The sequence below is a fragment of the Pantoea phytobeneficialis genome, from assembly GCF_009728735.1.
Taxonomy (GTDB): Bacteria; Pseudomonadota; Gammaproteobacteria; order Enterobacterales; family Enterobacteriaceae; genus Pantoea; species Pantoea phytobeneficialis.
This window is the reverse complement of sequence record NZ_CP024636.1, coordinates 983,749-1,099,091: the sequence shown is the minus strand read 5'-3', so window position 1 is coordinate 1,099,091 and position 115,343 is coordinate 983,749. Positions and strand designations below refer to the sequence as shown.

105 protein-coding genes and 1 pseudogene (1 of these 106 running past the window's edge) are annotated in these 115,343 nt (G+C 54.7%); 41 read left to right on the top strand and 65 right to left on the bottom strand.

The window, feature by feature from the left end:
* On the top strand, positions 1–522 hold the 3' portion of the coding sequence (gene tesB, locus CTZ24_RS04930; RefSeq protein ID WP_021185829.1) for an acyl-CoA thioesterase II. Its footprint begins 342 nt before the window's first position; 522 of the gene's 864 nt are visible here — the last part of the coding sequence; its start codon lies off the left edge, out of view; it ends in the stop codon at positions 520–522.
* 71 nt (positions 523–593) lie between these two features.
* On the opposite strand, the gene amtB is transcribed toward tesB, so the two are convergent.
* The 5 genes from amtB to CTZ24_RS04905 all read right to left on the bottom strand — a co-directional run bounded on the left by amtB (position 594) and on the right by CTZ24_RS04905 (position 6,534).
* Positions 594–1,883, bottom strand: a complete 1,290-nt coding sequence (gene amtB / locus CTZ24_RS04925; protein ID WP_013508147.1) for an ammonium transporter AmtB — start codon at positions 1,881–1,883, stop codon at positions 594–596.
* 31 nt (positions 1,884–1,914) lie between these two features.
* Complete coding sequence (glnK, locus tag CTZ24_RS04920; protein ID WP_007886947.1) at positions 1,915–2,253, bottom strand: P-II family nitrogen regulator; 339 nt, start codon at positions 2,251–2,253, stop codon at positions 1,915–1,917.
* A gap of 258 nt (positions 2,254–2,511) precedes the next feature.
* Positions 2,512–4,287, bottom strand: a complete 1,776-nt coding sequence (locus CTZ24_RS04915; protein WP_208724964.1) for a SmdB family multidrug efflux ABC transporter permease/ATP-binding protein — start codon at positions 4,285–4,287, stop codon at positions 2,512–2,514.
* Complete coding sequence (locus CTZ24_RS04910) at positions 4,280–6,049, bottom strand: SmdA family multidrug ABC transporter permease/ATP-binding protein (RefSeq protein ID WP_021185831.1); 1,770 nt, start codon at positions 6,047–6,049, stop codon at positions 4,280–4,282. Before CTZ24_RS04910 ends, CTZ24_RS04915 begins: the two co-directional genes overlap by 8 nt.
* Before the next feature lie 23 nt (positions 6,050–6,072).
* Positions 6,073–6,534, bottom strand: a complete 462-nt coding sequence (locus CTZ24_RS04905) for an Lrp/AsnC family transcriptional regulator (RefSeq protein WP_021185832.1) — start codon at positions 6,532–6,534, stop codon at positions 6,073–6,075.
* 115 nt (positions 6,535–6,649) lie between these two features.
* On the opposite strand from CTZ24_RS04905, the gene CTZ24_RS04900 reads away from it, so the two are divergent.
* On the top strand, positions 6,650–7,684 hold the full coding sequence (locus CTZ24_RS04900; protein ID WP_208724963.1) for a PLP-dependent cysteine synthase family protein: 1,035 nt from the start codon (positions 6,650–6,652) through the stop codon (positions 7,682–7,684).
* Positions 7,685–7,718: 34 nt separating this feature from the next.
* On the opposite strand, the gene cof is transcribed toward CTZ24_RS04900, so the two are convergent.
* Positions 7,719–8,543 (bottom strand): HMP-PP phosphatase, encoded by an 825-nt coding sequence (gene cof, locus CTZ24_RS04895; protein ID WP_021185834.1) that lies wholly within the window; start codon positions 8,541–8,543, stop codon positions 7,719–7,721.
* Positions 8,544–8,637: 94 nt separating this feature from the next.
* Here cof and CTZ24_RS04890 point away from each other — a divergent pair, with 94 nt between their 5' ends.
* Both CTZ24_RS04890 and queC read left to right on the top strand, forming a co-directional pair.
* Positions 8,638–10,365: an SgrR family transcriptional regulator gene (locus tag CTZ24_RS04890; protein WP_208724962.1), complete on the top strand. Its 1,728-nt coding sequence runs from the start codon at positions 8,638–8,640 to the stop codon at positions 10,363–10,365.
* 26 nt (positions 10,366–10,391) lie between these two features.
* Complete coding sequence (gene queC / locus CTZ24_RS04885; RefSeq protein ID WP_208724961.1) at positions 10,392–11,087, top strand: 7-cyano-7-deazaguanine synthase QueC; 696 nt, start codon at positions 10,392–10,394, stop codon at positions 11,085–11,087.
* Positions 11,088–11,128: 41 nt separating this feature from the next.
* Here queC and CTZ24_RS04880 read toward each other — a convergent pair whose 3' ends face one another.
* The 9 genes from CTZ24_RS04880 to bolA all read right to left on the bottom strand — a co-directional run bounded on the left by CTZ24_RS04880 (position 11,129) and on the right by bolA (position 21,518).
* Entirely contained in the window at positions 11,129–11,527 is a 399-nt protein-coding gene (locus CTZ24_RS04880) for an acyl-CoA thioesterase (protein ID WP_021185837.1), read from the bottom strand.
* A 102-nt stretch (positions 11,528–11,629) separates the two neighbouring features.
* Positions 11,630–11,953 (bottom strand): ComEA family DNA-binding protein, encoded by a 324-nt coding sequence (locus CTZ24_RS04875; protein ID WP_208724960.1) that lies wholly within the window; start codon positions 11,951–11,953, stop codon positions 11,630–11,632.
* Positions 11,954–12,092: 139 nt separating this feature from the next.
* On the bottom strand, positions 12,093–13,961 hold the full coding sequence (gene ppiD / locus CTZ24_RS04870; protein WP_208724959.1) for a peptidylprolyl isomerase: 1,869 nt from the start codon (positions 13,959–13,961) through the stop codon (positions 12,093–12,095).
* Between the two features lie 240 nt (positions 13,962–14,201).
* The gene (gene hupB / locus CTZ24_RS04865; RefSeq protein ID WP_014606441.1) at positions 14,202–14,474 is read right to left on the bottom strand and encodes a nucleoid-associated protein HU-beta; all 273 of its coding nucleotides are present in this window, start codon (positions 14,472–14,474) and stop codon (positions 14,202–14,204) included.
* A 213-nt stretch (positions 14,475–14,687) separates the two neighbouring features.
* Entirely contained in the window at positions 14,688–17,042 is a 2,355-nt protein-coding gene (lon, locus tag CTZ24_RS04860; RefSeq protein ID WP_013508136.1) for an endopeptidase La, read from the bottom strand.
* Positions 17,043–17,232: 190 nt separating this feature from the next.
* Complete coding sequence (gene clpX / locus CTZ24_RS04855; RefSeq protein WP_021185840.1) at positions 17,233–18,504, bottom strand: ATP-dependent protease ATP-binding subunit ClpX; 1,272 nt, start codon at positions 18,502–18,504, stop codon at positions 17,233–17,235.
* A 128-nt stretch (positions 18,505–18,632) separates the two neighbouring features.
* Entirely contained in the window at positions 18,633–19,256 is a 624-nt protein-coding gene (gene clpP, locus CTZ24_RS04850) for an ATP-dependent Clp endopeptidase proteolytic subunit ClpP (RefSeq protein WP_013508134.1), read from the bottom strand.
* A 338-nt stretch (positions 19,257–19,594) separates the two neighbouring features.
* Positions 19,595–20,899 (bottom strand): trigger factor, encoded by a 1,305-nt coding sequence (gene tig, locus CTZ24_RS04845; protein WP_021185841.1) that lies wholly within the window; start codon positions 20,897–20,899, stop codon positions 19,595–19,597.
* 304 nt (positions 20,900–21,203) lie between these two features.
* A complete protein-coding gene (gene bolA, locus CTZ24_RS04840; protein WP_013508132.1) occupies positions 21,204–21,518 on the bottom strand; it encodes a transcriptional regulator BolA in 315 nt (104 codons plus the stop codon).
* Between the two features lie 269 nt (positions 21,519–21,787).
* Between bolA and CTZ24_RS04835 the strand changes: the two genes are divergently transcribed.
* The 8 genes from CTZ24_RS04835 (at position 21,788) to CTZ24_RS04800 (ending at position 30,607) form a co-directional block, all read left to right on the top strand.
* On the top strand, positions 21,788–22,366 hold the full coding sequence (locus CTZ24_RS04835; protein WP_021185842.1) for a lipoprotein: 579 nt from the start codon (positions 21,788–21,790) through the stop codon (positions 22,364–22,366).
* 53 nt (positions 22,367–22,419) lie between these two features.
* Positions 22,420–23,913, top strand: coding sequence for a muropeptide MFS transporter AmpG (gene ampG / locus CTZ24_RS04830; protein ID WP_208724958.1), 1,494 nt, complete (start codon positions 22,420–22,422; stop codon positions 23,911–23,913).
* Between the two features lie 437 nt (positions 23,914–24,350).
* Positions 24,351–25,277, top strand: coding sequence for a cytochrome o ubiquinol oxidase subunit II (gene cyoA / locus CTZ24_RS04825; RefSeq protein ID WP_208724957.1), 927 nt, complete (start codon positions 24,351–24,353; stop codon positions 25,275–25,277).
* A gap of 4 nt (positions 25,278–25,281) precedes the next feature.
* Complete coding sequence (gene cyoB, locus CTZ24_RS04820; RefSeq protein ID WP_021185845.1) at positions 25,282–27,264, top strand: cytochrome o ubiquinol oxidase subunit I; 1,983 nt, start codon at positions 25,282–25,284, stop codon at positions 27,262–27,264.
* The gene (locus CTZ24_RS04815) at positions 27,264–27,881 is read left to right on the top strand and encodes a cytochrome o ubiquinol oxidase subunit III (protein ID WP_013508127.1); all 618 of its coding nucleotides are present in this window, start codon (positions 27,264–27,266) and stop codon (positions 27,879–27,881) included. Before cyoB ends, CTZ24_RS04815 begins: the two co-directional genes overlap by 1 nt.
* Entirely contained in the window at positions 27,881–28,210 is a 330-nt protein-coding gene (locus CTZ24_RS04810) for a cytochrome o ubiquinol oxidase subunit IV (protein WP_036627544.1), read from the top strand. The genes CTZ24_RS04815 and CTZ24_RS04810 overlap by 1 nt, the downstream gene beginning before the upstream one ends.
* Positions 28,211–28,222: 12 nt before the next feature.
* Positions 28,223–29,110 (top strand): heme o synthase, encoded by an 888-nt coding sequence (cyoE, locus tag CTZ24_RS04805; RefSeq protein ID WP_036627589.1) that lies wholly within the window; start codon positions 28,223–28,225, stop codon positions 29,108–29,110.
* Positions 29,111–29,242: 132 nt separating this feature from the next.
* Complete coding sequence (locus CTZ24_RS04800; RefSeq protein WP_021185848.1) at positions 29,243–30,607, top strand: MFS transporter; 1,365 nt, start codon at positions 29,243–29,245, stop codon at positions 30,605–30,607.
* A 32-nt stretch (positions 30,608–30,639) separates the two neighbouring features.
* On the opposite strand, the gene adhP is transcribed toward CTZ24_RS04800, so the two are convergent.
* Together adhP and exaC are read right to left on the bottom strand one after the other, a co-directional pair.
* Positions 30,640–31,680, bottom strand: coding sequence for an alcohol dehydrogenase AdhP (gene adhP / locus CTZ24_RS04795; protein WP_437180271.1), 1,041 nt, complete (start codon positions 31,678–31,680; stop codon positions 30,640–30,642).
* Between the two features lie 32 nt (positions 31,681–31,712).
* On the bottom strand, positions 31,713–33,233 hold the full coding sequence (gene exaC / locus CTZ24_RS04790) for an acetaldehyde dehydrogenase ExaC (RefSeq protein WP_021185850.1): 1,521 nt from the start codon (positions 33,231–33,233) through the stop codon (positions 31,713–31,715).
* A gap of 291 nt (positions 33,234–33,524) precedes the next feature.
* On the opposite strand from exaC, the gene CTZ24_RS04785 reads away from it, so the two are divergent.
* The gene (locus CTZ24_RS04785) at positions 33,525–35,297 is read left to right on the top strand and encodes a sigma-54-dependent Fis family transcriptional regulator (protein WP_208724956.1); all 1,773 of its coding nucleotides are present in this window, start codon (positions 33,525–33,527) and stop codon (positions 35,295–35,297) included.
* Here the strand turns inward: CTZ24_RS04785 and CTZ24_RS04780 are convergent.
* The gene (locus tag CTZ24_RS04780; RefSeq protein WP_021185853.1) at positions 35,294–35,785 is read right to left on the bottom strand and encodes a YajQ family cyclic di-GMP-binding protein; all 492 of its coding nucleotides are present in this window, start codon (positions 35,783–35,785) and stop codon (positions 35,294–35,296) included. The two genes, CTZ24_RS04785 and CTZ24_RS04780, sit on opposite strands and share 4 nt — an antisense overlap.
* A 126-nt stretch (positions 35,786–35,911) precedes the next feature.
* On the opposite strand from CTZ24_RS04780, the gene panE reads away from it, so the two are divergent.
* Positions 35,912–36,832 carry a 2-dehydropantoate 2-reductase gene (gene panE, locus CTZ24_RS04775; protein WP_021185854.1) on the top strand — a complete coding sequence of 307 codons (921 nt, stop codon included), beginning with the start codon at positions 35,912–35,914 and terminating at the stop codon, positions 36,830–36,832.
* Positions 36,786–37,394, top strand: a complete 609-nt coding sequence (yajL, locus tag CTZ24_RS04770) for a protein deglycase YajL (RefSeq protein ID WP_208724955.1) — start codon at positions 36,786–36,788, stop codon at positions 37,392–37,394. The genes panE and yajL overlap by 47 nt, the downstream gene beginning before the upstream one ends.
* A gap of 82 nt (positions 37,395–37,476) precedes the next feature.
* On the opposite strand, the gene thiI is transcribed toward yajL, so the two are convergent.
* The gene (thiI, locus tag CTZ24_RS04765; protein ID WP_208724954.1) at positions 37,477–38,925 is read right to left on the bottom strand and encodes a tRNA uracil 4-sulfurtransferase ThiI; all 1,449 of its coding nucleotides are present in this window, start codon (positions 38,923–38,925) and stop codon (positions 37,477–37,479) included.
* Between the two features lie 234 nt (positions 38,926–39,159).
* Here thiI and xseB point away from each other — a divergent pair, with 234 nt between their 5' ends.
* The 4 genes from xseB to CTZ24_RS04745 all read left to right on the top strand — a co-directional run bounded on the left by xseB (position 39,160) and on the right by CTZ24_RS04745 (position 43,241).
* Positions 39,160–39,402, top strand: coding sequence for an exodeoxyribonuclease VII small subunit (xseB, locus tag CTZ24_RS04760; protein ID WP_013508116.1), 243 nt, complete (start codon positions 39,160–39,162; stop codon positions 39,400–39,402).
* Positions 39,402–40,301 carry a (2E,6E)-farnesyl diphosphate synthase gene (gene ispA, locus CTZ24_RS04755; protein ID WP_021185857.1) on the top strand — a complete coding sequence of 300 codons (900 nt, stop codon included), beginning with the start codon at positions 39,402–39,404 and terminating at the stop codon, positions 40,299–40,301. Before xseB ends, ispA begins: the two co-directional genes overlap by 1 nt.
* Before the next feature lie 19 nt (positions 40,302–40,320).
* Positions 40,321–42,186 (top strand): 1-deoxy-D-xylulose-5-phosphate synthase, encoded by a 1,866-nt coding sequence (dxs, locus tag CTZ24_RS04750; protein WP_208724953.1) that lies wholly within the window; start codon positions 40,321–40,323, stop codon positions 42,184–42,186.
* Positions 42,187–42,266: 80 nt separating this feature from the next.
* On the top strand, positions 42,267–43,241 hold the full coding sequence (locus CTZ24_RS04745) for an aldo/keto reductase (RefSeq protein WP_208724952.1): 975 nt from the start codon (positions 42,267–42,269) through the stop codon (positions 43,239–43,241).
* 49 nt (positions 43,242–43,290) lie between these two features.
* Here CTZ24_RS04745 and pgpA read toward each other — a convergent pair whose 3' ends face one another.
* From pgpA to nrdR, 6 genes are all read right to left on the bottom strand, one after another.
* Complete coding sequence (gene pgpA / locus CTZ24_RS04740; protein ID WP_208724951.1) at positions 43,291–43,785, bottom strand: phosphatidylglycerophosphatase A; 495 nt, start codon at positions 43,783–43,785, stop codon at positions 43,291–43,293.
* Positions 43,772–44,749, bottom strand: coding sequence for a thiamine-phosphate kinase (gene thiL / locus CTZ24_RS04735; RefSeq protein WP_021185861.1), 978 nt, complete (start codon positions 44,747–44,749; stop codon positions 43,772–43,774). Before thiL ends, pgpA begins: the two co-directional genes overlap by 14 nt.
* A 44-nt stretch (positions 44,750–44,793) precedes the next feature.
* Positions 44,794–45,213: a transcription antitermination factor NusB gene (nusB, locus tag CTZ24_RS04730; RefSeq protein ID WP_021185862.1), complete on the bottom strand. Its 420-nt coding sequence runs from the start codon at positions 45,211–45,213 to the stop codon at positions 44,794–44,796.
* A 19-nt stretch (positions 45,214–45,232) separates the two neighbouring features.
* A complete protein-coding gene (ribH, locus tag CTZ24_RS04725) occupies positions 45,233–45,703 on the bottom strand; it encodes a 6,7-dimethyl-8-ribityllumazine synthase (protein WP_013508109.1) in 471 nt (156 codons plus the stop codon).
* Between the two features lie 81 nt (positions 45,704–45,784).
* Positions 45,785–46,888, bottom strand: coding sequence for a bifunctional diaminohydroxyphosphoribosylaminopyrimidine deaminase/5-amino-6-(5-phosphoribosylamino)uracil reductase RibD (gene ribD / locus CTZ24_RS04720; protein ID WP_208724950.1), 1,104 nt, complete (start codon positions 46,886–46,888; stop codon positions 45,785–45,787).
* Positions 46,889–46,891: 3 nt separating this feature from the next.
* Positions 46,892–47,341 (bottom strand): transcriptional regulator NrdR, encoded by a 450-nt coding sequence (gene nrdR / locus CTZ24_RS04715; protein WP_021185864.1) that lies wholly within the window; start codon positions 47,339–47,341, stop codon positions 46,892–46,894.
* Between the two features lie 194 nt (positions 47,342–47,535).
* Here nrdR and CTZ24_RS04710 point away from each other — a divergent pair, with 194 nt between their 5' ends.
* Complete coding sequence (locus tag CTZ24_RS04710; RefSeq protein WP_036627548.1) at positions 47,536–48,087, top strand: SadB/YajI family lipoprotein; 552 nt, start codon at positions 47,536–47,538, stop codon at positions 48,085–48,087.
* A 93-nt stretch (positions 48,088–48,180) separates the two neighbouring features.
* On the opposite strand, the gene secF is transcribed toward CTZ24_RS04710, so the two are convergent.
* Genes secF through queA form a run of 5 tightly spaced genes read right to left on the bottom strand, consistent with a single transcriptional unit; the run spans position 48,181 to position 53,615 of the window.
* Complete coding sequence (secF, locus tag CTZ24_RS04705; RefSeq protein WP_021185866.1) at positions 48,181–49,149, bottom strand: protein translocase subunit SecF; 969 nt, start codon at positions 49,147–49,149, stop codon at positions 48,181–48,183.
* 10 nt (positions 49,150–49,159) lie between these two features.
* Positions 49,160–51,007 carry a protein translocase subunit SecD gene (gene secD / locus CTZ24_RS04700; protein ID WP_021185867.1) on the bottom strand — a complete coding sequence of 616 codons (1,848 nt, stop codon included), beginning with the start codon at positions 51,005–51,007 and terminating at the stop codon, positions 49,160–49,162.
* A gap of 25 nt (positions 51,008–51,032) precedes the next feature.
* Positions 51,033–51,365, bottom strand: a complete 333-nt coding sequence (gene yajC / locus CTZ24_RS04695; protein ID WP_013508103.1) for a preprotein translocase subunit YajC — start codon at positions 51,363–51,365, stop codon at positions 51,033–51,035.
* A gap of 24 nt (positions 51,366–51,389) precedes the next feature.
* On the bottom strand, positions 51,390–52,514 hold the full coding sequence (gene tgt, locus CTZ24_RS04690) for a tRNA guanosine(34) transglycosylase Tgt (RefSeq protein ID WP_013508102.1): 1,125 nt from the start codon (positions 52,512–52,514) through the stop codon (positions 51,390–51,392).
* Between the two features lie 30 nt (positions 52,515–52,544).
* Positions 52,545–53,615: a tRNA preQ1(34) S-adenosylmethionine ribosyltransferase-isomerase QueA gene (gene queA / locus CTZ24_RS04685; protein WP_041525736.1), complete on the bottom strand. Its 1,071-nt coding sequence runs from the start codon at positions 53,613–53,615 to the stop codon at positions 52,545–52,547.
* Between the two features lie 102 nt (positions 53,616–53,717).
* Here queA and CTZ24_RS04680 point away from each other — a divergent pair, with 102 nt between their 5' ends.
* The 4 genes from CTZ24_RS04680 to CTZ24_RS04665 all read left to right on the top strand — a co-directional run bounded on the left by CTZ24_RS04680 (position 53,718) and on the right by CTZ24_RS04665 (position 58,837).
* Positions 53,718–54,299 (top strand): ACP phosphodiesterase, encoded by a 582-nt coding sequence (locus tag CTZ24_RS04680; protein WP_208724949.1) that lies wholly within the window; start codon positions 53,718–53,720, stop codon positions 54,297–54,299.
* 165 nt (positions 54,300–54,464) lie between these two features.
* Entirely contained in the window at positions 54,465–55,274 is an 810-nt protein-coding gene (locus CTZ24_RS04675; protein ID WP_021185870.1) for an inositol monophosphatase family protein, read from the top strand.
* Positions 55,275–55,289: 15 nt separating this feature from the next.
* Complete coding sequence (locus CTZ24_RS04670; RefSeq protein ID WP_208724948.1) at positions 55,290–56,567, top strand: histidine-type phosphatase; 1,278 nt, start codon at positions 55,290–55,292, stop codon at positions 56,565–56,567.
* A 317-nt stretch (positions 56,568–56,884) separates the two neighbouring features.
* Complete coding sequence (locus tag CTZ24_RS04665; protein WP_208724947.1) at positions 56,885–58,837, top strand: acyltransferase family protein; 1,953 nt, start codon at positions 56,885–56,887, stop codon at positions 58,835–58,837.
* Between the two features lie 103 nt (positions 58,838–58,940).
* On the opposite strand, the gene proY is transcribed toward CTZ24_RS04665, so the two are convergent.
* The 6 genes from proY to phoB all read right to left on the bottom strand — a co-directional run bounded on the left by proY (position 58,941) and on the right by phoB (position 66,433).
* The gene (proY, locus tag CTZ24_RS04660) at positions 58,941–60,293 is read right to left on the bottom strand and encodes a proline-specific permease ProY (RefSeq protein ID WP_208724946.1); all 1,353 of its coding nucleotides are present in this window, start codon (positions 60,291–60,293) and stop codon (positions 58,941–58,943) included.
* Between the two features lie 67 nt (positions 60,294–60,360).
* Positions 60,361–61,680 (bottom strand): branched-chain amino acid transport system II carrier protein, encoded by a 1,320-nt coding sequence (gene brnQ / locus CTZ24_RS04655; protein ID WP_036627602.1) that lies wholly within the window; start codon positions 61,678–61,680, stop codon positions 60,361–60,363.
* Positions 61,681–62,082: 402 nt separating this feature from the next.
* The gene (locus CTZ24_RS04650) at positions 62,083–63,189 is read right to left on the bottom strand and encodes a cobalamin-independent methionine synthase II family protein (RefSeq protein WP_208724945.1); all 1,107 of its coding nucleotides are present in this window, start codon (positions 63,187–63,189) and stop codon (positions 62,083–62,085) included.
* A gap of 175 nt (positions 63,190–63,364) precedes the next feature.
* Positions 63,365–64,291 (bottom strand): PstS family phosphate ABC transporter substrate-binding protein, encoded by a 927-nt coding sequence (locus tag CTZ24_RS04645; RefSeq protein ID WP_208724944.1) that lies wholly within the window; start codon positions 64,289–64,291, stop codon positions 63,365–63,367.
* 124 nt (positions 64,292–64,415) lie between these two features.
* On the bottom strand, positions 64,416–65,729 hold the full coding sequence (phoR, locus tag CTZ24_RS04640) for a phosphate regulon sensor histidine kinase PhoR (RefSeq protein ID WP_208724943.1): 1,314 nt from the start codon (positions 65,727–65,729) through the stop codon (positions 64,416–64,418).
* A gap of 14 nt (positions 65,730–65,743) precedes the next feature.
* Positions 65,744–66,433: a phosphate response regulator transcription factor PhoB gene (phoB, locus tag CTZ24_RS04635; protein WP_021185878.1), complete on the bottom strand. Its 690-nt coding sequence runs from the start codon at positions 66,431–66,433 to the stop codon at positions 65,744–65,746.
* A gap of 196 nt (positions 66,434–66,629) precedes the next feature.
* On the opposite strand from phoB, the gene sbcD reads away from it, so the two are divergent.
* The 3 genes from sbcD (at position 66,630) to CTZ24_RS04620 (ending at position 71,923) form a co-directional block, all read left to right on the top strand.
* Positions 66,630–67,847, top strand: a complete 1,218-nt coding sequence (sbcD, locus tag CTZ24_RS04630) for an exonuclease subunit SbcD (RefSeq protein WP_208724942.1) — start codon at positions 66,630–66,632, stop codon at positions 67,845–67,847.
* Complete coding sequence (locus tag CTZ24_RS04625) at positions 67,844–71,371, top strand: AAA family ATPase (RefSeq protein ID WP_208724941.1); 3,528 nt, start codon at positions 67,844–67,846, stop codon at positions 71,369–71,371. Before sbcD ends, CTZ24_RS04625 begins: the two co-directional genes overlap by 4 nt.
* A gap of 123 nt (positions 71,372–71,494) precedes the next feature.
* Complete coding sequence (locus CTZ24_RS04620; RefSeq protein ID WP_021185882.1) at positions 71,495–71,923, top strand: cell envelope integrity TolA C-terminal domain-containing protein; 429 nt, start codon at positions 71,495–71,497, stop codon at positions 71,921–71,923.
* On the opposite strand, the gene qhpR is transcribed toward CTZ24_RS04620, so the two are convergent.
* Together qhpR and CTZ24_RS04610 are read right to left on the bottom strand one after the other, a co-directional pair.
* Positions 71,883–72,938, bottom strand: a complete 1,056-nt coding sequence (qhpR, locus tag CTZ24_RS04615; protein WP_021185883.1) for an AraC-like transcriptional regulator QhpR — start codon at positions 72,936–72,938, stop codon at positions 71,883–71,885. The genes CTZ24_RS04620 and qhpR overlap by 41 nt on opposite strands.
* A 161-nt stretch (positions 72,939–73,099) precedes the next feature.
* Positions 73,100–74,104: a phosphotransferase enzyme family protein gene (locus CTZ24_RS04610; protein ID WP_208724940.1), complete on the bottom strand. Its 1,005-nt coding sequence runs from the start codon at positions 74,102–74,104 to the stop codon at positions 73,100–73,102.
* Between the two features lie 263 nt (positions 74,105–74,367).
* Here CTZ24_RS04610 and eat point away from each other — a divergent pair, with 263 nt between their 5' ends.
* Positions 74,368–75,732 (top strand): ethanolamine permease, encoded by a 1,365-nt coding sequence (gene eat, locus CTZ24_RS04605; RefSeq protein ID WP_021185885.1) that lies wholly within the window; start codon positions 74,368–74,370, stop codon positions 75,730–75,732.
* 86 nt (positions 75,733–75,818) lie between these two features.
* Here the strand turns inward: eat and mak are convergent, their stop codons facing one another.
* On the bottom strand, positions 75,819–76,730 hold the full coding sequence (gene mak, locus CTZ24_RS04600; protein ID WP_208724939.1) for a fructokinase: 912 nt from the start codon (positions 76,728–76,730) through the stop codon (positions 75,819–75,821).
* Between the two features lie 130 nt (positions 76,731–76,860).
* Here mak and rdgC point away from each other — a divergent pair, with 130 nt between their 5' ends.
* Positions 76,861–77,772: a recombination-associated protein RdgC gene (gene rdgC, locus CTZ24_RS04595; RefSeq protein ID WP_208724938.1), complete on the top strand. Its 912-nt coding sequence runs from the start codon at positions 76,861–76,863 to the stop codon at positions 77,770–77,772.
* Between the two features lie 103 nt (positions 77,773–77,875).
* Here the strand turns inward: rdgC and CTZ24_RS04590 are convergent, their stop codons facing one another.
* From CTZ24_RS04590 to aroL, 8 genes are all read right to left on the bottom strand, one after another.
* Positions 77,876–78,724, bottom strand: coding sequence for a hypothetical protein (locus CTZ24_RS04590; RefSeq protein ID WP_208724937.1), 849 nt, complete (start codon positions 78,722–78,724; stop codon positions 77,876–77,878).
* A gap of 294 nt (positions 78,725–79,018) precedes the next feature.
* Positions 79,019–79,303 carry a pyrimidine/purine nucleoside phosphorylase gene (gene ppnP, locus CTZ24_RS04585; RefSeq protein WP_021185889.1) on the bottom strand — a complete coding sequence of 95 codons (285 nt, stop codon included), beginning with the start codon at positions 79,301–79,303 and terminating at the stop codon, positions 79,019–79,021.
* A 104-nt stretch (positions 79,304–79,407) separates the two neighbouring features.
* Positions 79,408–80,085, bottom strand: a complete 678-nt coding sequence (locus CTZ24_RS04580; protein WP_208724936.1) for an AroM family protein — start codon at positions 80,083–80,085, stop codon at positions 79,408–79,410.
* A 2-nt stretch (positions 80,086–80,087) separates the two neighbouring features.
* Positions 80,088–81,020, bottom strand: coding sequence for a DUF1177 domain-containing protein (locus CTZ24_RS04575; protein ID WP_208724935.1), 933 nt, complete (start codon positions 81,018–81,020; stop codon positions 80,088–80,090).
* 14 nt (positions 81,021–81,034) lie between these two features.
* On the bottom strand, positions 81,035–82,594 hold the full coding sequence (locus tag CTZ24_RS04570; protein WP_208724934.1) for an OPT/YSL family transporter: 1,560 nt from the start codon (positions 82,592–82,594) through the stop codon (positions 81,035–81,037).
* A 160-nt stretch (positions 82,595–82,754) separates the two neighbouring features.
* On the bottom strand, positions 82,755–83,507 hold the full coding sequence (locus tag CTZ24_RS04565; RefSeq protein WP_021185893.1) for an IclR family transcriptional regulator: 753 nt from the start codon (positions 83,505–83,507) through the stop codon (positions 82,755–82,757).
* 281 nt (positions 83,508–83,788) lie between these two features.
* The gene (locus CTZ24_RS04560) at positions 83,789–83,980 is read right to left on the bottom strand and encodes a YaiA family protein (RefSeq protein ID WP_021185894.1); all 192 of its coding nucleotides are present in this window, start codon (positions 83,978–83,980) and stop codon (positions 83,789–83,791) included.
* Positions 83,981–84,145: 165 nt separating this feature from the next.
* A complete protein-coding gene (aroL, locus tag CTZ24_RS04555) occupies positions 84,146–84,670 on the bottom strand; it encodes a shikimate kinase AroL (protein WP_021185895.1) in 525 nt (174 codons plus the stop codon).
* Positions 84,671–84,954: 284 nt separating this feature from the next.
* Here aroL and CTZ24_RS04550 point away from each other — a divergent pair, with 284 nt between their 5' ends.
* Complete coding sequence (locus tag CTZ24_RS04550; RefSeq protein ID WP_021185896.1) at positions 84,955–85,659, top strand: DUF2076 domain-containing protein; 705 nt, start codon at positions 84,955–84,957, stop codon at positions 85,657–85,659.
* On the opposite strand, the gene CTZ24_RS04545 is transcribed toward CTZ24_RS04550, so the two are convergent.
* The gene (locus CTZ24_RS04545; protein ID WP_021185897.1) at positions 85,656–86,102 is read right to left on the bottom strand and encodes a YaiI/YqxD family protein; all 447 of its coding nucleotides are present in this window, start codon (positions 86,100–86,102) and stop codon (positions 85,656–85,658) included. The genes CTZ24_RS04550 and CTZ24_RS04545 overlap by 4 nt on opposite strands.
* Positions 86,103–86,235: 133 nt before the next feature.
* Between CTZ24_RS04545 and proC the strand changes: the two genes are divergently transcribed.
* Entirely contained in the window at positions 86,236–87,048 is an 813-nt protein-coding gene (gene proC, locus CTZ24_RS04540; RefSeq protein ID WP_208724933.1) for a pyrroline-5-carboxylate reductase, read from the top strand.
* A 55-nt stretch (positions 87,049–87,103) separates the two neighbouring features.
* Here proC and CTZ24_RS04535 read toward each other — a convergent pair whose 3' ends face one another.
* The 4 genes from CTZ24_RS04535 to CTZ24_RS04520 all read right to left on the bottom strand — a co-directional run bounded on the left by CTZ24_RS04535 (position 87,104) and on the right by CTZ24_RS04520 (position 89,849).
* Complete coding sequence (locus tag CTZ24_RS04535; RefSeq protein ID WP_208724932.1) at positions 87,104–88,630, bottom strand: FAD-dependent oxidoreductase; 1,527 nt, start codon at positions 88,628–88,630, stop codon at positions 87,104–87,106.
* Between the two features lie 176 nt (positions 88,631–88,806).
* Positions 88,807–89,109, bottom strand: a complete 303-nt coding sequence (locus tag CTZ24_RS04530) for a PsiF family protein (RefSeq protein ID WP_208724931.1) — start codon at positions 89,107–89,109, stop codon at positions 88,807–88,809.
* A gap of 106 nt (positions 89,110–89,215) precedes the next feature.
* Positions 89,216–89,470: an anti-adapter protein IraP gene (iraP, locus tag CTZ24_RS04525; RefSeq protein ID WP_208724930.1), complete on the bottom strand. Its 255-nt coding sequence runs from the start codon at positions 89,468–89,470 to the stop codon at positions 89,216–89,218.
* Between the two features lie 220 nt (positions 89,471–89,690).
* A complete protein-coding gene (locus CTZ24_RS04520; protein ID WP_021185903.1) occupies positions 89,691–89,849 on the bottom strand; it encodes a hypothetical protein in 159 nt (52 codons plus the stop codon).
* Positions 89,850–90,102: 253 nt separating this feature from the next.
* Here CTZ24_RS04520 and CTZ24_RS04515 point away from each other — a divergent pair, with 253 nt between their 5' ends.
* Positions 90,103–93,171 (top strand): beta-galactosidase, encoded by a 3,069-nt coding sequence (locus tag CTZ24_RS04515; RefSeq protein ID WP_208724929.1) that lies wholly within the window; start codon positions 90,103–90,105, stop codon positions 93,169–93,171.
* Here CTZ24_RS04515 and CTZ24_RS04510 read toward each other — a convergent pair.
* On the bottom strand, positions 93,110–94,414 hold the full coding sequence (locus CTZ24_RS04510) for a multidrug efflux MFS transporter (RefSeq protein ID WP_208724928.1): 1,305 nt from the start codon (positions 94,412–94,414) through the stop codon (positions 93,110–93,112). The genes CTZ24_RS04515 and CTZ24_RS04510 overlap by 62 nt on opposite strands.
* A 391-nt stretch (positions 94,415–94,805) precedes the next feature.
* On the opposite strand from CTZ24_RS04510, the gene CTZ24_RS04505 reads away from it, so the two are divergent.
* Positions 94,806–95,057 carry a biofilm development regulator YmgB/AriR family protein gene (locus CTZ24_RS04505; protein WP_021185904.1) on the top strand — a complete coding sequence of 84 codons (252 nt, stop codon included), beginning with the start codon at positions 94,806–94,808 and terminating at the stop codon, positions 95,055–95,057.
* Positions 95,058–95,230: 173 nt separating this feature from the next.
* Here the strand turns inward: CTZ24_RS04505 and CTZ24_RS04500 are convergent, their stop codons facing one another.
* Positions 95,231–95,530 carry an I78 family peptidase inhibitor gene (locus tag CTZ24_RS04500; RefSeq protein WP_021185905.1) on the bottom strand — a complete coding sequence of 100 codons (300 nt, stop codon included), beginning with the start codon at positions 95,528–95,530 and terminating at the stop codon, positions 95,231–95,233.
* A gap of 271 nt (positions 95,531–95,801) precedes the next feature.
* Positions 95,802–98,375, bottom strand: coding sequence for a bifunctional diguanylate cyclase/phosphodiesterase (locus CTZ24_RS04495; protein ID WP_208724927.1), 2,574 nt, complete (start codon positions 98,373–98,375; stop codon positions 95,802–95,804).
* Positions 98,376–98,594: 219 nt separating this feature from the next.
* On the opposite strand from CTZ24_RS04495, the gene CTZ24_RS04490 reads away from it, so the two are divergent.
* Positions 98,595–99,245 carry a CPBP family intramembrane glutamic endopeptidase gene (locus tag CTZ24_RS04490; RefSeq protein WP_021185908.1) on the top strand — a complete coding sequence of 217 codons (651 nt, stop codon included), beginning with the start codon at positions 98,595–98,597 and terminating at the stop codon, positions 99,243–99,245.
* Between the two features lie 85 nt (positions 99,246–99,330).
* Here CTZ24_RS04490 and CTZ24_RS04485 read toward each other — a convergent pair whose 3' ends face one another.
* Complete coding sequence (locus tag CTZ24_RS04485) at positions 99,331–99,498, bottom strand: hypothetical protein (RefSeq protein WP_013508057.1); 168 nt, start codon at positions 99,496–99,498, stop codon at positions 99,331–99,333.
* A 215-nt stretch (positions 99,499–99,713) separates the two neighbouring features.
* On the opposite strand from CTZ24_RS04485, the gene CTZ24_RS04480 reads away from it, so the two are divergent.
* Positions 99,714–99,884, top strand: a complete 171-nt coding sequence (locus CTZ24_RS04480; RefSeq protein ID WP_021185909.1) for a hypothetical protein — start codon at positions 99,714–99,716, stop codon at positions 99,882–99,884.
* A 112-nt stretch (positions 99,885–99,996) separates the two neighbouring features.
* Positions 99,997–100,227, top strand: a complete 231-nt coding sequence (locus tag CTZ24_RS04475) for a hypothetical protein (RefSeq protein ID WP_036627577.1) — start codon at positions 99,997–99,999, stop codon at positions 100,225–100,227.
* A gap of 115 nt (positions 100,228–100,342) precedes the next feature.
* Here CTZ24_RS04475 and yniD read toward each other — a convergent pair whose 3' ends face one another.
* From yniD to CTZ24_RS04450, 6 genes are all read right to left on the bottom strand, one after another.
* Positions 100,343–100,450 carry a small membrane protein YniD gene (gene yniD, locus CTZ24_RS26680; protein ID WP_223300457.1) on the bottom strand — a complete coding sequence of 36 codons (108 nt, stop codon included), beginning with the start codon at positions 100,448–100,450 and terminating at the stop codon, positions 100,343–100,345.
* An 80-nt stretch (positions 100,451–100,530) separates the two neighbouring features.
* Positions 100,531–100,959 carry an OsmC family protein gene (locus CTZ24_RS04470; RefSeq protein ID WP_021185912.1) on the bottom strand — a complete coding sequence of 143 codons (429 nt, stop codon included), beginning with the start codon at positions 100,957–100,959 and terminating at the stop codon, positions 100,531–100,533.
* A gap of 61 nt (positions 100,960–101,020) precedes the next feature.
* A complete protein-coding gene (gene lldD / locus CTZ24_RS04465) occupies positions 101,021–102,211 on the bottom strand; it encodes an FMN-dependent L-lactate dehydrogenase LldD (protein ID WP_208724926.1) in 1,191 nt (396 codons plus the stop codon).
* Positions 102,211–102,996 (bottom strand): transcriptional regulator LldR, encoded by a 786-nt coding sequence (gene lldR, locus CTZ24_RS04460; RefSeq protein ID WP_208724925.1) that lies wholly within the window; start codon positions 102,994–102,996, stop codon positions 102,211–102,213. The genes lldD and lldR overlap by 1 nt, the downstream gene beginning before the upstream one ends.
* On the bottom strand, positions 102,993–104,648 hold the full coding sequence (gene lldP, locus CTZ24_RS04455; protein ID WP_021185914.1) for an L-lactate permease: 1,656 nt from the start codon (positions 104,646–104,648) through the stop codon (positions 102,993–102,995). The genes lldR and lldP overlap by 4 nt, the downstream gene beginning before the upstream one ends.
* A 215-nt stretch (positions 104,649–104,863) precedes the next feature.
* Positions 104,864–106,036, bottom strand: a complete 1,173-nt coding sequence (locus CTZ24_RS04450) for a cyanate transporter (RefSeq protein ID WP_208724924.1) — start codon at positions 106,034–106,036, stop codon at positions 104,864–104,866.
* Positions 106,037–106,123: 87 nt separating this feature from the next.
* Here CTZ24_RS04450 and CTZ24_RS04445 point away from each other — a divergent pair, with 87 nt between their 5' ends.
* Together CTZ24_RS04445 and CTZ24_RS04440 are read left to right on the top strand one after the other, a co-directional pair.
* On the top strand, positions 106,124–106,984 hold the full coding sequence (locus tag CTZ24_RS04445) for a LysR substrate-binding domain-containing protein (protein ID WP_208724923.1): 861 nt from the start codon (positions 106,124–106,126) through the stop codon (positions 106,982–106,984).
* 89 nt (positions 106,985–107,073) lie between these two features.
* Positions 107,074–108,435 carry an amidohydrolase family protein gene (locus tag CTZ24_RS04440; RefSeq protein ID WP_021185916.1) on the top strand — a complete coding sequence of 454 codons (1,362 nt, stop codon included), beginning with the start codon at positions 107,074–107,076 and terminating at the stop codon, positions 108,433–108,435.
* 77 nt (positions 108,436–108,512) lie between these two features.
* Here CTZ24_RS04440 and CTZ24_RS04435 read toward each other — a convergent pair whose 3' ends face one another.
* On the bottom strand, positions 108,513–108,710 hold the full coding sequence (locus tag CTZ24_RS04435) for a hypothetical protein (RefSeq protein ID WP_021185917.1): 198 nt from the start codon (positions 108,708–108,710) through the stop codon (positions 108,513–108,515).
* A 392-nt stretch (positions 108,711–109,102) separates the two neighbouring features.
* On the opposite strand from CTZ24_RS04435, the gene dbpA reads away from it, so the two are divergent.
* The 3 genes from dbpA (at position 109,103) to CTZ24_RS04420 (ending at position 113,432) form a co-directional block, all read left to right on the top strand.
* Positions 109,103–110,482, top strand: a complete 1,380-nt coding sequence (gene dbpA, locus CTZ24_RS04430) for an ATP-dependent RNA helicase DbpA (protein ID WP_208724922.1) — start codon at positions 109,103–109,105, stop codon at positions 110,480–110,482.
* Positions 110,483–110,615: 133 nt separating this feature from the next.
* Positions 110,616–111,578 carry a chemotaxis protein gene (locus tag CTZ24_RS04425; protein ID WP_021185919.1) on the top strand — a complete coding sequence of 321 codons (963 nt, stop codon included), beginning with the start codon at positions 110,616–110,618 and terminating at the stop codon, positions 111,576–111,578.
* A gap of 279 nt (positions 111,579–111,857) precedes the next feature.
* Positions 111,858–113,432, top strand: a complete 1,575-nt coding sequence (locus tag CTZ24_RS04420) for a methyl-accepting chemotaxis protein (protein ID WP_208724921.1) — start codon at positions 111,858–111,860, stop codon at positions 113,430–113,432.
* 52 nt (positions 113,433–113,484) lie between these two features.
* On the opposite strand, the gene CTZ24_RS04415 is transcribed toward CTZ24_RS04420, so the two are convergent.
* Both CTZ24_RS04415 and CTZ24_RS04410 read right to left on the bottom strand, forming a co-directional pair.
* Entirely contained in the window at positions 113,485–114,774 is a 1,290-nt protein-coding gene (locus CTZ24_RS04415; protein WP_208724920.1) for an HAAAP family serine/threonine permease, read from the bottom strand.
* 294 nt (positions 114,775–115,068) lie between these two features.
* Positions 115,069–115,343, bottom strand: a pseudogene (locus CTZ24_RS04410) (IS4 family transposase); the annotation flags it as partial.

The window sequence follows — 115,343 nt, the reverse complement described above, 5'->3', positions numbered from 1 at the left end:
TTTGAGCATCAGAACAGCATGCCACAGGTCCCCGCCCCGGATAATTTGCCATCGGAACAGGATCTGGCGCATAAGCTGGCAGCGCATCTGCCGATTAAATTACGGGAAAAATTCCTCTCTGAACGTCCTCTCGATATTCGTCCGGTGCAGATTCACAACCCGCTGAAAGGCCGTGTTGATGAGCCGGTACGTCAGGTGTGGGTGCGTGCTAACGGTCAACTGCCGCAGGATCGTCGGATTCACCAATATCTGCTTGGCTATGCATCAGACCTCAACTTCCTGCCTGTAGCGCTTCAGCCGCACGGCAAAGGCTTCCTTGAGCCCGACATGCAGGTCGCGACTATCGACCACTCAATGTGGTTCCACCGCCCGTTCGACCTGTCAGAATGGCTGCTGTATAGCGTTGTCAGCACCTCAGCATCAGGTGCACGCGGGTTTGTACGCGGGGAGTTTTTTACTCAGGATGGCACGCTGGTGGCAACCACGGTGCAGGAAGGGGTGATGCGCCAACGCAGCGAATAAAAAAGGGGCGATGACTCGCCCCTTCTGCTTTTTATTATTTTAGCGCACTGCTCTCTTTTTCAGCCCGGCTCTTACTGGTTGTAAGCGTTTTCGCCGTGGCTGTTAACATCCAGACCTTCACGTTCCTGATCTTCTGGAACACGCAGGCCAACAATCATATCGGCCAGTTTGAAGCCAATGAAGGCAACCACACCAGACCAGACGATGGTGACACCCACGCTGAACAGCTGGATCCATACCTGATGGCCCATGGTTACGCCTTCAGCATAACCTACGCCACCCAGTGAAGAGGAAGCGAACACACCAGTCAGGATACAACCCACGATGCCACACACGCCGTGCACACCGAACACATCACACGGGTCATCAACACGCAGCCATTTCTTCAGGGTCGTGACACCCCACAGACCAGCCAAACCACCGACCAGACCGATAATCAGCGCGCCGCCAACACCGACATAACCACACGCCGGAGTGATAGCAACCAGACCTGCGATGAAGCCTGAAGAGGCACCCAGCAGAGAAGGCTTACCACGCAGTGCCCACTCACCGAAGGTCCAGGACAGTACCGCACCCGCCGTCGCAATGACGGTGTTCAGGAATGCCAGGGCAGCGATTTCGTTGGCCGCAGAAGCAGAACCAGCGTTGAAGCCGAACCAGCCCACATACAGGATTGCAGTACCCGTGAACACCATTGGCAGGTTGTGCGGTTTAAATGCTTCTTTACCGAAGCCAGCACGTTTGCCCACCAGATAAGCACCGACCAGACCAGCAACCGCAGCGTTGATGTGAACAACGGTACCGCCCGCAAAGTCCAGCGCGCCATCAGATGCCAGCAGACCGCCAGCCCAGACCATGTGTGCAATCGGCAGATAAGCCAGAGTCAGCCATACCGCAACGAAAATCAGCACCGCAGAGAAACGAATACGTTCCGCAATGGAACCCACAATCAGGCCCACGGTGATACAGGCGAAGGAAGCCTGGAACGCAACGTGGATATATTGATAGAAGGTGCCCATCAGCGCTTTCAGCTCGATATTTTTCAACATCGCCCACTGGAAGCTACCGAAGAAGGCATTGCCTTCGCTGAAAGCCAGCGAGTAACCGTAAATCATCCACAGCACACAAACCAGAGAGAAGGTTACCGCTACCTGAGTCAGCATGGACAATACGTTTTTACCGCGGATCAGACCGCCGTAAAACAGGGCGATGCCCGGAATCGACATGAACAACACCAACGCGGTGCAGATCATCATAAACGCGTTATCGGCTTTATCCGCAACGGCAGGAGCTGCCGCCATGGCCAGAGACGGTAACAGCGCCAGGCTGGTCAGGCCTAACTTCGTCATCATTTTATTCATTTCTTTCCATCCCATCACAATCAAGGCCTAGTTACAGTGCTGCTTCGTCGGTCTCGCCAGTACGAATACGGATAACGCGTTGCAGTTCCGCAACGAAAATTTTGCCGTCGCCAATCTTGCCGGTGTAAGCGGCTTTGCTGATCACATCCACGACTTCGTCCAGTTGATCATCAGCAATGGCGATATCAATTTTTACTTTTGGCAGGAAGTTCACGCTGTACTCGGCACCGCGATAAAGCTCTGCGTGACCTTTCTGGCGACCGAAACCCTTCACTTCGGTAACTGTCAGTCCCTGAATGCCAATAGAGGATAAGGCTTCACGCACGTCCTCCAGCTTAAATGGTTTGATTACCACGGTAACCAGCTTCATACGATCCCCTCCAGGTATTTAATGAGTGAGTCTTACCGGACACGCAGGGATATAAGCAAAGGGTGTGCCATAAATAAAAAAACCGCAGAGTCAGCAGATTAGCCGCGCTACAGCGCGCTTCGTTCTGTGATGAACAACACAAATACCAGCAGGAAAGGAAGAAAGGAGTGAATTGTTTGCACCTCTTTGGTGCTTATAGCCTCAAAGAAGTGCATTTCTACAGAATAATCCGATAAAGGTGCGCAAAAAAGGTGCAAGTCACCCTTCAGTCGTTAAGGGAATGCCCGCCGCGAGTTCATCGCCCGCCTGTTGCAACTGGTACATTTGCCAGTAACGCCCCTGTTGCGCCAGTAACTGGCTATGCGTACCGCGTTCAGCGACCTGACCGCGATGCAGGACCAGAATCTGGTCTGCCTCAGTAATAGTGGAGAGGCGATGCGCGATCACCACCAGCGTGCTGTGCTGACGCAAGGCACGCAGGGCGTGCTGAATCGCCTGCTCAGTGCCAGAATCGATATTGGCGGTGGCTTCATCAAGGATCAAAATTTGCGGCAGCGATACCAGCACCCGCGCCAGCGCTAACAACTGTTTCTGACCGACCGACAGGTTATTGCCCTGCTCGCCCAACCGGGTGTGAATACCCTCAGGCATAGCGCGCACCAGCGCGGCAAGCTGCACCGTCTCCAGCGCCTGCCACACCGCCTGCTCCGGGATATCGCGCCCAAGACGGACATTGGCGAGCAAGGTATCTGCCAGCACCACCGGGTCCTGTTGCACCATCGCTACCCCCTGACGTAACGCCTGATGCGTCAGTTGTGGCAATGGACGACCGTCCAGTTCGATACTGCCGCGCGTCACCGGGTAGTACCCCATCAGCAGGTTTGCCAGCGTACTTTTGCCACTGCCGGTATGGCCAACCAACGCAATAAAGCCACGGGGCGGCACGTCCAGATCGATCTGGCTTAACACGTCACGATCGGCGCGATAGGCAAAGCTGACATCACGCAGGGAAATACGCCCGGAGGCCAGTGGCCGGTTATCCGTGCCGTAATCCTGCTGAGTCGCATCCATCAACTCAAAGATGCGCTCACCCGACACCACCGCCTGTTGCAGCATCGATTGCTGGGTAGTGAGTTCAATCAACGGCTCATTCAGACGCCCGAGGTAAGTGATAAAGGCATACAGAACGCCCACCTCAAATACGCCTGGGTTAGCAAAGCTGAACAACATCAGCAGGCCGCACAAAATCAGTGCAGAGAATAAACTCAGTAATGGACGCAGCAAGAAGCCATCCAGTCGTAGCGTCTCCATTCGCGCCAGATAGTGCGAACGGCTGGCCTCCCCCATTCGCTCACCAAAACGCGCCTGCTGGCGGAACTGCTGGATGACACTCATGCCGTTAATCACTTCATTGAAGCCGTTATTGATGTCGGCCAGATAGCTACGCACCCGTCGCGCTATCGGTGTGCTGTAACGCTGATAGATCAACATCACCGTCAATACCAGCGGGAAAATTACTATCGCCACCAGCGCCATACGCCAGTCGAGCGCAAACATCGCCACCAGCATCGCGCCGATCAACGCCGCACTGCGCAACACCGTTGCCACCACCGTGACATACAGATCGCGGATCACCTCGGTATCGTTGGTCACGCGTGAGATGATTTGACCGACCGGTTGGGTATCGAAGGCGCTTAACGGCTGTCGTAGCGCGGCATTCATCACATCAGAACGTAATTTTTGCACCACGCCGATCGCCGCGCGGTTGAACAGCAACGACTGAAAATAGTGCAGGCCCGCTGCCAGCAATTGCAGCAGAATAAATCCGACCACCAACCCGGCGACAATGCCCCACGGCATCTGGTGTTGCGCCACCAGATGATCAATAAAATAACTGACTAACACCGGCCCGGTGACTTCGGCCGCCGCCGCCAGCCATAACATGCCCACGGCCAGCCATAACGATTTACGCCACGGTTTGCCGTAGGCCAGTAAACGTTTCAAGGTTGGCCACAGACGCACAGATTTAGCCACGACTCGCTCCTTCGCTGATCTCATCCTCGTCCAGCGCCGCTTCCAGTTGCTGATAACGGTACATATCACGATACCAACCGCTTTCTGCCACCAGATCGTCGTGGTCGCCACGCTGCATCACCTGACCCTGCTGCAATACCAGAATCTCGCTGGCTTCGGTCAGCGCCGACAGACGATGCGCACTGATAATCAGCGTACGGCCCCGACCCCATTGCCGCAGGTTGTGCAGAATATCGTGCTCGGTGCGTCCATCCACCGCAGATAATGCATCATCCAGAATCAGGATCTCGGCATTCAGCAACAGCGCACGCGCAATAGCGATGCGCTGCTTCTGACCGCCTGAGAGCATCACGCCACGTTCACCCACCTCGGTTTCATAGCCCTGCGGCAGCCGCAGGATATCCTCATGAACGCAGGCCATCTTCGCCACCTGCTCAATCTCCTGCTGGCTGGCATTGGGTCGACCTAACGCAAGGTTATTGGCGACGGTATCGGAAAACAGGAACGGCGTCTGGCTCACCACCGCCAGGCGGCTGCGCCAGCTATCAATGCGCAACTGCGACAGCGGGGTGTTGTGATAGCGAATATCACCTTGTTCAAGGTCGAAATGGCGCTGAAGCAAGCTTAACAGCGTGCTTTTGCCACAGCCAGTGGGGCCACATAAGCCCAGCATTTGGCCGGGTTTGAGCTGAAAATTGACATGGCTGAGCGCCACACCGGCACTCGCCGGATAGCGAAACTCGCGGATCGCCACCTGCAAATTCCCGGCTTCCGGCGGCAGCATTTGCTGGCCGTCTTCCACTGCCGGAGCTTCCGCCAGCAACGCACGGATACGGCTCCAGGCCGCGCTGCCACGCTCAACGATATTGAACATCCACGCCAGTGCCAGCATCGGCCAAATCATCAGGCCGAGGTACATTACAAAGCTGGTGAGCTGCCCTAACGTCAGGCTGCCATGCCACACCATCCAGCTCCCGCCACCAATCGCCAGCAAATTGGAGAAACCAATCGCGATATAGATGGTGGGATCAAAACGCGCATCTACCCTTGCCACTCGCAGGTTTTTCTCGCCAGTATCGCGCGCGATGGCCGCAAACTGCTGCGATTGATGATCTTCCAGACCAAAGGCTTTGATCATGCGAATGCTGGTCAGGCTTTCCTGAGTTTGATCATTCAGGCTGGAGAACGCCGCCTGTGCCAGTTTGAAACGATCATGCAACTGATTGCCGTAACGATGGATAATCAGCGCCATAATCGGCATCGGTACCAACGCCAGTAACGTCAACTGCCAACTGATTTGTACGCTCATCACCACCAGCACCACACAACCCATCACCAGTGAATCCACCAGCGTCAGCACCCCTTCCCCGGCGGCAAAGACCACGCGGTCAACATCGTTGGTGGCACGAGCGATCAGATCACCGGTGCGATGACGCAGGTAAAATGCCGGATGCTGGCGGCTCAATTGACGGTAAAAATCTTCACGTAATTTCACCGCCAGTTGGTAAGAGGCTCCGAACAGCAGCACGCGCCAGACATAACGCAGCAGATAAACCACCACCGCAGTGACCAGCATCACGCCGATCCACATCATCAGTCGTCCGGTGCTTAAGGTATGTTGGGTAACGCCATCAACAATTACGCCCACCAAATGCGGTGGCAGCAATTGCAGAAGCGCAATGATGATGAGCAGAGTGACCGCGCCCAGATATCGCCGCCACTCGCGCAGAAAATACCAACTTAACTGGCTGAATAATCGCACAAGACTGTCTCTTTCTTTACCCGTCAGGGTGCTACCGGCAATGCGGTTGTGTATTTAATTTCTTCCATCGCGAAACTGGAGGTCACGTCAATCAGACCCGGTACGCCATTCACCAGCCGCTTATAAAAACCATCGTAACTTTTCATATCTGCCACCTGAATACGCAGCAGATAGTCATATTCGCCGGCCATACGATAGAACGCCATTACCTCCGGCATCTGCTGGACCACGCTGACAAATTGCTGATACCAGTCGCTGCTATGCTGCTGGGTTTTGACAAACATGAACGCGGTCAGCGCCAGACCGATTTTATCGCCGTCTAACAGCGCCACGCGCGCACGAATAATGCCATCATCTTCCAGTTTTTTCAGGCGTTTCCAGCACGGGGTGGTGGTGAGATTGACCGCATCTGCCAGCGTCTGGAGTGACAAGGTGCAATCCTGCTGTAATAGCGCCAGCAGTTTACGGTCAGTTTTATCTAGCATTTACCTCTCCGGGAGAAAATTTTTCTCTCATCGAGCCATTATACACCGATTAAAGCAACCTCTTTTTCCTGCCAGTGCCTTACACTGTGGCGATTAAATTTTGCGGAAACTTAGCATGCAAACGCCCTGGATTCGTCACGCTATTAACGAAATTAACGCTGATTTTCAGCGCTCTGCCGACACCCATCTGATTCGCTTTAACCTGGATGATTTTCCCGGCATTGGTTTTTACCTGAAAGATGAAAGCACCCATCCGAGCGGTAGCCTGAAACACCGTCTGGCGCGTTCGCTGTTTTTGTACGGTCTGGCCAATGGTTGGATCCGCCAGGGAACGCCAATTATTGAAGCCTCTTCCGGCAGCACTGCGGTTTCAGAAGCCTATTTTGCGCGTCTGCTGGGGCTGCCATTTATTGCCGTGATGCCCGCCAGCACGGCTAAACGTAAAATCGAGTTGATCCGCTTTTATGGTGGGGAGTGTCATTTCGTGACCGATCCCTGCCAGTTGTATAGCGAATCGGAACGACTGGCGCGTGAGTTGAACGGCCATTTTATGGATCAGTTTACCTATGCTGAGCGTGCCACTGACTGGCGCGGCAATAACAACATCGCCGAGAGCATCTTTCGCCAGATGGCGCATGAACCTTGCCCGGTGCCTCATACCCTGATTATGAGTGCGGGTACGGGCGGAACCTCCGCCACCCTCGGGCGTTATATCCGTTATCAAGGCTATGACACCCGACTGCTGGTGGTTGACCCTGAGCACTCGGTGTTTTTTGATTTCTGGCACAGCCGCGAGCACGGACTGAGTAGCGACCGTGGCAGCATGATTGAAGGCATTGGTCGTCCACGCGTTGAACCGTCGTTTTTACCCGATGTGATTGACGAGATGATCAAGGTGCCGGATGCCGCAACCGTTGCTGCCATGCTGAAGCTGGAACAGATTCTCGGCCGTCGTCCGGGAGCCTCTACCGGCACCAATTTCTGGGGTATGTTGCAGGTAGCGAAACGTATGCGTGAACGGGGTGAACAAGGTTCGCTGGTAACGATACTGTGCGACAGCGGCGAACGCTATCCGGATACCTATTACAACGCGGAATGGGTCGCGCAGCACATTGGCGATATCCAGCCGTGGCAGCGAGAGATGCAATAAAAAACCGGACATCCTGTCCGGTTCACTGCAAGCCTCAGCATTCGGGGGAATAATCGAGGTGTGGTGTGGTCATCCAGTGATTTAAATAGTGAGACACAGCCTGTGTCTCGCAACGTCCAATAACCGGCAAATGCGGCAACTCCGCTTTCAATTGAGGCATGGCATTGCCCATGATGAAACCGTTGCCGACACGGTCCAGCATTTCGCGATCGTTCATGGCATCGCCAAACGCCATACAATCGGCAAGCGACAGGGAAAGATGCTGGCATAGTCGCGCCAGAGCCGCCCCTTTGTGACAATCCAGCGGTAAGACTTCCAGGCAATCCCAGGCAGAAAAACAGATATTCGCGCGTTCACCTAATGCCGCATCCAGTTCGGTTTTCAGTAAACACAACGTCTCATGCGGGGCAATAAAACAGATCTTGGTGACTTCATGCGCTGACATACGTTGCAGATCACGCAGTTGATAGTGGAAGCCGCTCATTACATGCGCTTCCCGCACCCAGGGCAGCGGTTTGTCGGTAAACCAGCCTTCATCATTGAAAATATGAATGGTCGCAGGTGTTTGCCAGTGGCGATGAATCACCTCTTCGGCGATAGAAGGCGGCAGATCGCAGCCATATAACTGTTTGCCATCCAGATCGTGTACGCGGGTACCATTGCCGGTAATCAGCCAGGCGGGTAGCGTGATTTGCTCACGTACCACCGGCTGCATATCCAGCAGATGACGTCCGGTAGCAAACGCCAGCGTGACGTCACGTTGATGCAGGGCGTGCAAACTGGCGAGAGTTTCTGTACCCAGGCGATGAGTCGGCAGCAGGAGCGTACCGTCCATATCAAATGCCGCGAGGCGGGCCATGCGAGTTCTCCTGTCGGTGTGATACTCCCACTATCGCCTGGTAATTGCGGAACTAATAGTGAATACTTTTCGAAAACTGTTCCGGGTTTAGGTGATGCGGCAACTTCATCGGGTCAATCAATTCCAGCGGCTCTGGCAACTTAGCCAGGGTGCCCCCCAGCAACTGAGTGTTTCTGCCATGGCACAACACTGCTTTTGCAGCGAACGCCATATTCGCACCCTGCTGCGCCAGTGGCAGGACGCGGGCTGGCTGCGTTGGCAGGGTGCTGCGGGGCGCGGTAAACAGGGAATCCTGACCTTTCTCACGTCACCGGAACAGCTACGCCAGCAACTTTTGCAGCAGCAACTCGCCGCAGGCGAAGCGGTGCAGGCATTGCAGGTGCTGGATGTGCAACCCGATCATCTGTTGAACATGTTGCGTCCGTTGATGGGCGGTCAGTGGCTTAATCAGGCTCCGGTATTACGCATTCCCTACTATCGTGCCCTTGAACCCTTGCGCCCGCTGAGAATAACCGGACGTGCCGAACAGCATCTGGCGCGCCAGATTTTCTCTGGTCTGACACGCTTCAACGGCGACGATGTCGTGGGTGATTTGGCTCACCACTGGCAACATGACGCCACGGGCTGTGACTGGTTTTTCTGGTTGCGCCCGCAATTAAGCTGGCATAACGATGAACCGCTGTATGCCGCGCAACTGGTCACGCAGTTTAACAAGATCCGCCATAGTACTCCGGGGTTGCGACTGCTTGCCTCGGTGGAAAGTATCACTGCGCCCCATCCACTGGCGCTACGTATTCGCCTGCGTCACAGTGACTACTGGCTGCCGCAACGGCTGGCGCACCAATACTGCCTGTTGCCACATCCTGAACGTGATGACATCGGTAGCGGTGCATGGAAACTGACGCATTTCGCCGCTGAACTGGTACGACTGGAAAGCCATGCGCGCTGGCATCTGCAACGCCCATTGATTCAGGCGGTTGAATACTGGATCACCCCCCAACTGTTTGATCGCACCCTGGGCACCAGTTGCCGCCATCCGGTACAAATCGCCATTGGCGATCCTGACGAGCTGGATACACTGCGCCCGGTCGATCGCAGCATCAGTCTCGGATTCTGTTATCTGGCTCCCCGTATCTCAGCACGCCTGAGTACTGCGCAGGCTAAAACCTTAATTGCCCTGATTCAGCGAAGTGGCATGATCCAACAGTTGCCGCTGGATGAAGGCTTGATCACTCCCAGCCAGGAGTTGCTGCCAGGCTGGCCGGTGCCTGCCTCGGAAGAAACGCTGGTCACACTGCCTGCTGCACTCACCTTGCATTATCATCTGCCAGTGGAATTACATGTGATGGCGGAAGCCCTGAAGCCGCTATTAGCTGCGCAGGGCTGCCAGCTGACTTGCATATTTCATGACGTCAAAAGTTGGCGCGATGAACGTGAACTGGCCGAAGCCGATCTGGTGATGGGCGATCGCCTGATTGGTGACGCGCCGCTGTTTACCCTCGTAAGCTGGCTGGAGAACGATCCGCTATGGCAGCCACTCCGGGGAACGCAAAGTGCGATCCATTTACGTCAGCATCTGCGCGAAATTGCGCAACAACAGGACCCGGGGCAGCGTGCTATTCTTAGCCACCAGCTGTTTGAGCAACTGATGCGCGCCGGTTATCTACTGCCGTTATTTAATTATCGCTATCAAATCTCTGCCCCTCCTGGCGTGGAAGGCATTCAACTTAACAGCCTGGGCTGGTTCGACTTTACCCGCGCGTGGATCCCTCCTCCCGCCGCAGTCGATACTGTTCATCACACAGCTGAGCCATTACCATAAGGGCTGGGTTTTATACGGAAGAAAAGATGAAAAGAGCCGTTGTAGTATTCAGTGGCGGACAAGACTCCACCACCTGTTTAATTCAGGCGTTGCAGCAGTATGATGAAGTGCATTGCGTCACCTTTGATTATGGCCAGCGTCATCGCGAAGAAATTGATGTTGCGGCCGAACTGGCAAAGAAACTTGGCGCACGCGCGCATAAGGTGCTGGATGTAACGCTGCTGAACGAATTGGCGGTCAGCAGCCTGACGCGTGATAACATCCCGGTGCCGGCCTATGATCCCAACGCCAGCGGCCTGCCAAGTACTTTCGTGCCGGGACGCAACATTCTGTTTTTAACGCTGGCCTCGATTTATGCATACCAGGTGGAAGCCGAAGCCGTCATCACCGGGGTGTGTGAAACCGATTTTTCCGGTTACCCTGACTGTCGTGATGAATTCGTCAAAGCGTTGAATAACGCTGTCAGCCTGGGCATGGCGCGCAATATTCGTTTCGAAACGCCGCTGATGTGGCTCAACAAAGCGGAAACATGGGCACTGGCGGATTACTGGCAACAGTTGCCACTGGTGCGTGCAGAAACCCTGACCTGCTATAACGGCGTCAAAGGTGACGGTTGTGGCGAATGTGCTGCCTGCCATCTGCGCGCCCGTGGTCTGGCAGATTATCAGGCTAATGCCTCAGCCATCATGGCGCAGATGAAACAAAAAAGCGGGCTGGTCTGATCCCGCTTCACCCCGCTGGCGTCGCTGACGCCAGCCTCTCGTCATACCATTAATGCCGCCAGCCGTTCGCGTAACTCCCCTTCCATTGGCACTGCTTTTTGCGTACGCAGGTCAATGCAGACAAAGGTTAATGCCGCATCGGCAACCGGTGAACCATCGCCGGCTAACAACACCCGCTGCGAAATAACGCCACTCTTGCCATTCAACTGCGCTATCTCACTCTCAATCGTCAGCACGTCGCCCAGCACTGCCGGGCGGCGATAGTTAATGTTGATATTCACCACCACAAAAGCGAGCTTCTGCTGTACCAGCCAGTTGAACGCATCGACATCCTCCAGCCATTGCCAGCGCGCCTCCTCCAGAAACTCCAGGTAACGCGCATTGTTTACGTGCTGATAGACGTCAAGATGGTAACCGCGCACTTTGATCGTGGTCTGCATTATTGCTCCTGATTACGCTGTGAATGACAACTGGTTGGACCTGTTGAGCATAGCACAGCGTAAATGCAGGTTGACCTCATCCTTCCTGAGTCGCGAGCTTTCTCACAGTTTCAGGCGGGCGTTGTTACGCTCAACCAACGCGCTACCGATACCTGGCACCTCCTTTAATTGCTCAATTGCGGTAAATGGGCCGTATTGTTCGCGATAACTAACGATAGACTGGGCTTTCTTCAGGCCAATACCATTCATTGCAGCTGCAAGTTCTTCTGCGCTTGCCTGATTGATGCTGACCTGTCCTTCCGCTGGCGGTGATACCTGCGTTGCCTGTGTCTCACTGGGGCTTTCTGCCGCTGCCAGACTGGTGGAACACACCGTACCGCCAAGGGCCAGCGAGAAGAATAAGACCTGAAAAGTTTGTTTGATCATGCTGTGTCTCTCCTTGTGTTTAACAGCAGATGCAGAGTGTCACAGCACAGAATCAGGCTCAAAAGCCGAATCTCAGAAATGGAAAAGGCCGCATAAGCGGCCTTTGTCTGTTTCAACCATTCTGATTTTTTTGCGAGGCTTACTGCATTTGTGCGGCTGCGCCGTACTTGATCTTGGCCTCTTTGCGCAGGTTTTCCAGCAGGGCTTCGAAGGCGATTTGCGCGTTATTCTGCGTCACACCTTTCACCATCTGGTCAATCTGCGGTTGTGGCATGCTGCCAGTGCTGACTTTATCCAGTGCCACCAGCACCACATTACCCTGCATGTCTTCGCTCACGCCCCATGACGGTTTGTTGTCAACCGGCTGCGGCAGGTTGAATGCAGACTGTGCTACCGGGTCCTGCGCATTGCGATCGACGGTTTTGCTGGCGCTCAGCGTCAGACCGGCGGCTTGCAGCACATCCTGCTTACCGGCATTGAGATCGGCCAGCAACTTATTCGCCTGCTCTTTCGCCTGCTGGGTTGCTTTATCATGCTTCAGGGTATCGGCGATTTGTGCTTTTACCTGATCCAGCGGTTTGACTGCTTCAGGTTTGTGCTCGCTGATACGCAGGACAAACGCGCGGTCGCCATCCACTGAGATGATGTCGGAGTTATTACCCGGCGCACCATTTTGTCCGACTAAGCCACCGTTGAAAATGGCTTGTTTAACCGCGTCGAAATCCAGGTCCTGCGGCACGCTGTCCTGGCTGAACCAGTCAGTTTCAACCACTTTCAGGCCAGAAGCCTCTGCTGCGCCTGCCAGTGATTCATTGTCATTGCTGGCGGCTTCGCTGACCTTCTGTTGCATTTTATAGAAGGCATCAACGGCTTTTTCCTGCTTCACTTTTTCAGCAACTGCATCGTGCACTTCTGACAGCGGCTTAACCTGCTCCGGCTGGATATCATCCAGACGGGCAATCAGGAAACCAACCGAGGATTTGATCACACCTGAAAGCTGGCCTTTCTCGGTCAGATTGGCATTTTTCAGTTCATCCGGCGTGGTGTTCGGTTCCAGCCAGCCCATGTCGCCGCCTTTACGGGCAGAGATCGGGTCGATGGATTTGCTTTTCGCCAGGGTAGCGAAATCTTCGCCTTTTTTCAGCGCATCCAACACGGCATTGGCATCCGCTTCAGTTTTGGTCTGAATGACACTGTAGCGGTTACGTTGCGGCTGCGAGTAGTCGGCTTTGTGTTGATCAAACCAGCTCTGAATATCCGCTTCGCTGGCGCTTTCCTGCAAGCTCGCTGCATCCATCTTGATATAGCTGACGCGGAACTGCTCCGGTGCCATAAAGCTGCTTTGATGCTGTTGATAGTACTGGCTGATTTCGTCATCGGTGGTTGTTTGTTTCGCCGCCAATGCATTGACATCAATGATGGCCTGACGAATTTCGCGCTGCTGCGCCACCAGATCAACCAGCTTGCTGGTTTCACCTTTTAGCATAAAGTCGGTGTTTGCTACGGCGTTGATCAGTTGTTGGTTTGCCAGCTGTTTACGCAGCGCTTCAGCGTATTGATCGGCAGTGAAGCCCATGCTGGTAATCAGACCGTTGTATTTGGCGTTGTCGAACTTACCATTGGTCTGGAAAGCCTGCTGATTGAAAATCGCATCCCTGACCTGATCGTCACTGATGCCCATGTGCAGATCTTTGATGTACTGATCGAGCAAAGCCTGGTCAATCAGCTGAGAAAGGGCCTGCTGGCGCATCTGCTGCATGTAGCCTTCATTACTGGCCAGCTGCGAGAATTGGTCGCCCAGCATCTGCTGCTGACGATTACGCTCAGTGTTGAACGCCTGCTCCAGCTCTCCACGACTGATCTCATGTCCGTTAACTTTGGCAGCATAATCACTGTTACCGCCGATCAGGTAGTTACCCACCCCAGTCAGAACAAAGGACAGGATAATCAATCCCAGAATGATTTTGAGCACGACGTGATTACCCGCCGCACGTAAATTGTCCATCATGGTATGACAACACTCCGCTGTAGTGTGAATGTAAAGCTCTGACACGATGTCATCATCGCGCAACTGCAATTCAGGCTGGCAGCTGACAACCCTGCGGAGACAACAGCCAAAGGGGCCATTTGCTGCGCATCAGAATAAAAAAAGGCACATCAAAATTGATGTGCCCGTATGTTACATGAGAACGGCTTTTGCGTCCTCAATCCGCTGAAGAAAATGCTTCAACGGATGTGACAGCGGTCATTAATTGACAGCGTCTTTCAGTGCTTTGCCAGCACGGAAGCCCGGCACTTTACCAGCCGGAATGGTGATTTCTTTACCGGTTTGCGGGTTACGGCCTGTGCGAGCAGCACGCTCACGAACAGAGAATGTACCGAAACCAACCAATGCCACTTCATCACCGCCTTTCAGCGCGTCAGAAACGGAACCCATGAATGCATCTAATACACGTCCAGCTGCTGCCTTAGAAATATCCGCATCTGCAGCAATTTTGTCGATCAACTGTGACTTATTCACTCTATTCATCCCCTCTTTTATTATTCACATCGCATCCGCGCTTCCCGCCGGATACGAACGCGCAGCCAGTTATATCAAGCCTGTTGAGCCGAAACAACGGTATTCGTCTTAATCGTTGATCCAGCAGCCCCCTAACTTAGCGGCACAAAAAAAGGCTGGCAAGCACCATTTCGCCTGCCCGCCTCGCTTTTTAACGGTTTTTGCCGTTAATCACTATTTTGCCGTCGCAACCTGCATACCGTAAGGGGCATTTTCCAATGCCAGGTTCAGCACTTCTTCAATGCGTTTCACTGGATGAATGGTCAAATCGGCGATCACGTTCTGCGGAATTTCTTCCAGATCGCGTTTGTTCTCGTCCGGGATCAACACCGTTTTGATGCCACCACGATGCGCTGCCAGCAGTTTTTCTTTCAAACCACCGATTGGCAGCACCTGACCACGCAAAGTGATCTCACCGGTCATTGCCACATCAGAACGCACCGGATTACCCGTCAGGCAGGACACCAGCGCGGTACACATCGCGATACCCGCACTTGGACCATCTTTCGGTGTGGCACCTTCTGGCACATGCACATGGATATCACGTTTCTCATAGAAATCACCGTTGATACCCAATTTCTCTGCACGCGCACGCACGACAGTCAATGCTGCCTGGATTGACTCCTGCATCACTTCACCCAGCGAACCGGTGTAAGTCAGTTTACCCTTGCCCGGAACACAGGCGGTTTCGATGGTCAGCAAATCACCGCCCACTTCCGTCCACGCCAGACCGGTTACCTGACCAACACGGTTTTCGCTATCCGCGCGACCATAATCAAAGCGCTGAACCCCAAGGAAATCTTTGAGGTTATCACCGTTGATGGTGATGTGTTTTTTCGCTTTGTCCATCAGCAGCGCTTTCACGGCTTTACGGCACAGTTTGGAGAGTTCACGTTCCAGACTACGCACGCCCGCTTCACGGGTGTAGTAGCGAATGATGCCCATAATGGCGCTGTCATCAACGCTGATTTCTTTCTCTTTCAGCGCGTTACGTTCAATCTGTTTCGGCAGCAGGTGCTGTTTGGCGATGTTCAGTTTTTCATCTTCGGTATAACCAGACAGACGAATCACTTCCATACGATCCAGCAGAGGTGCCGGGATGTTCATCGAGTTTGAGGTCGCCACAAACATCACGTCTGACAGATCGTAATCCACTTCCAGATAGTGATCGTTAAACGCAATGTTCTGCTCTGGATCCAGCACTTCAAGCAGTGCCGAAGCCGGATCACCACGCATGTCGGACGACATTTTGTCGATTTCATCCAGCAGGAACAGCGGGTTTTTCACCCCCACTTTCGCCATTTTCTGGATCAATTTGCCCGGCATTGAACCGATGTAAGTACGGCGATGTCCGCGAATCTCTGCTTCATCACGCACCCCACCCAACGCCATACGGACATATTTACGGCCAGTTGCTTTCGCAATCGACTGACCCAGCGAGGTTTTACCTACCCCCGGCGGTCCGACCAGGCACAGAATCGGCCCTTTGATTTTGCTGACACGGCTCTGTACTGCAAGATATTCAAGGATGCGGTCTTTGACACGCTCCAGACCGTAATGGTCGGTATCCAGCGTTTCCTGCGCTTTACGCAGGTCTTTTTTCACCTTGCTGCGCGCGTTCCACGGTACCTGCACCATCCAGTCGATGTAGCCACGTACCACGGTCGCTTCTGCTGACATCGGCGACATCATTTTCAGCTTCTGCAATTCCGCTTCGGCTTTTTCACGCGCTTCGGTTGGCATTTTCGCCGCTTCAATTTTGCGTTTCAGCGCTTCATATTCGTCAGGCGCATCATCCATCTCGCCCAACTCTTTCTGAATCGCCTTCATTTGCTCATTGAGGTAATACTCGCGCTGGCTTTTTTCCATCTGCTTTTTCACGCGGTTGCGAATACGCTTCTCAACCTGTAGCAGATCGATTTCTGACTCCATCATCGCCATCAGATATTCCAGACGCTCATTGACGTCGGACATCTCCAGCACCGATTGTTTGTCGGCCAGTTTCAACGGCATATGTGCCGCAACGGTGTCAGCCAGACGGGCTGCATCGTCAATACTGTTAAGTGAGGTCAAAACCTCAGGAGGAATTTTTTTATTAAGCTTGATGTAGCCTTCAAACTGATTGATGGCCGTACGGACCAACACTTCCTGCTCGCGCTCCTCGATTTCGGGCGAGATCAGATACTCAGCCTGGGCAACGAAGTGGTCGCCATTATCTGCCAGCGTGGTGATATGTGCGCGCTGCAAACCTTCAACCAGCACTTTAACCGTACCATCCGGCAGCTTCAGCATTTGCAATACTGAAGCGACGGTCCCTACAGAGAAGAGATCGTTAATACCAGGTTCATCCGTTGAAGCCTCTTTCTGTGCAACCAGCATGATCTTCTTATCATGATCCATAGCGGCTTCGAGGCACCGAATCGATTTTTCCCGACCCACAAACAACGGAATTACCATGTGCGGATAAACCACTACGTCGCGCAGAGGCAACACAGGGATTTCAATGCGTTCAGAACGCTCAGGATTCATAGAGCTCTCTCTTAGTTTAATGTCCGCCAGGTGATGGGAACCGCCTGATCACAATCAATATGCAGTTAAACCCACAGGATATTGAGTATATGGGGATGCTTATCCGACATTCAATGTCACAGGCGTGAGAAAAACAAAAGGGGAAAGATTTTCCCCTTTTATAAGATAACAACGTGGTTTAATTGTTTATTTATTCGCCAGAGGCTTGAGCTTCATGCTTTCCGTAGATCAACATTGGCTCGGACTGGCCATCAATCACTGACTCATCAATCACCACTTTTTCGACGTCTTCCATTGAAGGCAGGTCGTACATGGTTTCGAGTAAGGCAGCTTCAACAATTGAACGCAGACCACGCGCACCGGTTTTGCGTGACATTGCTTTTTTGGCAATCGCCGTTAACGCTTCGTCACGGAACTCCAGCTCAACGCCTTCCAGGTTAAACAATGCCTGGTACTGTTTGGTCAGGGCGTTTTTCGGCTCACGCAGAATCTGGATCAGGGCTTCTTCACTCAGTTCATTCAGCGTTGCCACGACGGGCAGACGGCCAATAAACTCAGGAATCAGACCGAACTTGATCAAATCTTCTGGCTCTACCTGAGACAGCAGTTCGCCTTCGCTCGCTTTCTGCGATTTGCCTTTCACCGTTGCGCCAAAACCAATGCCTGAACCGGTTTCTGTGCGCTGAGAAATCACTTTGTCGAGACCGGCGAAAGCACCACCACAGATAAACAGGATTTTTGAGGTATCAACCTGCAAAAACTCCTGCTGCGGATGCTTACGACCACCCTGCGGCGGCACGGCTGCCACGGTACCTTCGATCAGTTTCAGTAACGCCTGCTGTACGCCCTCGCCCGATACGTCACGGGTGATAGACGGGTTGTCCGACTTACGTGAAATCTTGTCGATTTCATCAATGTAGACAATACCGCGCTGAGCTTTCTGCACATCGTAATCGCATTTTTGCAGCAGCTTCTGAATGATGTTTTCCACATCCTCGCCCACGTAACCCGCTTCGGTCAGCGTGGTGGCGTCGGCCATGGTGAATGGCACATCCAGTAAGCGTGCCAGCGTTTCCGCCAGCAGGGTTTTACCGCTACCGGTTGGACCGATCAGCAGAATGTTACTTTTACCCAGTTCGATGCCATTGCTGGTGTCACCATTGCGCAAGCGTTTGTAGTGGTTATATACAGCTACAGCCAGCACCTTTTTCGCCTTTTCCTGCCCGATAACATAATCATCGAGATGATGGCGGATTTCATGCGGCGTCGGTAGTGCACTGCGCTCGCGATGCGGGGCGACTTCTTTAATCTCTTCGCGAATGATGTCGTTACATAAATCGACACATTCGTCGCAGATATACACTGACGGCCCGGCAATCAGCTTACGCACTTCATGCTGGCTTTTGCCGCAAAAAGAGCAGTACAGCAACTTACCTGAACCGTCTTTGCGCTTATCTGTCATCAGCTAACCTCTTTTCATTCTCGGGCCATACGGGCGTACGGCAATGGCCGCACGTTACGGCCGATATTCATGCAACTCATCTGCCTGTTGTCCAGTTAACTATAGCCCAGGGACCCGGCAGATGTGTCTTATTGGCGATGCGTCAGAATAGAATCGACCAGGCCATACTCTACCGCTTCACTGGCAGAGAGGAAACGGTCACGCTCGGTGTCACGCTCAATCTGCTCCAGCGATTTACCGGTGTGTTCAGCCATCAATTCATTCATACGCTGCTTCACTTTCAGAATCTCACGCGCATGAATCTCAATGTCCGTTGCCTGCCCTTGATAGCCACCCAGCGGCTGGTGGATCATCACGCGTGAGTTAGGCAAGCAAAAGCGTTTGCCTTTGGTGCCTGCCGTCAGCAGGAACGCGCCCATTGAACAGGCCTGGCCCATACAAATGGTGCTAACATCCGGCTTAATGAATTTCATTGTGTCATAAATTGACATACCGGCGGTAATCACCCCACCCGGCGAGTTAATGTAGAGGTAGATGTCCTTCTCAGGATTCTCCGCTTCCAGAAACAGCATCTGCGCCACGATCAGGTTAGCCATATGATCTTCAACCTGGCCGGTCAGAAAGATCACACGCTCTTTGAGCAGGCGGGAATAGATGTCGTAAGAACGCTCGCCACGCGAGGTTTGTTCGACCACCATTGGCACCAGCGCCATGTGCGGTGCAGTAAATTCACGATCGCCACTGTATGACATTACCGTCTCCTGGATAAATTTCGTTGGCAACATTCTGTACCGATTTTACGTGAGACGCGCGATGAAAACTATGCGCTGCCTCCTCACTCCGACACCAACAGGACGGTTAATCAGCCAGTTTCACTGTCTTCATGCATTCTCCCTGTATCTGGGGATGCTGCCCAGTTATTTCAAGCATAACAACCTTTTCCCTATTCGCTAACACGGAAAAAGAGCTTATCGGATAATTTGCCGGTTAATTAATCAAATAGAAGACAAATCCAGACTTTTCAGCGTGAGAAAATAAAAAAGCCCGCGACTTTTTGTCGCGGGCTTCGCACTTCGTGTTAACTAACGAATCAGGCCGAAGCGGTCTGGTTCATCAGTTCCTGGAAGTTGGTGGCTTTTTCGGTCACTTTCGCTTTTTCCAGCACCGCTTCAACCGCTTGCTCTTCCAGCGCGACGTTGCGCATGTTGTTCATCAGCTCGTTGTTCTTGCTGTAGAACTCGATCACTTCCTGCGGATCTTCGTAGGCAGAAGCCATCTCTTCGATCAGCGCTTTAACGCGGTTTTCATCAGCCTGCAGTTCGTTGGTGCGAATTACTTCGCCCAGCAGCAGACCAACAACAACGCGGCGTTTCGCCTGCTCTTCGAACAGCTCGCGCGGCAGTTCCAGCGCTTGCTTCTCGTTGCCACCGAAACGCTGAGCCGCCTGGCGACGCAGAACATCGATTTCGCTGTCAATCAGTGCAGCCGGTACGTCGATAGCGTTGGCATTAACCAGGCCGTCGATCGCCTGAGATTTCAGACGGTTACGGATTGCACCTTTCAGCTCGCGTTCCATGTTCTTACGCACTTCAGTACGCAGGCCCGCAACTGAACCATCTTCCACGCCAAAACGCTTGATGAATTCTTCGGTCAGTTCCGGCAGTTCGCGTACTTCAACTTTCTTCAGTACGATTTCGAACTTCGCGTCTTTACCTTTCAGGTTTTCCGCGTGGTAGTCGTCCGGGAATTTCACGTCGATGGTGAAGGTTTCACCCGCTTTGTGACCCACAACGCCATCTTCAAAACCTGGGATCATGCGGCCCTGGCCCATTGCCAGTACGAAGTCAGAGGCTTTACCGCCTTCAAACTCTTCGCCGTCAACAGAACCGGTGAAGTCGATGGTCGCGCGATCTTCAGCACCAGCCGCTGCATCGCTCTCTTTCCAGGTCGCCTGCTGCTTACGCAGGGTTTCCAGCATGGTATCGACGTCAGCGTCGGTCACTTCAACAACCGGCTTCTCAACTTCGATGGCGTCGAGACCTTTCAGCTCAACTTCCGGGTAGACTTCAAATTCTACTGTGTAGGTGAAGTCTTCACCCAGCTTGTACTCGCCTGGCACGTAGTTCGGTGCGCCAGCCGGGTTGATTTTCTCTTTAATGATGGCGTCAACAAAGTTGCGCTGCATCAGATCGCCCAGCACGTCCTGGCGAACAGAAGCACCGTAGCGCTGCGCTACGATCTGCATCGGCACTTTGCCTTTACGGAAACCATCGATACGGACTTTCTTCGCCACATCCACCAGTTCTTTCTTCACTGCGCTTTCGATGCTGTCAGCTGCAACAGTAATCGTAATGCGACGGCCCAGACCCTGAGTGGTTTCTACTGAAACTGTCATCTTGCTACCTCAAAAAATCGCGTGCTCGGTCAACTTCAGACACCACACATATGAAATGCGCCGTATCCAACTAGCGGGAGGGCATCTGCTGACAGAACCTGTTCCCTGTTGTCAGAAGCTCCCGAAGACATTCCGGAAAAATAGACGCCGCATTATAGCGGCATCATACAGGCTAGTCGAGGCTGCAAAGTCACCACTTTTGAACGACTTTGCTGCTTTTTTGCGCCGCAGATCGCGTTTAAGCGTAAATAAGGAAGTGAAAACGGCCCGCAGGCCGTTTTTTAGGCAGGTGAAGTGAGAAGAATCAGGCGAGCGTACCCGCACCACGGCAATTGGGGGAAGCCAGTACCGTATCCTGTAAACCATCCCACTCTTTTTGTGTGTAGGTATGCAGTGCCAGCGCATGCACTCCTCCGGCAAACTCTGCCGTCAGCTCGCTATAGATGGAGCGATGGCGAGCCAGGAAACGCTGGCCGGTAAAGCGGTCACTGACGATCACCACTTTGAAGTGACTTTCAGAACCAGCAGGCACGTTATGACGGTAGCTCTCATCATGCACTTCGAGGTGTGCAGGTTCGAACGCCTTACGCAGCTTTTCTTCTATTTCTTCGCGAATCATTGGTAACACTCCTCTACGGCGAGCGCTGTGCCTCATCTGTTTAAATATTAGTAGGTTTTTCGCCATTTCCGCAGGGAAGCAGGAAAAAATAATACCGGGTGTGCATCTTAACCATACTGTCACCCAGGTCAACGCCGGTTTATCTCCATCCATCTGAAAAAACCCTTTACAATCAATTTCCACTGGCATAGGGCTTTTTTCACACTCACGCAATGCTATGATGACCGCAGTTTTGCAAACCAACCCATATACCGCTAATGAGAATGAGTATGTTGAAAAAACTGTTATTTCCTCTGCTGGCTGCCTTAATTTTGGCCGGCTGTGCCAGCAATAATACAACGCTGAATATTCAACCAAAAATTCAGCTGCCGCAGCAGGACCCAAGCCTGATGGGCGTGACTGTCAGTATCAATGGTGCCGATCAGCGTAGCGACCAGGCGTTGGCTAAAGTCAACCGCGATGGTCAGTTGGTCACCCTGACGCCGTCGCGTGATATGCGTTTCCTGTTACAGGAAGTGCTGGAGAAACAGATGACCGCACGAGGCTATATGGTTGGCCCGAACGGTGCGGTTGATCTGCAAATCGTAGTCAATGGCCTGTATGCCGATGTTACCCAGGGTAACGTGCGTTACAGCATTACCACTAAAGCGGATATTTCTATTATTGCTACCGCAAAAAATGGTAACAAGCAGGTCAAAAACTACCGCCAGACCTATAGTGTAGAAGGCGCCTTCACTGCAACGAATGACAAAATTACTAACGCGGTTAACTCTACGTTAAGTGACGTAATCTCTGATATGGCGCAAGATACGAGCGTCCACAATTTCATTAAACAGAACGCCCGCTAATTCCGTCGCTCTTCGCCCGGTCATTGCTGGCCGGGTTTCACTTCAGGTTCGTTATGACTTCTCACTATCTGCGCATTTTTACCCAACGTAATGCTGCCGTTTTGCTGTTACTGGGCTTCGCCTCCGGACTTCCGCTGGCGTTAACCGCTGGCACGTTGCAGGCGTGGATGACCGTTGAGAACATCGACCTGAAAACCATTGGTTTCTTCTCCCTTGTTGGCCAGGCCTACGTCTTTAAGTTTCTGTGGTCACCCATGATGGACCGATATACGCCGCCGTTCCTCGGTCGGCGTCGCGGCTGGTTGCTGGTCACGCAGTTGTTGTTGATCGGCGGCATCGTGGCAATGGGCTTTATGCAGCCCGCCCGGGATTTAACGCTGCTGGCCGCAGTAGCAGTGCTGGTTGCGTTCTGTTCTGCCTCGCAAGATATTGTGTTTGATGCTTGGAAAACCGACATCTTACCGCCCGAAGAACGCGGCAGCGGTGCAGCCATTACCGTTTTAGGTTACCGCCTCGCGATGCTGATCTCCGGCGGTCTTGCGTTGTGGCTGGCCGATCGTTATCTCGGTTGGCAGGCCACTTACTGGTTGATGGCCATACTGATGTTGCCAGGTCTGATTGCGACCTTGTTGGCTAAAGAACCTGAAGTTCCGGCTAATGAGCCACGTAATTTGCGCCAGGCCGTCTCGTTGCCGCTGAAAGATTTCTTCCAGCGCAATAATGCCTGGCTACTGATTACGCTCATCATCCTTTATAAGCTGGGTGATGCTTTTGCCGCCTCACTCACCACGACCTTTCTGATCCGTGGCGTTGGCTTTAATCCGGGCGATGTTGGCCTGGTCAATAAAACGCTTGGCCTGCTGGCAACCATCATTGGTGCTTTGTATGGCGGTGTGCTGATGCAACGCCTGAGTCTGTTCCGGGCGCTGATGATCTTTGGCCTGTTGCAGGCGGTATCGAATTTTGCGTACTGGCTACTGGCGGTAACACCACCTCATTTATGGAGCATGGCAGGGGCGGTATTTATTGAGAACCTGTGCGGCGGCATGGGGACAGCCGCCTTTGTCGCGCTGCTGATGACACTGTGCAACAAATCATTCTCTGCGACACAGTTTGCCCTGCTTTCCGCACTTTCCGCTGTGGGTCGAGTGTATGTCGGGCCAGCCGCAGGCTGGTTAGTGGAACTCTGGGGATGGCCAACATTCTATGCCTTTACCGTCGTTGCAGGTTTGCCTGGTCTGCTGCTGTTGTGGGTGTGCCGTAACACGCTGAATGCAATCCAGCAAAGCGGCGAATTTCTCCCCCGTAGCCAGTGGCAACAAGGGTATCGCTGGACGGTGCGTTTGTTTAGCCTTGGCTGCGCCATGCTGGCGGTCTGGCTGCTGGCGTTGGCGCTGAGCGCCGCAGGATTCTGGCAACCCGGTAATCTACTGGCTCACCTGTTTGAAGTGGGAATGGGCCTGGCGTTGATCGCGGTGGCATTCGGGGTGACTCTTGATTGCCTCGCATTGCGAAAACACCCTCAGGTAAAAACCCATCAGGCTTAGCCGCTATATTCTTGTCGTCGAATTAATTGACTAAAAAATATCAGCGACTAAATTTTATCGGATAGCATTTTTTTACAACGTAAAAAAGAAACATTAAATTAACAATTGCCGTGAATATTAAAAACCGGTGAGCAATTATTTTGTAGATTTATTATCGCAGAAATGATGCAAAATTGTTAAATAAATGGGTATTAAAAGTACGGTTTATGCTTTCCCTGATTTTACTGCGGTTTCTATCATTTGATTTTGTTATAATAATGCCAACTGCTTGTCTGCGTTAATAATTTGTCACCCTGCGCAACATCTGTGACACCCTTAGCAAAAGGTGTCAACAGCCTTCTGACACATCCTTAAGCTGGTTTACACTGCATAAACCTTCCCGTAAAATGCGCGCACACTTAAACGACAATAGAGCCCTTTGTCATTGAGGTCGTTAAATGAGACTCAGGAAATACAATAAAAGTTTGGGGATTTTGTCATTAATTGCAGGCGCTGTATTACTCAGTGGCTGCGATAGTGCGTTGTTAAATCCCAAAGGACAGATTGCACTGGAGCAACGTTCGTTGATTCTGACAGCTTTTGGCTTGATGTTGATCGTCGTAATCCCGGCAGTCTTTATGGCGGTGTTTTTTGCCTGGAAATATCGGGCAACCAATACCAATGCGAAGTATAGCCCCAACTGGTCACACTCTAACAAAGTGGAAGCCGTGGTCTGGACCATTCCGATCCTGATCATTCTCTTCCTCGGCGTTCTGACCTGGAAATCAACCCACGCGCTGGAGCCGAGCAAACCGCTGGCCTCTGACGTCAAACCGGTTGAGATCGACGTTGTCGCGCTGGACTGGAAATGGCTGTTTATTTACCCGGAACAGGGTATTGCAACCGTTAACCAGATTGCCTTCCCGGCAAATACTCCGGTCAGCTTCAAGATCACCTCCAACTCCGTCATGAACTCCTTCTTTATTCCTACGCTGGGTAGTCAGATCTACGCGATGGCGGGCATGCAGACCAAACTGCACCTGATCGCCAACGAGCCGGGAATTTTCGACGGTATGTCTGCTAACTTCAGTGGTCGTGGTTTCTCTGGCATGAAGTTCAAAGCCATTGCCACCAAAGACGACGCGGAATTCCAGCAGTGGGTAGCCAAAGTTAAAGCGGCTCCAAACACGCTGACCACCATGGATGATTTCGAGAAACTGGCTGCGCCAAGCGAAAATCACCCGGTGGAATATTTCTCTACGGCCAACCCTGAACTGTTCAAACAAGTTATTGATAAGTTCAAGATGAGCCACGGGAAGATGGACATGCCAGAGCACGAAGGCATGGACATGAGTCACGCCGCTTCCGCGGGAGCCGAGGAATAATACGATGTTCGGAAAATTAACACTGGATGCAGTGCCGTACCATGAGCCGATTATCATGGTCACGGTTGCCGGTATCATCATAGGTGGTCTGGCTATCATTGCCGCCATCACCTACTTTGGTAAATGGCAATATCTCTGGTCTGAATGGCTGACGTCAATCGACCACAAAAAACTGGGTATCATGTACATCATCATGGCATTCGTCATGCTGCTGCGTGGCTTTGCTGATGCAGTCATGATGCGTACCCAACAGGTGATGGCTTCCGCCGGGGAAGCAGGCATACTACCACCGCACCACTACGACCAGATCTTCACCGCCCACGGCGTGATTATGATCTTCTTCGTGGCGATGCCTTTCGTGGTAGGTCTGATGAACGTTGCGGTTCCGCTGCAAATTGGTGCACGCGACGTTGCCTTCCCGTTCCTGAACAACCTGAGCTTCTGGTTCACTGCGATCGGTGTGATCCTGGTTAACCTGTCTCTGGGTGTGGGCGAGTTTGCGCAGACTGGCTGGCTGGCCTATCCGCCGCTTTCGGGTGCGGAGTACAGTCCTGGCGTAGGGGTCGATTACTGGATCTGGAGTCTCCAGCTATCCGGTATCGGGACCACGCTGACCGGTATCAACTTCTTCGTGACCATTCTGAAGATGCGTGCGCCGGGCATGGACCTGTTCAAAATGCCGGTTTTCACCTGGGCTGCTCTGTGTACTAACGTCCTGATCATCGCTGCGTTCCCGGTTCTGACCGTAACGCTGGCGCTGTTGACCCTCGACCGTTACCTCGACTTCCATTTCTTCACTAACGAAATGGGCGGTAACATGATGATGTACGTCAACCTGATTTGGGTCTGGGGTCACCCGGAAGTATACATCCTCGTCCTGCCGGTGTTTGGTGTCTTCGCTGAAGTCACTGCCACCTTCTCGAAAAAGCGTCTGTTTGGTTACACCTCTCTGGTGTGGGCGACCATCGCCATTACCGTACTGTCGTTCATCGTTTGGCTGCACCACTTCTTCACCATGGGTGCCGGTGCCAACGTTAACGCCTTCTTCGGTATCATGACGATGATCATCGCGATTCCGACCGGCGTGAAAATCTTCAACTGGCTGTTCACCATGTATCAGGGTCGTATCGAGTTCCACTCAGCAATGCTGTGGACCATCGGCTTCCTGGTAACCTTCTCTATTGGTGGTATGACGGGTGTTCTGCTGGCGGTACCGGGTGCAGACTTCGTTCTGCATAACAGCCTGTTCCTGATCGCGCACTTCCACAACGTAATCATCGGTGGTGTGGTGTTCGGTTGTATGGCTGGTGTGACTTACTGGTTCCCGAAAGCCTTCGGCTTTACCCTGAACGAAACCTGGGGCAAACGCGCCTTCTGGTTCTGGATCATCGGCTTCTTCGTAGCGTTTATGCCGCTGTATGCGCTGGGCTTCATGGGTATGACCCGTCGTGTTAGCCAGGACATCGACCCGCAGTTCCACTCACTGCTGGTGGTTGCGGCTTGCGGTGCTGCGCTGATTGCCTGTGGCATCCTGTGTCAGCTGATCATGTTCTACGTTTCTGTGCGTGACCGCGACCAGAACCGTGATCTGACCGGTGACCCGTGGGGTGGTCGTACGCTGGAGTGGGCAACCTCTTCACCGCCGCCGTTCTACAACTTTGCTGTAATCCCGCACGTTCACGAGCGCGATGCTTTCTGGGAAATGAAAGAGAAAGGCGAAGCGTATCAGCAGCCGGCTAAATATGAAGAAATTCATATGCCGAAAAACAGTGGTGCTGCCATTGTTATCGCTGCCTTCGGTACGATTTTCGGCTTCGCGGCTATCTGGCACATCTGGTGGCTGGTGGTTGTTTCCTTCCTGGGCATGATCATCTCCTGGATTGTGAAGAGCTTCGATGAAGACGTGGATTACTACGTACCGGTTGCGGAAATCGAGCAGATCGAGAAGAAGCACTTTGACGAAATCAGCAAAGCAGGTCTGAAATAATGTCAACTCAAACTGTGACGACACACCACCACGACGCCCATGCGGAGCATGGGCATCACGATGCAGGAGCCAATAAGATCTTTGGCTTCTGGATCTACCTGATGAGTGACTGCATTATCTTCGCAACGCTGTTTGCGACCTATGCAGTTATGGTCAACAACACTGCCGGTGGCCCGGCAGGTAAAGACATCTTCGAACTGCCGTTTGTACTGGTAGAAACCGCGCTGCTGCTGCTCAGCTCCATTACCTATGGTATGGCAGTGATCGCGATGAACAACCAGAACAAGGGCGCGGTCATCAGCTGGTTAGCGTTGACCTTCCTGTTCGGTGCCGGATTTATCGGGATGGAAATCTATGAATTCCATCACCTGATCATGGAAGGCTTCGGTCCAAACCGTAGCGGCTTCCTGTCCGGATTCTTTACGCTGGTTGGGACGCACGGTCTGCATGTGACCTCTGGTTTGATCTGGATGGCAGTGCTGATGTTCCAGATCTCCAAGCGTGGTCTGAGTGCCACTAACCGCACCCGTATCATGTGCCTGAGCCTGTTCTGGCACTTCCTGGATGTGGTGTGGATCTGCGTATTTACCATTGTTTACCTGATGGGGGCCATGTAATGAGTCATTCAGCAACCGAACATGGTGCATCACACGGTAGCGTGAAGTCCTACATGATCGGCTTCATCCTGTCGATCATCCTGACGGCGATCCCGTTCTGGATGGTGATGGATGGCGGCGCCTCTAAAGGCACCATTCTGGCTGTCGTTCTGGTGTGTGCGGTGGTTCAGGTGCTGGTGCACCTGGTCTACTTCCTTCACCTTGATAGCAAATCTGAGGGTGGCTGGAACATGGTGGCCATTGTCTTTGCGGCCGTCATTATTTTGATTGTCGTAGTAGGCTCACTGTGGATTATGTGGAACCTCAACTACAACATGATGGTCCACTAAGAGTCGCCCATGATGATTAAGCAATACCTGCAAGTAACAAAACCAGGAATTATTTTCGGCAATTTAATTTCTGTGATCGGTGGATTCCTGCTGGCTTCGAAAGGCAGCATTGATTACACCTTGTTCGTCATCTCACTGGTGGGTGTATCGCTGGTTGTCGCATCAGGTTGTGTTTTCAACAACGTGATTGACCGCGATATCGATATCAAGATGGAGAGAACGCGGAATCGAGTGCTGGTTAAAGGCCTTATCTCGGCGAAAGTGAGCCTGGTTTATGCAACCGCATTAGGTATTGCTGGCTTTGCGTTGCTTTATTTCGGTGCTAACCCGCTGGCCATGTGGCTGGCGGTGCTGGGCTTCGTAGTCTACGTCGGCATTTACAGCCTCTATATGAAGCGTAATTCGGTCTACGGTACGCTGATTGGTAGCCTCTCTGGCGCAATGCCGCCAGTGATTGGTTACTGCGCGGTGACTAACGAGTTTGATGCTGGCGCGCTGATTTTGCTGGCGATCTTTAGCCTGTGGCAGATGCCGCACTCCTATGCGATTGCCATCTTCCGCTTTAAAGATTACCAGGCAGCGAACATCCCGGTTCTGCCGGTGGTGAAAGGTATATCCGTGGCGAAAAACCATATTACGCTGTATATCCTGGCGTTTATGATTGCCACGCTGATGCTGTCGCTGGGCGGCTACGCTGGCTACAAATATCTGGTCGTTGCTGCGGCAGTGAGTGTCTGGTGGCTCGGGATGGCGCTTTCAGGTTACAAAACCTCAAACGATAAAGTTTGGGCACGTAAACTGTTTGTCTTCTCCATTGTTGCTGTCACTGCTTTGAGCGTAATGATGTCGGTGGATTTTATGACCCCAGCGTCAAAAGATCTGCTGACTTACGTCTGGTAATTTAGCTCCGCAAATCCATGAAAGGGCGCGATTTTCGCGCCCTTTCTTTTTGTTACCATCGCTTAAAAACAATTGTTTTACCCGCCCTGCCCTGCTCCCTAGAATAAGTGCAGCAAATTAACAGAGGTTGCAATGAAAGATAATAAAATGACTCCGGTAGAGCTGCGTGCTACATGGGGTTTGGGTACGGTTTTTTCCCTGCGTATGCTGGGAATGTTTATGGTGCTGCCGGTGCTCACCACCTATGGCATGGCGCTACAGGGTGCCAGTGAAACATTAATTGGCCTGGCGATAGGTATCTATGGCCTGGCACAGGCGATCTTCCAGATTCCCTTTGGTTTACTCTCGGACCGTATCGGTCGTAAACCGCTGATTGTCGGTGGCCTGCTGCTGTTTGTTTTAGGTAGCGTAATTGCGGCTACCACCACCTCTATCTGGGGTGTCATTCTTGGTCGTGCCTTACAAGGCTCCGGCGCTATCGCCGCCGCAGTGATGGCCTTATTGTCCGATTTAACCCGTGAGCAGAACCGTACCAAAGCAATGGCTTTTATCGGCATCAGCTTCGGGGTCACTTTCGCTATTGCGATGGTTCTCGGTCCAATTGTCACCCATGCACTCGGCCTGCATGCATTGTTCTGGATGATTGCGATTCTGGCAAGCTGTGGCATTGTGATTACGCTGCTGGTGGTGCCCAATGCCCCAAACCATGTGCTGAACCGTGAGTCCGGCATGGTGAAAGGCAGCATCCGCGCGGTACTGACCAATTCACGCCTGGTGAAACTGAATATTGGTATCCTGTGTCTGCACATCCTGCTGATGTCGAGCTTCGTGGCGCTCCCCGGCCAGTTTGAACAAGCTGGATTCCCGGCCTCCGAGCACTGGAAAGTGTATCTGGTGACCATGCTGGTTTCCTTTGTCAGCGTCATCCCGTTCATTATTTATGCCGAAGTCAAACGCCGCATGAAACGGGTGTTTGTCAGTTGTGTCGGATTGATTGTGGTGGCGGAAATCGTACTGTGGGGAGCAGGCAGCCACTTCTGGACGCTGGTGATTGGCGTGCAGCTGTTCTTCCTGGCCTTCAACCTGATGGAAGCGATTCTGCCGTCCTTAATCAGTAAAGAATCTCCGCCGGGTTATAAAGGCACGGCGATGGGCATCTACTCCACCAGCCAATTCCTCGGCGTCGCCATTGGCGGCAGCATGGGCGGTTGGGTATTTGGTCATTTTGATGCACAAACGGTATTTCTGGTGGGTGCGGTGGTCGCGGCGATTTGGCTGTTTATCAGCATGTCGATGCAGGAACCACCTTATGTCAGCAGCCTGCGTATTGTCCTGAGCGATGCGGTGCTGGCAGTTCCCAATCTGGAGAAACGTCTGAAAGCCCAGCCCGGTGTTGCGTCGGTGTTTATCGTGCCGGAAGAGAAAAGCGCCTACATCAAGATAGACAGTAAAGTGACGAGCCGCGTTGAACTGGAAGCGCTGCTCGCCAGCAGTTAAAACCAAGCCCGGCCATTGCGCCGGGCTTTTATTTACAGCGACATATCAACAACAATACGGCCTTCAATTTTACCGGCATGCATGCGGGCAAAGATATCGTTGATGTTGACCAACGGCTCCACCGCTACATTGGCTTTCACTTTGTGACGACCAGCGAAGTCGAGCGCCTCCTGCAAATCCTTACGGGTGCCGACAATTGAACCGCGCACCGTAATACCGTCCAACACCATGTCAAAAATCGACAGGTCAAATTTGCCCGGCGGCAGGCCATTCAGCACCATCGTACCGCCACGACGCATGGTTCCCAACGCTTGCTCAAAGGCTTTCGGTGAAACCGCTGTCACCAGCACACCGTGCGCGCCGCCGAAGCTTTCGTGGAAGAATTTCGCCGGATCGACATTTTTCGCGTTAGCCACCACGCTGGCACCCAGACGTTTAGCAAACTCCAGCTTCTCGTCATCAATATCAACAGCAGCCACGTTAAGCCCCATCGCTACCGCGTACTGAACAGCCATATGTCCCAAACCACCGATACCGGAAATCACCACCCAGTCACCTGGCTTGGTATCGGTCATCTTCAGCCCTTTGTACACCGTGACACCGGCACACAAAATCGGTGCGATCTCATGATACTCAATATTATCCGGCAGGATACCGACGTAGTTAGCATCCGCCAGGCAATACTCTGCAAAGCTACCATTGACTGAATAACCGGCATTCTGCTGCGACAGACACAGCGTTTCCCAGCTATCGAGACAATATTCGCAATGACCACAGGCCGAGTAGAGCCAGGGCACACCCACGCGATCGCCAAGTTTGAGATGTTTCACACCTTCGCCCAGCGCCACAACCTGACCAACACCTTCATGGCCGGGAATAAAGGGGGGATTAGGTTTGATCGGCCAGTCACCTTCAGCAGCGTGCAAATCGGTATGGCAAACCCCGGTGGCGGCAATTTTTACCAAAACCTGACCCGGCCCGACCGAAGGCACCGGTACTTCTTCAATCACCAAAGGCTCACCGAACGATTTCACAACTGCCGCTTTCATCGTGGTTTTGATCTTCATGTTCATCAATTCACTCTCCAAAAGGGTCTGTTAAGGGGTTAAAAGAGCCCCAGTGGTGCGATGTCGTAGCTAACCAGCAGGTTTTTCGTTTGTTGGTAGGCGTTAAGCGCCATTTTATGCGTTTCGCGCCCTACTCCGGATTGTTTATAGCCGCCAAAAGCAGCGTGTGCCGGGTAGATGTGGTAGCAGTTGGTCCAGACGCGACCGGCTTTAATACTACGCCCCATGCGATAAGCCAGATTCGTGTTTCGTGTCCAGACACCGGCCCCAAGGCCAAATTGTGTCTGGTTGGCAATCTCCAGCGCTTCGGCCTCATCTTTAAAGGTGGTGACACCGATAACTGGCCCAAAAATCTCTTCCTGGAAACAGCGCATCTGGTTATCGCCTTTAATCAGCGTCGGCTGAATATAGAAGCCATTATCGAACGCTGGCGCAATGCTGGCGCGCTCACCGCCGGTCAGGATTTGACCTCCCTCCTGCCGCGCAATGTCGATATAAGAGAGGATTTTATCAAACTGCTGACGCGAAGCCTGGGCACCGATCATAGTTTCGGTATCCAGCGGATCTCCACGGCGAATAGTGGCAATCTTAGCCATCACCCGCTCCATAAACGGGGCATAGATCGATTCATGGATCAGCGCGCGTGACGGGCAGGTACAAACTTCGCCCTGATTGAAGAAGCCCAACACCAGACCTTCCACCGCTTTTTCAATAAACTCTGGCTCACCGTCCATCACATCAGCAAAATAGATGTTGGGAGATTTACCGCCCAGTTCGACGGTACAGGGAATAATATTCTCCGCCGCGCACGCCATAATATGACGTCCCACCGGGGTCGAACCGGTAAAGGCGATTTTGGCAATACGTTTACTGGTCGCCAGCGCTTCACCCGCTTCACGGCCAAAACCCTGTACCACGTTAAGCACCCCCGCCGGGAACAGATCGCCGATTAATTCCAGCAGCAGAGTGATACCCAGCGGCGTCTGCTCGGCGGGTTTCAGAACCACACAGTTACCCGCAGCCAGCGCCGGAGCCAATTTCCAGGCCGCCATCAATAACGGGAAGTTCCACGGGATAATCTGCCCCACCACGCCCAACGGCTCGTGGAAGTGGTAGGCGACGGTGTTTTCATCGATCTCTGCCGTACTACCTTCCTGCGCGCGCAGGCAGCCCGCGAAGTAACGGAAGTGGTCAACCGCCAATGGCAGATCCGCATTCAGCGTTTCACGGATCGGCTTACCGTTGTCCCAGCTCTCGGCTACGGCCAACATTTCCAGATTGGCTTCGATACGATCCGCCACCTGTAACAGCAGATTGGCACGGTGTTGCACACTGGTTTTTCCCCAGGCGTCAGCGGCCTGATGAGCAGCATCCAGTGCTAAGTCGATATCACGCGCGTCCGATCGAGGGAACTGCGCAATGTCGCTGCCATCAACTGGCGAGGTGTTAGTAAAGTACTGGCCGCTGAGCGGCTCTGTGAATTTGCCCGCAATGTAGTTGCCGTAAGTCGCTTTGAAAGAAACCAAAGCGCCGGGCGTGCCGGGATGTGCATAACGCATCGCAAACTCCTTAATGTAGGGTCAGATGTTCTGGAGCTGGCAGCGGCAACCTGAGGGTCGCCAGGTTGAACAGCCCGCTGCCAGCATGACTATTGCAGCGCGCGTGCCAGTTTTTTTCAGCTTGCGATGGATTAAAAAATAGTGATACTCAACATAGAGTTACATAAAAAATAACCGTAATAACTTAATGGAATGGTGCGGTAAAAATCACCATCTGTGTTGCATATCGCAACACCACAAAAACCAAATAGCTACAATGTCGCAACACTTTGCCAGGGCATGAGGTTACCAATGCAGGGAAATTCATCCGCCGCGATCAACGCTACTCCGCTTCTTAGCGATTCCTGGTTTCGTAGCCAGCTATATGGACTTGATCGCACCGCTGATGACTTTCCCCGGGTACGTCAGGGTGAACTGGCGGATTTGCTCGCCAGCAACAGCGGATTGCAGCAGTTTGCCCAGCCGGTGATCAACCAACTGGCGCAAAAGATGGCGGAGAAGCAATCGGTGGTGATCCTCTCGGATGCCAGCGGCATGGTGCTACATACCTTTGGCGATATGCAGTCGATGGAGAGAGCGCAGCGCTACGCATTGGCACCCGGCAATTTATGGAGCGAGTGTGGCCGTGGCACCAACGCCATTGGCACCGCGCTGGCAATTGACGATGGCTGCGAGATAGACGGACAGCAACATTTTCTCACGCGTAATCAGGGGTTGTACTGCGCAGCCATGCCGCTCCAGATGCCCAACGGTCAGATTGCCGGGGTGCTGGATATCTCGGGTCCGGCGCATTTCCCGCATCCACAAACCTTCAGTTGGGTGAAAGCCGCAGCCAAACAAATTGAGTATCTGTGGGTTAAGCAGAGCCTGCACCCGCAGCAGTGGCTGATGAGCCTGCATGCGCAACCACAGGGTATCGATACCAGCGACGAGTTGCTGTTGGTGTTCTCCGACAATGTGCTGATGGCAGCGAATCGCCTCGCAATGCGCGAACTGGCTCTCAGCGCGGAGCAACTCGGTTCCCTGACGTTCCAGCAACTGTTCCCCCACCAGGAGCAGGCCGCCAACACCATCCCGGTGCCGTTAAATTACTGCGCGCAAACCTTTTATTTCCGCCTGCGCGCACCCCACCGTACTCACTTCGCCACACCCGCCGCCAGCCATACGGAGCTGCCCTTCTCGTTACGACGTGATGGCGAGAAAATGGTACGTCTGCTGAACGCTGGCGTTTCATTGTGTATTCATGGTGAAACCGGCAGCGGAAAAGAGTTTGTCAGCCGTGCGTTGCATCAACAAAGCCGTTGGCGGGAAGGCAAATTTGTCGCCATCAATTGCGCCGCCATCCCGGAATCACTGATTGAATCCGAGTTATTTGGCTATCAGCCTGGTGCCTTTACCGGTGCGGGTAAAAACGGCTATATCGGTAAAATCCGTGAAGCCGACGGTGGCGTGTTGTTCCTGGATGAAATTGGCGATATGCCGCTGGCGTTGCAAACCCGCCTGCTGCGCGTGTTGCAGGAAAAAGAAGTGTCACCCCTGGGTTCCAGCCGCAGTTGGCCAGTCAACTTTGCGGTAATTTGCGCCACGCATCGCGATCTGGCGCAACGCGTGGCTGAAGGCGAGTTCCGCGAGGATTTACTTTACCGCTTACAGGAATTTTCCATGACCATCCCGCCGCTGCGCGAGTGGCCAGATTTAGCGGGCTTTATTCAGCGTTTGTGGCTGGAGTTGGGAGGTGGCGATCGCGATATTCAGTTGTCGCCCTCGTTGCTGACCTCGTTGGCTCAGCTCCCGTGGCCAGGCAATGTGCGTCAGTTGCGCAGCCTGTTGCGCGTATTGCTGGCGCTGGCGGATGAAGGGGAAGAAGTAAGCGAAGTGCATTTGCCCGCCGAATACCGTCGTGCCGCCGCTCCGGTGGTAGTCGAGAATTTGCAAAGTCATGATGAACGGCTGATTGCCGAAACGCTGCAACGCTTTAATGGCAATATCAGTAAAACTGCGCAGGCATTGGGTATCGCGCGCAGCACGCTGTATCGCCGTGCCGCACGCGACAAAGGCGATTAATCGCGGAAGTTTTTGAACTGGAATGGCTGACCGAGATTGCCGCCACGCACCAGCGCCATCGCGCCTTGCAAATCGTCACGCGATTTACCGGTGACGCGCAGTTCATCACCCTGAATCTGCGTCTGAACTTTCAGCTTGCTGTCTTTGATCAGCTTCACCAGTTTCTTCGCCACGTCGCTTTCGATGCCTTTTTTCAGTTTGGCTTCGACGCTCCAGCTTTTACCGCTGTGCTCGATCTCTTCCGGGACTTCAATTGCTGCCCCTTCAATTCCGCGCTTCAGCAGCTTTTCTCTTAAAATATCCACCAGCTGCTTGACCTGAAAATCAGACTCCGTGGTGATTTTGATGGTCTCATTCTTTTCGTTCAGCTCAATGCTGGCGCTGACGTTACGGAAATCAAAACGGGTAGACAGTTCACGGCTCGCATTTTCCACCGCATTACGGACTTCCTGTAGTTCGACTTCGGAAACGATATCGAAAGATGGCATCTTGTCTTCTCCTGACGCTAAAGTGACATGCATAATACGCGTCTTGTCGCGCTAATAAAACACGATACACCGAAAGCTATACTGATAGTGTGTAGTGAAAACGATAACCCGTCAGCGGGAGGCACAATGAAAATTACCGTGTTGGGTTGCGGCGCCCTGGGTCAGGTTTGGCTCGCCGCCCTCGCACGCCAGGGACATGATGTTCAGGGCTGGCTGCGCGTACCGCAGCCCTATTGTTCGGTCAATGTGATCGATCCTGAAGGCAACGTCAGCAACCACACTTTTATTGCCAACGATCCGCTGTTTCTGGCGGAGAGCCAATTGTTGTTGGTGACGCTAAAAGCCCCACAGGTTTCTCCCGCCGTGAAGAATCTGCAAAGCGTATTACCGGCACATGCGCCGATTCTGTTGTTACACAATGGGATGGGCACCCTGGAAGAGCTGAAAGATGTCCAGCAGCCTCTGCTGCGCGGGATTACGACGCACGCGGCGATGCGTGATGGCACGGTGATTAAACATGTGGCGCAGGGCATCACCCATATTGGCCCGGCCAGTCGCGAGAGTGAAGCGATGAGTGATATCGCGGATATCCTGCATCAAGCCTTGCCCGATGTTGCCTGGCATAACAATATCGCCTCTGCCTGCTGGCGTAAGCTGGCGGTCAACTGCGTGATCAACCCGATGACCGTCGAGCATGATTGCCAGAACGGTGCGCTGCGTGCCTGGCCTGAGCAAATCGCCAAACTGTGCGAGGAGATTGCCTGGGTGATGGAGCGCGAAGGCCAACACATTGCCGTCGATAATCTGCGTGACATCATCTATGACGTCATCGACACCACGGCAGCCAACGTCTCATCGATGTTGCAGGATGTTCGGGCGCAGCGCCAAACCGAAATTGATTACATCACCGGTTACCTGCTGCGCCGCGCACGCGCGCAGGGCATTGCATTGCCGGAGAACACCCGTTTGTATGATTTGATTAAACGCAAGGAGTCCCAATATGAGCACGAACGCATCGGTTCTGGTTTGCCTGGCACATGGCAGTGAAGAGACCGAAGCGGTCACCACCATCGATTTGTTGGTGCGTGGCGGTTTGCAGGTCACTACCGCCAGTGTCGAAAGCGATGGCAGCCGGGAGATCGTCTGCTCGCGTGGCGTGCGCCTGCTGGCTGATGCGCCGCTGGTTGAAGTGGCAGATAACGATTATGCCGCCATTGTGTTGCCCGGCGGTCTGAAAGGCGCACAAACCTTCCGCGACAGTCCTTTGCTGGTGGAAACCGTGCGCCAGTTTCATCTTTCTGGTCGCATTGTCGCGGCGATTTGCGCCGCACCCGGTACGGTCCTGGTGCCGCACGATCTGTTCCCGGTCGGGAACATGACCGGTTTTCCCGGCCTGAAAGAAACCATCCCGGAAGCGAAATGGATGGAACGCCGTGTCGTGTGGGATCCCCGCGTCAATCTGCTGACCAGCCAGGGGCCGGGCACTTCGATGGATTTTGCGCTGAAACTGATTGATCTGCTGGTGAACAAAGAAAAAGCACGCGAAGTGGCATCGCAACTGGTGCTGGCGGCAGGAATCTATAACTACCAGGAATTCGAAGAACGCTGAAAAACGTAGCGGCGCGATTCATCGCGCGCCCTGCCTTTTAACATGCGCGATAAATCGCGCCGCTACGGAGGTGTATCGACCGTTACGGGCGATACACCTTCACATTGGTAAAACCCTGCTCATGCAGGTACAGCGCCTGCAAACGGCTCATCACGCCGCGGTCGCAATACAACAGCCAGGTTTTGCTCTGGTCGAGATCGCCAAATTGGGTGCTGAGTTTGTAGAACGGCAGCGATTTTACCTCAACCCCTTCCAGCGCCAGTGGCGTGTCATCCTGCTCATCAATCGAGCGAATGTCCAGTACCACATCATTGGCAGTGAACGACGCAACCGTCTCAACTTCCACGACTTCTTCTTCAGTTTTCTCGGCGATTTCACGGATATCAACGTTGCTGGCTTCCTGCACCACGCGATCCAGAATAGCAAAATCGAAATTCGTCTCTTCCGCTTCGATCTTCGCCTTCACCGCTTTCACCGTCGGGCTTTTCGAGATCACGCCGCAATATTCCGGCATAGTGCGGGCAAAATCTTCCGTACCAATCTCACGCGCCAGCTTGATGATGTGCTCTTTGTCATGGGAAATCAGCGGACGCAGAATCAGCGTGTCGGAGGCGTTATCGATTAAACGCAGATTGGTCAGCGTCTGGCTGGAAACCTGGCCCAGCGCTTCACCGGTCACCAACGCCTGTACGCCGTAACGCTCGGCGACCATCGACGCCGCGCGCACCATCATACGCTTCAGCACCACACCCATCTGGCCGTCATCCACTTTTTCGAGGATCTCGCCCACCACCGGTTCAAAATTGATGGCGACGAAACGCACACGATGCGAACGACCAAAACGATTCCACAAATAATGCGCTACCTGGCGTACGCCGATTTCATGCGCGGCACCGCCAAGATTGAAGAAACAGTAATGCACGCGGCAGCCACGGCGCATCAACATATAACTGGAGACACCGGAGTCAAAACCGCCGGAAATCAGTGACAGCACATCTTCCTGGGTACCAATCGGAAAGCCGCCCAGTCCTTCATAACGTCCGGTGATCAGCAGCAGGCGATCGTTTTCAATCTCAAGGTTGACCGTCTCATCCGGATTATTCAGTTGCACGCGAGCGCTTTCGATATGCTGGTTCAGACCGCCGCCTACGTAGCGTTCCACGTCCTGCGAGCTGAACTCATGCTTGCCGCGACGCTTCACGCGCACGCAAAAGCTTTTACCTTCGAGACGTTCACGATACAGCGCCAGCGTCTGTTCGAAGATGTTATGCATATCGGTGTATTCATGATCTTCCACCGCCAGTACGTGATGGATACCCGGAATACGCGTCAGTTCGGCAATCACCGCTGCGCGCAACGTTTCCTTCTTCGCCCGGACCACAATGTGGTCCCAGTGACGCACAACCGCGATCTCATCATCCAGAGTGCGCAGAATGTTACGAATGTTTCCGGTCAGAATCTTGATAAAGCGCAGTCGCACCGACTGACTCTTGATGGTGATTTCGGGGAAGAGCTTGATAATAAACTTCATGGCGACACAGCTTCGTTGGGCAAATAAGTGCTAAAAGCATCGGCACTTAGCTGGTAAAATCATATAATTGCGGGCTAAGCAGGAGCGTCCGCATCCGAGGCGCGAGAGTATATCACCTTTGTCTGGTGACTTCTTCTGCAACCGCAGTCACATTCATTATTTTGCTAATTAATCCTCGTCAGATACCATGACCGACTGCAAGATGATGTCCCAACCTGTGAGTCGACACTGATTATGCCGAAAAAAGCCGAAGCGCCCGCCAGTTTTGAAAGCGCTCTACAGCAACTGGAACAGATCGTCAGCCGCCTGGAAAGTGGTGAGCTGCCGCTGGAAGAGGCGCTAAAAGAATTTGAACGCGGTGTTCAGTTGGCACGTAGCGGCCAGCAAACCCTGCAACAGGCGGAACAGCGCGTGCAGATTTTGCTGAGCGATGATAAAGACGCCGCGCTCACCCCTTTTACGCCGGAAGATAATTGATGGATTTCGCCAAACTGCTAAGCGCCTATCACGAAAGGGTAAACCTCGCGCTGACGCGCTTGTTAGATCCACTTCCTTTTCAGAGTTCTCCTCTGGTGAATGCCATGCAATATGGGGCACTATTAGGCGGTAAGCGTCTGCGCCCTTTTCTGGTTTACGCTACGGGTGAAATGTTAAAGGCCGATCCGGCCAGCCTGGATGCGCCCGCTGCGGCGGTAGAATGTATCCACGCGTACTCTTTGATTCATGACGATCTGCCTGCGATGGACGACGATGCATTGCGTCGTGGGCAGCCAACCTGCCATATCAAATATGGTGAAGACACGGCGATTCTCGCAGGCGATGCCCTGCAAACGCTGGCGTTTTCGATTTTGGCCGACCAGCCGATGCCTGGCGTAAGTGCAGAAGCCCGTATTACCATGATCTCCGAACTGGCGCAGGCCAGTGGTGTCGCAGGTATGTGCGGCGGCCAGGCACTAGACCTCGCCGCCGAGGGTAAAAGCATCGACCTCGCGCAACTGGAACAGATTCACCGTCATAAAACCGGTGCATTGATCCGTGTTGCCGTACGACTTGGTGCGTTGGCGGCGGGTGAGCAAGGCCGTGCCGCCCTGCCCGTTCTGGATGTCTATGCCAATGCCATTGGTTTGGCGTTTCAGGTGCAGGATGACATCCTGGATGTGGTCGGCGACACCGCGATATTGGGCAAAACTCAGGGGGCCGATCAGGCACTGGGCAAAAGCACATATCCGGCGCTGATGGGGCTGGATAATGCCCGTCAAAAAGCCTGGGATCTCTATCAGGAGGCACTGGGCGCGTTGGATATTCTGGCCGCGCAATCCTTTAACACCACAGCATTACAAGCGTTGGCTAGCTTCATAATTGAACGCGATAAATAACTTTCATAATGAGTCTCTGATGAGTTTTGATATTGCAAAATACCCGACACTGGCGCTGGCAAGCACGGTACAGGAATTACGTTTACTGCCAAAAGAGAAGCTTCCGGCACTCTGTGACGAGCTGCGTCAGTATCTGCTGGACAGCGTCAGCCGCTCCAGTGGTCACTTCGCTTCGGGTCTGGGCGTCGTCGAGCTAACAGTGGCGCTGCATTATGTTTACAACACCCCGTTTGACCATCTGGTGTGGGATGTTGGCCATCAGGCCTACCCGCATAAAATTCTGACCGGTCGCCGCGATCGCATCGGCACCATCCGTCAGAAAAATGGTCTGCATCCCTTCCCGTGGCGTGAAGAGAGCGAATACGACGTACTGAGCGTCGGTCACTCGTCAACCTCCATCAGCGCCGCCCTCGGTATGGCCGTCGCCGCCGAGCGTGAAGGTAAAGGGCGTCGTACTGCGGCCATCATTGGTGATGGTGCCATCACGGCGGGCATGGCATTTGAAGCCATGAACCACGCGGGCGATATCAAACCGGATATGCTGGTGATCCTCAACGACAACGAGATGTCGATCTCCGAGAACGTGGGTGCGCTGAACAATCGTCTGGCGCAGATCCTCTCCGGTAAAACCTATTCACGCCTGCGCGAAGGCGGCAAACGGGTGCTGGACAACCTGCCGCCGATCAAAGAGCTGGTCAAACGCACTGAAGAACATCTGAAAGGCATGGTGGTACCGGGTACGCTGTTTGAAGAACTCGGTTTTAACTACATCGGCCCGGTGGATGGTCACGATGTCCTCGCGTTGGTCAGTACGCTGAAGAACATGCGTAGCCTGAAAGGCCCGCAGTTCCTGCATATCATGACCAAAAAAGGCAAAGGCTATGCGCCGGCTGAAGAAGATCCCATCACCTGGCATGCCGTACCGAAATTCGATCCGGCCAGCGGTTCGCTGCCGAAAAGCGCAGGTGGTCTGCCGAGCTACTCCAAAGTATTTGGTAACTGGTTGAGCGAAATCGCGGCTGATGACGCACGCCTGATGGCCATCACTCCGGCGATGCGCGAAGGATCCGGCATGGTGAGTTTTTCCCGTGACTATCCGCAGCAATATTTCGACGTGGCGATCGCTGAACAGCACGCGGTAACCTTCGCGGCAGGGATGGCGATTGGCGGCTACAAACCGATTGTGGCGATCTACTCCACCTTCCTGCAACGCGCATACGATCAGGTGATCCACGATGTGGCGATCCAGAAGCTGCCAGTGTTGTTTGCTATCGATCGTGGCGGCATTGTCGGTGCCGACGGACAAACCCATCAGGGTGCGTTCGATCTGGCTTATCTGCGCTGTATCCCTGGCATGGTGATCATGACGCCAAGCGACGAGAACGAATGCCGCCTGATGTTGTACACCGGTTACCACTATCAGGATGGCCCAAGTGCCGTGCGTTACCCGCGCGGTACCGGCACCGGGGCAGCGCTGGAACCCCTGGCGAGCCTGCCGTTGGGCAAGGGCGTGATAAAACGTCAGGGCGAGAAGCTGGCGATTCTCAACTTCGGTACCTTGCTGCCGGAAGCCACTGCGGCCGCCGAAGCGTTGAATGCCACCCTGGTGGATATGCGTTTTGTCAAACCGCTGGATGAGGCGTTGATCACGGAACTGGCGGGCAGCCACGACGCCCTGATCACCCTGGAAGAAGGGGCTATCATGGGCGGAGCAGGTAGCGGCGTGAACGAATTTGTGATGGCAAAACGCCTGCGTATACCGGTGCTGAACCTCGGTCTGCCTGATGAGTTCATCCCGCAGGGTACCCAGGAAGAAGTGCGCCATGACTACCAACTGGATGCCACCGGTATTCAGCAACAAATCACCTGCTGGCTGGCCCAGTAATCCCCTGCTCGCTCGCCGCCCGGCGAGCGAGCCTGCTGCTATGCTTAAGGGATTTCCCTGATGCGAGAGCAGACCTCCCAATGAAAAAAATTCCTTTAGGTAAGACTGAATTACAGGTTTCCCGTCTCTGCCTGGGCTGTATGACCTATGGCGATCCGCTGCGCGGCAATCACGCCTGGACGTTACCGGAAGAGAGCAGCCGCCCGTTAATCAAGCAAGCGCTGGAAGCAGGCATCAACTTTTTTGATACCGCCAACTCCTATTCCGACGGCAGCAGCGAAGAGATTGTCGGGCGCGCCCTGAAAGATTTTGCTCGCCGCGACGAAGTCGTGGTCGCCACCAAGGTCTATTTCCCATTAAGTAATCTGACCCAGGGGCTGTCGCGCAACAATATCCTGCAATCAATTGATGACAGCCTGACACGGCTGGGCATGGATCATGTTGACCTGCTCCAGATTCACCGCTGGGATTACGACACGCCGATTGAGGAGACGCTGGAAGCGCTGCACGACGTGGTACAGGCCGGTAAAGCGCGTTATATCGGCGCATCCTCAATGCATGCGGCGCAATTTGAGCAGGCGCTTCAGCTCCAGACTCGCGAAGGATGGGCGCGCTTTGTCAGCATGCAGGATCAGTACAACCTGATTCAACGGGAAGAAGAGAACGCCATGCATCCGCTGTGTCTGCGCGAAGGCATCGCCGTCCTGCCCTGGAGTCCATTGGCTCGCGGTAAGCTGACGCGCCCGTGGGGTGAAGCCACCGCCCGCTCCGTGTCAGATGAGGTGATGGCTAAACTTTACCGCGACACCGAAGAGAACGATGCAGCTATCGCGGAACGTATCGCCACCCTGGCAGCGGATAAAGGCGTCACGCGTGCACAGATTGCGCTGGCCTGGTTGCTGCATAAGCCGGTGGTGACGGCACCCATTATCGGGGCATCACGCGCAGAGCAGTTTGCTGAGCTGGTCAAAGCGGTGGACGTGGAGTTGAGTACAACGGATATTGCCGAGCTGGAGACGGTGTATCAACCGCACCCAGTTGTGGGTTTTGAGTAAAATTTTCATCCGTCGCGGCGCGATAAATCGCGCCGCGACGGGATAGGCATCAGATCATCACATGCCCTAACACGTACAAAATCACCGCAGAGATCACCCCGGCGATAATATCATCGACCATAATCCCCATGCCGCCATGCACGTTCTGATCGAACCAGCGAATCGGCCAGGGTTTCCACATATCAAAAATGCGGAAAATGACAAAACCCGCCAGGACCCATTTCCAGCTCATCAGCGGAATCGCCATCAGGGTGATCCACATACCGATAAACTCGTCCCAGACAATGCTGCCGTGATCGTGGACACCCATGTCTTTGGCCGTGCGATGGCACAGATAGACGCCGACGCTGATACCGATCAGCACCACCAGCGAATAGATCTGCAATGGCAAAAAGGTCATCAACCACCAGAACGGGATCGCCGCCAGCGATCCCGCGGTACCCGGTACGATCGGACTTAACCCACTACCAAAGCCGGTCGCCAGCAGATGCCACGGATTGGACATACGCAGGCGGCTCTTTGCCACATCTTTATTTAACGTCAAAGTGATCAAATCCTTTGTGATTGAAGCTCAGCGGCTTGCCATTTTCCAGCAACGTGAGTCCATCGGCTTCCGGTGCTATCTGACCAATGCAGGTATAAGGCACGCCGAGATGACCGAGCGCCACGTCCAGCGCACCACGGTTCACTTCCGGCACCGTGAAGCACAGCTCGTAGTCTTCCCCTCCTGCCAGCGCCCAGCGTTGCACCTGGTCTGCGTCGAAATGGTCGCGCAGTGCTGCCGACAGCGGCAGTGCATCGACATTCAAGCGCGCGCCGACACGGCTGGCCTGCAAAATATGGCCGAGGTCGGAGAGCAATCCATCCGACACATCGATCGCTGACGTGGCCAGGCTACGCAGCGCCTGCCCCTGCAAGACGCGCGGCATCGGGCGTAAATGACGTTTGATCAGCGTTTCGTGCACCGCCGGGTCCGACAGACGGTAACGATGCTGCAACAACGCCAGACCGGCAGCACTGTCACCCAGCGTGCCGGTGACGAAAATCCAGTCACCCGGCTTCGCACCGGAGCGTTTTAGTGCACGCCCTACCGGAACTAAACCGTGGATGCCCAACGTCATGCTCAGTGGGCCGCGCGTAGTATCGCCGCCAATCAGCTGCATATCGTAGTAATCCAGCAGCTCAAACAGGCTGTCACTGAAGGCCGCCAGCCAGCTCTCGTTCACTTCCGGCAGCGTCAGCGCCAGCGTTAGCCATGCCGGATCGGCGCCCATAGCAGCCAGATCGCTCAGGTTGACCGCAACCGCTTTATAACCGAGATCGGCTGGATGGATATCACGCAGGAAATGCACGCCTTCTACCAGCGTATCGGTGCTGATAGCAAGCGTCTGTTTTTCTGGCACGTTAAGCAATGCGCAGTCGTCACCAATTCCCTTCTCGACATCGCGGCGGGAGCTGGTGACGCGGTTAAAATAACGTGCGATCAGTTCGAATTCACCACAGGGCATAGTCAGGTCTCAATGAAAAAAGGCCGGATGACCGGCCTTTTGCACTATTTTCTGTTGGGGCGAATTTGTGGAGCGGCTTTATCCAGCACGCCGTTGACAAATTTGTGGCTGTCTTCTGCGCCAAATACTTTAGCCAGCTCGATACCTTCGTTGATCGCCACTTTATAGGGCACATCATCACGTTTGCTCAGCTCATACAGCGAAATACGCAGGATGGCTTTTTCTACCTGGCCCAGCTCTTCCAGCTGACGCGACAGGTAAGGTTTCATCAGACCATCCAGGTATGCGCTGTTGGTCGCCACACCGGCCAGCAGTTCGCGGAAGTAACTGATATCGACGTCTTTGACGTCTTGTTCCGCCAGAAACTGGTATTCCACATCGGCAATGTCGTTGTTGGACAACTGCCAGGAGTAAAGCGCCTGGACAGCGCACTCACGGGCGCGACGACGAGCAGCAGGTTTCACAAAATTCCCCTTACAAAAATCAGGCTTTGATGGCTTTCAATACGTTAATCATTTCGAGGGCAGTCAGGGCCGCTTCGGCACCCTTGTTACCCGCTTTCGTGCCGGCGCGTTCAATCGCCTGCTCAATGTTTTCAGTGGTCAGCACGCCGAAAGTCACCGGGATATCGCTGGTCATTGCCACGTTGGCAATACCTGAGCTGGCTTCACCGGCCACATATTCGAAGTGCGCCGTGCCGCCACGGATCACGGTACCCAGCGCCACGATGGCGTCATGTTTACCGGATTTCGCCAGCGCACGCGCCGCCAGCGGCAGTTCATAGGCACCTGGTACCCAGACGATGGTGATGTTTTCGTCTTTCACCTGACCAATACGCTTCAGCGCATCAACCGCACCGTCCAGCAGGCTGTCATTAATGAAGTTGTTAAAACGCGCAATTACGATGGCGATGTTAGCATCAGGCGTGGCAACAGGAGCTTCGATAACTTTCATACATATCCTTTGGGTGTTGTATTGTAGCCCCGCAGAAGGGGGCGGATTCTATCATACTCTTTGACGACGCGCTCAGGCTTTTCAGCGCGGGGTGAGCGTCAGACGCAAGTCTTCACCCACCAGGCGCACGTCACTAAAATTCAGGGCTGGCGCATCGGCCAGATGTTCCAGACCCGCTAATTCACACAAGCCACGAGCGGCATTACCCAGCAGTTTCGGTGCCATGTAGACAATCAGCTCATCCACCAGTCCCGCCTGCAACAGCGCACCGGCAAGCGATGCACCCGCTTCGACCCACACGCTGTTAATTTGCCGTTGACCGAGCAACATCATCATCGCCACCAGGTCCAGTTGGCTCTCACGCTGCGGCACCACAATCTGCGACACCGTCTCCGGCCAGGCTTGTTGATCGGCTTCACTGCGCATCAGCCAGGTTTCGCCCGCCTGGTTGACCAAACGATGCTGCGGAGTCACGCGCTGCTGGCTGTCAATCACCACCCGCACTGGCTGACGCAGTTGCTGCTCGTCCAGTTGCTGACGAACCTCATCATTCAGTTCACTCCAGCGCACCGTCAGTGCAGGGTTATCCGCCAGCACCGTGGCACTGGTGGTAAGAATAGCCGAACTCTGGGCACGAAAACGTTGCACATCGCGCCTTGCGGCTGCCGAGGTGATCCACTGGCTTTCGCCACTCGCCATAGCGGTACGGCCATCGAGTGACGCGCCCAATTTAAGTTGGATCCACGGGAAACCGGTACGCATCCGTTTCAGGAAACCGCGATTGATCGCCTCAGCCTCATTCATCATCAAACCGTGGCTCACCGCAATACCCGCCTGTTGCAGACGATACAGGCCACGACCGGCGACCTGCGGATTGGGGTCTTGCATCGCCGCGACCACCCGGCTGACGCCGGCGGCGATCAACGCATCGCAGCAGGGTGGCGTGCGACCATGATGGCTACAGGGTTCAAGCGTGACATAGGCGGTTGCGCCCCTGGCTTTCTCTCCCGCCATGCGCAGCGCATGCACTTCCGCATGCGGTTCGCCCGCGCGATGATGCCAGCCTTCGCCGACGATTTCGCCGTCCCGCACAATCACACAGCCAACATTCGGGTTTGGCGTGGTGGTAAAACATCCGCGACGCGCCAGTTCCAGCGCGCGCGCCATATAGCGTTCGTCGATCATGGATTAATCCTGCAAGCGGGCGATCTCTTCGCCAAAATCACGAATATCTTCAAAACTGCGATAAACCGACGCGAAGCGAATGTAGGCCACTTTGTCGAGTTTCTTTAGCTCGTCCATCACCAGATTGCCAATCAGCTTGCTGGGGATTTCGCGCTCGCCGGTGGCACGAAGTTGCGTTTTGATATGGTTGACGGCGCTCTCCACCGCATCGGCACTCACCGGACGCTTCTCCAGTGCCTTCATCATGCCGCTGCTGAGTTTATCTTCGTTAAAGGGTTCACGCACATCGTTGCTTTTCACCACGCGCGGCATCACCAGTTCAGCCACTTCAAAGGTGGTAAAACGCTCATGACACACCAGACACTGGCGACGGCGACGCACCGAAGAGCCTTCACTGACCAGGCGCGAATCTATCACTTTGGTGTCCACAGCGGAGCAGAATGGGCAATGCATGACGTTTCCTGTCGCGAGAATTTGGGCCACACAGTGTAGCGCGATCTCGGTTTCAACAAAATGTGTTGAGATGAAAAGGGCGGCAATGGTTAAAACGGCGTGATAAATCACACCGCGACGATACAGTTCACGGGTTGTCGCGGCGCGATTTATCGCGCAACATTAGCCCTCCCCCACAATGGAAAGGACATTGCATGACGATCAGGATGTTATGGGCGCCAGCAGCGCTTTCTTTGCTGGTACTTAGCGGTTGCAGCTCAACACCCGGCACCAAACAGGTTACTCAGTTACATCAGGAAGTGGGGCAGCTGAATCAGCAAATGCGCCAGTTAACGAATCAGGCCGCTGCACTGGAAATTCAGGGCCAGCTAAATAGCCAATCCAATCAGGGTGCCTGGCTGTTACCTCAGTCCAATACGCCGGTGGAACTGCAAACCCAACTGGGTAAATTACGCCTGTCGCTGAGCCAGGTCGAAGGTGAAGCGACTGGCAGTCACGCCAATCTGACGATCCGCTCGACCGATGGCAAACCGGTTCCGGCGCTGAGTGCGACTGTCGTCTGGGGAGAAATGGACCCGGCCAGCGGTAAACCGTTAAATGCCGGCAGTCTCAGCCAGACCATCACTGCGCCCGGCAGTCTGACGCCACGCAGCTCCGTGGTGGTACCACTGCGCCTGAGCGGCCTTTCACCGGATCAACTTGGCTATGTTCGTGTGCATGATGTGACCGGCGCAACCACGCCGTGATGCGCAGTTTCTGTAGCGGCGCGATTTATCGCGCGGTTTACGGCAAAAAAAAAGGGCTGCCATCTGGCAGCCCTTGATCTTTCTGGTCAGCAGTTACGGCATGATTGAAGGCTGATCAGCGCCCTCTTTCTCCACTTTCTGCACCAGCATATGTTCACGCTTCATGCCCAGTTTCAGCGCCAGCGCCGAAGAGACATAGATTGATGAGATGGTACCAATGGTCACACCAATCAGCATGGTCAGCGAGAAGCCTTTCAGCAGCGCACCACCAAAGATGAACAGAATCAGGATCATCGCCAGCGTTGTCAGCGAGGTGATCAGGGTACGGCTCAACGTCTGGGTCAACGACACGTTAGTGATATCGTATGAAGAACCGCGACGGATCTTGCGGAAGTTCTCACGAATACGGTCGGAAACCACGATCTTATCGTTAAGCGAGTAACCAATCACCGACATCAGGGATGCCACGATGGTCAGATCGATTTCGATGTGGGTCAACGCCAGGATGCCGCAGGTGATGATCACGTCATGGGCCAGCGCCAGTACGGTACCCAGTGCCAGACGCCACTCAAAGCGGAAACCGATGTAGATCAGAATCGCGATCAGCGCCGACAACAGCGCCATCGCCCCCGCCTGCGCCAGATCGCTGCCCACGCTCGGACCCACGAACTCGATACGCTTCACGGTGGCATTCTGCTGTGCGGTTTCGTTAATCACCGACACCACTTTGTTGCCCAATTCCTGGCCTGCCGGACCTTGCACCGGAGCCATACGCACCATCACGTCACGGCTGCTGCCAAAGTTCTGTACCAACGGCTCATCAAAACCCGCTTTCACCAGCGCAACGCGCAGGGTATCCAGATCGGCCGGTTTTTCCAGGTTGATCTCAATCACCGTTCCGCCGGTAAAGTCGAGGCCCCAGTTGAAGCCACGCACACCAACGATGGCGACAGACGCCACAATCAGCAAGGCGGAGATGATAAAGGCAAGCGTGTCCCAGCGCATAAAGTCAATGACTTTACGCCCGTGGTTCAGCTGCTCAATATTGTATTCCTGTGCCACAACGCACTCCTTAGATAGACAGCTTGTTGATGCGTTTGCCGCCGTACACCAGGTTAACGATGGCACGGGTGCCGACGATAGCGGTAAACATGGAGGTCGCGATACCGATAGCGGTGGTAATCGCAAAACCTTTGATTGAACCGGTACCGACCGCATAAAGAATGATGACTTTAATCAGCGTCGTAACGTTAGCGTCGACGATACTGGAGAAGGCACCTTTGTAGCCTTCATGAATCGCCTGCTGCACGGAACGACCGTTGCGCAACTCTTCTTTAATACGTTCGTTAATCAGTACGTTCGCATCCACCGCCACCGCCAGCGTCAACACGATACCGGCAATACCCGGCATGGTGAGTGTCGCACCTGGCAGCAGTGACATGATGCCAACGATCAACACCAGGTTGCACAGCAGTGCGCTGGTCGCGATCAGACCAAATTTCTTATAGAACACCACCATAAAGATAATGGAAGCGATCAGACCCCACAGACAGGCTTCGAGACCCTGCGTGATGTTCTGCTGACCCATAGTTGGGCCGATGGTACGCTCTTCCACAATCTGAATTGGCGCAATCAACGCACCGGCACGCAGCAGCAGCGACAGCTGACGGGCTTCGTTCGGGTTGCTGATACCGGTGATACGGAAGCTGTTGCCGAGGCGCGACTGAATGTTCGCCACGTTAATCACTTCTTCCTGTTTCACCAGAATCGCACGGCCATTGGCATCTTTCTTGCCGCTGTCCTTGTACTCCACAAACAGGGTCGCCATCGGTTTACCGATATTGTCCTTGGTGAAGTTAGACATGATGTTACCGCCCGCGCCATCCAGTGAAATGTTCACCTGCGGCTGGTTGTACTCATCCATGCTGGACGTGGAATCGGTGATATGGTCACCGGTCAGAATCACGCGCTTGTACAGCACCACCGGCTGGCCTTCACGCGTCATTTTCACTTCAGAATCACCCGGCACACGACCACTGGCCGCCGCACTTGGATCAACCGTGGTGTTCACCAGACGGAATTCGAGGGTTGCCGTAGCACCCAGAATCTCTTTGGCGCGAGCAGTATCCTGAATACCTGGCAGTTCAACCACGATGCGGTCAGAACCCTGACGCTGTACCAGCGGTTCAGCGACGCCAAGCTGGTTAACACGGTTACGCAGGATATTGATGTTCTGCTGCACCGCATATTCGCGTGCTTCACTCAGGCGTGCATCAGTCATCACCGCGCGCAGGGTATCGCTGCCCTGGCTGGAGATCACCAGATCCTGATGACGTGGAGACAGATAGCTGATGGCCGCATCACGGCTGGTGCCGTCACGGAAACGGATTTCCACGCCATAGTTAGCGATTTTATTCACGTTAACGTAGGGAATGCCTTTGTCGCGCAGGTCGCTGCGCAGACCATCTGCATTCTGTTCCTGCAATTTGCTCAGCGCGGTATCCATGTCGACTTCCATCAGGAAGTGAACACCGCCACGCAGGTCAAGGCCGAGCTTCATCGGTTCTGCGGCCAGCATGCTCAACCAGCGCGGCGTAGCCGGTGCCAGGTTAAGTGCTACAACGTAGTTCTCGCCAAGGACATTCGTAATCGCTTCACGGGCGCGCAACTGCACATCCGTGTTCGCAAAGCGCGCAAGAATCGCGCCATTTTCCAGAACGAGGGATTTGCTCTGGATATTATCTTTTTGTAAAACAGACTGGATCTGATCCAACGTTTGCTCACTGGCGGCGCCACCGCGCGCACCAGTGATTTGAACGGCCGGATCCTCACCATAAAGGTTGGGAAGCGCATAGAGCAGGCCGACGAGAATCACGACGACCAGCATGATGTACTTCCACAAAGGATAACGGTTTAACACGGCAGTTTCCTTCGGGAAGAAAAAATTACAGCGCCTTCATGGTGCCTTTCGGCAGAACGGCAGCCACGAAATCACGTTTAATCACTACTTCAGTGGTGTCGTTCAGGGCGATAGCGATGTAGCCGGTTTCAGCAACTTTAGTCACGCGACCTACCAGACCACCATTGGTCAGCACTTCATCTCCTTTGGAGATGGAATCCATCAACTTCTTGTGCTCTTTGGAACGCTTCTGCTGCGGACGCAGAATCATGAAGTAAAAGATCAGACCAAAGACCACCAGCATGATCACCAGAGAATAAGGACTTCCCTGCGACGGTGCGCCTGCTGCAGCCACAGCGTCAGAAATGAAAAAGCTCATTAAATTTCCCTCATTGATGAATTATCAGACGTTTAACGGCGGAACCGCTTTGCCCGTCCGTTGGTAGAACTCGCTAACAAAGTGCTCTAATTTACCCTCTTCGATGGCCTGGCGTAAACCCGCCATCAGACGCTGGTAATAGCGCAGATTGTGGATGGTATTGAGACGCGCGCCCAGTATTTCGTTACAGCGGTCGAGATGATGCAAGTAGGCACGGCTGTAATTGCGACAGGTGTAACAATCACACTCTGCATCCAGTGGCGAGGTGTCATCTTTATGCTTCGCATTACGGATTTTCACCACACCATCGGTGACAAACAGGTGACCGTTACGCGCGTTGCGCGTCGGCATAACGCAGTCAAACATATCGATACCGCGACGAACGCCTTCCACCAGATCTTCCGGCTTGCCAACGCCCATCAAATAACGCGGTTTGTCGTGCGGAATTTGCGGACAGACGTGCTCCAGGATGCGGTGCATGTCCTCTTTCGGTTCACCCACCGCCAGGCCGCCCACAGCGTACCCATCAAAGCCAATCTCTACCAGACCTTTCACGGAGACATCACGTAAATCTTCGTAAACACTACCCTGAATGATGCCAAACAGCGCATTTTTGTTACCGAGTGAATCAAAACGGTCACGGCTACGTTTCGCCCAGCGCAACGACATTTCCATTGAACGCTTCGCGTAGTCCCAGTCAGCCGGATAAGGCGTACATTCGTCGAAAATCATCACGATGTCGGAGCCAAGATCGAACTGAATTTCCATCGATTTTTCCGGATCGAGGAAAATCGGATCGCCATTGATCGGGTTACGGAAATGCACACCCGATTCGGTGATCTTACGGATATCACCGAGGCTAAACACCTGGAAACCTCCCGAATCGGTCAGGATTGGTCCTTTCCACTGCATGAAATCATGCAGATCGCCATGCAACTTCATGATCTCCTGGCCCGGACGCAGCCACAGATGGAAGGTGTTGCCGAGGATGATTTGTGCACCGGTATCCTGCACTTCTTCCGGCGTCATGCCTTTGACGGTGCCGTAGGTGCCCACAGGCATAAATGCCGGGGTTTCCACCACGCCACGATCAAAAATCAGACGGCCACGGCGCGCGCGCCCGTCAGTTGTGTCTAACTCAAATTTCACATTGACCTCATCAGAGAAACAGTCTGACGTTTAAGACCCAACGCTCTCGTCAGGTGCATTCACATTACGGGTAATGAACATGGCATCCCCGTAGCTAAAGAAACGGTACTGCTCAGCCACCGCCGCCTGATAGGCCGCCATAGTGTGCTGATAACCGGCAAACGCCGACACCAGCATAATCAGGGTCGATTCCGGCAGGTGGAAATTGGTGATCAAGGCATCGATCACCTGATACTGATAGCCGGGATAGATAAAAATCTGGGTATCATCGAAGAACGGTGCAATCAGCGCGTCTTTACTTGCCTGCGCGGCGCTCTCCAGCGAGCGTACCGAGGTCGTCCCTACCGCCACCACTTTATTGCCGCGAGCTTTACAGGCCAGCACCGCATCCACCACCTCTTGCGGCACTTCGGCGTATTCGGAGTGCATGGTGTGATCTTCAATACTCTCCACACGCACCGGCTGGAAGGTCCCGGCCCCTACGTGCAGCGTGACAAAGGCCATCTCGACGCCTTTCGCCTTTAACGCCTGCAACAGCGGATCGTCGAAGTGCAAACCGGCCGTCGGCGCAGCAACCGCGCCGGGGCGAGCGCTGTACACCGTCTGGTACAACTCGCGGTCAGCTTCTTCGTCCGGGCGATCGATGTACGGCGGCAATGGCATATGGCCGACGCTGTTAAGAATATCCAGCACCGCACGGTCATCTTCGAACGCAATTTCAAACAACGTATCGTGACGCGCCACCATCGTCGCTTTGACACTTTCGTCATCGCCCAGCAGCAATTCTGCACCCGGCTTCGGTGCTTTTGACGCCCGAACATGCGCCAGCACACGTTTGTCGTCCAGCATGCGCTCCACCAGCATCTCGATTTTACCGCCGCTGGCTTTACGACCATAAACGCGCGCCGGGATAACGCGGGTATTATTGAATACCAGCAGGTCGCCCGGATTGAGCTTCTCCAGCACATCGGTAAACACGCCATGACTCAGCGCACCGCTTGGGCCATCCAGCGACAACAGACGGCAACCACTTCGCTGCGCCTGGGGGTAATGGGCGATCAAAGATTCCGGCAATTCAAAAGAAAAATCCGCTACACGCATGCTCAACTTCTTCAGGACTAAAAACAGGCGGCATAGTTTAGCGGAAAAGCGACCAATTCTGAACAACTGGCTGCGCCTCGTTGATTCTGCCTATAATGCGGCATGAACTTTCTCGCTCACCTCCATCTGGCCCAGTTGGCTGACAGCTCGCTGCTTGGCAACTTAATGGCCGACTTTGTACGCGGCAACCCCCATCAGCAATGGTCAACTCCGATTGCCGACGGCATTTTGCTGCATCGACGTCTCGATAGCCTGACTGATAGCCTGCCGGAAGTACGCGAAGCACGGCAATGGTTCCGCGCCGAAACCCGCCGCGTGGCACCAATCACCCTCGATGTCATCTGGGACCATTTCCTTGCACGGCACTGGGATCAGTTCCATCCTGCCCAGTCACTGGCCGCTTTTTCCGCGGCGGCAGAGCGGGAAATTACGCCGCAGTTATCGGGTACACCGGAAGGCTTTGTCGAGTTGAACGCGATAATGTGGCGCGAGCGCTGGCTGGAACATTACGCTGAACCCACCCGTCTGGCGCGCGTGCTGAATGGCATGGCGATGCGTCGTCCCCGTCTCGCCGCGTTACGCGATTCGTATCAGGATTTCGTCGAAAATTATGCCGCACTGGAGCAACAATTCTTCCAGCTTTATCCGCGACTGATGGAACTGGCACGTACGCAGCAGCTGTAACATATTCTGAATCCTCTCCCCTCTTGCCAGCCGCAAACATCTGCGGCTTAATGAAGCCTTTCTTATCTTTCGTTACCTGGATCACACAGTCATTTCGCCTGTCACCCTTCCCTATCCCCTGAATGGGGCTTGAAACACGAAGGGTATAAATCATAAGAGGGAAAGATGTCATCAGCATCACTTACTGAACTTGACGCGCGTTACCACTTTGCTCGTGATGTCGCCACCGCCGCTGCCAGCCGCGCCTTCTCCTGGTATCAGCAACGTCAGCAACTGGTGGTCGAGCACAAGAAGGACCCACAGGATGTGGTCAGCGAAGCTGATCGTAATGTCGAACAACTGATTAAGTACATGATCACCGAGCGTTTTCCGGATGATGCGGTGTTGGGTGAGGAGAGTGGCGGCGATACCCAGGGTGCCCGTTTTGTCTGGGTGGTTGATCCGATTGACGGCACCAGCAGCTTCATTAACGGTCTGCATAACTGGTGCGTATCGCTGGCTATCGTGTGTGAAGATGAGGCGGTAATTGGCGTGGTGTGCGATCCCAATCATCACGAGCTGTTCCACGCCTGCCGTGGCAAAGGTGCCTGGGTTAACGACAAACGGATTCAGGCCCACAGCGCCCAACAGCTTAATCAGGGCGTACTGGGCATCAGCAGTTCTAACAGCCAGCCCGCTGAACCGCTTACCAGCTTTATCTCCGCACTGCTGCACCAGGGTGGCATGTTTATACGCACCGGTTCGGGCGCATTGATGAGCGCCTGGGCAGCCGCCGGGCGTTTGATTGGCTATTACGAAGCGCATATGAATCCGTGGGATGGCCTGCCCGGCATCGTGCTGATGCGTGAAGCGGGTGGCGTCACCAATGATTATCTGCACAATGACGGGCTGAAGAACGGTAATCCGGTACTGCTCGCCAATGCGACGCTTTATCCACAATTAAAAGCGATGCTGCCTGCCTCTTTCCCCTTGTAATAAAAGGATGCGCGGATGTCCGTTCGATGCTCTCTGTCAGTACGCCTGCTGCTGGCAAGTTTTCTGTGGTTGTTGTTCGGCAATAGCCAGGCGGCGGAACACTATCAACTGGAAAAGGTAGTCGAAATCAGCCGACACGGCGTGCGGCCACCGACCCCAGGTAACCGTAAAGAGATCGAAGCCGCCACACAACGCCCCTGGACCCAATGGACCACCCACGATGGTGAGCTGACCGGTCACGGCTACGCCGCGGTGGTTAACAAAGGTCGTTGGGAAGGTGAGCATTACCGTCAACTGGGCTTGCTCCCCCCTGGATGCCCGACTGGTGCGGATATTTACGTACGCGCCAGTCCGTTGCAACGCACGCGCGCCACCGCTGAAGCGTTGGTGGATGGTGCCTTTCCTGGCTGTGGCGTGGCAATTCATCATGTGGATGGCGATATCGATCCGCTGTTCCAGAGCGAAAAGGAGCCATTTGCCCAGCTTGACCCGACCAAAGAACGCACCGCACTGGTCGCCAAAGCCGGTGATTTAGCCGCGCTGCAACAGCAACTCCAGCCCGCCATCCAACAACTCAGGCAGGCAGTATGCGCCCCCGGTAGCGACTGCACGGCATTCACCCGTCCGTGGCAATTAAAAGAAACCAAATCAGGCCATACCTGGGTACAAGGGCTGAGCGTGCTGGCCAGCATGGTCGAAACGCTGCGCCTTGGCTGGAGCGAAAACCTGCCGTTAAACCAACTGGCCTGGGGCAATATCACCTCTTCCGCTCAGATCAGCGCCTTGTTGCCGATTCTGACCGCCAGCTATGACCTCAGCAACGATGTCCCCTACATGGCGCAACGCCGTGGCTCGATCTTGCTGGATGCGGTGATAAAAGGGCTGGAACAAGGCATCAACCGCGACGGCAATAGCTCACCGGATACCCGCTGGTTACTGCTGGTGGCGCACGATACCAATATCGCGCGGGTGCGCACCCTGATGAACTTCAGTTGGCAGCTCCCGGGATATTCGCGCGGCAATGTCCCGCCCGGCAGCAGCCTGGTGTTTGAACGCTGGCGCGATACACAAAGCGGACAACGTTTCGTGCGTATCTATTTCCAGGCACAAAGCCTCGATGACCTGCGACATTTAACGCCGGTGGATGATCGTCATCCGTTACTGCGTCAGGAGTGGCATGAGAAAAACTGTAGAGTGACGGAAGTCGGCACCTTATGTCCTTATCAATCCACCCTGGATTCCTTCCGGCAGGCGCTGGATAAGCAGGCCATTATTCCCGTCAATTATCCGTAGCGGCGCGATTTATCGCGCGGTTTTTCACGGATTGGTGGTCACCTAACGGGCGCGCGATAAATCGCGCCGCTGTGCCTGTGGCTTATCTGAACAAAATACAACCATTAAGATTTCGTTAGCTATTTGTCAGCCTTTTCTGAGGATTTTCTATATTTCCCGTCAGGCGTTCGTATTCCCTTAACCTCGGGTTAACCTGTCAACGTCAATCATCCCTTGATTCATTATTTTTTACCCTTGTTTTTCGGCGACAAGGAGTCGCCGATTTATTTTTTTTGCGCCATCTGCGTCAGGTAATTAAAAAATCAACGGGCGGTATTATGACCAAATCGGACAGCTTCCGTTATCGCGCGGATATTGACGGCCTGCGCGCTGTCGCCATTCTGTCAGTGGTGTTGTTCCATTCCGGTGTCAGCTTTCTGCCGGGTGGCTTTATCGGTGTTGATATTTTCTTTGTTATTTCCGGTTTTTTAATCGGTGGCATTATCAGTCGGGAAATCTCCGCTGGGCGCTTCTCCTTTTATCAATTCTATTTACGGCGTATTCGTCGTATCGCGCCTGCATTGTTTTTTATGATGAGCATATTGCTGCTGCTCGGCTATATCCTGCTGTCACCACTTGAATTCAGCCAACTGGCAAAATACAGCGTGGCGGTGTTTATCTCCGTGCCTAATATGCTACTGATGAAAAGCGGTGACTACTTCAGCAGCGATTCTGATTTAAACCCGCTGCTGATGACCTGGTCGCTCGGTATCGAAGAACAGTTCTACGTGGTGCTCCCCTTTATCCTGCTGCTGGCGGCACGTTTCAAGCGCTCGATGGCTGGGGTGATTTTAGTCATCAGCATCGCTTCACTGGCCGCCTGCCTGTGGCTGACACCCACTGACAGCACCCATGCCTTCTACCTGCTCCCCACCCGCGCCTGGGAATTGGGGGCCGGCGTGCTGCTGGCGCTGTGGCAACCACAACCCATCAACGGACGCGCCGCCAACCTGTGCAATCTGCTGGGCTGGCTGTTGATCGTTGTCAGCGCCACGGTCCTGACGCGCGATGACGACTTCCCCGGCTGGCTGGCGATATTGCCGGTCGCGGCAGGTTGCCTGATGATAGGCGCGCGTGGTCGCCTGAACCAGTTGCTGCTGGAAAACCGCGTGATGCGTTTTATCGGCACCGTCTCCTACTCCTGGTACCTGTGGCACTGGCCACTGCTCAGTCTGGCGCGGATCTTTAGCGATCATCCCCTGACCGCGTGGCAGGGTCTGATGATCAGCGCCCTTGCCTTACTGATTGCCTGGCTGTCATGGCGCTTTGTCGAACAACCTTTCCGTCATCCCCAGCGTGGCACTCGCCTGGTGATCCCAGTTTACTGCGCCTCATCGCTGGTGGCTGCCGGTGCCATGCTGGTGGTGTGGCAAACCGGTGGGATGAAATACCGTGTCAGCGAGTTGGTGGTCAACGGCGAATCCTGGAAGATTTCAGCGCAGCGCAATCCCTGCCTGCTGGATTATGGTGCCAATTTCCCGTCGTCCGATGCGCAGTGCCACCCGGTTACTGACCAACCCGGTATCGCGTTAATCGGCGACAGCCACGCTGCGGCGCTGCGCGCCACGGTGGCCGCGTATGCCCTGCGTCAGCACAAGCCCTTATTCCAGCTCACCAAAGCCTCCTGCCCGTTTCTGGTAGGCGTAACGCGTGTGGTGAGCCAGGTGCCGACACACGCACAACAATGCGTCGATTTTAATCGCGAGGTACTGAAGATGGTGCTGAGTGACAAGATTGATGAAGTAGTGATCAGCGCCTTCTGGGCATCCGGCATGAGTATCCTGCCCGGAGCAGGCTTCCGTGAACTGGCAAACCCTGAGAAGGACAATCTGGAAGCGCTGAAATTCGGCATGGATAACGTGATTGCTGCACTGCGCAAGGCGGGGAAAAAAATCACCATCATCGAAGACGCTCCATCGCTGGATATCGATCCGTTGCGTTACAGCAACAATCGCAATATCCCGATCCGTCGCGAGTTAAGTGACTGGCTGGGCCGCTGGGATACGCCGCCCTTACCCACCGCGCGCACCAAACTGTTCCAGTACCCGGAAGCCGCTGTGGATGAACTCTTGCAAAGTTATCAGGCGTCAGGGGTACGGGTGCTGTCTTTGCGTGACAAGCTTTGCAATGACCACGGTTGCATGTTCGCCAACGGTGGTCTGCCACTGTATTACGACAACAACCACCTTAGCCCTTATGGTGGTGAGATAGCATTAGGCAAGAGCTGGTAATTATTCGCAAGTTATTGTAGCGGCGCAATTTATCGCGCAATGCCTTCAGGGGACAAAAAAACAACAGCGCGATAAATCGCGCCGCTACAAATGTTTGCGAATTTTACTTGTTACGTTTCACCAATGGCCAGGCCAGCAGCAACAGCACAATCCATGCAAATCCGACATACAACGACACGCGCGTATCCGGGAAGTAACCGATCAACACGATAATGAAGGCCAGGAATATCACCCCAACCCATGCCGTGGTGCTGCCACCCGGCAGAGCAAATTGCAGCTTCCCGGCTTCCTGCTTACCAATTTTGCGGCGGAAGGCAATCTGCGACAGCAAAATCATGATCCACACCCACACGGTGGCAAAGGTGGCGAGGGAGGCGATCACCAGGAACACTTTTTCCGGCATCAGGTAGTTAAGGTAAACCGCGACCAGCATCGCCACCATCATCACCAGTACCGTAACCCACGGAATACCACGCTCGGACACCTTCATAAACATCTTCGGTGCATGTCCCTGCTGCGCCATACCGTGCAGCATACGTCCCACACCGAACACGTCGCTGTTGATAGCCGACAAGGACGCCGTCAGCACCACAAAGTTGAGGATCGAGGCTGCTGCGGCAATACCGAGATGCTGGAAAGTCAGGACAAAGGGGCTGCCCGCTGTACCCACCTGGTTCCACGGATAGATCGACATAATCACAAACAGCGTACCGACATAGAACACCAGGATACGCCACGGCACGGAATTAATCGCACGCGGGATAGATTTGCTCGGGTCTTTGGCTTCACCGGCGGTGATGCCGATAATCTCGATGCCGCCGTAAGCAAACATCACCATCTGCAAGGAGAGCAGCATACCGACCACGCCGTGGGCAAAGAACCCGCCGTTGGTCCACAGGTTATGGATACCGGTTGGCTGCCCGCCATTGCCGATGCCCCAGAAAATCATACCGAAACCGGCAATGATCATGATGATGATGGTGGCGACTTTAAAGAAGGAGAACCAGAACTCCACCTCACCAAACACCTTCACGCTCATCAGGTTGATGGCACCAATAATCAGCACCACGCTCAGCACCCAAATCCAGTGCGGTACCTCGGGGAACCATACCCCCATGTAGATACCAAACGCGGTGACATCGGCAATGGCGACGATCAGAATTTCAAAGCAGTAAGTCCAGCCGGTGATATACCCCGCCAGTGGGCCAAGATAATCCTGCGCATAACGCGAGAAGGAGCTGGCCTGGGGGTTGTTGACCGACATCTCCCCCAACGCACGCATGATGATATAGGCGACCGCCCCGCCAATGATGTACGCCAGCAGCACACTGGGACCGGCCATTTTGATGGCATCTGCCGATCCATAAAACAACCCGGTGCCAATCGCCGAACCCAGTGCCATAAAACGAATGTGGCGCGTGCTCAGTCCGCGTTTGAGCTTATTGGTTTCTTGCATAACTACAGTACCTTGCAAATGAAAAAACCACGGGCAGGCCCGTGGTCGAAATTAACAGCAATGTCGCTTACTGGTGAACGGCGACTTGTTCGCGTCCTTTTACGCGATCTACCACCGCTGCAATCAGCAGCATCACCAGCGACGGCGGCAACCAGGAGAGTCCCTGATCGGCCAGAGGCAGGTGCTGACTGAACAACGGCAGCGCGTCTTTAAAGCTGGTGGTTTTGATGGCATCGACAATGCCGAACAACAGACTCACCAGCATCGCCGGGGCGATAATACGGCTGCTCTTGTTCCACCAGTTCAGGGTGAAGCTCAGCACCACCAGCACGATGCAGGGCGGATAAATCGCCGTCAGCACCGGAATGGAAATCTGAATCAGATGGCTCAGACCCAGGTTTGACACCACCATTGAGAACAGGCCGAGGATAAAGACCAGCGCTTTATACGACAACGGCAGGTATTGCGCAAAAAATTCTGCACAGGCGCAGGTCAGGCCGACCGCCGTCACCATACAGGCCACGAAGATCAGTGCCGCAAGGAAGAAGCTGCCCATGCCGCCGAAGGTCTGCTGCACGTAAGCGTGCAGAATCGCCGCGCCGTTGGCGTTCTGATCAACAATCGCGCCACTGTCTGAACCCAGCTTGAACAGGCACAGATACACCAGCGTCAGCCCCACACCGGCAATAATACCTGCCAGCATGGTGTAGCGGGTCAACAGGCCGGAATCTTCCACGCCGCGTGAACGCGCCGCGTTAACGATAACGATACCGAACACCAGCGCACCCAAGGTATCCATAGTCAGATAGCCGTTAACAAAGCCGCTGGAGAACGCCGCACGCTGATAATCTGCCGTCGCCGGGGAAAGGCCACCCGCAGGCCACAGCAGCGCGGCAACACCCAGCACCGTCAGGGCAACAATTTTCAGCGGTGCGAGGAAGTGACCCACGGTATCCAGCAGTTTGCCCGGATAGAGGGAGATCACGATCACCAGCGAAAAGTAAATCAGGCTGTAGATAAACAGCGGCAGCGCGCCGTCACCGGTCAGCGGGGCGATACCCACTTCAAATGACACGGTCGCGGTACGCGGTGTAGCAAACAGCGGGCCAACAGCCAGATAACAGACGGTAGCCAGCAGCAAACCGGCGGCTTTACCAATCGGCGAGCTGAGGGCATCGATACCGCCGCCAACGCGCGCCAGCGCGATAACGGTCATCACCGGTAGACCCACGGCAGTGATCAGGAAACCAATGGCAGCAATCCAAACGTGTTCGCCAGACTGAATACCCACCATCGGTGGGAAAATGATGTTTCCTGCGCCAACAAACAGGGCAAACGTCATAAAGCCCAGCGCGAGGATATCCTTCGGGGTTAAACGATAAGTCATAAACTTCTGTACGGCCTGTAGCTGATGTTGCGGTGAAAGTTGAGTTTGTGTTGCCCCCTGACCGCGCCAAAACAACGACTTATCCATCAACGCCAGTGCGTTATGCTCGTCACATAGTTAAAGCGCAGGTGATTTAGACTGCTTTTCTTCTGTTCACAGAGGGAAGAATCGACAACGGCGCGTAGTAAAACGTTTATAGCGGAGAAAGGCAATACGGGATCGGAAAACCAGAAGGATATAGCACTAAACAGATAAAAAGCAGTGAATCAATATAGATAAGCTCGAAATCACATCAGATGATTTGCTTAAACTTTCCACAGCGCGGGAGATATCCGCGCATAACCGAGGTTTAAGATGCACAAAAGGCGCGATTTACGCGCCTGTTTGCACAAGTTTACAGCATCACCACACCTGATTTGCGATGTCGACCACCAGGCGGATTTTCTGCCACTGCTGATCTTCGCTCAGGCTATTGCCCTCTTCTGTTGAGGCAAAGCCGCACTGCGGGCTGAGGCAAATCTGATCCAGGCTGACGAATTGTGCCGCTTCCTGCAAACGTGCCTTCACCTGGGCCGGGTCTTCCAGCTCACCGGTTTTGGTGGTAATCAGGCCCAGTACCACCTGCTGATGGCCCGGCTTGATAAAGCGCAGTGGCTCGAAACCACCAGAGCGCTCGTTGTCATATTCGAGGAAGAAGGCATCGATATTTACCCCGCCAAACAACACCTCAGCCACCGGCTCGTAGCCGCCTTCGGAGATCCAGGTGGAACGGAAATTACCACGACACACATGCAGGCCGACGGTCAGATCTGCCGGTTTACCTTCCAGCGCAGTATTCAGCACCTGAGCGTAGATACGCGCCAGTTCTTGCGGATCTTCACCACGTTCGCGGATCTGCTGCTGCTGATCGGTGGAACACAGATAGGCCCAGACGGTATCGTCCAGTTGCAGATAACGGCAGCCAGCCGCGTAAAACGCCTGAATGGCATCTTTGTAGGTTTGAGCCAGATCGGCGAAGTACTCTTTCAGATCCGGGTAAACGTTGGCGTCGATCACTTTGCGACCACCACGGAAATGCAGCACGCTCGGGCTGGGAATAGTCATCTTCGGCACTGCGTCACCGGCAATGCTTTGCAGGAAGCGGAAGTGCTCCAGCATCGGGTGGTTCGGGTTAAACGCCACTTTGCCGGTCACTTTCACGCCACGCGCTTTCGTCTGCACGCCATTAAATTGAATGCCCTGCTCCGCTTCGTAACGCTCGACGCCAATCAGATCATCAAAGAAGTCGAAGTGCCACCAGGCACGGCGAAATTCACCATCGGTAACCACTTTAAGACCGTTGGCACGCTGCTGCTCCACCACATGACGGATAGCGTCATCTTCGACCTGACGCAGCGCGGCGGCATCAATTTCACCCTTAGCAAACTGCTCGCGTGCCTGTTTGATAGCGGCGGGACGCAGAAAACTGCCGACGGTATCGGCGCGGAACGGGGCGGTTACTCGTTGCATGATCACTCCTGGCTAAAGCCGTAAACGCATGGTTGCGTCAGGTAATAATTTCACCTGGTTATCTTTGGCCATCTGGATGGCTATATGGCCAAGGAGAGTGACATGTTGAACGGATTTGGGCAAACGAAGAAAATTCAGGTGACATGAAGAAAATTCATGTTGCGATGTTCGTTCTTCAATTTTCCTCAATGGAGGCACGCGCCTGCGCCATCTGACTCTCAGACAACGGCAGATATCCCGCCTCACTAACCCGACGCTGCCCCTGGGGTGACAGCACCTGATGCAGAAATGCCGAAACCAACGGCGGCAACGGTTTCCCGGGCGCTTTATTGACGTAGATATATAGCGGGCGCGACCACGGATAGCGGCCGCTACGGATAGAATCGGCATCCGGCATCACGCTTTCACCGCTATTGGTGACCACCGGCAGCGTCTTCACCCCACTGAGATGAAAGCCAAAGCTGGCGTAACCAATGCTGTTGGGCGTCGCTGCCACCGCCTGCACCACCGCCGCCGATCCGGGAAACTCCGCCACATCAGCACGGAAGTCGCCCTTGCACAGCACCTGCTGCTTGAAGAAGCCCCAGGTGCCGGACGCGGAGTTACGTCCGTAGCGTTGGATACTACGCGTGGCCCAATGTGGATCGGTCAGACCGACATCCCCCCAGCGCTGCGGCACCTGCTGCGCACCGCACAGACGCGTTACTGAAAACAGCGCATCAAGCTGCTGTGGCGCAATTTGCTTCAGCGGATTGTCCTGATTGACCACCACCACCAGCGCATCCATTGCCACCGGCACCGCCAGCGGAGGATAGCCATAGCGCGCGATAAACAGTTGGCGCTCATCGACCTGCATCGGGCGGCTCATCGCGCCAAGCTGGGCAGCACCCGCCGCCAGCGCAGTGGGTGCCGTTGATGAACCCGCCGCCTGTACCTGCACATTCACCCCCGGTGACTGACGGCTGAAATCCTCGCCCCACAACGTCATCAGATAACCGAGGGTATCAGAACCGACACTGCTCAGATTGCCCGCCAGCATGGTTTGTTGCCCCTGCGCCAGCACAGAGAACGACAGCAAAATGAACAGCAGCAACGATTTCATGCAGGGATTCCACGTAGCGGCGCGATTTATCGCGCAGTCTTTTGAGCGATTTATCGCGCAGTTTTTTGGTGTTCCAATTGAACGGCGCGCGATAAATCGTGCCGCTACGGGGAAATCAGAACGCTTATTGCGCCACATTCTCCCGTATCTGGCTGGCGACGATCAACCGTGACGGCAGGATAAAGCTGAAACACGTTTCCTGATGCGGCACGCTGGTGATTTCCAGCCGGGCGTTGTGGTGACCGAGGGCATGCTTAACAATCGCCAGCCCAAGGCCGCTGCCACCGGTAGCGCGCGAACGCGCTTTATCCACCCGGTAGAAACGTTCGGTCAAACGTGGCAGATGTTCCGGGCTGATCCCTGGCCCGTTATCGCACACCTTAAACTCGGCACCTTGTTTATTACGTAGCCAGCTGATATCAATGCGCGTCCCTTCCGGCGTATGGTTGACCGCGTTATACACCAGGTTGGAGATGGCGCTGCGCAACTGTTCATCATTACCCAGCACTTTGAGATGCGGATCGGTGTGAAAATGGATCTCATGACGCCCCTGGCTCAAAGTTTCCGCTTCGCGCTGGAGCAGCAACAGCATGGTCGGCACATCTACCGTCTCTTTCATATCGAGGGCGGGAGCAGCTTCAATGCGCGACAGCGTCAGCAGTTGCTTCACCAGGCTATCCATACGTCGTGTTTGCTCCGTCATGGTTTGCAACGCTTTGCTGCGTGAACGTTCGTTCATCACCGAATCGTTCATCATCTCCAGATAGCCTTGCAACACCGTCAGCGGGGTACGCAACTCATGGCTGACGTTGGCGAAGAAGTTACGTCGCGCGCCCTCCAGTTGATGCATTTGCGTCACATCACGCGCCACCATCAGCCACTGCCCTTCGCTGTAGGGCATCACGCGAAACTCCATATGACGTTGATTATTCAGCACCAACGTCAGCGGCTTATTAAAGTCACGCTGGCGGATATAGCGGGAGAATTCAGGATAGCGCAGCAAGTTGAGGATGTTCTGACCATTGTCTTCCGGCCAACGCAGGCCGAGATGCTGTTGCGCCAGGCCGTTACACCAGAAAATGATACCCTCTTCGGTGGTTAGCACCACCGCATCCGGCAGCGATTCCGCACCGCTGCGAAAGCGTTTGATCAGGTTGCCCAGCTCGCGACGACGACGACGGTTACGCAACTGCATTTGATACAGCCCGTAAAACAGCGGTTCCCAGCTGGCGCGTCCACCGGGCGGCGTCATGGATCGATCAACCCATAACCAATGGGAGAGTCGCATCAGGTTCCAGAAATGCCACAACAGCAAACCCAAGACCGCGATCAGCAGCAGCCAGGGGAGATAGCCAAATACCAGACCTAAAATCAGTGCCGGCAGACAGACCAGCACCAGTTCGGTCAATAATCTCTTCCAGGAGAGTCGTTCCAGCACGGTAAAGACTCCGTTTAGTAGCGAGCAGAGAAACGATACCCTGTTCCGCGTACGGTTTGTACCATGCGATCGTGGCCGGAGACCTCCAGCGCTTTACGTAAACGACGGATATGCACATCGACAGTACGATCTTCGACATACACATTGGTACCCCAGACATGGTTCAGCAGTTGTTCGCGGCTGTAAACGCGTTCCGGGTGCGTCATAAAGAAGTGCAGCAATTTGTACTCAGTCGGTCCCATCTCCAGCGGCGTGGCTTCGGACATCACGCGATGTGATGACGGGTCGAGGCTCAGTCCCTGCATCTCAATCACCTCTTCCACCGCCATCGGCGAAATACGCCGCATCACCGCTTTGATACGCGCCATCAACTCTTTCGGGGAGAACGGTTTGGTGATGTAATCGTCAGCGCCCACTTCCAGACCGCGTACACGATCTTCTTCTTCGCCACGCGCCGTCAGCATCATCACCGGAATATCGCGCGTCATGGCTTCACGTTTCAGGTGCTTGATAAACTGGATACCGCTACCGCCGGGTAACATCCAGTCCAGCAAAATCAAATCCGGCCAGGGTTCGATGAGCTTCCCTACTGCGCTGTCATAATCTTCCGCCTCAATCGGCTGGTAATCGTTCTGTTCCAGCACGAAACATAACATTTCACGGATGGGAGCTTCGTCTTCCACAACCAAAATGCGCTTAGCCATTATTACTCCTGCTGATATGACGGCTGTCACTGGGATTTGCGGCGTCATTATGCGTCAGTTTTATGACACTTTTATGAAAAACCCAACCCTGGAAATTTAGTGGAAAAACAGAAATGTGACAGCCGTGAGGCGTTTTTTTTGCTTTCGTGGTGAAGTCGTTATAATTCCCCATCGCTTTTTCTGGCAGGGAGCATCCATGCGCATCATCCATACGGCAGACTGGCATCTGGGCCAGTTCTTTTACAGCAAAAGTCGCGCTGCTGAACATCAGGCATTTCTCGACTGGCTGCGCCAGCAGATTGACCAGCATCAGGTGGATGCGCTGATTATCGCCGGTGACCTGTTTGATACCGGCTCACCGCCAAGCTATGCGCGTGAAATGTTTAACCGCTTCGTGGTGGCGTTGCAGGCCAGCCGCTGCCAGTTGATCGTTCTGGCAGGGAACCACGATTCGGTGGCAACGCTCAATGAATCACGCGAACTGCTTGCCTGCCTCAACACGCAGGTGATCACCAGCGCTACGCCGCAGGGCGAGCAGCAGGTGCTGACCCTGAAGCAGCGCGACGGTACGCCAGGCGCGCTGCTGTGCGCCATCCCTTATCTGCGCCCGCGCGATATTTTGCGCAGCCAGGCCGGACAGTCCGGGCGGGAAAAACAGCTGTCGCTGCTGGAAGCCATCGAACAACATTATCAGCACTGCTTTGCCGCCGCAGAGGCGCAGCGCGCAGCACTCGGGGGCAAACTGCCGATTATCGCCACCGGCCATCTCACCACCGTCGGCGTAACCAAAAGCGACTCGGTGCGTGATATCTACATCGGCACCCTCGATGCCTTTCCGGCGCAGGCATTCCCTGCGGCGGATTACATCGCACTCGGCCATATTCACCGAGCACAACGCATTGCTGACAGCGATCATATTCGCTACAGCGGTTCGCCCATTCCACTCAGCTTTGATGAGTTGGGCCGCGACAAGAGCGTGTTTCTGCTGGATTTCAGCACCGGCCTTGATGCCGTGACGCCGCTGACCATCCCGCTGTTCCAGCCAATGCAGATGCTGAAAGGATCGCTGGCGGATATCGAACGGCAACTGGCGCTGTTCAAAGAAAAAGAGGGCGAACTGGCGGTGTGGCTGGATATTGAAATCACCACTCAGGAGCACCTGAGCGACCTGCAACGCCGCGTGGAACAACTGACGGAAAACTTACCGGTGGAGGTGCTACTGGTACGCCGCAGTCGCGAACAGCGCAGCCGCAGCCTGGCGCGACTGGATAACGAAACCCTGAGCGAATTGCAGGTTGAAGAGGTGTTTGCGCGTCGTCTGGCGCTGGAAGAGGATCTGGATGCCGACCAGGCAGCACACCTTACGCAACTGTTTCGCACCACCCTAGCCGCGCTGGAGAACCCCTCTGCATGAAAATCCTGACGCTGCGTTTTAAAAACCTCAACGCCCTGCGCGGAGAATGGTTTATCGATTTTCGCCGTGAGCCATTTGCCAGTAACGGTTTGTTTGCCATTACCGGGGCCACCGGCGCCGGTAAAACCACCCTGCTCGACGCCATCTGTCTGGCGCTGTATCACCAGACGCCACGCCTCGGCGTGCTGTCGCAAACCCAGAACGAACTGATCACCCGGGATACCGCCGAATGCCTCGCCGAGGTGGAGTTTGAGATCAAGGGTGAAGCCTGGCGTGCCTTCTGGAGCCAGAACCGCGCCCGTGGTCAGGCCGACGGCAAATTGCAGGCTCCGCGCGTTGAGCTGGCGCGCTGTGCCGACAACCAAATTGTTGCCGACAAAGTGGGCGACAAATTAAAACTGATCGAAACCCTATCCGGTCTTGATTTCGCCCGCTTTACCCGCTCAATGATGCTGTCGCAGGGGCAATTTGCTGCCTTTTTGAATGCCAAACCTGGCGAGCGCGCCGAGCTGCTGGAGGAGCTGACCGGCACCGAGATCTACGGTCAAATCTCAATCCAGATTTTCGAGCGCTACAAAAGCGCGCGTGCCGATCTCGACACGCTGCGCGCCCGCGCCGGAGGAATGTCGTTGCTGGATGAGACGCGGCGGGCTGAGCTGGCAAGTCAGTTGGAACAACTCAATGCAGCCGAGGTCACGCTGAACCAGCAGCTCACCACTGCGCAGCAGCAACAACAGTGGCTGAGTCAGTCACAACAATTGGCTGGCGAACAGCAGCAGGCGCAACAGGCGTTGCAGGCGGCAGAAAACGCGTGGCACCAGGCCGAACCTGAACGTCAGAGGCTGGCGCGCGCCGAACCGGCGGAAAAATTACGCGATAAACTGCAACAGCGCACACAGCTGGAACAGGAAAATATCGCCCTCGCCCGGCAAATGCAGCAGGTGCAAGCGCAGCATCAACAGGCGATCCATGCCCAGCAGCAAGGTGAAGCACGTTTCCACACGGCCCAACAGGCGCGCGAGCAGGCACAGCACGCACAACAACAACTGGAAACGCTGCTGACCGAGCAGGTCATCCCACTTGATCAACACATCGCGACCCTGCAACAGCAGGTCAGCGAACAGCAGCGCCAGATAACGGCGCAACAGCAGTTGGTGCAGCAAAACAGCACCGCACTCAGCCAGCAACAACAGGAGAGTGAACGCTTACAACAACTGTGGGATGAGCAGCAACAATGGCGCACCCGCGAAGCCAGCGTCGCGGCCTGGGGCGAGCATCTGGCGCGCTGGCAATCCGACATTACCCGGCTGGATGAACGTGAGCTGGCCGTCACCCAGTTGAGCAATCAGCAACAGCAGCAACAACAGCAGCTTGAGCAGCTCCAGCAAGCTTTCGCTGCCCGTCAGCAGGCGCTGCCAGCCGCGCCTCCTGCTATCGATCAGGTCCGTGATACGTTAGCGCAACATCAGGTGCAACGTGCATCGCGTCAGCAACTGACCCTGTTGACGGCGCAGTGGCGTTCACTCCAGCCACAGCAACAACAACGTCAGGCAAAACTGGATACGCTTACCCGGCACTATCAGGCGGAAGAACAGGTTTTACAGGCGCTGCGCGAGGAGTGGAAGCGTGAGAATCAGGCGATGCTTGATGTGCAGACCATATGTGACCAGGAACGCACAATCGCTCAACTGGCCGATGAACGTGCCCGCTTGCAGCCTAATCATCCTTGCCCGCTGTGTGGTTCCTGTCAGCATCCGGCCATTGAGCAATATCGCCAACTGGAACCTGGCGAGAATCAACAGCGTCTTGCGGCATTGCAAACTCGTGTTGCTCAGCTCAAAGAATCCGGCACCGCCAAAGGTGAGCAGCAACGCCTGTCATTGCTGCAACAGCAGGCGTTGCAGCAGGAACTCAGGGAAATCGGGCAGCAGCTCAGCACGCTGAGTGAGCAGTGGCAAAGCTTGACCGGTGAGCTCGCGCTCACCTTCACGCTGGAGCAGCAGGACGATGTGACCCGCTGGCAACGCGAGCAGGATCAGCAGGAAAATCAGCTACGGGAATGGCTGGAGCATCTGCAACAGCAGCAACTGGCACAGCAGCAAATTACCAGCGTGCAGCAGACGCTGAACGATCTCAACCAGCGTAGCGAAGCCGAGCGGGCTGCGTGGCAGCAACTCAGCCAACAACTGGCACAGCAACTGACCCAACATCAGCTCACCCTACCCGCGCGCGAGGCGCGTGAAGACTGGTTGAGCGCGTTGCAGCTACGCTGGCAGAAATGGCAGGAGAGTGAGCGGTTACTCACCACCCTGCAACCGCAGCTGGCGAAAGCCAACAGCGAGCACCACAACCTGCAACAGAATCTTGCGCGTGAACAGCAGCGTCTCGCGGCGTTGCAACAAACGTTCAGCACCTTGCAACAGCAATGCAGCGAACAGCAACAGCGTCGGCAGCAACTGTTTGGCGACCGCCAGGTGCAGGCCGAACGTCAGGCGCACCAGGCGGCGCTACACAAATGCGAACAGGAAGTAGCGCAGCAATTACAGGCCTGGCAGCAGGCGCAAAGCGCCGCGCACAGCCTGGACGGCCAACGCGCGCAAATCGAACAGCAGCAACAGGCACAAACCGCTCGTCTGGAGGCAGCAACCCGAGATTTCCTCAGCGCTTTGCAGCGCAGTGATTTTGCCGACGAAGCCGCACTACGCGCAGCGCTGCTTGATGCTACCGATGTTGAGCAACTGCGTCAGCGTTTACAGGCGCTGGAACAACAGCATCAACAGCACATCACCCTGAGCCAACAACTGACGCAGCGCGTCACTGCCCACCAGCAACAACGTCCGGCCGAACTGAGCGACGAACTGGCGGCAGAGATCGGCCCCCGGCTGGAAAACTTGCGCGTGGCGCTGCGCGACAACGCACGTCAACAGGGAGAGGCACAGCAGCAGCTGTCCAGCGACACGCAACTACGTGAGCAGCAGCAGGCGCTGTTGACGCAAATCAGCAGCCACGAAGCGGAACTGGTGCAATGGAGCCAACTTAACGAGTTAATCGGCTCCGCCAAAGGTGACAAATTCCGCCGTTTCGCCCAGGGGTTAACCCTTGATCACCTGGTATGGCTGGCGAACCGTCAGCTCGATCGCCTGCATGGTCGTTATCTGCTGCAACGTCGTGCCACGGATGAGCTGGAACTGGATGTGGTGGATACCTGGCAGGCCGATGCCACCCGCGACACCCGCACACTGTCCGGTGGCGAGAGTTTTCTGGTCAGCCTGGCGCTGGCGCTGGCGTTATCCGACCTCGTCAGCCGCAAAACCCGCATCGAATCGCTGTTCCTTGATGAAGGCTTTGGCACGCTGGATGCCGAGACGCTCGACACCGCGCTGGACGCGCTCGATGCGTTGAACGCCAGCGGCAAAACCATTGGCGTTATCAGCCATGTGGAAGCGATGAAGGAGCGTATTCCGGTGCAGATCAGGGTACGTAAGATGAATGGTCTGGGATACAGCAAACTGGAATTGCCGTAACCGCACGGTGCGGCAAATTCTGGTTTTATCGACACCAGGATGAATGCCATAGCATTTGCAGAGTCGGTCTGTAGACTGGAAAACGGGTGCAATCCGAACTTTCGCGAAAACTATGGCACATGAATGAATTTAATTAACAAAATGGCGAGTCTGGCAGGCGGGATAGCGATGATGGTGTCGTTGAGCGCCTGTCAAAATTTTCAATCCGATCAGAAAGATGCACAAGCAAATTTGTGTCAGCCTGAAATTGCGCCGGGTAGCGTATCATGCAAATGGGCTGATGAGATGCAGCAAAAACTGGTACGGGCCTTCCACGATGCCAGCCACTATGCGGGCCAGCGTTGTCTGGTGCAACTGGAGTGGGAAAAAAGTGGACGCTATGCCGTCACCCAGACACAGGGCGATGAGCCACTGTGTCTGCGGGCCTGGCAATTGATTGGTCAATCGCAGGGATTACCGCCGCCGCCCGATCGCGGGCAGCCAGCGTGGTTTGGTTTTGCGCCGCAACAGGTCAGCTTGCCAGTCCATCTTGCCGCCACTGGCGCGGACTGATGCCGAACCAACGACGGAAGGCGCGGGAAAAGGCGCTCACCTCGGAATAACCCAGCAGCAGCGCCATTTCGGAAATCGGCAGTTGTTTCTGTTGCAGGTAATGGGTTGCCATCTCGCAACGTACCTTGTCCACCAGCGCGCTGAAGCTGATGCCCTCCTCGCGCAGACGACGCTGCAACGACCAGCTCGACAGCCCCATTTTATCGGCAATCTCTTCCAGTACCGGTTCGCCCTGGATCAGCGACAGATTGACCTGCGAGCGTGCCTGCTCCACCACGCTCTGCTGGCTGGCGCTGCTGTTAAGGCGACGGATCGCATCCTGCATCACCATCAGCAACATCGGGTCCTGCTCCGGCATTGCACGCAGCAGATCGCGTTTCGGGATCACCAGCGAGTTGAAAGGTTGATCGAACCAGACCGGGGCATCAAAGACTTTGCAGTGCTCATGCCACTGCTCCGGGCGCGGATGTTCAAAATGCACCTCACGCGGTGCCCAGTTTTTCCCCGCCACATGACGAATCAGGTTGAGAAACATGCCGAGCGTCAACTCCGCATCCTGACGCCGCGACAAAATCGCCCCGTGACGCACCTGATAATCAAGCCGCCAGCAGTCGCCTTTATCCACCAACCGCGTCAGGGTATCGTGCTGATGCCACGGAAAAGCATTAACCACGTTATGCAGCGCCTGCTCCAGCGTCGGCGAGCACAGTCCGATGTAGCCAATCAGGCCTAATGACTGCGGTTTGAACTGCCTGCCGTAGTGCAAACCGAAGTTATCAAAACCGGAATGTCGCGCGGCCTCTTCCATCACGCGGCAATAGTTAACCAGACCAAGACTCAGGGTCGGACTGGCGAGCAGCTCGGAATCGATGCCGCTGATGCCAAAGATGCGATCCACATCGCCGCCTTTGCCGGTAATAAAGTCGCTCAGGCCGGTGGCCGCTGCCGCCAGCACACCACGGTTGCTGGCGCTGGCCTGAGCCGATATGGCGCTGAACGCCTCGGACTGTCTCATCAGTGAATTCATGCTGACCTCACAGGATACGCAGGAGTGAATCGAATTACCGTATCCAGCAATTTTCGTACCAGGCGGGCAACGCAGAAAAAACAATGATCAGACGGGATAGTGAACGTGGCGAGCACCGTGACGGCGCAGCCACGCTCACTGATGGTGCATCAGGCCCCGACCGGCAGCTGACTGTTTTCCAGATAGCGACGACACAGGCGTACCGAATGATCCGCCCAGCGTGGCCCAAGACTCAACGCCATCTCGGTTTCGGCATGGGATCCCATCCACGCGGTAAGCTGGATACGGCGCTGGATCAGCAGCGTCGGTACCAGCGCCATCTCTGCATCGCTGATATGCCCCACCCGCTCATAACCCCGGATCCAGTTCTCCACCCACTCTTCGGCACGCGGATGGTGTTCCACGAAACTGATCGCTGCCGCCAGATCGTGCAAATACCAACCCAGACCGCAATCGTCAAAGTCGATCACCCGGGTTTCCCCTTTGTGCAGCAGCAGATTCGTTAAACGCAGATCGGCATGGATCAACCCGTAACGATCCGCGCCTTTGCCAAACCCCTGCAACTCCTGACCAACCCGGGCGATCGCTTGTTCCACCACCTGATGATCAGCCGGATTGAGGTTGGGGGCATCCTGCCAGCGTCCCCAGTGGCTCTGCTCGCTCACCATGGTGTGATGATCCCAAATGATGCGCTGGAAACCCTGCGGTTTCTGCCAGTTTTTGCTGTGCTGATGCAGGCGGGCAGTGATATGACCGAGCTGCTGGAAGGCTTTGGGATCGACATCGGTGGTCGGCATGTCACCCTCGATCCAGTGGAACAGCACCGCATGGCGTATTTCGCCATCGGGCAGGCGCAGGGATAACACGGTTTCGCCATCGTTGGCCGGGATCGCTTCCGGCACCATGATGCCGGTTTCGCGCAGTGCATCCAGCCACAGCAGTTCGCTGAGAATATCGGCTTTGCTGTGGTAGTCAGGACGATGCAGGCGCAGGGCGTAACGTTTCCCTCCCGCCAGCAACAGGAAAGTGGCGTTTTCGGAACGGCACAGCAATTTCAGCTCGCCCTGAAGTGCGGCGGGATAGCAGGCCAGCGCCTGTTGCGCCAGCACGGTGATTTCAGCATTTGTCAGGGTGTCGGATTGTTTGGCACTCATTCATCAGGCTCCAGGGATGACAACAGTGTTATCAGCATGGGATGACGTCGTCCTGACTGCTTGACCGCAGATGACCCAAAGTTGACCGCAGCGAGCATCTGGCACTTTTCTTGCGTCAGAGTTGACCGTGGAGGACAAAACTCACTGCGCCTGCGTCAAGTTTTCCCGTGAGAGGCAGCGGCATTATCCCCTTCACTGTAGCGCAAACGATAAACCGGCGCGGTGAATCAACCGCACTCAACAATAACGACGGGGATAAGATTATGACGAGCAAGCTCAAACCCACCCTGGGAACCCTGCATCTTTGGGGTATCGCGGTTGGCCTGGTCATTTCCGGGGAGTATTTCGGCTGGAGTTACGGCTGGGGCGTAGCAGGGACGCTGGGATTTCTCATTACCACGGCGCTGATCGCCACCATGTACACCTGTTTTATTTTTAGCTTCACCGAACTGACCACCGCGATTCCACATGCCGGTGGTCCGTTTGCATACAGCCGCCGCGCCTTTGGCGAAACCGGTGGCCTGATCGCCGGTCTGGCAACGCTGATCGAGTTTGTGTTTGCCCCTCCGGCCATTGCTATGGCGATTGGTGCTTATCTCAACGTACAGTATCCAGAACTCAACCCAAAAACCGCAGCGGTCGGTGCCTATCTGGTGTTTATGACGCTGAATATCCTTGGCGTGAAGCTGGCGGCAATGTTTGAGCTGGTAGTGACGGTGCTGGCGGTGCTGGAACTGCTGGTGTTTATGGGCGTGGTGTCTCCGGGCTTCAGCATTGCCAACTTTGCCGCCAACGGCTGGGCCGGTAGCGAGCATTTTGGTATGCCTGCGGTGTCGGGTATTTTTGCCGCGATTCCTTTTGCCATCTGGTTCTTCCTCGCCATTGAAGGCGCGGCGATGGCGGCAGAAGAAGCCAAAGATCCCAAGCGCACCATTCCGAAAGCCTATATCACCGGTATTCTGACGCTGGTGGTGCTGGCGATTGGCGTGATGCTGCTGGCGGGCGGTGCCGGTGACTGGCGCAAACTGTCCGACATTAACGACCCGCTGCCGCAGGCGATGAAGATGATCGTCGGTGAAAACTCCAACTGGATGCATATGTTGGTGTGGATTGGCCTGTTCGGTCTGGTCGCCAGCTTCCACGGCATCATCCTCGGCTATTCACGTCAGTTCTTTGCCCTGGCGCGTGCCGGTTATCTGCCACAGGGTCTGGCGAAACTGTCCCGCTTCCAGACGCCACATCGCGCCATTATCGCCGGTGGCGTGATCGGTATCGCCGCGATTTACAGCGACGGCTGGATTAACCTGCAAGGCATGAGCCTGACCGCAGCCATGATCACCATGGCGGTATTTGGCGCGATTGTGATGTATCTGATGAGCATGCTGAGCCTGTTCAAACTGCGTCGTACTGCGCCTGATCTGGAACGCAGCTTCCGCGCACCAGGTTACCCAATTGTGCCGGGCATCGCCCTGGTGCTGTCGCTGGTGTGTTTAGTGGCGATGCTGTGGTTTAACCCGGTCATTGGCGGCCTGTTTGTCGCGATTATGGTGGTGGGTTATATCTACTTCCTCGCGACCAAGGCGCAGCGCGACAACGCACCACAGGATTCGATGCTGGTCGGGGAATAAGGAAACGTAACGTAGCGGCGCGATTTATCGCGCGAGACACGAAAAAACCGCGCAATAAATTGCGCCGCTACGTCACAGCACTACATTTAGTCTTTTAAAGGCCACAGCCACGCCGCACCGCGCACGCCACTGGAATCACCATGCACCGCCTTCAACACTGGCGTTTCGCACTCACGACCAAACACCCACTGCTTCATCAACGTCGGCACGGTCTGATACAAACGATCGTTATTGCTCATCCCGCCGCCCAGCACGATCACATCGGGGTCCAATAGATTCACCACCTGCGCCAGCGATTTTGCCAGACGCATTTCATAACGGCGCATCGCCAGCTCCGCCACCGGATCCTGCTGCTCAATCAGCTTGATGATCTCCGCCCCTTTCAGCGCGTTGCCGCTCAAGCGCTGATAATCAATGGCAAATCCGGTACCGGACACAAACGTCTCGATGCAGCCCTGCAAGCCGCAATAGCACGGTACTTCCGCACGATAACGCAGCTCATCTTCGTCCATCCACGGCAGTGGATTGTGGCCCCATTCACCGGCATTGCCGTTACCGCCAATGCGTGACTCACCATTAATTGCCACCCCGGCGCCAGAACCGGTGCCAATAATCACCGCAAATACCAGCGGTTTTCCCGCACCGGCACCATCAACCGCTTCAGATACCGCCAGACAATTCGCGTCGTTGGCAATACGCACGTCACGATTCAGCGCCTGCGCCAAATCCTTATCCAACGGCTGACCATTGAGCCAGGTGGAGTTGGCATTTTTTACCCGCTGGGTATAGGGCGAAATGGTGCCCGGAATACCCAATCCCACCGTCCCCTGCTGCCCGGTCTTCTCTTCTGCCAGATGCACCAGATCAACAATCGCCTGTACCGTCGCACCATAGTCGTCACGCGGGGTATTCACGCGGTGACGAAACAATTCCTGCCCCTGATCTGAGAGTGCAATCACTTCAATTTTGGTGCCGCCTAAATCGATACCAATACGCACGTTTTATTCCTCATTATTCGTTAGGTTGAGAGACACAGTAGAGAGCCGTTGCGGTAAAGGCAATGAAACCCAGCCGATGTTTCGCTATGATGCGCGCTGACTGATAGATTTCCCCCGGTAAGGAATCCCGATGTTGTGGTTTAAAAATATGATGGTTTATCGTCTGAATCGTGACATTCCGCTGTCCGCAGACGATTTGGAAAAACAGCTCGATGCCTTCACCTTCTCACCCTGCGGTAGCCAGGATATGGCAAAAACCGGTTGGGTTTCCCCTATGGGTAACCGTAGCGAGGCGCTGACGCACGTAGTTAATGGTCAGATTGTGATCTGTGCCCGTACCGAGCAAAAAATTCTGCCTTCGCCGGTGGTAAAGCAGGCGCTGGAAGCCAAAATCGACAAGCTGGAAGCGGAACAAAGTCGCAAGCTGAAGAAGACCGAAAAGGATTCGTTGAAAGATGAAGTGCTCCACAGCTTGCTGCCACGCGCCTTTAGCCGTTTCAGCCAGACCTTTATGTGGATCGACACCGTCAACAATCTGATTATCGTTGACTGCGCCAGCGCAAAAAAAGCCGAAGATACCCTGGCACTGCTGCGCAAAAGCCTCGGTTCGCTTCCGGTGGTGCCATTAACCCTGGAAAGCCCGATTGAACTGACCCTGACCGAGTGGGTGCGTTCAGGCGAGCTGCCTGCTGGTTTCGCGCTGATGGATGAAGCCGAGCTAAAAGCACTGCTGGAAGAAGGCGGCGTGATTCGCTGTAAAAAGCAGGATCTGGTGTCGGACGAAATCGCTACCCATATCGAAGCCGGTAAAGTGGTCACCAAACTGGCGCTCGACTGGCAGGAGCGGATTCAGTTTGTTATCGCTGATGATGCGTCAGTGAAACGCCTGAAATTCAGCGATACCCTGCGTGAGCAAAATGACGATATCGATCGTGATGATTTTGCTCAGCGTTTCGATGCTGATTTCATTCTGATGACCAGTGAACTGGCGGCATTGATCAGTAATCTGGTGGAAGCTCTGGGCGGAGAAGCGCAGCGCTAACTTATTCGTAGCGGCGCGATTTATCGCGCTTGTTGTTCGCAACATTAACGTCAATGGCGCGCGATAAATCGCGCCGCTACAGAATGTGCATTAGAGATGAGATTTAAAGTCGTGTCGTTTCCTCCTGATATAGATCATCTCTTTTTATTGCAAAGACATTCTGCACATTCTTCATTTTTAATTTTTCGCCGACGACCAACACCTTCTCATGCCGGATAACGGTTTCTTCAACAGGTGTCTGAGAAGACGGTTCTTCTTTTATCGTTTTGAACTGCGGATGATAATTCTCAAACTTCTCACTAAATTGCCACGCCCTTTTATTCGAGAACTTTCCGGCATTTTCCGCAACGATAATACGGAATGGGTTATACTCGCCCGGTTCACTTTCTTCCGGTAAATTATTGGTCTGCTCCGGATTTTTTTGTACCGAAAAACTCTCCTTACCAAGATTATCCCAGTTAGTAATAAAAACGTTATCCGGCGATTCCGACTCCGAGAGACTTTCAACCCCGGAATCCGCCTGTTCGGACTCAGACAACGTAGCACCGGGCTTATTTTTCAACTCCACCGGGCATGGTGTTGTTTTTTCGGGATAACAGGCCCACAAGTTATTCAGGCTGAGTTTCTCCTTGCCAGATTCTTTTTCATTCTTCAATGTTCCTGCACTGAAAGGTGTTACCGCATTACCGGTTAACTTCACTGATCCCGGCACGCCAACCAGCCGCGGAAGCATAGGGGAATCCTTCATAAACCAGTGTTTATTGGTCGGTTGTAACTCTTTCAGCCCCTCGTTCACGCTGTGCTTTTTGCATTGATTGGTAGACAGGCAGGCACAGTTATGACCAATAAACTTAACCGCTTTCTTTATTTCCGTGGTTGCTCGTGCTGTAACAGGATTAAATAAGTGCCGGGTTATCCCGGGCGGCAATCGATAGACATTAGCAAAAGACATACAGCCTCCAGATAAATACATCATGCGATGTGAATATACTTTTTAATCTACATGACCGTCGATCGCAACCTTGCCAATAAAGAAAAAGCTATATTTTTCATGGCATTATTACAACACCAAGTAACTAAGAACATTTTTAATTTCTTGAAAGGAATGAAGAAAAATAAAACAAATAACCGTTTTAAATACAGATAAAATATTTTCTGAATTTTCGATTTAACGGTGTTAGCACCATCCCTGTGCTACCGATAATAAAAAAGGCCGCAGCGAAACGCTGCGGCCTGGATAGGATACTTACAGATAGCGGCACAGATAAGACGTTGGCTCAGCCACCTGCAAATGGAATTCGCTGTGGCCCGGCACGTTGAACACGCTGCCTGCTTCATACCACTTCCACTCGCTTTCACCCGGCAGCAGCACTTTCAGCGCGCCGCTGACCACAGTCATCTCTTCCGGCTGGCCAGTGCCGAAGGTGTATTCGCCTTCCGCCATTACGCCCACGCTTGCGCGACCAATGGTGACGCTATCGAAACCAATGGACTTCACTTTTCCGTCAAAATACTCACTCACGTTGAGCATATCACTTCCTCACAGCACATTAAGATAACAGGCAGATTACAAGGGAACTCGCTGATCTGTCACGCGAAATGACAAAAGGGATCACAACTTGTGATCCCCATGCATTAAACGATCAATTCCGCAGCCAGCTTGGCAACCAGCACGTTGGACAACAGCACCGGAATGCCCAACATCTTTTGCAGAAAATCACGATGCTTCTGGTGATAACCGATGCAATCGAGCACCACCACATCAGCCCCCTGCTCCTGAAGCGACAGCCCCGCCTCCACCAGATCCGCCTGTTGCGCCAGATAGGGGCTGGCTACCGCAAAACACGGCGGCGTACCCAGATTGCGCCACTTATTGGCCTGTTCCGCGATCTGCTCCTCAACCGGCACCACAATCCCGACTTTGTGCCCATGCACAATCGCGCCGACCAACGGCGGGATAATACGATCCGGCTCCAGCAGCAACGCTTTATGGGTTTTCAGCGAGCCAAATTCGCCAGTGCACAGCAGCAGGATCGTGTTGTAACCCTGATCCTCGAGTGCATAGATCTTCTGCTGCAATCCCTGCTCAACCTGATGCGCCGACAGACGCACCTGCTGCCCATCCAGCATACGCGACACCAGCACTTTCTCACCGGCAACTGGCGTATAGTGCTGCTCCACTTCCGCAAGGGTGAGGCCGTCAAGCAAACCGGCGTGCTCCACCTGCTCTACTGGCAGATGGGCCTGCAACAGCGGCAGAATGTCGCTGCGCGGAGACTGACCGATGGTCAGGGTAATCAGGGATGTTTTCATACTTATGATTTCCGGGAACGCAGATGGCTGAGGCTACCATACAAAGATAGCAGCAGTGCGTACTCCTGCGCGTCATAGAACTGGCAGGTTTCGCGGCCAAACTCTTTCGCCACTTCCACGGCAAACTTCACCGTGCTGGCGATGTCCACTTCGTGGCTGGCTCCGGTTCCACAACCTGGCACCACCGATTCCGCGCAAATTGCCACACCCACCACCGGCACATCGGTCGCGGTTGAAGGTTGCAGGATACTGTTGAGGTGATAAACCCCGTTACCGTACGGCGTGATGTCCTGGGTGGTAATCGGGAAAGTTACCGCCGGGCGACCGCTGGTCATCTCCATAATACGCAACAGATCTTCCGACACGCGCAGGATGTAACCCTCTTTCACCGTCGGCGACAGCGCATAACCTTTGTAATTGAGGATACGGTTGCCTTTGGTGGTATCGATGGAGAGGATGGCATCCACACCCGCCACCACTTCGTTATCGTTCATGGTGACATCGTCGATCGGTGAATCCATAAAATCCACCGGCTCATGTGGACGGGTCGGCGCATCCGGGCAGATATGGGTGGTGATGATCACATCCCCGGCCAACACATCGCCTTTGGTCTGCATCTGCGCCAGCTTCAGCGCGCTGCTGACCGCTGCCACAGCACCGTCGGCGTCCGACACCATGCCGATGCGCGTCGGGCGCGCACCGATACCGCCCAGACGGCCAATGATGCCGAGCGTTGGGGCGCTGCCGCCCTTGCTTTTACCCTGTGCCCCCGGAATATCGATGCGCACAAAGTCGGTACGTCCTTTCGGGCCGCTGACGCGTTTGGTGCTGGCGCTGACGCCCGGATAGGCGGCGAACAAATCAACCACCTGCTGACCATCGACGAAAGCGCTATCGAGTAACTCAAAGACTTGCAGTGTCTGCTGTAAACTCATGTTGGATTCCCTGATTATTTCTTACTGCTACTGGCAAAAAGTGAATGGAAGAAACTGTAGAGCGCATCTCCGGCGATAAAACCTGCCGCCATCACCTCCATCGGTGACCGGCCACGCTCGCCCCAGACGCGCAGGATCAGAACGCGTAGCGCAATCCCTACCAGCACCGCCCATCCGGCAGCCGCGTTGTTAATCAGCAAGCCGGTCGCCAGCAGAACGCCAAGCTGACGCTTCGGTCCACCAATCAACTGAATGATCGCACCAGGAATGGCCCACATCAGCAGGCTGCCTGCGATACCCGGTTCTGCACCGGCCTGAATGGTTTTGGCATATACGCGCGCCACTGGCGGCAGCAGGTTCTCTGCGAAGAACAGGTTATGGGCGTACCACACCACCGGAATGGCGATCACAAAAGCGATCATCGCGGCAATCAGCTGGATGCGACGCCCCCATAGCTCCTGCTGCACATCCGCGCCGTTACCACGCAGGATAAAACCGGCTTTCAGGTCGTAGCCCATATCCGCAAACGCCGGGCCGGTAGCGGCGGTAAAGCCACACAGCAGACACAGCGCCAACGGCGGGAAGCCGAGTAAAATACCCAGGATTAAGGTAATCAGCGCCACAGCAAACGCCGGGAACCAGCCGGAGTGCATCGCGGCAATACCGACAATCAACTCATGCACAAAGGCAGCAAAGGCGGCATAGACGATAAATAACACCAGCATCGGCAGGCCCATCTGACTCCACAAACCGCCCGCCAGCGCCAGTAATGCCGAGATAACGATGTAACCAACGGTGCCGAAACCGAGCGAGCGCTTCACTTCGCTGTCGCTACGGCTGACATTGATCGCCTCATTGCGACCACTGCGGATCACCTGCACCACCTGAATCAACGCCACCAGACCGGCACCCACCATTACGCCGTGGGGGATATACAGCGCGTTGATATCAATGCCCGCCACTGGCTGGGAATAAGCACGCAACAGGAAGCCAACACCGAGCATCGTCAGCGCCCAGATATTGCCGATAAACGCGGTGCCAAATGCCGACATCGGGATCTTCAGCATCGAGCCGACAATCCCGCCGACAATCCCCACCACCAGCAGCCACGCCTGACGGCCACCTTTGTCACCGGCTTTGATCGCTTCGGCGGCCGCAACGCCCGGCGGCCAGGCGTTGCTGGCCGGGAATACGCGGGTATCAAACAGGCGATAGAGCAGATAAGCATCCAGCAGCATCGCCGCGCTGACGCCGACAAACAGCGGCAGCACCAATTGTGGTTCACCCAACGCCCAGGGCACAGCAATCGGCATCAGCAAACTGTTGGCAGCACCAAAAGTGGCGGAAGAGATGGCCGTTTGCGCCAGGTTCTGCACTTCGACCGAACGGTAGCTTTGATACCATTTCAACGGAATACGCGCCAGTAGCATGGCAAAGAGCGCGCCGATAATTGAGGTATTGGGGGTGACCCCGATGGTCGTAATTAATTGTACGCCGATAATTGCGCCCGCAACGGACAGCAATACCAGCATTAAACCCACTCCGAGACTTTTTATTGGATTGGTGTGACGCATGTTATTCCCCGTAAATTCACCCTGGCGAAAACGTGATTACGCACCGCCCGACACGCGGGACGGCGGTATTGAGTTAAATAATCATTCCCTGACGGTTGAAATAAGCAGGCCCGAAGGCCTGTTATTTCCCTGGTGTGGCGCGAAATATTACGCCGTAAAATCAGGCACCATATTTTTCGGCCATGATGGCCGCAGTGGCGCGTAATTCATTGAGCAGCGCTTCCGGATAACCCGGGGCTGCTTCCTGTGAAAGAAATGAGAGACAGAGCGCGACACTTTCGCCGCGATGTTTATTGGTGACAGCAACCGCCATCGAACTGATGCCCGGTAACGTTTCATTGCGTGCCAGCGCCCACCCCTGGCGACGAATAGTGGCCAGCTCGGTACAAAGCGCATCAACATCCAGCGGAGAGTTAAGTGAGGCGGCATGCCACTCGTCGGCAAAGCGCGCCCGAACTTCTTCATCGCTGCTTTGTGCCAGCAACACGCGACCGGTGGACGTCCCCGCCGCCGGCATCCGCGTGCCCGGAGGGGTAATCAACTGGGTAAACAGGCGTCCGTGATACATACGCATCACAAGGATATCGTGCCCATCCAACACCGAGATATACCCCATGCATCCGGTGCTGGAGGCCAGGCGCGCCATCGCGCCCGAAGCACTATCCACCAACGGTGTGGAGAGATAATGCCCCGCAACCGACAGCAGTACGCGACCAATATGGAAGCAGCGGCTGTCTGGATCGCGTTCCAGTAACCCCTGACTTTCCATCGTCGCCAGTAGACGGGAAACGGTACTTTTTGGCAGTTCTAATGCCTCAACCACCTCGGTGAAGGTGAGGCCGGGATGCCCCTGCGTCACGCCAAAGCGCTGGAATAACTTAAGCACTGCGGCGGCATTTTCGAGTGTGGTCATAAAAGTAGTTTCACTATCTGGAACTGAGTTCCTGATTCAATACCCCGAAATTAAAACGTCAGGTTTTTGTGGTCAAGCGCAAATTTTGTACCAGCAAAAATGGCAGGAAATTAAGGCAGCATAAAATGAGGAATAAAGTAAAAACTGAGTGATTTTATCAGGCAGAGAGAATTAAGCGCAGAAAAGACGATAACTTTCTGGCCGCTTTGCAGCGAATTCACGGGAAGAGAAAAATATGGTTAATAACGGCAAGTCATTACTGGCATCCTTGCCAGCCGATATTACTCTTTTTCCACATCTTCATAGCGATTTTTGGCATCCTGCGCTTCCGCTTCAGTTTTATGTTCGCTAATTAGCGAGTCCGGGCGTGGATGATCGGCGCGTAATTCGTACCAGGTGACGGTATTGCCCGCCGTGCCTTTTTCAACGGTGACGATGCGGGCCTGGCGCGGGTAAGGTGGTCTTGATGGCATATTGCCCTCCTGGGTAACTCAGTTATCCAAACGGACAGCAGTAATCCCCTGTCCGTTTTTAAGTATAGACAATGAGGATCACGATAATTTACGGAGCGGCGCGATTAATCGCGCGGGGTTTAAAAGCGCGCGATTTAACGCGCCGTTACGGGGAATTTGCAGACGTTAGCTGGCACGCGCCAGAGAAAGGGATTGCAGGATCGCTTCCACCACCAAATCCGGCGACTGCATGGCATTCACCTCATGGTGCGCCGCCTGATGGTAAAGATGCGCACGCTGACGCAGGATATCGCCCATCTCTTCGGCAATCGGACGGCCGGTTAAGGTCGGGCGTTGCGCCGCTTCTGGCTGACGCACCAGTCGGTCGGCCAGCACCGTTGAAGGCGCATTCAACCAGATAACCTGGCCATGCTCACGCATAAAGCGACGATTCACCTCGGCCAGCACCATACCGCCACCGGTGGCAATGATTGTACCGGGCGCAGTGACCGCCTGAAGCGACTCGCTTTCGCGCGCGCGAAAGCTATCCCAGCCTTCAGCCGCCACGATTTCCGCCACGGTACGCTGAGTGGTGATTTGCAGGTGATGGTCGGTATCACGAAAGGCGTAACCGAGCGCCTGCGACAGCGCCTGGCCAATGGTGGTTTTACCGCAACCGCGTGCGCCGATCAGATAGATGGGTAATGACATCCTGGCTCATCCTCCGCCGTGTTTTGCCGCACGGGCATTGTCATCAGGTCAATATTGCGTCGCATGATACCTGGATTTCATTTCATCAGCCACCGGCGAAGCACGATTTACGCGTATCTTGCCCATACAATCTCATATCTATATAATTAATAAAGGAAAAATCATGCGAGTTTTGTGCATCCGCAAAAGTGTAAGTTCGGGCAACATTTGCTTACCAGCGCGTTGATTTACTTTCTGTCATCCCGCCCGCATATAGTGGGATAACTCGCAAACGGAGGTTTACCATGCAGAGCGAAGAACAACAGTTAATTGAAAGCCTGTTCAGCCGTCTGAAACAGGCTGAGAGTCAAAGTGGCCCGCGTGATGCGGGCGCAGAGCAGTTAATCAAACAACACTTGCTGTCACAGCCCGGTGCACCTTATTACATGGCGCAGGCGATCCTGATTCAGGAAGCCGCGATGAAAAAGCTCAATGCGCAAATCGGTGAGCTGGAGAATCGTCTGGCGCAGGCGCAGCAACAGCAGCAGGCACCGCAGCAGAGCAGCGGCGGTTTCCTCTCCAGCCTGTTTGGCGGCGGTTCACGTCCGGCGGCACAACCGCAGCAACAGCAACCGGTGTGGAACAGCGCACCACCCCAGCAGCCGCAATATCAGCAGCCGCAGTATGCCAGTGCTCCAGCGGCGCGTGGCACCGGTTTTCTCGGCGGTGCATTGCAGACCGCAGTGGGTGTGGCCGGTGGTGTGGTGATGGCGGATATGTTGACCAGCCTGTTCCATCATTCGCAGCCGGAAGAGATTGTGAACATCATCAACGAGCCAGCGCTGCCACAAGTTGATGACAATCTTGATACCTTTAATGGTGTCAACGACAGCAACAACGCGTTCCTGAACGATAATACCAGCGGCTGGGATAACAGCTTCGCCGACAACAATGACTTCAGCGATTTCGGCGGCAGTGACGATTTTAACGACGACGACAGCTTTGTCTAACGCCGTTGACGTAACCATTTATCCAGTTCATTAGCAAACTGCTGGCGGTCGCGTGGGCTGAGAGCCGACGGGCCGCCGCTTTGAATCCCGCTGGCGCGCATGGTTTCCATAAAGTCGCGCATGGTTAAGCGCTGACGAATGGTATCCGGCGAATAACGTTCACCACGCGGATTCAGCGCCGCCGCCCCCTTCTCCAGCACCTCCGCTGCCAGCGGAATATCACCGGTGATCACCAACTCACCCGGCTCAACGCGTTTGACAATCTCGTTATCAGCCACATCAAAACCTGCCGCAACCTGCAAGGTTTTCAGCCACGGTGAAGGTGGCACGCGCAGCGGCTGGTTAGCCACAAAGGTCACCAGGGTTTGTGTGCGTTCTGCGGCGCGGTACAACACTTCTTTGATGACATTGGGGCAGGCATCAGCATCAACCCAAATCGACATAATGGATCCTTTCTTACAGTGAATGGGTGTGATCTTGCCGTTCTGCGCCAGAATGGCAAATTTAATTTGATCGCGCCGTCCAGCCACGTAAGCTAGCCGATACAGAAAATTGAACCATCTTAAGGATCACGCAATGCTGGAGAAGAAAATCGGGTTTATCGGTGCCGGTAATATGGCAAAAGCGATTATCAGCGGTCTGGTAAACAGCGGGCAGATCGCCCCGGCCAATATCCTGGTTTATGATCGCAAACCGGCAACCAATCAGGCTCTGGCGCAGCAGTATGGCGTGACGGCGGCAGAGAGTGCCGAAAGCCTGGCAGCGGAAGTCGATATCCTGTTTGGCGCGGTGAAACCCAATGTCATTCTCAAAGTGCTGAAGGATCTGGCGAGTCAGCTAAAAAAAGAGGCGCTGGTGGTGTCGATTGCCGCCGGAGTGACGCTGGATTCGCTGGCTGCCGTGCTGGGCCACGATCGTAAAATCATCCGCGTGATGCCGAACACACCCTCGCTGGTAAATGAAGGGATGACATCGGTGACACCGAATGTGCTGGTTGAGCAGCATGAAACGGATGAAGTGGTGGCGATTTTCGAAAGCTTCGGTAAGGCCGCAGTGGTCAGCGAATATCTGATTCACGCGGTGGTCGGCGTCAGCGGTTCAGCCCCGGCCTACGTGTTTATGTTTATTGAGGCGATGGCCGATGCTGCGGTACTGGGCGGCATGCCCCGCGCCCAGGCCTATCAATTTGCCGCGCAGGCAGTTAAGGGGTCGGCGCAGATGGTGCTGGAGACCGGCAAACATCCCGGTGAACTGAAAGATATGGTGTGTTCTCCCGGCGGCACCACCATTGAAGCGGTGAAAGTGTTGGAGGAGAAAGGCTTCCGTGCTGCGGTGATCGAAGCGATGCAGCAATGTATGAAGAAATCCGATGCGCTAAGTAAGCAGTAATTTAGCCCCTTCTGTCGTAGCGGCACGATTTATCGCGCCGCTACGACATTCGTATTTAACCTTGATGTTCTTCAAACAGCGCTATTCCCTGCGCCATTGTCATCGGCTGCTGCATCAGTTCTACCAGCGCTGCCGTCAAGGTATACATGCCCGCTGAACAAGCTGCCGCCAGCTTTCCCTGCTGCCCATAAAAGGCGATAAAACGCTTGTCCTGTAATGATCCCAGTAAACGGTATTCATCCCATTCTGTGGCATGTCCCAGATATTCGTAGCGCGTGCCGTAGTGTGCGGTCCAGAAAAAGGGCACACGGTCAAACAGCTGGCGTTGCCCCAACATGTTCAGAGCAGCAATTCGACCCTGTTGCTGCGCCACCCGATAGTGCTCGATACGCAGTGGCCCATTTGGCGTGGGATAACAGGCAATATCACCCGCTGCCCAGATATTTTTCGCCACCTGTAGCTGACTATCCGTGGTCAGGCTGCCATCTGCCTGCATTGCCAGATCATGGATAAATCCGGTAACTGGCTGAATACCGGTTGCAAACAGCACCAGACCTGCCGTGAGTTGCTTACCATTTTTCAGCGTGATGGCTTCAACGTGTTCAGTACCGATCAGCGCCTGCGGTTCCCCCTGCACCATCTTCACCCCATTTCCGGTGTGCAGTTCGCGAAAATATTGGCCAATTTCATCACCAAATTGTTTAGCAAACGGCAGTGGGTGACGCGCCAATACGGTGACATCAACATCCCGGTTTCGCAGCGCGCCCGCCAACTCCATACCAATGAAGCTATTGCCAACAATCACGATCTGATGGGTTTCATCAACATCCTCCAGCAGCGACGCGGCCTGGCTGAGCGAGTGCAACAGGTGAACACCAGGCAAATCCCGTCCAGGAATGTCCAGTGGCTGCGCGCTACCACCGCTGGCAATCAGGAGCTGATCAAAGGGTAAGGTCTGACCATTGGAGAACGTCAACTGTTGCGCCGCACTGTCCAGCTCCACCACGTTGGCCTGAATACGCTCAACATGCCCCAGCACATCGTCTTTCAGTAAACGCGGCACCTCTTCGATAGCCATTTTTCCCGCCGGGACAAACTTACTTAACGCGGTACGATCGTAGGGTGCCTCAGCTTCGCGCTCAATCAGAACCAGATGCCCGGTGAAGCCTTCGTGTCGCAGCGTCCACAATGCTGCGCTGCCTGCCGCCCCCGATCCCAGCACTACGCAAACCGGTTTTTCTCGTTCAGTCGCAGGCAGCGTGGCTGAGGACATGGCTTTGGTGTTGACCCAGACCTGCCCCTGTTCGATACGTACCGGATAGTTTTTCAAATCCGCCAGAGCCAGCGGCTCACGCATCCTGCCATCTTCAATGCCAAACACCGCCTTATGCCAGGGGCACACCAATTCATCTCCGCATACCGCCCCTTGTTCGAGTGGTGCGCCAGCATGGGGGCATTTGGCTTGCAAAGCATGGACACGATCACCTTCACGGATCAGCAAAATATCTTTGTCACCGACGGTAAATTTGGTCGGTTTATGTTGCTTAAGCTTTTTCAACTCAACGACAGATTGATAGCTCACGTTTGGCCTCCCTTAACTGTAGTCAGGTGCGATGCCCTAAATCCCTACAAACAGTAAGTTTGGCAAAACCTGATAATTTGGCGGGCTGATATTAAAGAGAGACGGGTAACAGTCTGTTAAGCAGAGGTTTTTAGCAGGAAATAAAAAATAGCGGCCCTCAGACCGCTATCAGGAGATTAACTTTTTTTCAGGCACGAACTCATAAAGGTTTTACGTGCATCGCCGCTGAGTTTTTTATCACCCGCTTCGGTGTTACAGGTTTTCATCTTCATTTGCTGCGGCGTCATGCTGCCCATTTTGCTGTCTTTTTTCAGACAGTCGCTCATAAAGCTTTTACGCGCATCACCTTTCAGGTTTTGCGATGACGCATGTTGATTACACATGGTCATTTTTTCCTGCTGCGCCGTTTTCTCTGCGGCACCCGCAGTACCCGCTAACAATAAGCCCGCAGCCATCATTGCCATAAAAAACGATTTCATTGCATCTTCTCCATAGAGTTATCGCCTGATAAGCCTGGCATGAGATAAGCAAAGCAGAAATAAATATAATGAAAAACGCCTGTGGCGATCACAGGCGTTGAGAAAATCATATGCGGGGATGGTTAAGCAGTTTTTCAACGTAATTACGTAGCAACAGGGCATCGGGAGACGTTTCTGGCTCGGTTGCCGGTGCCATCGCGTTTTCAATACCCAAAGTAATCCCTTTTAATTGTTCCGGCTCAAGTTTGCGTAACAAGGCCGTAACCACAATTTCCAGCGCCTCAACCTGGACCACTAATTCTTTAGACTCTTCTTCTTTTTCAGCCAGCTTAAGCAGGAGTTCCGCAATCAGATTTTTCATGCGACCAACTCAATTAGTTGAGGGAAATGCTGACGTTAGCATTGAGCAGAATAAAACAACAGGGATTTTTATGCGATCCTGTTAACTCAGTTAAAAAAGGCGGGAAAGAAAACTTGATGCAGGATTTTATTATTAAGCGGCGAAACGTTTCTCTGATAAATAATGCTTTTGTGAAACGTTTCGCGCGCTATAGCAGCAATTAACCCGGGAGGTTAATGGCTTATGGCCCCATAAATCCGCGACCCGGACCGCCACCGTGGCCACCCCAACCGCCGCCACCGCCGCCCCAACCACCACCGCCACCCGGAGGCGGGAAAATACAACCGCTCAGCGCGGTCACCAATGCCACAACGGCTGCGATTTTAACAATACGGACCATAATTACCTCAGGATGGAGAAATCGCGCTGAGTGTATGAGTCGCCAGCGCGCCCGACAATACAGAATTCTCCGCAACCCGGCGCTATTCATCTCTGCTCACCATGCTTAACAATTTACTGGCACTACGCCAGGAGAAAACCGACAAAGGCGTAATAAAAGCGATAAAAATTCCTGCCCAACAGCAGGTCGCAGCGCTTTACAGTTGGCGCAATTTAACGCAATGTGAGCGCATTACAATTAATGAGATCCTAATATGACATCTGTCTCTGTTTCCCTGAATGAAATCCTGGCGCGGCGCGACTGGGAAAACCCGGTGATCACCAGCCTGAACCGACTGGATGCGCATCCCCCTTTTGCCAGCTGGCGTGACGAGCAAGCCGCCCGCGACAATCGGCCTTCGCCTTCCCGTCGCTGTCTGAACGGTCAATGGACATTCAGTTATTTCAGCCAGCCAGAAGCGGTGCCACAAAGCTGGCTGTTGCAGGATCTCCCGGATGCCGGCACCCTTCCCGTCCCCGCAAACTGGCAATTACACGGTTATGACGCCCCCATTTACACCAACGTGCAATATCCTATTCCGGTCAATCCGCCATTGGTTCCGGCGAATAACCCCACCGGATGTTACTCGCTCACATTTAATGTTGACGATACCTGGCTACAGCAGGGCCAGACGCGCATTATCTTTGATGGCGTAAACTCCGCCTTCTTTGTGTGGTGCAATGGCCACTGGATAGGATATTCGCAGGACAGTCGCTTACCGGCCGAATTCGATCTCAGTGCCGCGTTGCAAGCAGGCAGTAACCGGCTGGCCGTGATGGTGCTGCGCTGGTGCGATGGCAGCTACCTGGAAGATCAGGATATGTGGCGTATGAGCGGCATTTTTCGTGACGTCACTCTACTGCATAAACCCGAGACACAGTTGGCTGACGTGCAGATCGAAACGCAACTCAGCCCGGAATATATCCGTGCAGATTTGCGTGTCAGCGTAAAGATCCAGCATCTCAAGCCCTGTCGACTGCGTCTGAGCCTGTGGCAGGGGGAAACGCTGATCGGCGAACACCAACAAACGCCCGGCAGCGCCATCATTGACGAACGCGGCCACTATCCGGAACGCGCTTTGCTGGTTTTGCCCGTTAATCACCCCAGGTTATGGAGCGCCGAAACGCCGCATTTATACCGTGCGGTGGTTTCGCTGCTGGATGATCAAGGCAATCTGCTGGAAGCGGAAGCATACGATGTCGGTTTCCGTCGCGTGGCGATTGAAAATGGCCTGTTATGCCTGAATGGTCAGCCGTTGCTGATTCGCGGTGTTAACCGTCACGAACATCACCCGGAAAAGGGTCAGGTGGTGGATGAAGCCAGCATGCGTCGTGATATCGAGCTGATGAAGCGTCATAACTTCAATGCGGTGCGCTGCGCCCATTACCCTAATCACCCGCTGTGGTATCGCCTGTGCGATGAATATGGTTTGTACGTGGTCGATGAGGCCAATATCGAAACCCACGGCATGCAGCCGATGAATCGACTCTCTGATGATCCGCGCTGGTTTGCCGCTTACAGCGAACGCGTCACCCGCATGGTGCAGCGTGACCGTAATCACCCCTGCATCATTATCTGGTCGCTGGGCAATGAGTCCGGTCACGGCAGCATCCATGATGCGCTGTATCGCTGGGTAAAAAGCAGCGATCCAACACGCCCGGTGCAATATGAAGGCGGCGGAGCCAATACCGCCGCTACCGATATTGTTTGCCCGATGTATGCACGCGTCGATCAGGACCAGCCCTTCCCGGCTGTCCCCAAATGGTCACTGAAAAAGTGGATTGGCCTGCCCGGCGAAATCCGGCCGCTGATCCTGTGTGAATATGCCCACGCGATGGGTAACAGCTTTGGCGGCTTTGCCAAATACTGGCAGGCCTTCCACCAGTTTCCGCGTTTGCAGGGCGGCTTCGTCTGGGATTGGGTTGATCAAAGCCTGACGCGCTATGACGCGCAAGGCCAGCCGTGGCAGGCCTACGGCGGAGACTTTGGCGATACGCCGAATGATCGCCAGTTCTGTATGAATGGCCTGGTGTTTGCCGATCGCACCCCGCATCCGGCATTGTTCGAGGCCCAGCGTGCACAGCAGTTTTTCCAGTTCACGCCTGATGCGCAGAACCCGTACCGTTTTACCGTCAGCAGCGATTATCTGTTCCGCCACAGCGATAACGAAGTGCTGCGCTGGTCGATTGAGCAGGAGGGACAAGTCATTGTCCGTGGCGAACTGCCGCTCGATATCGCAGCATGCGCCAGCCAGACCTTTGATCTACCACCGGCAGAAGGATTGCAGGGGAATTGCTGGCTCAATCTGGCGGTGCACCAGCCACGCGCCACTTCCTGGTCAGAGGCGGATGCACGCGTCGCCTGGCATCAATGGTCCTTGCCTGCCGCCCTGCCGCTGGAGACGCAGACGAATCCTGAACCGGCCCCGCAGATCGAGTCCAATCATGATCTCATCGCCGTGTACCTGCCGCAGCAGCGCTGGCATTTTTCCCGCCGCAGTGGGGAGATGGTGCAGTGGTTGGTAAATGATGAGGAAACCTTGCTGACGCCGCTCGAAGATTGTTTTATCCGTGCGCCAATCGATAACGATATCGGCACAAGCGAAGCGGCTAATGTGGATCCCAATGCCTGGGTCGAACGCTGGAAACGCGCCGGTTATGATCAACTGGAGCCACAGCTGGTGGCGATGGAGATCGATAGTCTAAAGCACAGTGTATTGATCGAAACGCGGCATCAGTGGATTTTTGCCGGTCAGCTGATTTTTACCAGCCGCAAGCGTTATCAGATTCGCGGCAATGGCGAACTCACTATCGACGTGGACGTCGAACAGACGGCAGGCTTGCCGCCACCAGCACGTATTGGCTTACGCACACAACTGGCCCACGCCCCGCAGCAGGTCAGTTGGCTGGGACTCGGCCCGCATGAAAACTATCCGGATCGTCAACTGGCAGCGCAGTTCTCCCGCTGGCAGCAGCCGTTGAGTGCGATGCGCACCGAATACGTTTTTCCCGGAGAGAATGGTCTGCGCGGCGGGACACGCCAGCTCGATACCGGTAGTTGGCAGGTAAGCGGTGACTTTGCCTTCTCGCTCAGTCAGCACAGCCTGGAGCAGTTGCGCGACACCTCACATCGCCACCTGTTGCAGCCAGAAGCGGGTTGCTGGCTGCATCTCGATGGTTTCCATATGGGGGTCGGCGGTGATGACTCCTGGAGTCCAAGCGTCAGCCCGGAGTTTTTGCTTTCTCAGCAGCGCTGGCACTTCTCCCTGACGCTGCGTCAGTAGCCTTCTCCACCTCGTCACGCTGGTTCACCGGGTGCGCCAGCGTGGTTTTTGGGCGGCGATAGAAACGACGCAGCAACAAGACATTAATCAGCACCACCATCGCAGTGGCAAAGAACACCCAGCGATAGCCCGTTGCGGCGGAAACTGCGGCCCCCAGTAGCGGGCCAGCCACATTGCCCAAATACATAAACGACTGGTTATAACCAAAAATACGCCCGGTGATATTATCACTCGAATGGCGAACCAACAGCGTTTGCACCGCAGGCATCATCGCGCCATCGGCAAAGCCCAGCAGAAAACGCAGCACGCCCAGTTGCGTGGCGCTGGTGACAAATGACATGGCGGTGAGCAGCACCAGCGAGGTAATCATGGTGGCGATCAGAATGCGCTGAGTACCAATGCGGTCGCCGAGCTTGCCAAGGCGCGGTGCCGAGATGAGCGCCGAAATACCCGGCAGTGCGGCAATCACACCACTGAGAAACGCAATGTTCTCAGCAGAAGGGGCCAGTTCACGCACAAACAGAGTCAGAATCGGGTTCACCGAACCGTTGCACATCTGGATGACCATCGTGGTGATAAACAGGCACACCATCAAACGCGGATTTTCCAGGCTACGAAACACCTCGCGTCCACTCAGCTTGTCTTTTTTACCAATCGGGGTATAGCCGGTTTCTTTAATCAGGAAAAGTGTGACCAGAAAGCTGATCATCAATAATACCGAGGTGACGATAAACACCATGCGCAGACCGAGCCAGTCAGCCAGCAGACCGCCAATCATCGGCCCAAGGATCACCCCGCCTATCTGACCGGTTGCGACACTGCTCAGCGCCCAACCGCTGCGCTCACGCGGCACCTGCGCTGCCACCAGCGCCATCGCATTGGGAATATAACCCGAGGTCAACCCCATCAGGGCGCGCAACAGCAGCAATTGCCAGGCATGGGTGACAAATGCCTGCAACAGAATCACCGCGCCCATGCCGAACGAAGCGCGCAGCAGCATCAGCTTACGCCCTTTACGATCGGCGAGGCTGCCCCATAGCGGTGCCACCGCCGCAGAAATCACGAAAGTGATACTGAAGGTCAACCCTGACCACAAGCTCAGCGCATTATCCCCGCGCACCCCAAGATGTTCGATATACAACGGCAGAAACGGGATGATCTGGCTAATCGCCAACCCGGTAAAAAAACAGCCGAACCAGACCGAGATCAGATTGATTTTCCAGGGTTCTACGGAGCGTAACATGAGAGAGCACATCAAAATTGAAATGAGGGTTCAGTTTAACAATCCATTGACAGGGCCGGACGGCAAAACATGGCATAGGGATAAAAACGCAGTTTTCCGCTAGTCAGCTTACCTCTGTGCACAGCAAATATTACGCAGAGGGCGATTTACAGCGGGTTAATGTGCAAAAACAAACCCGAAAAAAAATTGCTAAATCGTCCATAGCTCAAATCGTGAAAAAATATTTCTGACGGTTACTGACAATTTTTGACGCCGCAACTATGTTTAAAAAACCACCAGCCGCCGCTGGTGGGGCGCTGCCCGTTCTGGGCAGTATGCAGACTTAACCCGAAATCTCCCCGCGGTTGCCTGTCCCAGGCAGCGGGCATCGTTGTCTCTGCGGAGGTCAGCCATGAGAGTGCATCCCAACAGCGCCAGTCGGGCGATTACCGATTATTTTAACAGTCCAGCCTGGCATGCGCCGCATGAGGGCGATCTGCTGGCGGCCATTATGCGCGAACTGATGGATGCGGGTCAGCCCGCGACCAGCAAGGCGGTGATCGCGCGGGTGATCGCGAAACTGGAGTTTGAGGGAGATGAGCAGCGCCTGCAAAGTTATCGCAACTTACTGGCCCAACTGCTGGAAGCGCGACCGCATGAATAAAACCCCATCGCGCCGCTACGGTTTCGTGCATTCAGACATAAAAAAATCCCGCCAGAGGCGGGAAAACAAGACGAGCATTGCATATTCGAGAGTGACGAGGAAATCTCCGTAATGCGCAGCTATCCTCGCCCGACGCTGTGACAGCGCGATGACAATGCGATGTCGGTTTGATGTTACCCGCAGTAGACCTTGTCAATCTTGCCGCTTTGATCAGCGGTAAAATTCAGGCGGCGCAGATTGAAGTCCATCGTCACCGCAGAATTCCACGGAATGGCGCGCACTGGCACGTCAAAACGTTGCTTCTGCAAGGCCGATAAAGGCTGGCCGATGTAATTCTGATACTGCGATGCGCCACACATATCGTTTTCCGCGTCCTGGGCCGTGCTCGCAGCGGTGTCAGGTTTACTCGCCGACTGGCAGGCAGTCAGGGTCAGGAACCCCATCACCAGCAGCGCTTTTCCATAATGTTTCACGTTTTTCTCCTCCTGGATAATCAGACAACCGGTTGCCCGAGAGTAGCCAAGCGTGCCTGTGAAACATAAAAATTACCATCAGACGTATCGCAGAAAAACCGCATCCCGAGGCGATCGCGATCGCACTTTTTCGGATTAATCACACAATCTGCCCAATATTTCAGCAACCATTGAGTAAAATTACCTAAGATTTATCTGAGGTGATGATTATGGAACTCGCAATTTTTATTGGTTTTGCAATTTTGATGACCTGTTTGGCCATTAAAGTGCGTTAAACATCTTGTTGATTCAGTAGCGCTCTGAACGCCGCCAGCGGCATCGGTCGCCCAAGAAAGTAGCCCTGCCCTTCTTCGCAAGACAACACTTTCAATTCGTTCAGTTGCGCTTCGGTTTCAATCCCTTCGGCTGTGATGGTCAGCGCAAACGCGCGCGCCAACCCGACAATCCCCGCGACCACCGATTGCGCCTGTGGCGACTCAGGAAACTCCTTCATCCACGAGCGATCAATCTTCAGGCCGTTAAACGGGAACGTTTTCAAATAACCCAGCGCCGCATAGCCGGTACCAAAATCATCCACCGTTAACCGTACCCCCAGAGCGCGCAGTCCCTGCATGATTTCCAGGGCGCGATCCGGGTGCTCAAAAGTGATGTTTTCGGTGATTTCCAGCTCCAGCCGGGTCGCCGGTAAACCGCTGGCCTCCAGCGCACGAGCGACGCGCTGCACCAAATCGCTGCCACGAAACTCCACCGGCGAGATATTAACGGAAACGTACCGTTGATCCCCCCAGTCGCGTGCATCAGTACAGGCGCGCATCAGCACCCAATCACTGATGGCATTGATCAAACCATTCTCTTCGGCGAGGGGAATAAAACGGTCAGGGGAGATCCATTTGTCCTCAGCCACCTGCCAGCGAATCAAGGCTTCAGCACCGGCCAACTGACCATTTTGCAACTGATAACGTGGTTGATAATGCAGGCTGAAGGCCTCACTGCCGAGCGCGACTTCAATCGCCTGTACCATTTCACGCTTCGATTGCAAATGACTCGCCATCTCATTGGAGTACCACACCCATTGATTACGCCCGGCAGCGCGTGCCTGCCCCAGCGCAATATCCGCCAGGCGTAGCAACGCCTCTGGATGGCTGGCATCCTGCGGCGCACAGACGATCCCCATGCTGGCCGTCAGGCTGAGCTGGTGTGAACCACTCAGCACCGGCTGGTGGATCGCACGTTGCAGCGCACGGCAACGATACTCAACCCCGGCGCGAGATGCCTCACGCATCACCAAAATAAACTCGTCGCCTCCCAGGCGCGCCGCCAGTTCATGCGCGCCCATCAGACTTTGCAACCGTTGGGAAATCTGGTTCAGGACCGCATCCCCTACCGTATGTCCCCAGGTGTCGTTGATGGGCTTGAACTGATCAAGATCGAGACTGATAACAATCAACGGGTCATCATCCGTCGCCTGGTTGAGATGTGAGGTAAGAAACTCCTGCAACTGCATGCGATTTGCCAGACCAGTCAGCATGTCGTGACGTGACAGAAACTGAATACGCGCCTGTGCGTCCACTTCATAGGTGATATCCGACACGGTGCCACGGAAGCCGGACCGCAAGCCGTTGCGACGAATGGTTTTTGCCATCAGTTGCCCAATGCGCCGTTCACCGGTTGCCGACATAAACTGACAACGCAACGGCACGCGAGGGACATCTTCCCCCTGGCGCATCAACCAGGTCACCAGTGAATGGCTGGGATGACTGAGCAGATGATCAAGATGACGGCCAAGCCAGCGTTTCACCTCATGCCCGGTGACCTCGGTAAACCGCGCGGAAAGGTAGCATAAACGCCCCTGGTCATCCGTTTCCCAGATCCAGTCGGATGCCGCTTCAGCCAGATCGCGAAAACGCTCCTCACTGTCGGCCAGTTCGCGCTGGCTGATGGTGAGCATTTCAAAACGGCGATCGGACAGGACCGCGTTATATAACGCATGACGCACCACCCGACGGGTCACCAGCGCAATGGTCAGCGCCATCAACACCAACAGCGGCAGCAGTAACCAAATCAACCCCATGCCTGGGGACTTGGCCTGCCAGCGAATCACCACCGGTTCCCCCCCCACAGTCGTCTCCACCAACCGGGGCTCATCCTGCGCATCATCACTGCTGGTGGGGGCATGTGGATTGATGACATCCATCGCTTTGCCCATCGCCTGAAGTTTCGCCGGGGTAAAAATATTCACAAATACCAGCACCGATGGCGGGCCGGGGAGAGTGGGTAAATTGGGGACTTTACCTGGAGTAATCGGAGCAGAGACGACCAACGCGGGCTGGCCAAATATCTGCACGTTACGGGCAATTGCTTCGTGCCCTAATTTGCGCGTTACCGTCAACAGCGTGGCGGTTTGTGCGCCCAGCCAGCTTTCCAGCGGAGTGTCTACCATCTCACCATTGATGATCGCGTAACGCGTCTGACCCGCGCCATCAACCACAAACACCCCTTCGTAGTGGTACTCCTTGTACAGGTTCGCGCCAAGGTTCTCTTCATCAAACGCCCAGACCTTGTTGAGCTGAAGATGCAGGTTTTTATAGCCCTCCCCCCAGAAGGCGTAATCGCGCACATCGATCAACATCTCCTGCTGACGGGCATGCCACGCCTGACGTAGCAGCATCTCGTCATGTTCGATGGAAACATTATTTTGATGATGGGCAATCGCCATCACCATCACCATTGAGAGCACCAGCACACCAAACAGCAATGCGGTGAGCGTACGCAGGCTACGCCGTGTCACGCGTACCGTAAGTGCTTCCCTGTTGGCCCTGGCAAACCAGTGAGACTCAGAATTCATGCGCAATGCTCGCGAAAAAAACAGACTGCAAAAAAGAGGATGCAGGTCGCATTCATCACGCAACTGTACCCTGTAATGATTTTTTCGATTATCGGCGCGGCGCGCGCCAGATTTAGCCCAATGGCAGAATATTTGAGCAGCAGAAATCTCCCCACCGCGCCCTCGACAGCGATCATCGCCATTGCTACTATGCGATTTCCTCTGCTCGCTGAGTCGCCTATGGACACCCAATCCGACAAAGTCACGTTGACGCTGTTTTACGTTGGCAGCTTTGTGGTTTATTACCTCGTTACCATGCTGATTACGCTGTTTCCTAACTACGGCGTGCTGCGTAATGACGGTTTGCTGGTGCCGGTACTTTGTCTGTTCGAATTTGCGGTGATCTATCCGCTGTACCGCTTCTATTGCCAGCGTCGTAATGACATCCCGCTCGGCTATCTCCGTCCCGGTCAGACCCTATTGTTTATTGGCGCGTTATTCATTTTGATGGCGGCACAAACGCAGTTTATGCAACCGGAAGGATGGCTGGTGGCGCAAACGCAGCAGGGGCGCAGCTCGATGCTGATCCTGTTGCTGACGGCGGTGTTGCTGGCTCCGGTATTTGAAGAGGTGTTGTTTCGCGGTTTTCTGTTGCAGGGGTTCCTGCTGTGGGCACCGAAAAGCCGCTTTGCCTGCATGTTGCTGACCTCGCTGCTGTTCGCCGCCATGCATACCCAATACGTGCATTGGGAAACCATTGTGGCACTGACACTGTTCTCACTGCTGCTGTGCTATGCACGCCTGCGCAGCAACAGCCTGGCACTGCCGGTGTTCCTGCACACGCTAAATAACCTGATCGCGATTCTGCCGGTCTGGTATTACGCCGGGTAGACGCGCGATAAATCGCGCCGCTACAGGGCGACTCCCATTCCGTAGCGGCGCGATTTATCGCGCGGACTTTTCGGGTATCGCGCCGTTACTCTTTTTCCGCTTCGAAGTGGTTTTTAAACTGTTCGTAGATGGAAATCATATTCGAGGCGTCGCCGTGCAGCGGGCTAAGTTTTCCGGCGCGCACCAGTTCAATCACCAGTTGCAGAGCGGCTTGTTTCGGGCTGCTGGCCGGATGGGCAATTTCAATCGACATGTGTTACTCACTTCTCATTTTTCCAGGGCCGCACAGTTTAGCTCAGAATGCGCTGATGTTGTGCACCGGCCCAGGTATAATCCGGTCGTTAGGGCAAAAAAAAGCCGCTCAGGGTGATAACCCGCTCCCGTTTCGTTTGGCTATACTGGATCGTTAAAAGGGAACAAACAGCCACACTTTCCGTGCCAGAGAAAATGTGTATCAGGAGCCAAACCATGCTGATTGGTTTTGTATTGTTAGTGAGCGCGTGTGGACATGATGCCTGTGACGCGTTGCCAGTGTCGGAATACATTTATCCGACCAAAGTGGCCTGTGAGCAGATGGCGGCACGCATTCATAAAGTGCGCCCTAACGTGGTCCTGATTTGCGGCGAGGTACACCGTTAATTTGCTACCAGCAAGGCAATCAGGTGCAGATAAATTACGCCACTGGCGTTGCAAGTGCCGGGTTTAGCGTTCAAAATATAAGCAGATTTACACTATTACTGTTGTGACTCCCATGAAAACAACTCGCCCCCGCCGTCCTAACGGACGCTGGGTTTATTACATTTTGTATGATGGCATTCTCTGGCCGTGCCCGGTGCGCTGGGAGTGGGAGAGCGGCTATGGAGGCTGGCTGCCGTTTTATTACTCGCCGACCTTTGAATTTGTGGTGGGGGACCCGCGCAAAGCCTATCGTATCGCCCGCAGTAACATCCGTACGGCGCGCCCTGACAACGAATACGCCTGAGAATCTTAGCCCAGTTGCCAGGGTAGCCAACTGGCGGTCAGCAGGTAATGCACCAGCTCCAGGGCCAGAATCACCATCACCAGCACACCCAGCTTATGTCGGCTGATCCAATCCTTTAAGCCCATATCATCGCCGCCCAGCGAATCAATAGCAGCGCACCGCAAATACACAGCAACACCAAAACCATTTTCCAGTGTTTTTTCGCAGCCAGATATTTTGCCAAGTCTCCTCCCGATCAGCAGAAAGCAACGATGCGCCCGTAAGCGCATCATCGATTCTAGCTCTGGTCTGCCATTGAGGCGATCAATTATTCAGCGTGTAGTCGAGGGTGATCTCGGCATTCAATACCTGGGAAACCGGGCAACCGGCTTTCGCCTGCTGAATAATCTCATCAAATCTGGCGTTATCAATGCCTGGCAACGTCACGCTGCTGGTCAGCGCGATTTTTGTGATGGCAAATCCCTCGCCTTTTTTGTCCAGCGACACATCCGCAGTGGTATCAATGCTTTCCGGCGGATGTCCCGCCTGACCCAGCATCAACGACAGCGCCATGGAAAAACAGGCGGCGTGCGCAGCACCAATCAACTCTTCCGGATTGGTCCCCTTTGCGCCTTCGAAGCGCGTATTGAAGCCATAAGGCTGATTGCTCAGTACGCCGCTCTCGGTGCTTACGGTGCCTTTCCCTTTGATGTCACCTTCCCAATGGGCAGATCCTTTCTTGTGAATGGTCATATCATTCCTCCGGTTAGTCAGACAGGGAGTAAGTATAGCCAACCCCCTTCACTCTGACGGATCAACTCACCGCACGCGGACGCGCCGGGGCCAACCCCGCCTCGGACAACAACGCATTGGCCTGCACCAGCGAATCTCGCGTGATATCGGCGATAGTTTTCGCTCCGGTCAGCGTCATCGCCACCTTCATCTCTTTCTCGATAAGATTTAGCAGGTTTTCCACCCCACGTTGACCGTGGGTGGCGAGGGCATAAAGGAAGGCACGTCCAAGCAGCACGCTGTCGGCACCCAGGGCGATCATGCTCACCACATCCAGACCGTTACGAATGCCGCTGTCGGCCAGAATGGTGATATCGCCCTTCACCGCGTCGGCAATAGCCGGTAACGCACGCGCCGATGACAGCACACCATCCAACTGACGCCCACCGTGATTCGATACCACGATCCCGTCAGCCCCAAAGCGCACCGCATCGCGGGCATCTTCCGGATCGAGGATGCCCTTGATCACCATCGGACCATCCCAGAATTCGCGGATCCACTCCAGATCCTGCCATGAGATCGACGGATCAAAGTTGTTCGCCAGCCAGCCAATATAATCTTCCAGCCCGGTGGGTTTACCGAGATAAGTGGAGATATTACCGAGATCGTGCGGGCGACCATGCAGGCCCACATCCCATGCCCATTGCGGATGGGTCGCCGCCTGCCAGTAACGACGCAGCGCAGCATGCGGGCCGCTCATACCGGAATGCGCATCGCGGTAGCGCGCGCCCGGTGTCGGCATATCCACGGTGAACACCAGCGTTGAGCACCCCGCCGCTTTGGCGCGCTCCAGGGCGTTACGCATAAACCCGCGATCGCGCAGCACATACAACTGGAACCACATCGGGCGGTTAATCGTCGGCGCCACCTCTTCAATCGGGCACACCGACACCGTCGACAGGGTAAAGGGGATACCTTTCAGCGCCGCAGCACGCGCCGCCTGTACCTCGCCGCGCCGCGCGTACATGCCGCACAGACCAACCGGTGCCAGCGCCACCGGCATCGATAAGGTTTCATTAAACAATTTGGTCTCAAGGCTGAGATCGGACATGTTTTTCAGCACGCGCTGACGCAACGCCACATCAGCAAGATCCGCCACGTTGCGCTGCAACGTATGCTCCGCATAAGCTCCCCCGTCAATGTAATGAAACAGGAATGGCGGCAGAATACGTTGCGCCGCGGCGCGGTAGTCACTTGCAGCAGAAATGATCATCAGGGTTTTTCCTTGCGTTTATCCAGGTCATGGCCCGGCAGGCGGGTAATGCGCGCCTGTCGCGCTTCATCTTCATGCAGGGTTTTTAGCGTGGTGTGCACAAACCCGAGGTGGTCCATTGCCGCCAGGCGTGCGGCTTCGGCATCGCCCGCCAGAATGGCGTTCAGCAGCGCCTGATGCTGTTCAGTCAGGCGGTCAAAAATCACCGGTTGGGTGTACATGCGCTGACGGCTTTGCATCACCGAGGATTGCAGCAGATCGAAGAAACCTCGCATGGTCTGCAACAACACCACGTTGTGCGAGGCTTCGGCGATGGCGAGATGGAAGCGCACATCCGCCTGAGCCGCCAGGTCGGGGTCGTCGCTCTCTTTCAGTTTCAGCGTGGCGTCAAAGGCGTATTGCAGCTTCTCTTTATCTGCCTCGGTGGCGCGTAACGCCGCGTGCCAGGCGGTGCTGGCTTCGATGGCGTGGCGCGCTTCGAGGATGTCATAGCGATAATCCGGGTCGGCGGCCAGTAACTGACGAATCGGTTCGACGATACGTTGCTCTGACCACGGCTCCTGCGGCTGACGCAGCCAGGTGCCGCCGCCCCGCCGGCTGATTAACACGCCGCTGCTGATAAGTTGCTGAATCGCCTCGCGCAACGACGATCGTGAGACGCCGAATTCCGCCGCCAGCCGCCGCTCCGCCGGTAAACGCATACCGGGTTGCAACTGATGCTCATCAATCCAGGCGCGCAGCCGCGCCCGCAACGTATCCGCTAAGCGCGGCGTGTTTTCAGTCATGGAATCATCCAGGTTAGGACATACGCCTGAAGCGTGGTGATCACGCCGACCATACAGGTAAAAATCAGGCTATGTTTGACGGTAAAACGGAACAGATCCGACTCTTTGCCCACCAGGCCCACGGCCGCACAGGCAATGGCGATCGACTGGGGTGAAATCATCTTACCCGTTACGCCACCGGTGGTGTTGGCCGCCACCAGCAGCACATCCGATACGCCAATCTGCTGCGCGGTGGTGGCCTGGAGTGCCGCAAACAACGCATTGGAGGAGGTATCCGAGCCGGTGAGGAACACGCCCAGCCAACCGAGGAACGGTGAGAAAAAGGTGAATGCATCGCCGGTATGGGCCAGCGCCAGGGCTAAAGTGGCGGAAAGACCGGAATAGTTGGAGATGAAGGCAAAGGCCAGCACCATACCAATCGAGTAAATCGGCAGCGCCAGTTCTTTCAGGGTTTCGCCGAAGGTCTCAATCGCCGCTTTTGGCTTCATACGTAACCACAGTACCGACAGCACCGCCGCCACCAGAATCGCGGTGCCGGTCGCTGACACCACATCAAACTTGAACAGCGCCGGGTAAGGCGTGGCATTTGCCACCACCGGCGGCATACGTGCCACCAGCTCGTGCAGCAGCGGCACCGGCACGGTAAACACCCAGTCATACAGCGCCCCGCCTTTGGCGAACAACGCTTTGAACGGCGGAATGCTCCACAGCGTCACGGTTGCCGTGAGGAACAGGAACGGCATCCAGGCACGGATCACCTGAGCGGCGCTATAGCGCTGGCGCGACAGATCCTGATCCACTATGGAAGCGCCCATGTCGTTAAAACGGAAAATACGGACCGGCTTCCAGCGGCGCAGGAACAAGGTCAGGCAAATCAGGGAAGCCAGTGACGAAATGATGTCCGGCAATTCCGGGCCAAGGAAGTTAGAACTGAGGAACTGCGCAATGGCAAACGATCCCCCCGCCACCATCACCGCAGGCCAGGTTTCTTTCACTCCACGCCAGCCATCCATGATCGCCATGATCCAGAACAGCACGATGATGGTCAGGAATGGCAACTGACGTCCGGCCATCTGTCCGATATGAAAACTGTCCAGCCCGGTCACCTGCCCGGCAACGATAATTGGAATCCCCATCGCGCCAAATGCCACCGGCGCGGTATTGACGATCAAGCACAGCCCGGCAGCATATAACGGATTGAAGCCCAACCCCACCAACAAGGCTGCGGTGATCGCCACCGGTGCGCCAAAACCCGCCGCCCCTTCGAGGAAAGCGCCAAAAGAGAAGCCGACAATCAGCATCTGCAAACGCTGGTCAGGGGTGATCGACAGGATCGAGGCACGAATGATATCGAACTGGCCGGTTTTAACCGAGATTTTGTAGACAAAGACCGCAGCGACAATGATCCAGGCAATTGGCCACAAACCATAAAGAAACCCATACGCCACCGAGGCCAGCGCCTGTCCCACCGGCATGCCGTACAACAGCAGCGCCACCAGTAGCGCTATCACCACCGTTGCCGTGCCCGCCTGATAGCCCTTCAGCTTGAGCTTAATCAGTGCGAAGAAAAAGAACACAATCGGGATCACCGCCACCAGGCTGGAGAGCCAGATATTATTGAGAGGATCGTAATTTTGTTGCCAGACCTGCATAGCGTGATCTCCAGAGGTCATCAGAAGCCTGCGTGACGGTTACGCCACGCGTTACTGCCCGTGTTTATCACTGAATTGGTCGGACCAAAAATCAGTTTCCCGGACTTTCTGGCTCCAGATAGTTAACGCATTGTTAATCTAAAGCAACGGAACTGGCGTGATTTTTCGTGTTATGTGACCTCCCGGAAACATTTTTGCTACATTGGTAGGACCAATTAAAGACCTGGTTGACCAAAGGCCTGACGATAACTGCGGGGATGGAAGCGAAAATTAAGCGCGATCAGCCCCACAACCACCGCTCCCTGCATCAACCACACGGAGGTAAAACTGTCGGTGACGGTATGCAGTTGGCCGGCAATAAACGGCATGCAGCCCGCGATGATAAAGCCCCAGCCCTGCATAAAAGCCACCAACCGCGCGCCAGCCTGTGGCTGCGGCAGATGCTCCAGCGCCAGCACCATTGCCAATGGAAAGGCCGCGCCAAGACCAAAACCGGCAATCGCCGCCCATAACCACGGAACCAACAACGGGTCGAGCAGAAAACCAGCCATACCGATCAGCTGGCACGCCAGGCTAAATATCAGTTGTGGACGACGATCGCTGCCGCGCGCCAGCAACGGCATCAGCAACGCGCCCGTCACCTGTAACGCAATCATCACCGCGAGTAACGCGCCACCGGCCTGTGCCGACCAGCCCAGTTGTTGATACGCATCCGGCAACCAGGCGACACAGGTGGCATAGCCACCATTCACCAGGCCAAAACTCAGCGCCAAAGTCCAGGCTCGGGGCTTGCGCCACAAGGACGGCAACGGCAGCGGGTTGCTCTCGTGAGTGCCCGGCACCCGGAGCCAAAGCCAGATGAGGATCGCCAGCAACACCGGCAGCGCCCAATCACTTAACGCCAGCGACCAGCCAAGATGCGTACTCAACCACGGCGATAATGCCGCCCCCAGGCCGCCGCCGCCCATCAACGCCCCGGCCCATAAGCCGGTCACCGCCGTGCTGCGTCGGGAAAAGCGCTGACGAATCAGCCCTGGCATCACCATCTGCACGATACCAATGCCCAGCCCACCGCATAATGCGCTCAACACCAGCCAGCGTCCCTCGGCGATCACGCCACGCACCGCCAACGCCACCAGCAATAACGTTAATCCTGCCAGCAGCAGGCGTCGCAATGGCAGGCGCTGCATCAGCGGTGCGCCCAGCAGCGCAACCGCGCCCATCATCATCATCGGGACGGCGGGCAATAACGACGCTGCCAGCGGAGAGAGGCCGATACTTTGACGTAACTGTCCCAGCAACGGGCTGACGGAGGTGAGTAACGGACGCATATTCAGCCCGGCCAGCACCAGGGCGGCGAGCGTCGGTCCGTTGGAATGTCGGGTCATACACAATCCTGCGGGGAAAAGGTTGTCAGGATGGCAGGGACGGTTACTATTTGGAAATGAAATAACACCATAGCGAACAGTGGAAAAATGAATCGTCAGCCCATGTTTACCCCGCAACAGTTATTAAGCTTTGTCGCGGTGTGTGAAACCGCCAGCTTTACCCGCGCCGCCGACCGGGTGCATTTGTCGCAATCTACCGTCAGCCAGCAGGTGCGACGTCTGGAGGAGATGGTGGGCAAAGCGCTGCTGCAACGCACCTCACATCAGGTGGCCGTCACCGAAGAGGGGGAAAAACTGCTGGGCTACGCGCGCCGCATCATTGCGTTGAACGGTGAGGCACACGATGTGCTGAGCGACAAATGGCGGGATGGTGTTTTGCGTCTCGGTGTGCCGGAAGATTTTGCCGCCCCCACGGCGGGTCTGCTGGCCGATTTTAGCCGCCAGCACCCGCAATTGCGGCTGGATGTGATGAGCGGAATGTATGTTGATTTGCACGCGGCATGGCAGCGAGAAGAGCTCGATATCATGCTGATTAAGCAGCCGGGCGGCGAACGCCCGCTGGCAGCCAGACCGGAACCGCTGCTGTGGCTCGATAGCGCCGATCACCCCTGCTTTGCACAAAACCCGCTGCCGCTGGTGGTTTTTCCGCAACTGGGCTTGTATCGCGAGGAGATGTGCCAGACGCTGGATAGTCTGGGTCGTAGCTGGCGCATCAGCTACAGCAGCACCAGCCTGGTGGCGTTAGCCAGCGCGGCGGCGGCGGGTCTGGGGCTGACATTACTCCCCGCCAGTTGCCGCCTGCCGCAACATCGTGTGCTGGGCGAGGCCGAGGGATTGCCGGTAATCAGCCATTTCGAGCTGGCGCTGTTTTGCCGTCAGCCACAGGACGCTCTGCAACAGGCACTGGCCGCCGCGCTGGTGGATTTTTGTCAGTTGCGTTGGCAGTGATTTTTCCACTGCCAGCCAGTGGTAAATATCGCAGCGCAGCGGCGAGGCTTTTGCCAGATTAGGTTTTTCCCTTTTGACTGGAGCCTCTGATGCAACTCTCTTCCCCCAGCCGTCGTGATTTCCTTAGCCAGACAGTTCGCTGGACCGCCGCCGGTAGCCTGCTGGCGGCGGGTATGGGCCACGCCAGCCAGACCGTTGTCACCCACTCCGAACGTCCAGCCCTGCCCCGCACCCGCCATTACCAATTGTTGAATGTACGCCTCGAAGAAGGTTTCGAACGTGAAGGTAACGAGGTGATTGCCACGCGTACCGCGTTATATGACATCACCATTAACGACGGGAAATTTATCGCCATCGATCCGGCCGGAAGCGCGCGTAACAGCGACTTAGCCAACTGGGATGCGCAGGGTTTATTGCTGCTGCCACGCACCCGCGATATGCATATCCATCTCGACAAAACCTTTTACAGCGGCCCCTGGCAGGCACCCCGGCCACGTCAGGGCAAAACCATTATGGATATGATCGCCCGTGAACAGGTACTGATCCCACAACTGCTGCCCACCTCGCAGGCACGGGCCGAAGCACTGATTGGCCTGCTGCAAAGTAAGGGCAGCACCGCAGCGCGCAGCCACTGCAATATCGATCCCGTCAGCGGCCTGAAAAGCCTGGAACACCTCAAGCTGGCGCTGGCGAATCACCCGGATTTCGACTGCGAAATTGTCGCCTTTCCCCAGCACGGCTTGCTGCATTCAAAGGTGGATGGCCTGATGCGCGAAGCGATGGCGCTTGGCGTGCAATATGTCGGCGGCCTCGATCCCACTAACGTGGACGGCGCCATGCAGGCATCGCTGGATGCGATGTTCCAGATCGCCCTTGATTACCAGCGCGGCGTGGATATCCATTTGCATGAAACCTCCCCGGCAGGCGTGGCGGCGATTCAATATATGGTGGATACCATCGCGAAAAACCCGCAGCTCAAGGGGAAAGTGACCCTGAGTCACGGCTTTGCACTGGGCACGCTGGAAGGAAAAGCGTTGGATCAAATGATTGACGGGATGGCCGAGCAGCAGATGAGTGTGGCCTCCACCATCCCTATCGGCAAGCTGACTATGCCGCTGCCGCAATTGCAGGCGGCAGGAATTACGGTGATGACCGGCACCGATAGCGTGATCGATCACTGGTCGCCGTTTGGCAGCGGTAGCATGCTGGAGAAAGCCAATTTGTATGCGCAACTGTACCGCGGCTCCGATGAGTTTGGCCTGAGCCGGGCATTGCATATCGCCACCGGCGGTATTCTGCCGTTATCCAATCAGGGTGAACGTCAGTGGCCACAGCTCCAGGATGAGGCCAGCATGATGCTGGTGGCAGCCAGTTGCTCCGCCGAAGCGGTGGCGCGCATTGCGCCGGTTCACGCCACATTCCGACGCGGTACCGCCGTGTACGCCGCCTGAAGCAAAAAAGCCTCCGGGAAGGAGGCTTTATGAACGTAAAGGCTGGGACAAGGTGCGTCCCCTGCCGTACTGGATTATTACGATAACATCTGAATAGCCAGCGCATAGAGCCGCTGGTTTTCTTCGTCGCTGACAGGCTCTTCTTCCGCGTAACAGGCAATCATGGAGCTGACTTTGTCAGATGACAGCGTCTCTCCGTGAATGTGTAGGGTTAACACGGCGCGGCCGACGATTTTCAGAATGTCCTCGTTTTGTCCCTGGACGTAGTGACTCAATGAAGTGACCTCTGAAGTTGTTTTATATCGCCAAATGGCGCGCTAAATATAAAACAATCCAGAGAACGATTTTAATCGGAATTTCCTGTAACAGACGGGACACATAAACATAACAGCAGCAAATGGTCGCCATCGTGCCGCCAGCATGCCGCTATCGTCTGATTAACTCAGCTTTTTTTCAGTTGCGATGGTTTTATGATCATGAGAGTTTTCGGAAAATTCATTAGAACTTTGCGACAATAACCGTCGAAAAATAAACCAAATATTGCCAGATGCTTATTGATTCCCCGCAGTGATCATCTCCCTGATTGCCGCGTGATTTATCATTGATGAGACAGGCCCTTTCTGCCAGACTGGCGGCCGCAACTCCGCCCGATATCAGAGACTGTTCCGTGACTGCTTTTTCTACCCTGACGCAACTGCCCACCAGCCAACTCGACAACCTGCGCGAGATGGGGTTTGACGCCATGACGCCAATCCAGGCTGCCGCCCTGCCCGCCATTTTGCAGGGGCGCGATGTGCGTGCTCAGGCGAAAACCGGTAGCGGCAAAACCGCCGCCTTTGGTATCGGCCTGCTTCAGCGGATTGATAACAGCCAGTTTCATACTCAGGCGCTGGTGCTCTGCCCGACACGCGAACTGGCCGATCAGGTCAGCAATGTGCTGCGTCAGCTGGCGCGTTTCACGCGTAACATTAAGATCCTGACGCTGTGTGGCGGCCAGCCGATGAGCGCTCAGCGTGATTCGCTGGTGCACGCCCCGCATATTGTGGTCGGCACGCCGGGACGCATTCTTGATCATCTGAAACGCGATAACCTCGATCTCAGCCAATTGCAAACTCTGGTGCTGGATGAGGCCGACCGTATGCTGGAGATGGGGTTCCGTGATGATATGGAAGCCATCATCGGCTTTACCCCCTCGTCACGCCAGACGCTGCTGTTTTCCGCCACCTGGCCCGATACCATTGCCAGCCTGAGCGAACGCTACCAGCGTGATGCACTGGCGGTGGCGACCGAAACCGAAGCCGAGTTGCCAGCGATTGAGCAACGCTTTATTGAAGTCAACGCCAGTGAACGCATCAATCTGTTGAGCGCCCTGCTCAGCCAGCAGCAGCCCACCTCCTGCGTGGTGTTCTGCAACACCAAACGTGAGTGTGATGATATTGCCGCCGCCCTGAACGATCGCCAAATCAGCGCCCTTGCGCTGCATGGCGATCTTGAGCAGCGTGACCGCGAGCGTGTGCTGATCCGTTTTGCCAACGGCAGCATCCGGGTGCTGATTGCCACCGACGTGGCAGCACGCGGTCTGGACATTAAATCGCTGGCGCTGGTGGTGAATTTCCATCTGGCGTGGGACCCGGAAGTGCATCTGCACCGCATTGGTCGTACCGGCCGCGCCGGTGAGTCTGGTCTGGCGGTCAGTCTGGTCGCCGCCGATGAGATGGCGCGCGCCCATGCGCTGGAAGATTATCTGCAACAATCACTCAACTGGGTTGCCGCCAGCACGCTGAAAGGCAGTGCGGCGAAGGCGCTGCCAGCTACCATGATGACGTTATGCATTGATGGTGGTCGTAAAGCGAAAATTCGCCCTGGCGATATTCTCGGTGCGCTGACCGGTGAGGCCGGATTCAGTGCCGATCAGATCGGTAAGATCGATCTGACCCCAACCCATGCCTATGTGGCGATTGCCGCCTCCCAGGCCAAAGCCGCATTGATCAAGCTAAAAGAAGGCAAGATCAAAGGGAAAAGCGTACGTGCCATCCTGTTGAAATAAGTCGCTAAAACGTGAGGGCGCTCGCCCTCACGTCAAAATTCCACCCGCCGCTCTCTATTTTTTAACCATCCTGCCGATAACTCCATCACGGCGATGTTGCCATGCCCTTAACGCAGCCCTGAGCGAGGCCAGGATGGATAATTTCCAGAAAGAGATCGATGAACGCGCTAACCTCGCGTTATCAAACAAATTCGAACTGTTGTTGTTCCGCCTCGGCTCAGATCAGCGGAAAGGCAAATCCGAGCTGTACGGGATTAACGTATTCAAACTGCGTGAAATCGTGCCGATGCCGAACATCACCCGTGCTGCCGGAATGCAATCGCCGTTGTTGGGCATGGCCAGCATCCGCGACCAGTTTATCCCGGTGATTGATCTACCGGCGGTGACCGGTTGCACCCCGGAAACCGGCCTCAACCTGCTGCTTGTGACCGAATATGCCCGCAGCACCCAGGCATTTGCGGTGGAATCGGTAGAAAATATTGTGCGCCTCGACTGGAATCAGGTGCATACCGCGGAAGCGGGCATTGGTAGCCGCAATATCACCAGTATCGCCTGTCTCGACAGCGACGGAGAAAGCAACAATCTGGCGCTGGTACTGGACGTGGAACAGATCCTGTATGACATCATTCCGTCTGTTCGTGGTGTCGAGCCGGGTGAAGAAACCGTGAAAAACTTCAACCTGAAACCGGGTCAGGTCGCGATTGTGGCAGAAGACTCCAAAGTGGCGCGCCAGCTACTGGAGCAAGGCCTGAAAAGTATGGGCATTCCGGCACTGATGCATAACACCGGTCTTGAGGCATGGCAGAAAATCACCCAGATGCAACAGGAAGCGCAGGCGGCAGGTGAGTCGATCCACGACAAAATCGCGCTGGTGCTGACCGACCTCGAAATGCCCGAAATGGACGGCTTCACCCTGACGCGTAACATTAAACGCGATGATGTGCTGCGTCATATCCCGGTGGTGATCCACTCTTCACTCTCCGGTAGTGCCAACGAAGACCATGTGCGTAAAGTGGGTGCCGATGGCTACGTGGCAAAATTTGAAATCAATGAACTGTCGAATGTGATTTATCGGGTACTGGAAGCAGCACGTTAATGCTTACCCTTGCCGTAGCGGCGCGATTTATCCCGTCAAAACCCGCGCGATAAATCGCGCCGCTACAACTCCCCTGCGAAGTTTTTGTGACAAACCTCTAAAAAATTAAAGTAAAAACATTAACATCCGATAACCCATAGCGCTTGCGCGTGCGGGTCAAGGCTTCCCCCGCCGCAGTAAGTAAGCAATTTTCGCTTAAAAAACATCAACCTGATGCAGATGTTCCATCTGCTTTTCTATCTTGCAAACCAAACTTTTTGGCATCACGGGGAGAAACCTATGTTGAGCTTTAAGAACCTGAAGGTCGGTGTCCGGCTGGGCATCGCCTTTGGCCTGGTCGTGGCGTTGCTGGTCGTGGTGGGGATCACCTCCATCACCAAAATCAGCAATATTAAAAACGGCATCACCTCGATCGTGGAAGATCGTTATGTAAAAGTACGACTGGCCTATGATGTGCGTGATGGTGTGAACGATCAGATCAAATACCTGCGCGGCATCGTGATTGATACCACTCGCCCGGAAAATAACGTCAAACGCTTCCAGCAGTTGGCCGAGGCGACTGACCGTACCAACAGCGCGATGAAAAAGATCGAAGCCATCCAGACCACGGTTGTGGGTAAAAAGAAGATTGCTGGTCTGCTGGATGCCAGCCATCTGTTTGAACAACAGAAAGACCAACTGGTTGCGCTGGTCAAATCGGGCGATCTGGAAGCCTCCAGCACCTTTGTGCTGAAAAAGATTACCGACACTCAAAACGCCTTTCTGGATAGCGCCAATGCTTTTGCCGCTTCTCAGTCCGAGCAGTTACAGAATGAAGGTATTAACATCATTGCCGATGGTTCCACCGCCATCATGGTAACGCTGGTGTTCTCCGCCGTGGCGATTGTGGCCTCCATTATCCTCGGCTTCCTGCTGACCCGTTCGATTGTGCGCCCGCTGAATGAAGCAGTGGAGATTGCCGGGAAAGTGGCAGCAGGCGATCTCAGCACCCATATCGAAGTCAAAAGCACCGATGAAACAGGCGTGCTGATGCGTGCGCTGCAAAGCATGAACGACAACCTGCTGACCATCGTTTCGGATGTGCGCGCCGGTTCCGACACCATCGCCGTGGCATCAAATCAGATTTCCAGCGGCAACCTTGACCTCTCTTCACGTACCGAGCAGCAGGCCAGCTCACTGGAGGAGACCGCTTCTGCCATGGAGCAGATGACCTCCACCGTGAAGCACAATGCCGAAAACGCGCGCGAAGCCAATAAACTGGTCGCCAACACCTCTGATGTGGCGAAAGAAGGTGGCGTGGTGATGGAACAGGTGATTGAGAAGATGGAAGCCATTGCGCTCTCCTCGAAGAAGATCGTCGACATTATCAGCGTCATCGACTCTATCGCCTTCCAGACTAACATCCTGTCGCTTAATGCGGCGGTGGAAGCGGCGCGTGCCGGTGAACAGGGACGCGGCTTTGCCGTGGTGGCCAGCGAAGTGCGTAACCTCGCACAACGTTCAGCTTCCGCAGCCAAAGAGATCAAAGTGTTGATTGAAGATTCTGTCGCGAAAGTGGATGAAGGGAGCCGCCTGGTCTCTCATGCCGGTTCAACCATTGGTGAAGTGGTGAACAGCGTGAAGAGCGTGGCGGATATCATGAGTGAAATCACCATCGCCAGCAGCGAGCAGAGTAGCGGTATCAGCGAGATCAATCTGGCGATTACCCAGATGGAAGCGGTGACGCAGCAGAACGCCGCACTGGTGCAGGAAGCCTCGGCAGCCTCACAGGCCTTGCAGGAACAGGCCGAGCGTCTGGCGCAGTCGATGAGCGTGTTTAAGACCGGTCGAAGCATGGAACTGAGCGTGGTGTAACCACCCGTTCAACCGTGGCGGCGCGATGAATCGCGCCGTTACGGATTTGGGTTTAATTCGCCAGCGAATAGAAAATCGAAGAGATTGCCAGCAGCCCGACAATCACCACAAATCCATTGCTGATTTTGCCGCTGTACTTGCGCATCGCCGGTACTTTCTGGATGGCATACATCGGCATCAGGAACAACAGCATAGCAATCACTGGCCCGCCAAGCGTCTCAATCATCCCCAGAATACTCGGATTCATTGTCGCCACCAGCCAGGTGGTCAGCAGCATAAACAACGACGTCATTTGGTTCAGACGTTGTGGCGCAACGCTCTTGCCACGGCTGCGCAGTGACTTAATCACCAGGCCGTTAAAACCTTCACGCGCACCAAGATAGTGACCGAGGAACGATTTGGTGATCGCCACCATCGCCACAATCGGTCCCAGCCAGGCGATCATCGGCACATTAAAGTGGTTCGCCAGATAAGACAGGATGGTGATGTTCTGCGCTTTGGCCGCATCAAGGTCGGCGGGTGACAGGCTCAGTACGCAGCTAAAGACAAAGAACATTACTGTCAGCACCATCATCAAATGCGCACTGGCGAGGATACGTGAGCACTTTTGCTCCGCCGCAGCGCCATACTCTTCACGCTTCGCCACCGCGAATGAAGAAATGATCGGAGAATGGTTGAAGGAAAACACCATCACCGGGATGGCTAACCACAGCGTCATCCAGATATTGCTGTCGCCACTGCTTTGGCCGGATGACAATGTCTCCAGCGCGGCACCGTGCCAGTGTGGCACCAGATAGCAGGCCAGCAACATCAGCACCGCAACAAACGGGAACACCAGCACGCTCATCGCTTTTACGATCATCTGCTCGCCAAACCGCACCACGGTCATCATGCCGACAATCAAAATCAGCGACAGCACCGCACGCGGTGGCGATACCAGGCCCAGCTGATGCACGATGAAGCTGTCAACGGTGTTGGTAATCGCCACGCTGTACATCAACAGAATGGGATAGATAGCAAAAAAGTAGAGCAGCGTGATGATCTTACCGGCACCTGCGCCAAAATGCTCTTCCACCACCTCGGTTATATCTTCGCCGGGGTTTTTTCCGGAGAGAACAAAGCGCGTCAGGGCACGATGGGCATAAAACGTCATCGGGAAGGCGAGAACGGCCATGATAATTAACGGAATCAAACCACCTGCACCGGCATTGATGGGCAGAAACAGCACGCCTGCGCCAATTGCCGTGCCATACAGCCCCAGCATCCACACGGTGTCACTTTTACGCCAGCCCTTTGCGGGCGCCTCAACGGCACCTAATGTGCCGGTTTGCGAGGTTTCCATCTGTCTCTCCAGAATTACTCTTAATCAAAAGCACAGCCGCCAGGGCTGCGAATTATGACGCGGTTGGCGCGACGTGATCATGCTAACCGTTTTTTATCGGCGCGCATGACTTAAACGCAAAAATCAGTGCATAAAGTCAGCACTTGCGTGCAATACGATGCATTTATCATCTAAAAATGCACGATGCACGCACGCAACCGTTTGCCTGGGCGCTATTTGACCTGAGACGCAGAGAGAGTGCAAGGGAGAACTCGTAGCGGCGCAATTTATCGCGTAATGCTTGTCAGTTAAGCCTCAGTCATGCCGGAACGCATAGCGTTTCGGCCTCTTTTTTACCGCCCGTGGATAATGCCTCTGCCTTCGCTTCGGAAGCACGAAGCTTCCTGCCATCTCCATTATTTCATTTATTATTCGCGGGATTTTTCCCGGTGCTACGGCGGGCAGGATGCTTAGCTGGCCCGTCAGATAAAGCGCGGCCTGCTTAAAGCCCATCTGATAAGGTTCCACATTCTTCAGGCTGTAAGCCATCTGCGCCATCATAAAGCGCAGGAGATTGTACGCCAGTGCGC

Bases quoted from the DNA above. Each gene is read 5' to 3' on its own strand.
- rdgC (WP_208724938.1), top strand. From the start codon at position 76,861: ATGTTGTGGTTTAAAAATATGATGGTTTATCGTCTGAATCGTGACATT.
- CTZ24_RS04900 (WP_208724963.1), top strand. From the start codon at position 6,650: ATGCAAACGCCCTGGATTCGTCACGCTATTAACGAAATTAACGCTGAT.
- CTZ24_RS04670 (WP_208724948.1), top strand. From the start codon at position 55,290: ATGTCCGTTCGATGCTCTCTGTCAGTACGCCTGCTGCTGGCAAGTTTT.
- CTZ24_RS04550 (WP_021185896.1), top strand. From the start codon at position 84,955: ATGCAGAGCGAAGAACAACAGTTAATTGAAAGCCTGTTCAGCCGTCTG.
- CTZ24_RS04565 (WP_021185893.1), bottom strand. From the start codon at position 83,507: ATGACCACACTCGAAAATGCCGCCGCAGTGCTTAAGTTATTCCAGCGC.
- CTZ24_RS04425 (WP_021185919.1), top strand. From the start codon at position 110,616: ATGGATAATTTCCAGAAAGAGATCGATGAACGCGCTAACCTCGCGTTA.
- CTZ24_RS04470 (WP_021185912.1), bottom strand. From the start codon at position 100,959: ATGACCATTCACAAGAAAGGATCTGCCCATTGGGAAGGTGACATCAAA.
- tig (WP_021185841.1), bottom strand. From the start codon at position 20,899: ATGACAGTTTCAGTAGAAACCACTCAGGGTCTGGGCCGTCGCATTACG.
- clpP (WP_013508134.1), bottom strand. From the start codon at position 19,256: ATGTCATACAGTGGCGATCGTGAATTTACTGCACCGCACATGGCGCTG.
- eat (WP_021185885.1), top strand. From the start codon at position 74,368: ATGACGAGCAAGCTCAAACCCACCCTGGGAACCCTGCATCTTTGGGGT.
- CTZ24_RS04520 (WP_021185903.1), bottom strand. From the start codon at position 89,849: ATGGTCCGTATTGTTAAAATCGCAGCCGTTGTGGCATTGGTGACCGCG.
- lldD (WP_208724926.1), bottom strand. From the start codon at position 102,211: ATGATCATTTCTGCTGCAAGTGACTACCGCGCCGCGGCGCAACGTATT.
- lon (WP_013508136.1), bottom strand. From the start codon at position 17,042: ATGAATCCTGAGCGTTCTGAACGCATTGAAATCCCTGTGTTGCCTCTG.
- ppiD (WP_208724959.1), bottom strand. From the start codon at position 13,961: ATGATGGACAATTTACGTGCGGCGGGTAATCACGTCGTGCTCAAAATC.
- queA (WP_041525736.1), bottom strand. From the start codon at position 53,615: ATGCGTGTAGCGGATTTTTCTTTTGAATTGCCGGAATCTTTGATCGCC.
- thiI (WP_208724954.1), bottom strand. From the start codon at position 38,925: ATGAAGTTTATTATCAAGCTCTTCCCCGAAATCACCATCAAGAGTCAG.
- proC (WP_208724933.1), top strand. From the start codon at position 86,236: ATGCTGGAGAAGAAAATCGGGTTTATCGGTGCCGGTAATATGGCAAAA.
- CTZ24_RS04610 (WP_208724940.1), bottom strand. From the start codon at position 74,104: ATGAGTGCCAAACAATCCGACACCCTGACAAATGCTGAAATCACCGTG.
- CTZ24_RS04440 (WP_021185916.1), top strand. From the start codon at position 107,074: ATGCAACTCTCTTCCCCCAGCCGTCGTGATTTCCTTAGCCAGACAGTT.
- proY (WP_208724946.1), bottom strand. From the start codon at position 60,293: ATGCAAGAAACCAATAAGCTCAAACGCGGACTGAGCACGCGCCACATT.
- ispA (WP_021185857.1), top strand. From the start codon at position 39,402: ATGGATTTCGCCAAACTGCTAAGCGCCTATCACGAAAGGGTAAACCTC.
- cyoE (WP_036627589.1), top strand. From the start codon at position 28,223: ATGATTAAGCAATACCTGCAAGTAACAAAACCAGGAATTATTTTCGGC.
- CTZ24_RS04620 (WP_021185882.1), top strand. From the start codon at position 71,495: ATGAATTTAATTAACAAAATGGCGAGTCTGGCAGGCGGGATAGCGATG.
- sbcD (WP_208724942.1), top strand. From the start codon at position 66,630: ATGCGCATCATCCATACGGCAGACTGGCATCTGGGCCAGTTCTTTTAC.
- CTZ24_RS04905 (WP_021185832.1), bottom strand. From the start codon at position 6,534: ATGCTAGATAAAACTGACCGTAAACTGCTGGCGCTATTACAGCAGGAT.
- lldR (WP_208724925.1), bottom strand. From the start codon at position 102,996: ATGACTGAAAACACGCCGCGCTTAGCGGATACGTTGCGGGCGCGGCTG.
- CTZ24_RS04545 (WP_021185897.1), bottom strand. From the start codon at position 86,102: ATGTCGATTTGGGTTGATGCTGATGCCTGCCCCAATGTCATCAAAGAA.
- qhpR (WP_021185883.1), bottom strand. From the start codon at position 72,938: ATGAGACAGTCCGAGGCGTTCAGCGCCATATCGGCTCAGGCCAGCGCC.
- dxs (WP_208724953.1), top strand. From the start codon at position 40,321: ATGAGTTTTGATATTGCAAAATACCCGACACTGGCGCTGGCAAGCACG.
- CTZ24_RS04490 (WP_021185908.1), top strand. From the start codon at position 98,595: ATGGACACCCAATCCGACAAAGTCACGTTGACGCTGTTTTACGTTGGC.
- CTZ24_RS04420 (WP_208724921.1), top strand. From the start codon at position 111,858: ATGTTGAGCTTTAAGAACCTGAAGGTCGGTGTCCGGCTGGGCATCGCC.
- CTZ24_RS04800 (WP_021185848.1), top strand. From the start codon at position 29,243: ATGAAAGATAATAAAATGACTCCGGTAGAGCTGCGTGCTACATGGGGT.
- glnK (WP_007886947.1), bottom strand. From the start codon at position 2,253: ATGAAGCTGGTTACCGTGGTAATCAAACCATTTAAGCTGGAGGACGTG.
- thiL (WP_021185861.1), bottom strand. From the start codon at position 44,749: ATGCCCTGTGGTGAATTCGAACTGATCGCACGTTATTTTAACCGCGTC.
- brnQ (WP_036627602.1), bottom strand. From the start codon at position 61,680: ATGACTTATCGTTTAACCCCGAAGGATATCCTCGCGCTGGGCTTTATG.
- panE (WP_021185854.1), top strand. From the start codon at position 35,912: ATGAAAATTACCGTGTTGGGTTGCGGCGCCCTGGGTCAGGTTTGGCTC.
- CTZ24_RS04495 (WP_208724927.1), bottom strand. From the start codon at position 98,375: ATGAATTCTGAGTCTCACTGGTTTGCCAGGGCCAACAGGGAAGCACTT.
- CTZ24_RS04815 (WP_013508127.1), top strand. From the start codon at position 27,264: ATGTCAACTCAAACTGTGACGACACACCACCACGACGCCCATGCGGAG.
- ribD (WP_208724950.1), bottom strand. From the start codon at position 46,888: ATGATCGACGAACGCTATATGGCGCGCGCGCTGGAACTGGCGCGTCGC.
- CTZ24_RS04675 (WP_021185870.1), top strand. From the start codon at position 54,465: ATGTCATCAGCATCACTTACTGAACTTGACGCGCGTTACCACTTTGCT.
- CTZ24_RS04485 (WP_013508057.1), bottom strand. From the start codon at position 99,498: ATGTCGATTGAAATTGCCCATCCGGCCAGCAGCCCGAAACAAGCCGCT.
- CTZ24_RS04445 (WP_208724923.1), top strand. From the start codon at position 106,124: ATGAATCGTCAGCCCATGTTTACCCCGCAACAGTTATTAAGCTTTGTC.
- iraP (WP_208724930.1), bottom strand. From the start codon at position 89,470: ATGAAAAATCTGATTGCGGAACTCCTGCTTAAGCTGGCTGAAAAAGAA.
- CTZ24_RS04875 (WP_208724960.1), bottom strand. From the start codon at position 11,953: ATGATCAAACAAACTTTTCAGGTCTTATTCTTCTCGCTGGCCCTTGGC.
- CTZ24_RS04530 (WP_208724931.1), bottom strand. From the start codon at position 89,109: ATGAAATCGTTTTTTATGGCAATGATGGCTGCGGGCTTATTGTTAGCG.
- ampG (WP_208724958.1), top strand. From the start codon at position 22,420: ATGACTTCTCACTATCTGCGCATTTTTACCCAACGTAATGCTGCCGTT.
- aroL (WP_021185895.1), bottom strand. From the start codon at position 84,670: ATGTCATTACCCATCTATCTGATCGGCGCACGCGGTTGCGGTAAAACC.
- CTZ24_RS04665 (WP_208724947.1), top strand. From the start codon at position 56,885: ATGACCAAATCGGACAGCTTCCGTTATCGCGCGGATATTGACGGCCTG.
- CTZ24_RS04780 (WP_021185853.1), bottom strand. From the start codon at position 35,785: ATGCCATCTTTCGATATCGTTTCCGAAGTCGAACTACAGGAAGTCCGT.
- CTZ24_RS04415 (WP_208724920.1), bottom strand. From the start codon at position 114,774: ATGGAAACCTCGCAAACCGGCACATTAGGTGCCGTTGAGGCGCCCGCA.
- yajC (WP_013508103.1), bottom strand. From the start codon at position 51,365: ATGAGCTTTTTCATTTCTGACGCTGTGGCTGCAGCAGGCGCACCGTCG.
- bolA (WP_013508132.1), bottom strand. From the start codon at position 21,518: ATGATTCGCGAAGAAATAGAAGAAAAGCTGCGTAAGGCGTTCGAACCT.
- CTZ24_RS04785 (WP_208724956.1), top strand. From the start codon at position 33,525: ATGCAGGGAAATTCATCCGCCGCGATCAACGCTACTCCGCTTCTTAGC.
- CTZ24_RS04560 (WP_021185894.1), bottom strand. From the start codon at position 83,980: ATGCCATCAAGACCACCTTACCCGCGCCAGGCCCGCATCGTCACCGTT.
- CTZ24_RS04580 (WP_208724936.1), bottom strand. From the start codon at position 80,085: ATGAAAACATCCCTGATTACCCTGACCATCGGTCAGTCTCCGCGCAGC.
- CTZ24_RS04505 (WP_021185904.1), top strand. From the start codon at position 94,806: ATGAGAGTGCATCCCAACAGCGCCAGTCGGGCGATTACCGATTATTTT.
- cof (WP_021185834.1), bottom strand. From the start codon at position 8,543: ATGGCCCGCCTCGCGGCATTTGATATGGACGGTACGCTCCTGCTGCCG.
- adhP (WP_437180271.1), bottom strand. From the start codon at position 31,680: ATGAACATGAAGATCAAAACCACGATGAAAGCGGCAGTTGTGAAATCG.
- CTZ24_RS04575 (WP_208724935.1), bottom strand. From the start codon at position 81,020: ATGAGTTTACAGCAGACACTGCAAGTCTTTGAGTTACTCGATAGCGCT.
- CTZ24_RS04515 (WP_208724929.1), top strand. From the start codon at position 90,103: ATGACATCTGTCTCTGTTTCCCTGAATGAAATCCTGGCGCGGCGCGAC.
- CTZ24_RS04480 (WP_021185909.1), top strand. From the start codon at position 99,714: ATGCTGATTGGTTTTGTATTGTTAGTGAGCGCGTGTGGACATGATGCC.
- ribH (WP_013508109.1), bottom strand. From the start codon at position 45,703: ATGAAAGTTATCGAAGCTCCTGTTGCCACGCCTGATGCTAACATCGCC.
- xseB (WP_013508116.1), top strand. From the start codon at position 39,160: ATGCCGAAAAAAGCCGAAGCGCCCGCCAGTTTTGAAAGCGCTCTACAG.
- CTZ24_RS04625 (WP_208724941.1), top strand. From the start codon at position 67,844: ATGAAAATCCTGACGCTGCGTTTTAAAAACCTCAACGCCCTGCGCGGA.
- CTZ24_RS04510 (WP_208724928.1), bottom strand. From the start codon at position 94,414: ATGTTACGCTCCGTAGAACCCTGGAAAATCAATCTGATCTCGGTCTGG.
- CTZ24_RS04590 (WP_208724937.1), bottom strand. From the start codon at position 78,724: ATGTCTTTTGCTAATGTCTATCGATTGCCGCCCGGGATAACCCGGCAC.
- nrdR (WP_021185864.1), bottom strand. From the start codon at position 47,341: ATGCATTGCCCATTCTGCTCCGCTGTGGACACCAAAGTGATAGATTCG.
- phoB (WP_021185878.1), bottom strand. From the start codon at position 66,433: ATGGCTAAGCGCATTTTGGTTGTGGAAGACGAAGCTCCCATCCGTGAA.
- queC (WP_208724961.1), top strand. From the start codon at position 10,392: ATGAAAAGAGCCGTTGTAGTATTCAGTGGCGGACAAGACTCCACCACC.
- cyoB (WP_021185845.1), top strand. From the start codon at position 25,282: ATGTTCGGAAAATTAACACTGGATGCAGTGCCGTACCATGAGCCGATT.
- CTZ24_RS04475 (WP_036627577.1), top strand. From the start codon at position 99,997: ATGAAAACAACTCGCCCCCGCCGTCCTAACGGACGCTGGGTTTATTAC.
- CTZ24_RS04570 (WP_208724934.1), bottom strand. From the start codon at position 82,594: ATGCGTCACACCAATCCAATAAAAAGTCTCGGAGTGGGTTTAATGCTG.
- cyoA (WP_208724957.1), top strand. From the start codon at position 24,351: ATGAGACTCAGGAAATACAATAAAAGTTTGGGGATTTTGTCATTAATT.
- yajL (WP_208724955.1), top strand. From the start codon at position 36,786: ATGAGCACGAACGCATCGGTTCTGGTTTGCCTGGCACATGGCAGTGAA.
- ppnP (WP_021185889.1), bottom strand. From the start codon at position 79,303: ATGCTCAACGTGAGTGAGTATTTTGACGGAAAAGTGAAGTCCATTGGT.
- CTZ24_RS04880 (WP_021185837.1), bottom strand. From the start codon at position 11,527: ATGCAGACCACGATCAAAGTGCGCGGTTACCATCTTGACGTCTATCAG.
- CTZ24_RS04710 (WP_036627548.1), top strand. From the start codon at position 47,536: ATGACGATCAGGATGTTATGGGCGCCAGCAGCGCTTTCTTTGCTGGTA.
- CTZ24_RS04650 (WP_208724945.1), bottom strand. From the start codon at position 63,189: ATGCAACGAGTAACCGCCCCGTTCCGCGCCGATACCGTCGGCAGTTTT.
- CTZ24_RS04645 (WP_208724944.1), bottom strand. From the start codon at position 64,291: ATGAAATCGTTGCTGCTGTTCATTTTGCTGTCGTTCTCTGTGCTGGCG.
- CTZ24_RS04835 (WP_021185842.1), top strand. From the start codon at position 21,788: ATGTTGAAAAAACTGTTATTTCCTCTGCTGGCTGCCTTAATTTTGGCC.
- CTZ24_RS04680 (WP_208724949.1), top strand. From the start codon at position 53,718: ATGAACTTTCTCGCTCACCTCCATCTGGCCCAGTTGGCTGACAGCTCG.
- exaC (WP_021185850.1), bottom strand. From the start codon at position 33,233: ATGCGTTATGCACATCCCGGCACGCCCGGCGCTTTGGTTTCTTTCAAA.
- CTZ24_RS04745 (WP_208724952.1), top strand. From the start codon at position 42,267: ATGAAAAAAATTCCTTTAGGTAAGACTGAATTACAGGTTTCCCGTCTC.
- CTZ24_RS04810 (WP_036627544.1), top strand. From the start codon at position 27,881: ATGAGTCATTCAGCAACCGAACATGGTGCATCACACGGTAGCGTGAAG.
- clpX (WP_021185840.1), bottom strand. From the start codon at position 18,504: ATGACAGATAAGCGCAAAGACGGTTCAGGTAAGTTGCTGTACTGCTCT.
- CTZ24_RS04890 (WP_208724962.1), top strand. From the start codon at position 8,638: ATGCGGCAACTTCATCGGGTCAATCAATTCCAGCGGCTCTGGCAACTT.
- CTZ24_RS04450 (WP_208724924.1), bottom strand. From the start codon at position 106,036: ATGACCCGACATTCCAACGGACCGACGCTCGCCGCCCTGGTGCTGGCC.
- lldP (WP_021185914.1), bottom strand. From the start codon at position 104,648: ATGCAGGTCTGGCAACAAAATTACGATCCTCTCAATAATATCTGGCTC.
- amtB (WP_013508147.1), bottom strand. From the start codon at position 1,883: ATGAATAAAATGATGACGAAGTTAGGCCTGACCAGCCTGGCGCTGTTA.